The sequence below is a fragment of the Streptomyces sp. NPDC008086 genome, assembly GCF_042957325.1.
GTDB lineage: Bacteria > Actinomycetota > Actinomycetes > Streptomycetales > Streptomycetaceae > Streptomyces.
Genome location: NZ_JBIBIA010000014.1, coordinates 1 through 112,838, shown reverse-complemented (window position 1 = coordinate 112,838; position 112,838 = coordinate 1). Strand labels below are relative to the sequence as shown.

Annotated in this window: 100 protein-coding genes and 6 pseudogenes (1 of these 106 running past the window's edge); 55 read left to right on the top strand and 51 right to left on the bottom strand. The window is 71.3% G+C overall.

Annotated elements, in window-relative coordinates; genetic code table 11:
• The 3 genes in view from ACFZBP_RS37755 to ACFZBP_RS37745 are tightly spaced (at most 30 nt apart) and all read left to right on the top strand, a layout consistent with a single transcriptional unit that may run on beyond the window.
• On the top strand, window positions 1-57 hold the end of the coding sequence (locus ACFZBP_RS37755; RefSeq protein ID WP_383458155.1) for a carbohydrate ABC transporter permease. The gene continues 876 nt to the left of window position 1, outside the view; the window shows 57 of its 933 coding nt (coding positions 877-933); its start codon lies beyond the left edge, outside the window; the stop codon is at window positions 55-57.
• Between the two features lie 28 nt (window positions 58-85).
• Window positions 86-2,248: a beta-galactosidase gene (locus ACFZBP_RS37750; RefSeq protein WP_391420282.1), complete on the top strand. Its 2,163-nt coding sequence runs from the start codon at window positions 86-88 to the stop codon at window positions 2,246-2,248.
• Between the two features lie 30 nt (window positions 2,249-2,278).
• On the top strand, window positions 2,279-4,081 hold the full coding sequence (locus ACFZBP_RS37745) for an RICIN domain-containing protein (RefSeq protein ID WP_391420280.1): 1,803 nt from the start codon (window positions 2,279-2,281) through the stop codon (window positions 4,079-4,081).
• Between the two features lie 54 nt (window positions 4,082-4,135).
• Here the strand turns inward: ACFZBP_RS37745 and ACFZBP_RS37740 are convergent, their stop codons facing one another.
• The 3 genes and pseudogenes from ACFZBP_RS37740 to ACFZBP_RS37730 form a co-directional block, all read right to left on the bottom strand.
• Window positions 4,136-5,860, bottom strand: a complete 1,725-nt coding sequence (locus tag ACFZBP_RS37740) for an acyl-CoA dehydrogenase family protein (protein WP_391420278.1) — start codon at window positions 5,858-5,860, stop codon at window positions 4,136-4,138.
• Window positions 5,861-5,974: 114 nt separating this feature from the next.
• Window positions 5,975-6,547: a helix-turn-helix transcriptional regulator gene (locus ACFZBP_RS37735; protein ID WP_391420408.1), complete on the bottom strand. Its 573-nt coding sequence runs from the start codon at window positions 6,545-6,547 to the stop codon at window positions 5,975-5,977.
• Window positions 6,548-6,742: 195 nt separating this feature from the next.
• A pseudogene (locus ACFZBP_RS37730) lies at window positions 6,743-6,988 on the bottom strand (alcohol dehydrogenase catalytic domain-containing protein); the annotation flags it as partial.
• Here ACFZBP_RS37730 and ACFZBP_RS37725 point away from each other — a divergent pair.
• From ACFZBP_RS37725 to ACFZBP_RS37715, 3 genes and pseudogenes are all read left to right on the top strand, one after another.
• A pseudogene (locus ACFZBP_RS37725) lies at window positions 6,941-7,162 on the top strand (helix-turn-helix domain-containing protein); the annotation flags it as partial. The pseudogenes ACFZBP_RS37730 and ACFZBP_RS37725 sit on opposite strands and share 48 nt — an antisense overlap.
• 28 nt (window positions 7,163-7,190) lie before the next feature.
• On the top strand, window positions 7,191-7,823 hold the full coding sequence (locus ACFZBP_RS37720) for an MFS transporter (protein ID WP_391420275.1): 633 nt from the start codon (window positions 7,191-7,193) through the stop codon (window positions 7,821-7,823).
• Window positions 7,824-7,834: 11 nt separating this feature from the next.
• Window positions 7,835-8,206, top strand: coding sequence for a hypothetical protein (locus ACFZBP_RS37715; protein WP_391420418.1), 372 nt, complete (start codon window positions 7,835-7,837; stop codon window positions 8,204-8,206).
• A 110-nt stretch (window positions 8,207-8,316) separates the two neighbouring features.
• Here ACFZBP_RS37715 and ACFZBP_RS37710 read toward each other — a convergent pair whose 3' ends face one another.
• The gene (locus tag ACFZBP_RS37710) at window positions 8,317-8,793 is read right to left on the bottom strand and encodes a hypothetical protein (protein ID WP_383458178.1); all 477 of its coding nucleotides are present in this window, start codon (window positions 8,791-8,793) and stop codon (window positions 8,317-8,319) included.
• A 282-nt stretch (window positions 8,794-9,075) separates the two neighbouring features.
• Here ACFZBP_RS37710 and ACFZBP_RS37705 point away from each other — a divergent pair, with 282 nt between their 5' ends.
• From ACFZBP_RS37705 to ACFZBP_RS37690, 4 genes are all read left to right on the top strand, one after another.
• A complete protein-coding gene (locus ACFZBP_RS37705) occupies window positions 9,076-9,726 on the top strand; it encodes a 2Fe-2S iron-sulfur cluster-binding protein (RefSeq protein WP_391420273.1) in 651 nt (216 codons plus the stop codon).
• 12 nt (window positions 9,727-9,738) lie between these two features.
• Window positions 9,739-10,719 (top strand): FAD binding domain-containing protein, encoded by a 981-nt coding sequence (locus tag ACFZBP_RS37700; protein WP_391420271.1) that lies wholly within the window; start codon window positions 9,739-9,741, stop codon window positions 10,717-10,719.
• Window positions 10,716-12,911, top strand: coding sequence for a molybdopterin cofactor-binding domain-containing protein (locus tag ACFZBP_RS37695; protein ID WP_391420269.1), 2,196 nt, complete (start codon window positions 10,716-10,718; stop codon window positions 12,909-12,911). Before ACFZBP_RS37700 ends, ACFZBP_RS37695 begins: the two co-directional genes overlap by 4 nt.
• 86 nt (window positions 12,912-12,997) lie before the next feature.
• On the top strand, window positions 12,998-14,137 hold the full coding sequence (locus tag ACFZBP_RS37690) for an XdhC family protein (protein ID WP_391420267.1): 1,140 nt from the start codon (window positions 12,998-13,000) through the stop codon (window positions 14,135-14,137).
• Here the strand turns inward: ACFZBP_RS37690 and ACFZBP_RS37685 are convergent.
• The gene (locus ACFZBP_RS37685) at window positions 14,127-14,999 is read right to left on the bottom strand and encodes a helix-turn-helix domain-containing protein (protein WP_391420264.1); all 873 of its coding nucleotides are present in this window, start codon (window positions 14,997-14,999) and stop codon (window positions 14,127-14,129) included. The genes ACFZBP_RS37690 and ACFZBP_RS37685 overlap by 11 nt on opposite strands.
• Window positions 14,996-15,880: a helix-turn-helix domain-containing protein gene (locus ACFZBP_RS37680; RefSeq protein ID WP_391420262.1), complete on the bottom strand. Its 885-nt coding sequence runs from the start codon at window positions 15,878-15,880 to the stop codon at window positions 14,996-14,998. Before ACFZBP_RS37680 ends, ACFZBP_RS37685 begins: the two co-directional genes overlap by 4 nt.
• Before the next feature lie 191 nt (window positions 15,881-16,071).
• On the opposite strand from ACFZBP_RS37680, the gene ACFZBP_RS37675 reads away from it, so the two are divergent.
• Window positions 16,072-17,088 carry a zinc-dependent alcohol dehydrogenase family protein gene (locus ACFZBP_RS37675; protein ID WP_383458192.1) on the top strand — a complete coding sequence of 339 codons (1,017 nt, stop codon included), beginning with the start codon at window positions 16,072-16,074 and terminating at the stop codon, window positions 17,086-17,088.
• An 87-nt stretch (window positions 17,089-17,175) separates the two neighbouring features.
• A complete protein-coding gene (locus ACFZBP_RS37670; RefSeq protein WP_391420259.1) occupies window positions 17,176-17,841 on the top strand; it encodes an SDR family NAD(P)-dependent oxidoreductase in 666 nt (221 codons plus the stop codon).
• A 151-nt stretch (window positions 17,842-17,992) separates the two neighbouring features.
• Here ACFZBP_RS37670 and ACFZBP_RS37665 read toward each other — a convergent pair whose 3' ends face one another.
• Window positions 17,993-18,307 (bottom strand): alpha-amylase, encoded by a 315-nt coding sequence (locus ACFZBP_RS37665; protein ID WP_391420257.1) that lies wholly within the window; start codon window positions 18,305-18,307, stop codon window positions 17,993-17,995.
• Between the two features lie 424 nt (window positions 18,308-18,731).
• Window positions 18,732-19,312: pseudogene (locus ACFZBP_RS37660) on the bottom strand (sugar phosphate nucleotidyltransferase).
• A gap of 352 nt (window positions 19,313-19,664) precedes the next feature.
• On the opposite strand from ACFZBP_RS37660, the gene ACFZBP_RS37655 reads away from it, so the two are divergent.
• From ACFZBP_RS37655 to ACFZBP_RS37645, 3 genes and pseudogenes are all read left to right on the top strand, one after another.
• Window positions 19,665-20,198, top strand: a complete 534-nt coding sequence (locus tag ACFZBP_RS37655; RefSeq protein ID WP_391420255.1) for a hypothetical protein — start codon at window positions 19,665-19,667, stop codon at window positions 20,196-20,198.
• A complete protein-coding gene (locus ACFZBP_RS37650) occupies window positions 20,195-21,115 on the top strand; it encodes a PfkB family carbohydrate kinase (protein WP_391420253.1) in 921 nt (306 codons plus the stop codon). Before ACFZBP_RS37655 ends, ACFZBP_RS37650 begins: the two co-directional genes overlap by 4 nt.
• 81 nt (window positions 21,116-21,196) lie before the next feature.
• A pseudogene (locus ACFZBP_RS37645) lies at window positions 21,197-21,475 on the top strand (SpoIIE family protein phosphatase); the annotation flags it as partial.
• Here ACFZBP_RS37645 and ACFZBP_RS37640 read toward each other — a convergent pair.
• The 3 genes from ACFZBP_RS37640 to ACFZBP_RS37630 all read right to left on the bottom strand — a co-directional run bounded on the left by ACFZBP_RS37640 (window position 21,397) and on the right by ACFZBP_RS37630 (window position 22,998).
• Entirely contained in the window at window positions 21,397-21,678 is a 282-nt protein-coding gene (locus ACFZBP_RS37640; RefSeq protein ID WP_391420415.1) for a hypothetical protein, read from the bottom strand. The pseudogene ACFZBP_RS37645 and the gene ACFZBP_RS37640 overlap by 79 nt on opposite strands.
• Before the next feature lie 74 nt (window positions 21,679-21,752).
• Window positions 21,753-22,562, bottom strand: a complete 810-nt coding sequence (locus tag ACFZBP_RS37635; protein WP_391420251.1) for a universal stress protein — start codon at window positions 22,560-22,562, stop codon at window positions 21,753-21,755.
• Between the two features lie 184 nt (window positions 22,563-22,746).
• Window positions 22,747-22,998, bottom strand: coding sequence for a hypothetical protein (locus tag ACFZBP_RS37630; protein WP_391420249.1), 252 nt, complete (start codon window positions 22,996-22,998; stop codon window positions 22,747-22,749).
• A 576-nt stretch (window positions 22,999-23,574) separates the two neighbouring features.
• On the opposite strand from ACFZBP_RS37630, the gene ACFZBP_RS37625 reads away from it, so the two are divergent.
• Window positions 23,575-24,288 (top strand): VOC family protein, encoded by a 714-nt coding sequence (locus tag ACFZBP_RS37625; protein ID WP_391420247.1) that lies wholly within the window; start codon window positions 23,575-23,577, stop codon window positions 24,286-24,288.
• A gap of 48 nt (window positions 24,289-24,336) precedes the next feature.
• Here ACFZBP_RS37625 and ACFZBP_RS37620 read toward each other — a convergent pair whose 3' ends face one another.
• On the bottom strand, window positions 24,337-24,513 hold the full coding sequence (locus tag ACFZBP_RS37620; protein WP_383458215.1) for a hypothetical protein: 177 nt from the start codon (window positions 24,511-24,513) through the stop codon (window positions 24,337-24,339).
• Between the two features lie 297 nt (window positions 24,514-24,810).
• Between ACFZBP_RS37620 and ACFZBP_RS37615 the strand changes: the two genes are divergently transcribed.
• Window positions 24,811-26,451, top strand: a complete 1,641-nt coding sequence (locus ACFZBP_RS37615) for a radical SAM protein (RefSeq protein ID WP_391420244.1) — start codon at window positions 24,811-24,813, stop codon at window positions 26,449-26,451.
• Between the two features lie 61 nt (window positions 26,452-26,512).
• Here the strand turns inward: ACFZBP_RS37615 and ACFZBP_RS37610 are convergent, their stop codons facing one another.
• Together ACFZBP_RS37610 and ACFZBP_RS37605 are read right to left on the bottom strand one after the other, a co-directional pair.
• Entirely contained in the window at window positions 26,513-27,907 is a 1,395-nt protein-coding gene (locus tag ACFZBP_RS37610; protein WP_391420242.1) for a SufS family cysteine desulfurase, read from the bottom strand.
• Window positions 27,894-29,285, bottom strand: coding sequence for a family 2B encapsulin nanocompartment shell protein (locus ACFZBP_RS37605; RefSeq protein WP_383458224.1), 1,392 nt, complete (start codon window positions 29,283-29,285; stop codon window positions 27,894-27,896). Before ACFZBP_RS37605 ends, ACFZBP_RS37610 begins: the two co-directional genes overlap by 14 nt.
• 411 nt (window positions 29,286-29,696) lie before the next feature.
• On the opposite strand from ACFZBP_RS37605, the gene ACFZBP_RS37600 reads away from it, so the two are divergent.
• A complete protein-coding gene (locus ACFZBP_RS37600) occupies window positions 29,697-31,607 on the top strand; it encodes a polymorphic toxin-type HINT domain-containing protein (RefSeq protein ID WP_391420240.1) in 1,911 nt (636 codons plus the stop codon).
• Window positions 31,597-31,929, top strand: coding sequence for a hypothetical protein (locus ACFZBP_RS37595; RefSeq protein WP_391420238.1), 333 nt, complete (start codon window positions 31,597-31,599; stop codon window positions 31,927-31,929). Before ACFZBP_RS37600 ends, ACFZBP_RS37595 begins: the two co-directional genes overlap by 11 nt.
• A 22-nt stretch (window positions 31,930-31,951) precedes the next feature.
• On the opposite strand, the pseudogene ACFZBP_RS37590 reads toward ACFZBP_RS37595, so the two are convergent.
• The 3 genes and pseudogenes from ACFZBP_RS37590 to ACFZBP_RS37580 form a co-directional block, all read right to left on the bottom strand.
• Window positions 31,952-32,113, bottom strand: a pseudogene (locus tag ACFZBP_RS37590) (respiratory nitrate reductase subunit gamma); the annotation flags it as partial.
• A gap of 40 nt (window positions 32,114-32,153) precedes the next feature.
• Window positions 32,154-34,598 carry a SpoIIE family protein phosphatase gene (locus tag ACFZBP_RS37585; protein ID WP_391420236.1) on the bottom strand — a complete coding sequence of 815 codons (2,445 nt, stop codon included), beginning with the start codon at window positions 34,596-34,598 and terminating at the stop codon, window positions 32,154-32,156.
• A gap of 132 nt (window positions 34,599-34,730) precedes the next feature.
• Window positions 34,731-36,806: a SpoIIE family protein phosphatase gene (locus tag ACFZBP_RS37580; RefSeq protein ID WP_391420234.1), complete on the bottom strand. Its 2,076-nt coding sequence runs from the start codon at window positions 36,804-36,806 to the stop codon at window positions 34,731-34,733.
• 141 nt (window positions 36,807-36,947) lie between these two features.
• On the opposite strand from ACFZBP_RS37580, the gene ACFZBP_RS37575 reads away from it, so the two are divergent.
• Complete coding sequence (locus ACFZBP_RS37575) at window positions 36,948-40,322, top strand: pyruvate carboxylase (protein WP_391420232.1); 3,375 nt, start codon at window positions 36,948-36,950, stop codon at window positions 40,320-40,322.
• A gap of 77 nt (window positions 40,323-40,399) precedes the next feature.
• Here ACFZBP_RS37575 and ACFZBP_RS37570 read toward each other — a convergent pair whose 3' ends face one another.
• The 10 genes from ACFZBP_RS37570 to ACFZBP_RS37525 form a co-directional block, all read right to left on the bottom strand.
• The gene (locus tag ACFZBP_RS37570) at window positions 40,400-40,912 is read right to left on the bottom strand and encodes a hypothetical protein (protein WP_391420230.1); all 513 of its coding nucleotides are present in this window, start codon (window positions 40,910-40,912) and stop codon (window positions 40,400-40,402) included.
• Window positions 40,913-41,228: 316 nt separating this feature from the next.
• A complete protein-coding gene (locus ACFZBP_RS37565; RefSeq protein WP_391420228.1) occupies window positions 41,229-41,927 on the bottom strand; it encodes an FCD domain-containing protein in 699 nt (232 codons plus the stop codon).
• A 157-nt stretch (window positions 41,928-42,084) separates the two neighbouring features.
• Window positions 42,085-43,086 (bottom strand): proline racemase family protein, encoded by a 1,002-nt coding sequence (locus ACFZBP_RS37560; protein ID WP_391420226.1) that lies wholly within the window; start codon window positions 43,084-43,086, stop codon window positions 42,085-42,087.
• Between the two features lie 2 nt (window positions 43,087-43,088).
• Entirely contained in the window at window positions 43,089-43,994 is a 906-nt protein-coding gene (locus tag ACFZBP_RS37555) for a dihydrodipicolinate synthase family protein (RefSeq protein WP_391420223.1), read from the bottom strand.
• A 160-nt stretch (window positions 43,995-44,154) separates the two neighbouring features.
• Complete coding sequence (locus ACFZBP_RS37550) at window positions 44,155-45,588, bottom strand: FAD-dependent oxidoreductase (RefSeq protein WP_391420221.1); 1,434 nt, start codon at window positions 45,586-45,588, stop codon at window positions 44,155-44,157.
• A complete protein-coding gene (locus ACFZBP_RS37545) occupies window positions 45,569-45,856 on the bottom strand; it encodes a (2Fe-2S)-binding protein (RefSeq protein WP_383458256.1) in 288 nt (95 codons plus the stop codon). Before ACFZBP_RS37545 ends, ACFZBP_RS37550 begins: the two co-directional genes overlap by 20 nt.
• Window positions 45,853-47,028 carry an NAD(P)/FAD-dependent oxidoreductase gene (locus ACFZBP_RS37540; protein WP_383458259.1) on the bottom strand — a complete coding sequence of 392 codons (1,176 nt, stop codon included), beginning with the start codon at window positions 47,026-47,028 and terminating at the stop codon, window positions 45,853-45,855. Before ACFZBP_RS37540 ends, ACFZBP_RS37545 begins: the two co-directional genes overlap by 4 nt.
• 69 nt (window positions 47,029-47,097) lie before the next feature.
• Window positions 47,098-47,610 carry an NUDIX domain-containing protein gene (locus ACFZBP_RS37535; RefSeq protein WP_391420218.1) on the bottom strand — a complete coding sequence of 171 codons (513 nt, stop codon included), beginning with the start codon at window positions 47,608-47,610 and terminating at the stop codon, window positions 47,098-47,100.
• Entirely contained in the window at window positions 47,607-48,533 is a 927-nt protein-coding gene (locus ACFZBP_RS37530) for a hypothetical protein (RefSeq protein ID WP_391420216.1), read from the bottom strand. Before ACFZBP_RS37530 ends, ACFZBP_RS37535 begins: the two co-directional genes overlap by 4 nt.
• A gap of 212 nt (window positions 48,534-48,745) precedes the next feature.
• Window positions 48,746-49,390: a hypothetical protein gene (locus ACFZBP_RS37525; protein WP_391420406.1), complete on the bottom strand. Its 645-nt coding sequence runs from the start codon at window positions 49,388-49,390 to the stop codon at window positions 48,746-48,748.
• Window positions 49,391-49,875: 485 nt separating this feature from the next.
• Here ACFZBP_RS37525 and ACFZBP_RS37520 point away from each other — a divergent pair, with 485 nt between their 5' ends.
• Window positions 49,876-53,025, top strand: coding sequence for a glycoside hydrolase (locus ACFZBP_RS37520; RefSeq protein ID WP_391420404.1), 3,150 nt, complete (start codon window positions 49,876-49,878; stop codon window positions 53,023-53,025).
• A gap of 216 nt (window positions 53,026-53,241) precedes the next feature.
• A complete protein-coding gene (locus ACFZBP_RS37515; RefSeq protein WP_391420214.1) occupies window positions 53,242-54,930 on the top strand; it encodes a sigma-70 family RNA polymerase sigma factor in 1,689 nt (562 codons plus the stop codon).
• Here ACFZBP_RS37515 and ACFZBP_RS37510 read toward each other — a convergent pair.
• Window positions 54,920-55,450 carry an aldehyde dehydrogenase family protein gene (locus ACFZBP_RS37510; RefSeq protein ID WP_391420212.1) on the bottom strand — a complete coding sequence of 177 codons (531 nt, stop codon included), beginning with the start codon at window positions 55,448-55,450 and terminating at the stop codon, window positions 54,920-54,922. The two genes, ACFZBP_RS37515 and ACFZBP_RS37510, sit on opposite strands and share 11 nt — an antisense overlap.
• 31 nt (window positions 55,451-55,481) lie before the next feature.
• On the opposite strand from ACFZBP_RS37510, the gene ACFZBP_RS37505 reads away from it, so the two are divergent.
• The 9 genes from ACFZBP_RS37505 to hypA all read left to right on the top strand — a co-directional run bounded on the left by ACFZBP_RS37505 (window position 55,482) and on the right by hypA (window position 62,200).
• Complete coding sequence (locus tag ACFZBP_RS37505; RefSeq protein WP_391420210.1) at window positions 55,482-55,619, top strand: hypothetical protein; 138 nt, start codon at window positions 55,482-55,484, stop codon at window positions 55,617-55,619.
• Between the two features lie 209 nt (window positions 55,620-55,828).
• A complete protein-coding gene (locus tag ACFZBP_RS37500; RefSeq protein ID WP_391420208.1) occupies window positions 55,829-57,286 on the top strand; it encodes a hypothetical protein in 1,458 nt (485 codons plus the stop codon).
• Window positions 57,283-58,371, top strand: a complete 1,089-nt coding sequence (locus tag ACFZBP_RS37495) for a hydrogenase expression protein HypE (RefSeq protein ID WP_383458280.1) — start codon at window positions 57,283-57,285, stop codon at window positions 58,369-58,371. Before ACFZBP_RS37500 ends, ACFZBP_RS37495 begins: the two co-directional genes overlap by 4 nt.
• Window positions 58,372-58,420: 49 nt before the next feature.
• Window positions 58,421-60,214 (top strand): nickel-dependent hydrogenase large subunit, encoded by a 1,794-nt coding sequence (locus ACFZBP_RS37490; RefSeq protein WP_391420206.1) that lies wholly within the window; start codon window positions 58,421-58,423, stop codon window positions 60,212-60,214.
• A complete protein-coding gene (locus ACFZBP_RS37485; protein ID WP_391420203.1) occupies window positions 60,207-60,770 on the top strand; it encodes a NifU family protein in 564 nt (187 codons plus the stop codon). The genes ACFZBP_RS37490 and ACFZBP_RS37485 overlap by 8 nt, the downstream gene beginning before the upstream one ends.
• Window positions 60,767-61,363 carry a DUF5947 family protein gene (locus ACFZBP_RS37480; protein WP_391420201.1) on the top strand — a complete coding sequence of 199 codons (597 nt, stop codon included), beginning with the start codon at window positions 60,767-60,769 and terminating at the stop codon, window positions 61,361-61,363. Before ACFZBP_RS37485 ends, ACFZBP_RS37480 begins: the two co-directional genes overlap by 4 nt.
• Window positions 61,364-61,405: 42 nt before the next feature.
• The gene (locus ACFZBP_RS37475; protein ID WP_383458293.1) at window positions 61,406-61,612 is read left to right on the top strand and encodes a hypothetical protein; all 207 of its coding nucleotides are present in this window, start codon (window positions 61,406-61,408) and stop codon (window positions 61,610-61,612) included.
• Window positions 61,613-61,635: 23 nt separating this feature from the next.
• On the top strand, window positions 61,636-61,836 hold the full coding sequence (locus ACFZBP_RS37470; protein WP_383458297.1) for a hypothetical protein: 201 nt from the start codon (window positions 61,636-61,638) through the stop codon (window positions 61,834-61,836).
• Between the two features lie 7 nt (window positions 61,837-61,843).
• Window positions 61,844-62,200: a hydrogenase maturation nickel metallochaperone HypA gene (gene hypA / locus ACFZBP_RS37465; protein ID WP_391420198.1), complete on the top strand. Its 357-nt coding sequence runs from the start codon at window positions 61,844-61,846 to the stop codon at window positions 62,198-62,200.
• Window positions 62,201-62,307: 107 nt separating this feature from the next.
• Here the strand turns inward: hypA and hypE are convergent, their stop codons facing one another.
• The 11 genes from hypE to ACFZBP_RS37410 all read right to left on the bottom strand — a co-directional run bounded on the left by hypE (window position 62,308) and on the right by ACFZBP_RS37410 (window position 74,453).
• Window positions 62,308-63,378 carry a hydrogenase expression/formation protein HypE gene (gene hypE, locus ACFZBP_RS37460; RefSeq protein WP_383458305.1) on the bottom strand — a complete coding sequence of 357 codons (1,071 nt, stop codon included), beginning with the start codon at window positions 63,376-63,378 and terminating at the stop codon, window positions 62,308-62,310.
• Window positions 63,371-64,513 carry a hydrogenase formation protein HypD gene (gene hypD, locus ACFZBP_RS37455; protein WP_391420195.1) on the bottom strand — a complete coding sequence of 381 codons (1,143 nt, stop codon included), beginning with the start codon at window positions 64,511-64,513 and terminating at the stop codon, window positions 63,371-63,373. The genes hypE and hypD overlap by 8 nt, the downstream gene beginning before the upstream one ends.
• On the bottom strand, window positions 64,510-64,791 hold the full coding sequence (locus ACFZBP_RS37450; RefSeq protein WP_383458311.1) for a HypC/HybG/HupF family hydrogenase formation chaperone: 282 nt from the start codon (window positions 64,789-64,791) through the stop codon (window positions 64,510-64,512). Before ACFZBP_RS37450 ends, hypD begins: the two co-directional genes overlap by 4 nt.
• 3 nt (window positions 64,792-64,794) lie before the next feature.
• Complete coding sequence (gene hypF, locus ACFZBP_RS37445) at window positions 64,795-67,125, bottom strand: carbamoyltransferase HypF (protein WP_391420193.1); 2,331 nt, start codon at window positions 67,123-67,125, stop codon at window positions 64,795-64,797.
• The gene (gene hypB / locus ACFZBP_RS37440) at window positions 67,122-67,841 is read right to left on the bottom strand and encodes a hydrogenase nickel incorporation protein HypB (RefSeq protein ID WP_391420190.1); all 720 of its coding nucleotides are present in this window, start codon (window positions 67,839-67,841) and stop codon (window positions 67,122-67,124) included. Before hypB ends, hypF begins: the two co-directional genes overlap by 4 nt.
• 37 nt (window positions 67,842-67,878) lie before the next feature.
• Window positions 67,879-68,487 carry a hydrogenase maturation protease gene (locus tag ACFZBP_RS37435; RefSeq protein WP_391420402.1) on the bottom strand — a complete coding sequence of 203 codons (609 nt, stop codon included), beginning with the start codon at window positions 68,485-68,487 and terminating at the stop codon, window positions 67,879-67,881.
• Entirely contained in the window at window positions 68,484-70,226 is a 1,743-nt protein-coding gene (locus ACFZBP_RS37430) for an enoyl-CoA hydratase-related protein (protein WP_391420187.1), read from the bottom strand. Before ACFZBP_RS37430 ends, ACFZBP_RS37435 begins: the two co-directional genes overlap by 4 nt.
• 107 nt (window positions 70,227-70,333) lie before the next feature.
• Entirely contained in the window at window positions 70,334-71,185 is an 852-nt protein-coding gene (locus ACFZBP_RS37425; RefSeq protein ID WP_391420185.1) for a PaaX family transcriptional regulator C-terminal domain-containing protein, read from the bottom strand.
• Window positions 71,186-71,237: 52 nt separating this feature from the next.
• On the bottom strand, window positions 71,238-72,665 hold the full coding sequence (locus tag ACFZBP_RS37420) for a prolyl oligopeptidase family serine peptidase (protein WP_391420183.1): 1,428 nt from the start codon (window positions 72,663-72,665) through the stop codon (window positions 71,238-71,240).
• Window positions 72,662-74,020 (bottom strand): MFS transporter, encoded by a 1,359-nt coding sequence (locus ACFZBP_RS37415; RefSeq protein WP_391420181.1) that lies wholly within the window; start codon window positions 74,018-74,020, stop codon window positions 72,662-72,664. Before ACFZBP_RS37415 ends, ACFZBP_RS37420 begins: the two co-directional genes overlap by 4 nt.
• 178 nt (window positions 74,021-74,198) lie before the next feature.
• Window positions 74,199-74,453, bottom strand: a complete 255-nt coding sequence (locus tag ACFZBP_RS37410; protein WP_383458335.1) for an EF-hand domain-containing protein — start codon at window positions 74,451-74,453, stop codon at window positions 74,199-74,201.
• 106 nt (window positions 74,454-74,559) lie between these two features.
• Here ACFZBP_RS37410 and ACFZBP_RS37405 point away from each other — a divergent pair, with 106 nt between their 5' ends.
• A complete protein-coding gene (locus ACFZBP_RS37405; protein ID WP_391420178.1) occupies window positions 74,560-74,958 on the top strand; it encodes an ACT domain-containing protein in 399 nt (132 codons plus the stop codon).
• Window positions 74,959-75,079: 121 nt separating this feature from the next.
• Here the strand turns inward: ACFZBP_RS37405 and ACFZBP_RS37400 are convergent, their stop codons facing one another.
• On the bottom strand, window positions 75,080-76,681 hold the full coding sequence (locus ACFZBP_RS37400; protein ID WP_391420400.1) for a cellulase family glycosylhydrolase: 1,602 nt from the start codon (window positions 76,679-76,681) through the stop codon (window positions 75,080-75,082).
• Between the two features lie 113 nt (window positions 76,682-76,794).
• Window positions 76,795-77,916: a GDSL-type esterase/lipase family protein gene (locus ACFZBP_RS37395; RefSeq protein WP_391420398.1), complete on the bottom strand. Its 1,122-nt coding sequence runs from the start codon at window positions 77,914-77,916 to the stop codon at window positions 76,795-76,797.
• Between the two features lie 168 nt (window positions 77,917-78,084).
• On the opposite strand from ACFZBP_RS37395, the gene ACFZBP_RS37390 reads away from it, so the two are divergent.
• Both ACFZBP_RS37390 and ACFZBP_RS37385 read left to right on the top strand, forming a co-directional pair.
• Entirely contained in the window at window positions 78,085-78,876 is a 792-nt protein-coding gene (locus ACFZBP_RS37390) for a cyclase family protein (RefSeq protein WP_391420176.1), read from the top strand.
• Complete coding sequence (locus tag ACFZBP_RS37385; protein ID WP_391420174.1) at window positions 78,873-80,513, top strand: thiamine pyrophosphate-binding protein; 1,641 nt, start codon at window positions 78,873-78,875, stop codon at window positions 80,511-80,513. Before ACFZBP_RS37390 ends, ACFZBP_RS37385 begins: the two co-directional genes overlap by 4 nt.
• Window positions 80,514-80,585: 72 nt before the next feature.
• Here the strand turns inward: ACFZBP_RS37385 and ACFZBP_RS37380 are convergent, their stop codons facing one another.
• Entirely contained in the window at window positions 80,586-82,031 is a 1,446-nt protein-coding gene (locus ACFZBP_RS37380) for a glyceraldehyde-3-phosphate dehydrogenase (RefSeq protein WP_383458349.1), read from the bottom strand.
• 135 nt (window positions 82,032-82,166) lie between these two features.
• Between ACFZBP_RS37380 and ACFZBP_RS37375 the strand changes: the two genes are divergently transcribed.
• From ACFZBP_RS37375 to ACFZBP_RS37365, 3 genes are all read left to right on the top strand, one after another.
• The gene (locus ACFZBP_RS37375; protein ID WP_391420171.1) at window positions 82,167-83,126 is read left to right on the top strand and encodes a LysR substrate-binding domain-containing protein; all 960 of its coding nucleotides are present in this window, start codon (window positions 82,167-82,169) and stop codon (window positions 83,124-83,126) included.
• A gap of 161 nt (window positions 83,127-83,287) precedes the next feature.
• Window positions 83,288-85,240, top strand: a complete 1,953-nt coding sequence (locus ACFZBP_RS37370; RefSeq protein ID WP_391420169.1) for a collagenase — start codon at window positions 83,288-83,290, stop codon at window positions 85,238-85,240.
• A 72-nt stretch (window positions 85,241-85,312) separates the two neighbouring features.
• On the top strand, window positions 85,313-85,744 hold the full coding sequence (locus ACFZBP_RS37365) for a helix-turn-helix domain-containing protein (RefSeq protein ID WP_391420167.1): 432 nt from the start codon (window positions 85,313-85,315) through the stop codon (window positions 85,742-85,744).
• On the opposite strand, the gene ACFZBP_RS37360 is transcribed toward ACFZBP_RS37365, so the two are convergent.
• Window positions 85,693-86,670 (bottom strand): LysR substrate-binding domain-containing protein, encoded by a 978-nt coding sequence (locus ACFZBP_RS37360; RefSeq protein ID WP_391420165.1) that lies wholly within the window; start codon window positions 86,668-86,670, stop codon window positions 85,693-85,695. The genes ACFZBP_RS37365 and ACFZBP_RS37360 overlap by 52 nt on opposite strands.
• 78 nt (window positions 86,671-86,748) lie before the next feature.
• On the opposite strand from ACFZBP_RS37360, the gene ACFZBP_RS37355 reads away from it, so the two are divergent.
• The 3 genes from ACFZBP_RS37355 to ACFZBP_RS37345 are packed head-to-tail and all read left to right on the top strand — an operon-like array spanning window position 86,749 to window position 89,542.
• Window positions 86,749-87,444, top strand: a complete 696-nt coding sequence (locus tag ACFZBP_RS37355; protein WP_383458364.1) for a type 1 glutamine amidotransferase domain-containing protein — start codon at window positions 86,749-86,751, stop codon at window positions 87,442-87,444.
• Between the two features lie 47 nt (window positions 87,445-87,491).
• Window positions 87,492-89,003, top strand: a complete 1,512-nt coding sequence (locus ACFZBP_RS37350) for a cytosine permease (RefSeq protein ID WP_391420162.1) — start codon at window positions 87,492-87,494, stop codon at window positions 89,001-89,003.
• Window positions 89,000-89,542 carry an isochorismatase family protein gene (locus tag ACFZBP_RS37345; protein ID WP_391420160.1) on the top strand — a complete coding sequence of 181 codons (543 nt, stop codon included), beginning with the start codon at window positions 89,000-89,002 and terminating at the stop codon, window positions 89,540-89,542. Before ACFZBP_RS37350 ends, ACFZBP_RS37345 begins: the two co-directional genes overlap by 4 nt.
• Window positions 89,543-89,654: 112 nt before the next feature.
• Here ACFZBP_RS37345 and ACFZBP_RS37340 read toward each other — a convergent pair whose 3' ends face one another.
• Window positions 89,655-90,992 carry a phosphoribosyltransferase family protein gene (locus ACFZBP_RS37340; RefSeq protein WP_391420158.1) on the bottom strand — a complete coding sequence of 446 codons (1,338 nt, stop codon included), beginning with the start codon at window positions 90,990-90,992 and terminating at the stop codon, window positions 89,655-89,657.
• A gap of 183 nt (window positions 90,993-91,175) precedes the next feature.
• Between ACFZBP_RS37340 and ACFZBP_RS37335 the strand changes: the two genes are divergently transcribed.
• The 4 genes and pseudogenes from ACFZBP_RS37335 to pqqB all read left to right on the top strand — a co-directional run bounded on the left by ACFZBP_RS37335 (window position 91,176) and on the right by pqqB (window position 95,570).
• Window positions 91,176-92,417: an acyl-CoA dehydrogenase family protein gene (locus ACFZBP_RS37335; protein WP_383458375.1), complete on the top strand. Its 1,242-nt coding sequence runs from the start codon at window positions 91,176-91,178 to the stop codon at window positions 92,415-92,417.
• Window positions 92,418-92,531: 114 nt separating this feature from the next.
• Window positions 92,532-92,933: an SseB family protein gene (locus tag ACFZBP_RS37330; protein ID WP_383458377.1), complete on the top strand. Its 402-nt coding sequence runs from the start codon at window positions 92,532-92,534 to the stop codon at window positions 92,931-92,933.
• A gap of 1,043 nt (window positions 92,934-93,976) precedes the next feature.
• The gene (locus ACFZBP_RS37325; RefSeq protein WP_383458380.1) at window positions 93,977-94,201 is read left to right on the top strand and encodes a hypothetical protein; all 225 of its coding nucleotides are present in this window, start codon (window positions 93,977-93,979) and stop codon (window positions 94,199-94,201) included.
• 322 nt (window positions 94,202-94,523) lie between these two features.
• Window positions 94,524-95,570, top strand: a pseudogene (pqqB, locus tag ACFZBP_RS37320) (pyrroloquinoline quinone biosynthesis protein PqqB).
• Window positions 95,571-95,612: 42 nt separating this feature from the next.
• Here pqqB and ACFZBP_RS37315 read toward each other — a convergent pair.
• From ACFZBP_RS37315 to ACFZBP_RS37290, 6 genes are all read right to left on the bottom strand, one after another.
• On the bottom strand, window positions 95,613-96,002 hold the full coding sequence (locus ACFZBP_RS37315; protein WP_391420153.1) for a MarR family transcriptional regulator: 390 nt from the start codon (window positions 96,000-96,002) through the stop codon (window positions 95,613-95,615).
• A 76-nt stretch (window positions 96,003-96,078) separates the two neighbouring features.
• A complete protein-coding gene (locus tag ACFZBP_RS37310; RefSeq protein ID WP_391420151.1) occupies window positions 96,079-96,429 on the bottom strand; it encodes a VOC family protein in 351 nt (116 codons plus the stop codon).
• A gap of 162 nt (window positions 96,430-96,591) precedes the next feature.
• Entirely contained in the window at window positions 96,592-97,623 is a 1,032-nt protein-coding gene (locus tag ACFZBP_RS37305; protein ID WP_383458394.1) for a LacI family DNA-binding transcriptional regulator, read from the bottom strand.
• Entirely contained in the window at window positions 97,620-98,528 is a 909-nt protein-coding gene (locus tag ACFZBP_RS37300) for a carbohydrate ABC transporter permease (RefSeq protein WP_383458397.1), read from the bottom strand. Before ACFZBP_RS37300 ends, ACFZBP_RS37305 begins: the two co-directional genes overlap by 4 nt.
• Window positions 98,525-99,511 carry an ABC transporter permease subunit gene (locus ACFZBP_RS37295; protein WP_391420147.1) on the bottom strand — a complete coding sequence of 329 codons (987 nt, stop codon included), beginning with the start codon at window positions 99,509-99,511 and terminating at the stop codon, window positions 98,525-98,527. The genes ACFZBP_RS37300 and ACFZBP_RS37295 overlap by 4 nt, the downstream gene beginning before the upstream one ends.
• Entirely contained in the window at window positions 99,508-100,836 is a 1,329-nt protein-coding gene (locus tag ACFZBP_RS37290) for a sugar ABC transporter substrate-binding protein (protein WP_391420145.1), read from the bottom strand. Before ACFZBP_RS37290 ends, ACFZBP_RS37295 begins: the two co-directional genes overlap by 4 nt.
• Before the next feature lie 185 nt (window positions 100,837-101,021).
• Here ACFZBP_RS37290 and ACFZBP_RS37285 point away from each other — a divergent pair, with 185 nt between their 5' ends.
• The 3 genes from ACFZBP_RS37285 to ACFZBP_RS37275 all read left to right on the top strand — a co-directional run bounded on the left by ACFZBP_RS37285 (window position 101,022) and on the right by ACFZBP_RS37275 (window position 105,238).
• The gene (locus ACFZBP_RS37285) at window positions 101,022-103,043 is read left to right on the top strand and encodes a beta-galactosidase (protein WP_391420143.1); all 2,022 of its coding nucleotides are present in this window, start codon (window positions 101,022-101,024) and stop codon (window positions 103,041-103,043) included.
• 127 nt (window positions 103,044-103,170) lie between these two features.
• On the top strand, window positions 103,171-104,739 hold the full coding sequence (locus tag ACFZBP_RS37280; RefSeq protein WP_391420141.1) for a glycosyl hydrolase 53 family protein: 1,569 nt from the start codon (window positions 103,171-103,173) through the stop codon (window positions 104,737-104,739).
• 211 nt (window positions 104,740-104,950) lie between these two features.
• Window positions 104,951-105,238 (top strand): ArsR family transcriptional regulator, encoded by a 288-nt coding sequence (locus tag ACFZBP_RS37275; RefSeq protein ID WP_383458413.1) that lies wholly within the window; start codon window positions 104,951-104,953, stop codon window positions 105,236-105,238.
• Between the two features lie 34 nt (window positions 105,239-105,272).
• Here ACFZBP_RS37275 and ACFZBP_RS37270 read toward each other — a convergent pair whose 3' ends face one another.
• A complete protein-coding gene (locus tag ACFZBP_RS37270) occupies window positions 105,273-106,196 on the bottom strand; it encodes a ribonuclease BN (RefSeq protein ID WP_391420139.1) in 924 nt (307 codons plus the stop codon).
• A gap of 221 nt (window positions 106,197-106,417) precedes the next feature.
• On the opposite strand from ACFZBP_RS37270, the gene ACFZBP_RS37265 reads away from it, so the two are divergent.
• The 8 genes from ACFZBP_RS37265 (at window position 106,418) to ACFZBP_RS37230 (ending at window position 112,616) form a co-directional block, all read left to right on the top strand.
• Window positions 106,418-106,990, top strand: coding sequence for an SMP-30/gluconolactonase/LRE family protein (locus ACFZBP_RS37265; protein WP_391420137.1), 573 nt, complete (start codon window positions 106,418-106,420; stop codon window positions 106,988-106,990).
• Window positions 106,991-107,066: 76 nt separating this feature from the next.
• Window positions 107,067-107,528 (top strand): fluoride efflux transporter CrcB, encoded by a 462-nt coding sequence (gene crcB, locus ACFZBP_RS37260; RefSeq protein ID WP_391420135.1) that lies wholly within the window; start codon window positions 107,067-107,069, stop codon window positions 107,526-107,528.
• Window positions 107,525-107,929 (top strand): DUF190 domain-containing protein, encoded by a 405-nt coding sequence (locus ACFZBP_RS37255; RefSeq protein WP_391420132.1) that lies wholly within the window; start codon window positions 107,525-107,527, stop codon window positions 107,927-107,929. Before crcB (ACFZBP_RS37260) ends, ACFZBP_RS37255 begins: the two co-directional genes overlap by 4 nt.
• Window positions 107,926-108,300: a fluoride efflux transporter CrcB gene (crcB, locus tag ACFZBP_RS37250; protein WP_391420130.1), complete on the top strand. Its 375-nt coding sequence runs from the start codon at window positions 107,926-107,928 to the stop codon at window positions 108,298-108,300. Before ACFZBP_RS37255 ends, crcB (ACFZBP_RS37250) begins: the two co-directional genes overlap by 4 nt.
• Before the next feature lie 95 nt (window positions 108,301-108,395).
• A complete protein-coding gene (locus ACFZBP_RS37245) occupies window positions 108,396-109,235 on the top strand; it encodes an undecaprenyl-diphosphate phosphatase (protein ID WP_383458435.1) in 840 nt (279 codons plus the stop codon).
• A 198-nt stretch (window positions 109,236-109,433) separates the two neighbouring features.
• Window positions 109,434-110,111: a FadR/GntR family transcriptional regulator gene (locus ACFZBP_RS37240; protein WP_234761851.1), complete on the top strand. Its 678-nt coding sequence runs from the start codon at window positions 109,434-109,436 to the stop codon at window positions 110,109-110,111.
• Window positions 110,108-111,547 (top strand): amino acid permease, encoded by a 1,440-nt coding sequence (locus ACFZBP_RS37235; RefSeq protein WP_383458438.1) that lies wholly within the window; start codon window positions 110,108-110,110, stop codon window positions 111,545-111,547. The genes ACFZBP_RS37240 and ACFZBP_RS37235 overlap by 4 nt, the downstream gene beginning before the upstream one ends.
• A gap of 52 nt (window positions 111,548-111,599) precedes the next feature.
• Window positions 111,600-112,616, top strand: coding sequence for an asparaginase (locus ACFZBP_RS37230; RefSeq protein ID WP_391420127.1), 1,017 nt, complete (start codon window positions 111,600-111,602; stop codon window positions 112,614-112,616).
• Window positions 112,617-112,838: the final 222 nt, after the last annotated feature.

Below are 112,838 nucleotides of genomic sequence, written 5' to 3'. Positions count from 1 at the left end.
CTCCTGCTCCAGCGCTACTGGCAGAGCGGCCTGTCGGCCGGCGGCGTCAAGCAGTAACTCCCTCTCACTTCCCGGAGGTTCCTTCATGGCGGATCTACCCGCCCGTGTCCTGTTCGGCGCCGCGTACTACCACGAGTACACGCCCGAGTACGACCCCGAACTGCGCCCCGACGAACGGCTGAAGACCGACCTCGACCTGATGGCCGAGGCGAGCTTCACCGTGATCCGGGTGGGCGAGTCGGTCTGGTCGACCTGGGAGCCGGAGAACGGACGATTCGACCTCGACTGGCTCCAGCCCGTCCTCGACGGCGCCCACGAACGCGGCATCGCCGTCATCCTCGGCACACCGACCTACGCCGTACCGCCGTGGCTGGCCCGGCAGTACCCCGAGATCACCGGCGAGCACGGCACCGGGAAGCGTATCGGCTGGGGCGGTCGCCAGGAGGTGGACTTCACCCACCCCGCCTTCCGCTTCCACGCCGAGCGGGTCATCCGCAAGATCGTCGCCCGGTACGCCGACCACCCGGCGATCATCGGCTGGCAGGTCGACAACGAACCGGGCCTGCACCTCTTCCACAACCAGGGCGTCTTCCAGCGCTTCGTCGACCACCTGCGCGCCCGGTACGGGGACGTCGCGACGCTCAACCGGGAGTGGGGCCTGGTCTACTGGTCGCACCGCCTGTCCACCTGGGCGGACCTGTGGACCCCGGACGGCAACGAACAGCCCCAGTACGACGTCGCCTGGCGGGAGTTCCAGGCCCGCCAGGTCACCGAGTTCATCGGCTGGCAGGCGGACATCGTCCGCGAGTACGCGAGTCCCGGGCACTTCGTCACCACCTGCATCTCGTACACCCGCCAGGGCGTGCAGGACGACGAGCTGGCCGCCCGGCTCGACATCGCCTCCGGCAACCCGTACTACGACATGCAGGACGGCCTCCTGCTCCCCGACCCCACCCCCGACGACCACGAGCAGATCTGGAAGGACACCGGCGTCTGGTCGATGTACCAGACCGCGGACTGGATGTTCTCCTCCCGCCAGGAGCCGTTCCTCGTCACCGAGACCAACGCCGGTTCCATCGGCTTCCCCTGGGACAACCGCCCCGCCTACGACGGTCAGTGGCGGCAGGCCGCCTGGGCGCACGTGGCGCGCGGAGCGCGGATGATCGAGTACTGGCAGTGGCAGACGCTGCGCTTCGGTTTCGAGACCTACTGGGGCGGCGTCCTGCCGCACAGCGGACAGCCCGGCCGTGCCTACGCCGAGATCGCCCGTCTGGGTGCCGAGTTCGAGGCGGCCGGCCCGCTCGTCGCCGGGCTGGAACCGGACGCCGACATCACGGTGGTCTACTCGACGCCCAGCAAGTGGCTGATGCAGAAGCACCCACCCCTGGCGAAGGCCGACGGTGAACCCGACCCGGCCGCCTACCACCGCATCCTCGACCCCTTTTACCGCGGCGCGTTCGAGGCGGGCCGCCAGGTGCGGATCGTGCACGCGAGCCAGCTGCACGACCCGAACGGGGAGCGGGAGGGCATGGCGCCGGAGGAGGCCGCACGCCGCCATCCGGTGCTGGTCGTACCGGCGCTCTACATCGCCGCGGACGCGACCCTCGACTGGCTCACCGCCTACGCCGACGCGGGCGGCCACCTGGTCCTCGGCCCGCGCACCGGCTACGCCGACCATGAGGCGAGGGCCCGGATCGAACCGCAACCCGGGCGCCTCGCCGAGGTCGCGGGCGTCACGTACGACGAGTTCAGCAACCTCGCCCATGACATCCCCGTCCAACCCTCCCCCGGCAGCCCGCTGGGGGTGCCGCAGGAAGCGACGGCGACCCGCTGGGCCGACGGCCTGACCGTCACCGACGCCGACGTCCTCGCCTCCTACGACCACCCCCACTTCGGACGCTGGCCCGCGATCACCACCCGCCGCCACGGAGCGGGCCGTGTCACCTACGTCGGCACGATCCCCGGCCGGGCCCTCGCCCGCGCACTGGCGCGATGGCTCACGCCCTCGGCGATCAGCGGCTGGCCCGACCTGCCGGAGACGGTCACCGCGACGACCGGGACGTCCTCCGACGGACGCCGGATCCATGTGATCCACAACTGGAGCTGGGAGCCGACCAGGGTGGCGGCTCCGGTCGAGCTGTCCGACCTCCTGGGCGGTGACCGCATCCACGCGGGCACCGAGCTGGAGCTCCAGGCGTGGGACGTACGGGTGTTCGTCGCCGCAGCCGTCCCCGCAGACATCCCTTAGTCATCCCCTGGTCTCCCCAAAGGAGGGGCTATGCACAGAAGAAGGCTGAGAAGGGCGCTGAGCACCGTCGTCGCGGCATCCGCGATGGTGGCGATACCCATGAGCGCGCAGGCGTACAACCCGACGGGCGGCACCCTCTACCAACTCGGGAACGAGCCGTGCCTGAAGGGGCGGGGCAACTGCGCCGTCTACCCGAAGTCCGCGCAGCTGCCCAGCGGGCGCCTGGTCGCGTCCTTCGAGAAGTCCACGGTCGTCACGGAGACGGGCAGCGCGGACAAGCAGACGCTCCCGGTGTACAGGAGCGACGACCACGGGACGACGTGGCAGCCCCTGTCCGAGGTCAAGGCTCCGGCGTACCTCTCCAGCGACCCTCGGTACGCGAAGTACACGAGCAACTGGACCAACCCGTACCTCTACGTCCTGCCGCAGAGCGTCGGTAACCTCAAGAAGGGCACCCTGCTCCTCGCGAGTGTCGTGTCGGGCGACGACTACTACTACAAGGAACACAAGGCGGCCGACCCCGACTGGACGCCGTCCAACGACGGGGATCGCAAGGACCTGGCGATCGCTCTGTACTCCAGCACCGACGACGGCGCGACATGGAAGGTCGTCAACATCGTCGCCACCGGTGGCTGGCAGGGCGGCAGCGCGGGCGCGACCGGCCAGAACATCGCCGCCGCGAACACGAACAAGCAGGTGGACCCCCTCTGGGAGCCGTACCTGATGGTCCACAAGGGGCGGCTCGTCTGCTACTACTCCGACGAGAACGACTACACGGGCTTCAACGCGACCACGGGCGTCCCGACCCTGGACCCCGCGAACGACACCGCTGCGGACTCCAAGGGCCAGATCCTCGTCCACAGGACCTGGGACGGCCGCAGCACGGCGTGGAGCGCCCCCGTCGTCGACATCGCCGGGCTGACCCAGGACATGGGCGGCGGCAAGACGGAGATCGGCGGCGGACGGCCGGGGATGACGAACGTCGTCCGCACGACGGACGGCAAGTGGCTGCTGACCTTCGAGTACTGGGCCGGCGGCGCCAACACCCGGTATGTGGTGGCGGATGACCCGTTGAAGTTCCACCTCGGCTCCGCCACGGGCACGGGCGTCACCTCACTGCCGCTCGATGCGGGCTCGCGCGCGCTCGCGACGGGTGGCAGCCCGGTCCTCATCAGGCTCCCCGGCGGCCGCCTGGTCTACAACGCCGCCGGCAGCGGCAACGTATGGGTCAACGAGAGCGGACGCAGCGACGGCGCCTGGAAGGAGTACCAGACGACCTCGCCCGGCGCCTACAGCCGCAACCTGCAGTACGTCGAGGGCACCGGCCGCATCTCCGTGCTCAACAACCAGGGCACCTCGACGCTCCGCTTCGCCGAGGTCGACCTCGGCCACTCGGACGGCGCCTACTACCAGCTCGTGAACCGCAGGACCGACCAGGTGATCGGCACCGGAAACAAGACCAACGACGCGAACATCGGCAACGCGGACGTCCCCGACGTCCGTCTGGAGGCTCCCGGTTCAGTGGCGAACGGGGACACCCAGTACTGGCACGTGGTCACCGAACCGAACGGCGGCGTGAGCCTTCTCAACAAGGCGGGCGGCCGCGCGGCGGCCATCTGGACCGGGAACGCCACGGTCGGCCGGCGGATCGGCCAGTGGGTCGACAACAGCGCCACGGGCAGCTGGAATCTGATCGAGACCGCCGACGGGTTCTACAAGCTGCAGTCCGTCAAGAACACGAGCCTGTACCTGACCGGCGCCACCGCCGGCGCGCCGCTGACCCTGCAGAACGCGGCCACCGACGGTTCACAGGACTGGGAGCTCGTTCGGTAGGCCGACCTGGGGCCCGGTCCCACCAGGACCGGGCCCCCGGTGAGGGACGCGCGCCTATTCGGCCATCTCGTACGTGCCGGAGAGTGCCTCCACCCGCTGCCAGACTCGCTCGGTGCGCGCCTCGTCGACCACCGGCCGTCGGACCGAAGCCAGTGCCCACTCCTGCTGCGGTCCGGTCGCCGAGTCCTTGCCGTGCAGTTCGACGGCGTGCCCGGAGAAGTCCCGAACGAGGACGGCGAACAGTTCGTCGAGTACGTCCTCGTCGAGTCCGGTCAGGGCGGCCTGCTCCAGGACGAGCTGCCCGTGTACGACGAGCGCGAAGAGCTGGCCGACCGCGAGGACGAGGTCGAGGTCACGGCTCTGATCCGCGTCGGGGGCGGCCGTGGCGACGAACTCGCAGAGCGCGTCGGCCTGTTCGCGCAGTCGGGCGACGTTGGGGAGATGCGCGTACGCCTCGAAGGCGGGACGCCAGTCATGGAAGCGCACCGAGCCGAGGCCGCGGGCCGGACCCTGCCGGAACAGGAAGTCGTCGTCGGCCGCGTCGAGGCGGGTCGGCACACGCGGGTACTCGGCCGGGTCGAGGAGGTGGTTGCGCATGAACTTCAGGATCAACGCCAGGTTGACGTGGACCGTGCCCTCCAGCTTCGGCAGGCCGCGGATCTCCACGGCCGCCTGGCTGAAGTAGTTGTCCTTCTCGAAGCCCTTGGCGGCGACGACGTCCCACATCAGGTCGATGACCTTCTCGCCCTCCGTGGTCACCTTCATCTTCGTCATCGGGTTGAAGAGCAGGTAGCGGCGGTCGTCCGGGCCGGCGGAGCGGAAGTAGTCGACAGCGCGGTCGCTGAACAGCTTCATGCCGACGAGCCTGACGTAGGCGTCGGTCAACTCGCGCCGGACGTGCGGGAAGGCGGTGACGGGGCGGCCGTAGAGGACGCGGTTGTGGGCGTGGGTGACGGCCTCGTACATCGCGTGCTCGCAGATGCCGATCGAGGCGGTGCACAGGTTGAACTTGCCGACGTTCACCGTGTTGAGGGCGGCGTCGAAGGCGGCGCGGCCGGTGTGCAGGACGTCCTCGGCGGCTACGGGATAGTCCTCCAGGCGGAACTCGCTGACGAACTTCGACGAGTCGACGACGTTCTTGACCAGGTGGTAGGCCGGGTGACGGCTGTCGGCGGCGAAGAACACGTAGCCGTCCGGGCCCTCGACGTCGGTACGGCGGCCGAAGACGGAGACGAGTCCGGCGGCGTTGCCGTTGCCGATGTAGTACTTGGAGCCGGTGGCACGGAAGCCGCCGTTGGCGTCGGGCGTGAGCAGCATGTCGGTGGAGTAGATGTCGGCGCCGTGCGCCTTCTCGGACAGACCGAACGCGAACACCTCGCCCTGGGAGAGGAGTTCGGCGGCGCGGGCGCGGGCGGCGGCGTTGTCGCTCTGCCAGACCGGGCCGAGGCCGAGGATGGTGACCTGCCAGGCGTACCAGTAGTCCAGGCCGTAGAAGCCGAGGATCTCGTTGAGCGCGGCTATACGGGCGGTGTCCCACCGCTTGTCCGGCTCCCCTTCCGCTGCGGCGGACGACGGCGTCAGGAATGTGGCGAAGAGGTTCTCCTTCGCGGCGAAGGCGAGGAAGTCACCGAGCCACGCGCGGGTCCGGTAGTCCTCGATCAGCTGCCGCTTCCCGCGCTCCTCGAACCAGTCGACGGTGGCACGCAGCAGGCGGCGCGTCTCGGGGTCGAAGTGCGCGGGGTCGTAAGTGCGCGGGTTGAAGAGCAGGTGGTCAGCCATGGTGAGGACCCCTTTTCGGCTGGTGGATGGATGGGAACGGGAGATCTGTCGTCTGGAGGAGACGGGGAGGAGCGGGGGAGGGGGGCGGATGCGGGCGCCGGCGCTGCGGTGGCGTCAGCGGCCCGATCCGAACCGGGCCAGCGTGGCGAGCACGTCGTCCAGCCAGTCGATCATCATCCGCTCGTACGCGATGCCGCCGCGCAGTACGACGTGCTGGAGTTCTCGCTCCGGGTCGAGGGGAGAGTCCGCGGCGGCCAGGCTTGCCTCGGGCCCCGTGAAGTCCCGCTCCTCGCCGGCGAGATAGTGCGCCAGCCGGTCCCGGTGCGCCTGCCGGTGCCGCTCCACCTCGCGGATCAGGGCGGCCGGGTCGTCGAAGGCGGCCCCCCGGATCTTCACCGCCAGGTCGTGGCGGACGCTCTCCGGCTCGATCGGGTCGTGCAACCACGAGGAGAGCGCGGCACGGCCGAGGTCGGCGACTGAGTACTCCTTCTTGTCCGGCCGGCCTTGCTGCGGGATGTCGCGGACTTCGACCCAACCGTCGTTCTCCATACGCTTGAGCACGCGATAGATCTGCTGGTGGGTCGCGGTCCAGAAGTACCCGATGGACCGGTCGAATCGCCGGGCCAGCTCATAGCCGGATCCCGGCTTCTCCAGGAGCGACACCAGGATCGCGTGTTCGAGCGCCATGACGATGATCGTGCTATGCAACTCGTTGCATAGCAACCTCACCCGCTCCGATGCGACGCGTCTCACGCCCTCCCCCCCCAGGGCGCCATCCGCGACCGGACCCCCGATGCCGATGACGTGCGGCGGGTTCAGAAGATGAGGACCACCCGGCCCCGCAGACCGCCGGCCTCCAGCAGCCGACGTGGTCTGGGCGGGGACGACCAGTTGTTCGGCGTACGCGCCGTGCGTGCCGGACACGACCACGACGGCCATGACCCGGTCGCCGACGGTGAGATCGGTATCGGTTCCCTCGCCGATCCGCTCGACCACGCCCGCCGCGTCCATGCCCGGAACGTAGGGCGGTTCGGCGGCGGACACGAAAGGCGACGCCCCGGCGCACGAGCACGTCGACCAATGCGGGCAGAGTGCCGGCGGCCGCTGAGCAGCGATCCTCACCGCCATGACCTGGGTGAATTCCTCAAAGCGCGTCGTGCCGAGCTCGCCCCGGCCGCCGTCGGACTGCCCGGCGGCGGCCCTCGTCGGGTGGTGGGGCTGCGTCGTGAGGAGGTCGCCGTGCTGGCCGCCATCAGCACCGACTACTACGCCCGCCTCGAACAGGGCCGCATCCAGCCCTCGCCGTGCGAAGCGGGTGGCGATCAGCAGCGTGCCGTCGTCCATCCTCACCACGACCTTCCCGGAGGGCCCGCAGCGCAACCGGGCGCTGTCGGTCTTCAGCCTCTTCGGCGCCCTGGGCTACTCCTCCGGCCTGATCCTCGGCGGACTGCTCACCGGGATCGGCTGGCGCTGGACCTTCCTGATGCCGGTCCCGCTCGCCCTGCTCGCCGTCGTCGTCGGCGCCCTGCTGATCCCGCGCGACCACCGCACCGAGAGCGGTGGCCAGGACCCGGCCGGAGCGATCACCCTCACCGCCGGCATGCTGCTCGCCGTATACGCCGTCGTCACCGCCCCCGACCTGGGGTGGACCGACGCGGCGACCCTCGCCACCTTCGGCGCCGCCGTCGTACTGCTGCTCGCCTTCGTCCTGATCGAGCGACGGGTCCGCCATCCGCTGGTCCGCTTCGGCATCCTGCGTCAGGGCACCACCATCCGGGCCAACCTCAGCATGGTCGCCCTGATGGGCGCTTACCTCAGCTTCCAGTTCATGATGACGCTGTTCCTGCAGGACGGGCGCGGCTGGTCGCCGCTGCGCATGGCGTTCGCGCTGCTGCCCGTCGGACTGATCGTCGCCATCGGCTCGCCGCTCGCCTCGTCAACCGCTTCGGGACCGCGCCGCTGATCATCACCGCGATGGTCTCGATGACGCTCGGCTATGTCTGGTTCCTGGTCTCGGCCGGCTCCTCACCCGACTACCTGCTCAGCATGTTCCCGTCCCTGGTGCTCCTCGGCGGCGGGTTCGCGTTCGGCTACGGCGCCATCATGGCCCAGGCCACCGAAGGCATCGACGACTCCGAACAGGGCCTGGCCTCCGGCCTGGTGCAGACCTCCGGCCAGGTCGGCGCCGCCCTGGTCCTCGCCGTCCTGACCGCCGTGCTCTCGGGAGCGGGCGACGGCGGCGCCGACTTCACCCCCTACCGGCCCGGCCTCAACCTCATCACCGGCGTCGCGGTGATCGGCCTGCTTCTGAACCTGGTCCCCGTGCTGCGCCTCCGGCGACGCTGAACGCGGGTACGTCCCGGGGTGGTCGCCATCGCCCTGCGTCGCCGAAGCGACCCGGGCCGGCGCCTACACGGAGAGCGCACACGCGGGCCACTCCGCCGCGGTCCGCGAGGTCAGGCGTCCGGCAGAACGTCGTCGACCAGCGCCGCGACGGTCCTGTCGAACTCCTCCAGAACGTCCAGGAGTCCCGTCCTGCCCCACAGGCACAGACCGAGCACGGTGATGCCCACGGCCGTCATGTGCAAGGCGCCCAGGAGGTCCTGGCCCGACAACGAGCGCATCGCCGAGTGGTCGCCGCGCGCCCAGGCCCGCGTGGCCTCGGCGACGGCGAACTCGTAGTGGGGCGGCGCTGCGGCGGCGACCTCGTCGGAGTGCCGGACCAACTCGTCCAGCTTCCAACGCCTGCCCGTCAGCTCCATGATGCTGATGGTGGAACGCAACAGGGCGCTCAGAACGGCGTACACCTCGACCCGGCTCTCCGGGTTCAGGCCGTTCAACGCGTCCTGGACCGCGTCGGCGTCGTGGGCCGCGTAGCCCCGGACGACGCCCACCGCGCGATCGCGGGACGTCAGGTGCGCTGTGTCGCTCATGGGGTCACCGTACGGTCGCCCCAGTGGGCGCGAATCGGTCTCTCGGCGCACCGGGCATCGGAAGAAGGCACTAAGACCATCGACCGTTCACGGGGCCGACGCCAAGGCAAAGGGGGAGGAAAGTCTCCCTCCCACGCACCGCGTCCGCGATGTCAGACTGCCCGCGTGACCAGCCGCCGCTGTGCGAGCGCGCGGCCCTTCAGGTCCCTTCGGTAACGATCCAGCCCTCCAGGTTCGTGCTGCTGTGTACGGCCGATCCGTCTGCGACGCGAAGGCGTGTGTATGTCGACTGAACTTCCCGAGTCCGCCGTTCCGCCCCCGACGGGGACGGGTGAGCCGTCCACGGCACCCACCCGGCGTACCTTCGTCGCCACCACCGCGGTCGGCGGTGCCGTGGTCGCGGCAGGTGTGATCGGAGGCTCGTTTCTCACCGGCTCGCAGGAGGCCGCCGCTGCCGGGGCACCGCCCGCCGGCCAGCTCTCCCTGACGGTCAACGGCACCCGCCGCACGGTCACGGTGGACAACCGCACGTCTCTCCTCGACCTGCTGCGCGAGCACTTCGGCCTGACCGGTTCCAAGAAGGGCTGCGACGCGGGTGCTTGCGGCGCCTGCACGGTGCTGGTCGACGGGCGTCGGGTCAACTCCTGCCTCACGCTGGCCGTCCGGCTGGAGGGCGCCGAGGTCACGACCATCGAGGGGCTGGCCGACGGTGACGAACTGCACCCGCTGCAGCAGGCGTTCATCGAGCAGGACGCCTTCCAGTGCGGCTACTGCACCCCGGGCCAGATCCTGTCCGGTGTCGCCTGCATCAAGGAGGGCCACACCGGTTCGCCGGAGGAGATCCGCGAGTGGATGAGCGGCAACATCTGCCGCTGCGGGTGCTACGTCAAGATCGTGCGCGCGGTCGAGCAGACCGCCGCCGGCCGGAAGTGAGGCGCGACCGTCATGCATCCCTTCACCTACACCCGCGCCGCCGACACCCGTGACGCCCTCGACGCCGGTCGCAGGGGCGGCCGCTACATCGCCGGCGGGACCACCCTCGTCGACCTGATGCGCCAGACCGTCGAGCACCCCGAGGCCCTGGTCGACATCACCGGCCTGCCCCTGCGCGAGGTCGGCGTCACCGAGCGCGGCGGGCTGCGCATCGGCGCGCTGGTGAGCATGGCCGAGGCCGCCGCCCGCACCAGGGTGCGCACCCTGTACCCGGTCGTCTCCGAGGCGCTGGAGCTGAGTGCCTCGGCCCAGCTGCGGAACATGGCGACCCTCGGCGGCAACATCATGCAGCGCACCCGGTGCACGTACTTCCGTGACGTGACCGCCGACTGCAACAAGCGCGAGCCCGGCTCGGGCTGTGCCGCGCTGCACGGCCACAACCGTACGCATGCCATCCTCGGCACCTCCGACGCCTGTGTCGCCACCCACCCCTCCGACGTCGCCGTGGCCCTCGCGGCCCTGGAGGCCACCGTCCACCTGCTCGGGCCCGACGGTGAGCGACACGTCCCCTTCGCCGACTTCCTGCTGCGGCCACGCAGCACGCCCCACCGCGAACAGTCCGTACGACAAGGGGAGTTGATCACCGCGGTGGAGATCCCCGCCCTTCCACGGCCGCTGAAGTCGGGCTATCTGAAGGTGCGCGACCGGCAGTCGTACGAGTTCGCCCTCACGTCGGCGGCCGTCGCGCTGCACGTGCGCGGCGGGGTGATCCGCGCGGCGAAGGTCGCCGCCGGGGGAGTGGGCACCGTGCCGTGGAAGCTGCCCGCGGTGGAGGCCCACCTCATCGGGGAGCGTCCCTCGCGGCAACTGTGGACGACTGCCGCCGAGCGGGCCGCGCGGGGCGCCCGGCCGCTCGCCCACAACCGGTTCAAGGTCGAGCTGCTCAAGCGGACCGTCGAACGTCAGCTGAGCATCGTAGGAGGTACCAAGTGAGCCCCCAGCCGCAGGCCGCCGTGGGTGCGCCGCTGTCCCGGGTGGACGGACGGCTGAAGGTCACGGGCGAGGCGCGGTACGCCGCCGAGTTCGACGTCGACGGTGCCGTGCACGCCGTGATCGTGGACGCGAGCGTCGGCAGCGGCCGCATCACCTCGATCGACACCCGCGCCGCCGAGAAGCACCCGGGTGTGCTGCGGGTGATCCACCACCGCAACGCGCCGAAGCTGCCCTACCGCGACAACGCCGGGTCCAACAATCCGCCCGGCCGCAGACTGCGGGTCTTCCAGGACGACCGGGTCCTCTTCCACGGCCAGCCGGTCGCCGTCGTGGTGGCCACCACGCTGGAGGCCGCGCAGCACGGCGCGAGCCTGGTGAAGGTCCGTTACGACGCCGGCCAGCCCTCGACCGATCTGCACGAGGCCGACCCGGGCGAGCCGACGAGGTACGCGCGCGGTGACGCGGAGGCCGGCCTGCGCTCGTCGGCCGTACGGCTGGACCTGACGTACCAGTTGGCACGCAACCACCACAATCCGATGGAGCCGCACGCCACGACCGCCCGCTGGGACGGCGATCGGCTGACCGTGTGGGACAAGACGCAGTGGGTGATGGGCACCCGTGACGAACTCGCCGCCGTGTTCGACCTGCCCGCGGACGCGGTACGGGTCATCAACCCGTTCGTCGGGGGCGGCTTCGGCAGCGGGCTGCGCTGCTGGCCGCACACGGTGGTCGCGGCGGTCGCCGCGCGCGTGACGGGGCGTCCGGTGAAGCTGGTGCTCACCCGCCGGCAGATGTACTTCGGGACCGGCTTCAGGCCGTCGTACGCGTACCGGCTGCGGCTGGGCAGCGACCGCGGTGGTCGGCTGCGGGCCGCGGTCCACGACATCGACGCCGAGACCTCGTCGTACGAGACGTTCACCGAGGCGGTCATGGTGGCCGGACAGATGCTCTACAGCATGCCGAACGTCAGCCAGGAGTACCGGCAGGTGCCCTTGGACGTGAACACCCCGATCTGGATGCGCGGCCCGGGACTCGCCTCGGCGTCGTTCGCGATCGAGTCGGCGATGGACGAGCTCGCCCACGAACTCGGCATCGACCCGATCGAACTGCGCCGGCGCAACGAGCCCAGCGAGGACGAGTCCAACGGGCTGCCCTGGTCCACCCGCCGGCTGAGCGAGTGCTACACGGTCGGCGCCCGTGAGTTCGGCTGGGACCGCCGCAACCCCGAGCCCCGCTCGACCCGGGAGGGGGACTGGCTGATCGGGCTGGGCATGGCCGCCGGCGTGTACGACCCGGGGCGGTTCCCCGCGCAGGCCCGCGTCCGGCTGGACGCCGACGGCACCGCGGTGGTCGAGGCGGCCACCAGCGACATGGGGCCGGGCACCTACACCTCGCAGACCCAGGTCGCCGCGAACGCGCTCGGGCTGACCATGCGCACGGTGACGTTCCGGCTCGGCGACTCCCTGTACCCGCCGACCTCCCCGCACGGCGGCTCGGCGACCATGGCCAGCGTCGGCACGGCGGTCGTCGACGCCTGCAATAAGGTGCGGCGGCAGGCGATCGCCCTCGCGGTCGGCGACGAGGAGTCGCCGCTGTACGGCGTGGACGCCGACGACGTGGTGGTGCGCGGAGGCCGACTGCACGTCCAGGGCGACCCGGCGCGCGGCGAGACGTATCGGAGCCTGCTGGCCCGCAACGACCGCTCCCACCTGGAGGGGGACGGCGACTACCCCGGGCCCGGCAGCACCGAGCGGCACTCCTACCACGCCTACAACGCCACCTTCGCCGAGGTCGCCGTCGACGCGACGCTGGGGCTCGTACGGGTGCGGCGGATGCTCGGCGTGTACGACGCGGGCCGCGTCATCAGCCCCAAGCTCGCCGACAGCCAGGCGATCGGCGGCATCGTGGGCGGCATCGGCACAGCCCTGCTGGAGCACACGGTCACCGACCACCGCGACGGCCGGATCGTGAACGCCGGCCTCGCCGACTACCTCGTCCCGGTCAACGCCGATGTCCCCGAGGTCAGGGCGATCTACCTGGACGGCGAGGACAACGCCGGCAACGCCCTCGGCGTCAAGGGGCTCGGCGAGGTGGTCCAGGTCGGGGTGGCGGCCGCGATCGGCAACGCGGTCTTCAACGCCACCGGGCGACGGGTGCGGCAACTGCCCATCACCGCCGAGGCGTTGCTCTGAGCAGAGTGCCCCGGGCCGTGCAGGGAGCGGCCTCCGCCCGGGGCACTCGTTCATCGCTGCGCATCACTTCCACGAAGGACCTGTTCATGCTGAACATCGCGGACACTCTGCACCGTTGGTGCCGCGAGGCCCGCCCCTTCGCCCTCGCCACCGTCGTCGACGTCACCGGCAGCGCACCCCTGCCCGTCGGTACGTCGGTGGCGGTGGACGAGGACGGGAACGCCGTCGGGAGCATCTCCGGTGGCTGCGTCGAGGGCGCGGTCTACGAACTGTGCCGACAGGTGCTCCGCGACGGGGGCGCATCGCAACGCGCCCGGTTCGGCTACTTGGACGACGACGCCTTCGCCGTCGGCCTGACCTGCGGCGGCGAACTCGACGTCCTCGTCCAGCGCATCGACCCCACGGCCCGGCCCTATCTTGCCGTCGCCCTCTCCGACGTCGTCCACGGCCGGCCCACGGCCGTGGCCCAGATCGCCGACGGGCCGGAAGAGCTGCTCGGCCGCATGCTGTACGTCGACGCGAACGGGGACACCCGGCACGACACACTGAGCGGCACAGTGCGACGCGAGTTGAGCGCGCGGGCGCGGGCCCTGCTGCGATCCGGCCGTACGGCCCGGGCGGAGGTCGGCGGGGACGCCGAGACCTGCCCGGAGCGGCTGTCCGCGCTGGTCCACGTCCACGCGTCCCGCCCCCGCATGCTGATCTTCGGCGCGGTCGACTTCGCCGCGGCACTCAGCCGGGCCGGCCGCTTCCTCGGCTACCGGGTCACCGTCTGCGACGCCCGCCCCGTCTTCGCCACCGGGGCCCGCTTCCCGCACGCGGACGAGGTCGTGGTCGACTGGCCCCACCGGTACCTGGAGCGCGCGGACGTGGACGCCCGTACCGTTGTCTGCGTCCTCACGCACGACGCGAAGTTCGACGTACCGCTGCTCCGGCTGGCGCTGGAGCTGCCCGTCGGCTACGTGGGGGCGATGGGCTCTCGGCGTACCCACGAGGAACGCCTGCGGCTGCTGCGTGAGGCCGGTGTGACCGAGGAACGGCTGGGGCGGCTGCGTTCCCCCATCGGTCTCGACCTCGGCGCCCGCACTCCGGAGGAGACGGCGGTGTCCATCACCGCGGAGATCGTCGCCCACGCCAACGGTGGGGCGGGCCTGCCCCTGTCGCAGGGCACGGGCCCGATCCACCGGCCGTCGGTGCGGGAGCGGCCGGTGCCGGTCAGCCGCTGAGGGCGGAGGAGGCGGGCAGGTTCTGGTCGGCGGCCCAGGAGGCGAGGAGGCGCAGCCGCTCATGGGTGGGGGAGCCGGGGGCCGCGGTCCAGACGGTCAGGTGCTGGTCGGGGTCCATGCTGGCGGTGTAGGTGTCCCAGTCCAGGACGAGTTCACCGACGACCGGGTGGTTGAGGGTCTTCGTGCCGACGGTGCGGGCGGCGACCTTGTGGTCGCCCCACCAGGTGGCGAACTGCTGGTCGCGCGTGGACAGTTCACCGACCAGCTCGATCAGACGAGGGTCTTCGGGGTACTGCGCGGCCTCCAGCCGGATCTGCGCCACGGCGATCTGCGCCGAGGCCTCCCAGTCGGCGTACAGGCTGCGCATCGCGGGGTCGGTGAAGATGAGCCGCGGGTAGTTGCGGTGTTTCTCCGGGATGCGGGAGAAATCGGTGACCAGTGCGGCCGCCAGGGAGTTCCAGGCCGGGATGTCCCCGCGCCGGCCCTGCACGATGGCCGGGGTCGCGGTCAGGTCGTCCAGGACACGCTGGAGCTGCGGCTGGACCCGCTGTCTGCCACGGCGCCGGGTCCGGGGCGTGCTCTTGCCGGCGAGCTGGAAGAGATAGCCACGCTCGTCGTCATCCAGATGAAGCACCCGGGCCAGGGTGTCCAGCACGGGAGCGGACGCCTGCATCCGGCCCTGTTCGAGCCGGGTGTAGTAGTCGGTGCTGATCGAGGCGAGCTGGGCGACCTCCTCGCGACGCAGCCCGGCGACCCGGCGGGGCCCACCCGTGTCCGGGAGTCCCACGGTGCGCGGGCTCAACTCGGAGCGGCGCTTCTTGAGGAATGCTCCCAGCTCGTTGAGCGGGACGTTGCTGGTCATGCTTCCCATCCGGAGGAGGCCGGCAGGTGCTGGTCGGCGGCCCAGGAGGCGAGGAGGCGCAGCTGGTCGTGCGCGGGGGTGCCCGGGGCGGCCGTCCAGACGGTCATGTACTGGTCGGGGTCGGCATTGGCGGTGAGGGTGTCGCAGTCGAGGGTGAGCTCACCCACGACCGGATGGAGATAGGTCTTCCTGCCGATGGTGCGGGCGGCGACCTTGTGGTCGCCCCACCATCTGGCGAACTGCTCGTCCCGCAGGGACAGTTCACCGACGAGAGCGATCAGGCGGGAATCCTCGGGATACTTCGCCGCCTCCAGCCGCAGCTGTGCCACCGTGATCCGCGCCGCCGTCTCCCAGTCGGCGTACAGGCCGCGCACCGCCGGGTCGGTGAACAAGAGCCGGGCGTAGTTGCGGTGCTTTTCGGGGACGCGGGAGAAATCCGTGATCAGCGCGGCCGCCAGAGAATTCCAGGCCAGGAGGTCCCCCCGCCGGCCCTGCACCATCGCCGGCGTCGTGGTGAGGCCGTCCAGGACGCGCTGCAACTGCGGCTGGACCTGCTGCGTCCCGCGGCGCCGTGTGCGAGTGACGGTCTTGCCGGCGAGCTCGAAGAGGTAGCCGTGCTCGTCGTCATCCAGATGGAGCCCGCGGGCGAGCGTGTCCAGGACGGGAACGGACGCCTGAATGCGTCCTTGTTCGAGCCGGGTGTAGTAGTCGGTGCTGATCGAGGCGAGCTGGGCGACCTCCTCGCGACGCAGCCCGGCGACCCGGCGGGGCCCGCCCGTGTCCGGGAGTCCCACGGTGCGCGGGCTCAGTTCCGAGCGGCGTTTCCTGAGGAATTCTCCCAGCTCATTGAGGGGGATACTGCTGGTCATGTCTCCCAGCATGGCATCGATCGCACGTCGGGAAGGGGGGAGAGTTTCCTCCCAGGATGTTTCCTTCCCAGGATGAATCTCTCCGCTTTTCGCGCCCGTGTCCGCGTGTGAGGCTCGATATCGAGCAGCCCGGAGCAAAGCACAGGATGCCTTCTTGTTCGAGGCTGCCGAGCCAGAACCCCTCGCACCGAAAGAAGCACCCCATGCGCGGCGCAGTCATCCACGGCCCTGGTGACATCCGATTCGAGGAGCGGGACGACCCGAAGATCCTCAAGCCGACCGACGCGATCATCAGGACCGTCGTCACCTGCGTGTGCGGCTCGGACCTCTGGGCCTACCGCGGCACCGATCCCGTCACCGAGCCGACGCCGATGGGCCACGAGTACGTCGGCATCGTCGAGGAGGTCGGCAGCGAGGTCACGAACGTCAGGCCGGGCCAGTTCGTCATCGGCTCCTTCGCCACCTCCGACAACACCTGCCCCAACTGCCTGGCGGGTTACCAGTCCTCCTGCGTGCACCGCGAGTTCATGTCCACCTGCCAGGCCGAGTACGTCCGCATCCCCAACGCCCACGGCACCCTCGTCGCCACCGACGACACGCCGGCCGCTGAGTTCCTCCCCAGCCTGCTGACCCTCTCCGACGTGATGGGCACCGGCTGGTACGCCGCCAAGGCCGCCGAGGTGCGCCCCGGCTCCACCGCCGTCGTCGTGGGGGACGGCGCGGTCGGCCTGTGCGGCGTCCTCGCCGCCAAGGAACTCGGCGCCGAACGCATCATCGCCATGTCCCGCCACGAGAGCCGTCAGAAGCTGGCGCGCGAGTTCGGCGCCACCGACATCGTCACCGAACGCGGCGAGGAAGGCATCGCCCGCGTGAAGGAGCTGACGAACGGCGTCGGCGCGGACAGCGTGCTGGAGTGCGTGGGCACCGCCCAGTCCATGCAGCAGGCGCTGCACTCCACCCGCCCCGGTGGCAACGTCGGCTTCGTCGGCGTCCCGCATGACGTGGCCGTCGACGGCCAGGAGCTGTTCTTCTCCCACGTCGGCCTGCGCGGCGGCCCCGCCCCGGTCCGCGGCTACCTGCCCGACCTCATCGACCGCGTCCTCACCGGCAGGATCAACCCCGGCAGGGTCTTCGACCTCACCCTGCCCCTGGACCAGATCGCCGAGGGCTACAAGGCCATGGACGAACGCCGCGCCATCAAGACCCTCCTCACCCCCTGACCCACCACGCCACCCTCACCGGGACCGGACCCCGCGCCGCCCGGCCCCGGCGTACGGCACGGCCCCCACCCCGCACAAGGACTCACCGTGACCACCTTCGCCCTCATCGGCGCCGGCCCCGGCCTCGGGCTCGCCACCGCCCGCCGCTTCGGCACCGCCGGCCACACCGTCGCCCTCATCTCACGCAGCACCGACACCCTGGACGCCCTCACGGCCGAGCTGGCCCGCGACGGCGTGGAGGCCAGCGGCTTCGCCGCCGACGTCCTCGACCGCGAGTCGCTGACGGCGGCCCTGCGCGCCGCCGCCGACATGCTCGGTCCCGTCGAGGTCCTGCAGTACAGCCCGGTGCCCCGGGCCGACTTCATGAAGCAGGTCCTCGACACGAACGCCGACGACGTCGACGCCCCGCTCGCCTTCTCCGTCAAGGGCCCCGTCACGGCCGTGCACGCCGTCCTGCCCGGCATGCGCGAACTCGGCCGCGGCACCGTGCTGTTCGTCAACGGCGGCAGCGCCGTACGCCCCAACCCGAACGTCGCCGGCACCTCGATCGCCTTCGCCGGCGAGAGCGCGTACGCCCGCATGCTGCACGACGTGCTCGCCCCGGAGAACATCCACGTCGCCCAGCTGATCGTCCCCGGAGCCATCCGGCCCGACGCCGAACACAGCAGCCCCGAGGCCCTGGCCCGGCGCCTGTACGAGATCCACGGCGAGCGTGACGGTTTCCGCCACTACTCCGAGCCCCTCCCCGACTGAACGGTGCGGCGCCCCTGATATCGGCCACCGCACTGCTGCTCGCCGCGACCCGCGTGCACGGAGGCGACGCGCCCGTCGTCGTCCCCCGCATCCCCCTCCGCCTCGGCGCCCTCGGTACGGGAAACGCCGTCCAGGACCTGCAGTGCGTGGTTCAGACACCGCCCTCGCTGTCGCACAGGACAGCGCCCAGCACGTCGTTGCCCTGCGTGCCCCGCCCCGGGAAGGTGATCAGGGCGCCGGGAGCCGCCGTGCGGCAGGGAACCTCGGTTCCGTCCAGATAGACGACTCTCAGGGTGTAGGTACTGGAGCAGTCGTTGCTGGCGAAGGTGTAGCGCCAGTCCACGGTGAGGTGCACGCAGTCGGGCGCCGCGGTCGGGTCGGGGGCCGCCTGGGGAGCGGCGGAGGCCGCGGTGTCGGCCGTTGTCGCGCACAGGGCCACTGCCAAGGCTATGAAAGTTGAACGCATGACCTGCTTCATCGGGCTTGGTCCCTTCACTTCATGAACATGTGTGCTCAGAGTAGGAGGCGGTGAGGGAACTGTGAAAAGTTTTGCGGCAAGTTTCGCAAAATCATGGAACTGCTTTCACCGCTCGATGTCCGGCCCCAGCTGCCGTGAACACCCAGGTCAGGTCGACCGTCCCAGGGCTGACTGCATCCGTCGGCCCCGGCCGGACGATCGGGTGCCCGCGGGCCGGTGCGGCCGCGCGCACCGCGACAGAGCAGGACTGACACCTGCCACCAGAACGCCGTCGCCGTCGACCGACGAAGACGCCGACGCGACCGAAACTGAGCGCTTCTGCCGACCGGTGGCGTCCGCGCGGGCGTGGTGGGCGTGGTGGGCGCGAGGACGGCCGACCAGCCCGATCCGCCGGTGACGGGGATCTGTGCGTTCATGACGGAGATACACCTTGCTGTGGTCGCCGATCACCAGGCGGTGGACCCGCGGGAGACGGGGTGCCGGACCTACGACGGCGCCCCGGCCCATGGGGGAGCCTTTCGATGCGTGCCCCCCTCCACCAGGGCCCGGGCAGCAGCACCGAGTACTCCACGGCGCTGTCCTCGATGAGCGCGAGGGCGCTGTGGGGGCTGTCGGGCTTCTCCTCCAGACGGAGCACGTTCCCCTCGGGGCCGACCTGTGCGACCCCGAAGGCGGACGAGTCGGCGACCGGCCTGAGCAGTAGCCGGGCCGCCGCCGGAGCCGCCGCCGCGTGCCGGACGAAGTCGGTGACCTCTGCTGGAGGTAGTTGTCCCCGAGGTACAACAGGAAGTCCTCGTCGCCCAGGAAGTCCCGGGCGACGAGCACCGCGTGGGCGAGGCCGTGCGGGCGGGGCTGCTCCAGGTACGTGAGGTGCAACCCGAACCCGGTGCCGTCACCGGTCAGTTCACGGATGTCCCGGGTGTGGGCGCCGACCACGATGTCGACCTCGTGGATGCCGGCCGCGGCCAGTGACTCCAGGGCGTAGAACAGCACGGGTTCGTTGGCGACGGGGAGCAGTTGTTTGGCGCCGGTGTGGGTGAAGGGGGGTGAGGCTTGGGTGCCGCCGCGAGCACCCCGACTCAATCAGAGCCCGACAAACCTCGCAAGCATCTTCTGAAACATTCCGCAAAATATTGCAAACCGATCCGGTCCGGTGTTTGACTCGGCGCCGAGCCGCCAGCGGGGGTGTGCCACACCGGAGTTCGCCGACGGGCGCACCCGGGTGAACGCTGTCGGCCAGACGAACGGGGAGCAGTGACAGGTATCCGGCAGACACGGCAACGGACCCGACAGACACAGCAACGGACCCGACATACACAGCAACTGGCCCGGCACCAGCGACCTGGTGTTCGCCGCGTTCCGCGTCCTCGACGCCGAGGTGCTCCACCGCTACCTGGAGAAACTGAACGGCACCGACTGGCAGCACGACATCGGCCGGGACGTCATCCCGGCGATGCTCGCGGCCCGCGAGCACATCCGCGGCCACGAGGTGTCCGGCCACTGGGAGGACATCGGCACCGTCGAGCGCTACCACCGGCCCCATCTGACGCTCGCCGCCGCCGGACCGCGGGCGGCGCTCCCGGTCGAGCGGATGCCCCGCACCATCCGGCCCGAGGTGGACCGCGGCTGGGTGGCCGACGCCTGTGGGGTGGTCGCGTCGTTGGTCCCGGCGGACCTCGTCGACGAAGGCCGCGTGGAGCACAGCGTGCTGTTCCCCGGCGTACGCGTCGGGGCGGGCGCACGGGTCCGGCGCAGCGTGGTGCTGCCCGGCGCCGGTGATCCGCCCCGGTCAGGACATCGACTCGCGGTGGTCCTGGAGAACGGACATGTGCAGCGGGTCGAGGACACCGCGGCCATCATGGAAGGAACCCGAACATGAGCATGCCCCACTACGACGTCCTGGTGGTCGGCGGAGCCGGTGTCGACACCGTCGTACGCGTCGACGAGCTGCGCGTCCCGCCCGGCGACTCGCTGCAGGTGCCCCCGGTGTACGACTACGTGGCCCACACCGGCAACGGAGTCGCGCTCGGCTGGCACGCCCTCGGCCTGACCACGAAGTTCATCGACTTCCTCGGCGACGACCCGCAGGGCCGCGAGGTCCTCGCCGCGTACGCCCGGTACGGACTCGACTTCAGCCACGTGGTGTCCCCGCACGGCACGCCGCGCGGCGTCAACCTGGTCGACGCGCGGGGCCGCCGTTTCTCCTTCCACGACTCCCGGCACCCGGCGGACCTCCGCCTGCCCAGCGACTTCTACCTGCCGCACCTGGAGCGGGCACGCCACGTCCACCTCTCGATCATCGGGCACAACCGCGACCTCTACGAGGACATCCACCGGCTGGGCCTGACCAGCTCCACCGACCTGCACGACTGGGACGGCGTCAACCCGCACCACCGGACCTACGCGCTCTCCTCCGACTACGTCTTCCTGAGCGCCGCGGCCATCCACGACCGGCTCGACGAGGTCCTGCACGGCATCCTCGACGAGGGCAGGGCCCGGTTCGTCGTCGCCACGGACGGGGCCGACGGCTGCCATCTGCTGGTGCGCGGCGAGGCGAAGGTGCGGCACTTCCCCGCGGTGCGGCCCGAACGGCCGGTGGTCGACAGCAACGGCGCCGGCGACGCCTTCGTCACCGCCTTCCTGCACGCCCTCTTCGAAGGCCGGCCGCTGGACGAGTGCGTCCTGGCCGGGTCCGTCTCGGGAGCGTTCGCCTGTGCCAGTGCCGGCACCCACACCGAGTTCATCGACCTGCCGGGCCTGCGCGCGGCCTGCGCCCGCGCGAGCACGGCGGAGTAGGGAGCGCCCCAGGTGCACATCACCGCCTTCTCCTTCGAATGCGGGGGCGCGACGGCAGATGACCGAGGCGTCGGCCACGACATGAGCGTGGCCGCGGCCATGGCCCGGACCCGCGGCATGCTGCGCGCCCTGCTGTTCGACCGGCTCACCCCGCCCAGCAGCGTGCTCACCCAGCTCGACCGCGCCCGGCACGCCATCATCGATCTGCCCGTCACCGCGGCCTGCCGCGCCCGCGTCGAACCCGCCGACGACGGCTGGCGGCTGCACTGGAGCACGGCCGGTCATCCGCCCCCGCAGCTGATCGACCCCGACCGGCACACGGAGTATCTCGACGCCGAGCCTGGCCTGCCGCTCGCGGTCGACCCCGACCAGGACCGCCCCGACCACGTCCGCCCCGTGCCCCCCGAGGCCACCGTGCTCTCACCGACGGCCTGGTCGAACACTCCGAGCGCCCGATCGACCAGGGCCTGGCCGAGCTGGCGGAACTCGCCGCCGACCACGCACATCTGCCGCTGGACGACTTCGTACGACGCCTCGCCGACCACCACCCCAGCGACGGCCACGACGACATCGCCCTCCTGGCCCCGCGCACCCCGCCCCACTGAGACCGGTCAGGGGTGTGGCGACGCCGGGCCGGTCACTCCTTGCCGCGGACGACCGTCACCGGGCAGTGCGCGTGATGCAGCACCGCCTGGCTCACCGAGCCCAGGAGCAGTCCGGCGAAGCCGCCGCGCCCTCGGGCGCCGACGACCATCAACTGGGCGTTCCTGCTCGCCTCGATCAGCGTCTCGCGGGGTTCGCCGCTCAGTACTTCCCGCCTGACCACGACGTCCGGATACCTCTCCGTGAACCCGGTGAGCGCCTCGGCCAGCAGCCGCTCCGCGCTCTCCACGCCGGTGCCGGGCGCCGCGTAGTCCGGCAGCCAGGCGTGCACGGCGAGGATCTCCGCCGTGCGCAACGCCGCCTCGGCGAAGGCGAACTCCACCGCCATCCCGCCCATGGGGGAGCCGTCGACGGCCAGCACGATGGGCCCGGTGCCCGTCGGCTCCTCGCGGACCACCATGACCGGACACTCGGTGTGGGCGGCCAGGGACACCGCCGTCGAGCCCAGCAGCATGCCGACGAAACCGCCGGCACCCCGTGCGCCGACGACCACCAGGTCAGCGGCCCGCGACTCGGCGCCCAGCACCTCCACCACGCCGCCCGCCACCACCGCGTCGGTGACCTCGAGCCCGGGCGCGACCTCACGGGCGTGATCCGCCGCCTCACTCGCCAACCGGTCGAGCGGCGCGGTATCCAGCTGTGCGTACATCGGCCTGCCCGGCCGGCTGAAGGCATGCACCACATGCAGCCTCGCGCCCCGCCACCGGGACTCCATGGCGGCCGCTTCCACCGCGGTCCGACACGACGCCGAGCCGTCCACTCCGACGACCACGAGCTTCCCCACGGAACCTCCTCCAGCGCCGGAGCACGACCCCCACGCCTGTCCAAGGATCACTCCGGCGACAGGTTGCTGCCACCCGACCAGGAGACGGCCGTCCGCGGCAGCCGAGACAGAACAGAGGACTGCCCCCGCCCCGCACCGAGAGCATCACGGTGCGGGGTCAGGGAATGAAACGTCGGCCCTGTCCTCAGAAGCCGGAGGCCTCGTCGAAGACCGAGCCGGACTGGCCGAAGCCCGAGGCGTCCTCGCCGAAACCGGACGCGCCCTGGTCGTCACCGGAGTCGCTCTGGCCGAAGCTGGGGGCGGCCGGGGAACTGGTCCCGGCCTCGACTCCGAAACCGCCCGTCTCGTCGTGCTCGTCGGCGAGGGCCTGGCCCGCGCCCCCGAGCAGAAGGGTCCCGGCGAACGCGATGGCGGCCAGCACGGTACGTGTACGCATAAGCGTCTCCTTCGGTAGGTGTGTGCTCGCCAGAGGTCTGCCGCCTGCCCGCGGGCGGCAGACGCCGAGGTGCGGACAAACACCCGAACAGGGGGCGCACATGGCACTACCGGCGGCGAGGGGAGGGCTCCGTGGGCCGGCGTCCACCTCCGCTCCATGGCCGACCCCGGCGGAGTTCGAGCGGCGGATGGAGACCCTGGTCGAGGAGACCAAGTCCACCCCGACCGCGCCCGGCACCACCCCGAGGCCCTCGTCCGGGGGGCGGCGGCTCCGTGTCCGAGGTCCGCAGCTGGAGGTGACCGCACGGCACGGACGCCGGTCGGGCGGGTCGTGGGGCGGGCGTCAACCGGGTGTCGAACAGCCCTGGCAGGCCAACCTGCCGCGGCCGATCCGAGGCGCGGCGGACGCGCTCACCGGCCGGTGCTCGCCCCACGAGGACGACCTCGCGTGGCTCGTCGCGGCCGGGAAAATACTCGGCTGCGACCGAGGGCGACCTACTCATAGGATTCTCGTTCGAGGCGCTGACCCGGCGCCCTGCCGATAACCGGCACTCGACGACCGAGGACGCGTGGCGCAATGAGCAGCCGACTCTTCGCAATCTCCTTCGACGCGCACCACCCCGAGCGCCTGGCGCGGTTCTGGTCGGGCGTCCTGGGTCTGGAGAAGGCCGAGGACTCCGACGAGGGTGTCACCCTGCTGTCCGGGAACGACGCCGGCTACCGCCTCGGCTTCCGTACCTCGCAGGCGCGGAAAGTCGCCCAGAACCGGCTGCACTTCGACCTGACCAGCTCCTCCGCCCGGGACCAGCGGGAGACCGTGGCCAGGGCGCTCGACCTCGGCGCGCGGCACGCCGACGTCGGCCAGGGACCGGACGCCTCCCATGTGGTGCTGGCCGACCCCGAGGGCAACGAGTTCTGTGTCATCGCGTCGGGGAACAACTTCCTCGCCGGCTGCGGCTTCCTCGGAGCGCTCGCCTGCGACGGCTCCCAGGCCGTGGGCTACTTCTGGAGCGAGGCGCTGGGTTGGCCGCTGGTCTGGGACCAGGACGAGGAGACCGCGATCCAGTCGCCGAACGGCGGTACGAAGATCACGTGGGGCGGTCCGCCGCTGATGCCGGACCCCGGCAAGGACCTGCACTTCGACCTCGCGCCAGACATCGATCAGCAGGCGGAGGTCGAGCGCCTCGTCTCCCTCGGGGCCAAGCGCCTGGACTCCGCTCACGCCCCGGACGGCGCGGCGCTGCTGGCCGACCCCGACGGCAACGAGTTCCGCGTGCTCAGCCGCCGTTGAGGGACGTGTGGCGTCCGCACCGTCCCCGTCCGTGCCGCTGACGGCCCTTCAGTCGTCGCCCCGGACGATGTTGTCCTCCGCCCCGTCCCTGGGCTGACCGCCGTCCCCGTCCGCCGCCATCGCCCGTATGCAGGTCCGGATCTCGCGTCCACGCAGGCGGCGGGCCCTCGCCCATCCCGTCTCGGGCCGACGTACGGTGCTCGCCTTCCTGACCTGCGTAGTCATGGCGTTTCATCTTCCTTCTGATCCGGACCCACGGTTCGGCCCGTACGGCTCGTACGGCTCTGCTGTCACCCACATGAGTGATGCCAGCCGAGTCCCCGCTCACGGCAGTCAGAAACCCGCGGCGCCGGAATGGGACGTCCACTCTCCCCTTTTGATGAGCGTTAAATATCTTGGGCATACGGTTGCCGTTGTTTTGCCACCCCTCGCTTCAGTCCAACTCCCCCTGAGCGCAAGGTAGTACGGGCGCCCGTTCACCTCTCCTGCTCTTTCCCACGCCACCGCATCGAGGAAAGCCGCATGAACGTACTCCTGATCTCAGGACTCGGACCCGAGTACCCCAACCACTCCCTCCTGGCAGGCTCCACCTTCGAGGCCCTGACGGACCCCGGACGCTTCCCCGACCGCGCGAGGGAGATCTCCGACCTCACCTCGCTGCACACCGACGCGAACGGCGTACGACTGCCCCTGCTGCGGCCGCGCACGGGCGCGAGCGGGATCCGCGCGGTCTCCTCGGTGCGGCTCCAGCACGTCGAGAAGGACGACGAGACGGCGACCGCGCCGCATCTCACCACGTTCACCGTCCGCGCCATCCTGGAGGCCGCGGGCATCGACCACGACCACTTCCCGGCCGAGGGCATCTGGAACGGTTCCCCCGCCGACCCGTCGTCCGGTTCCTACGACGTCGTCCTGCTGTCGACGACGTTCATCTGGGACCGGGCCACGATGGCCAAGGCCGTCGCGTGGATCGAGGAACGGTTCCCCACGGCGACCCTCGTCCTCGGCGGCCAGTACAGCAACCTGAAGTTCCAGCAGATCCTCGACGCCCATCCGTTCGTCCGCTACGTCGTCCGCGGCGACGCCGAGCCGGCCCTGACCCCCCTCCTCGACGCCCTGCGCCGGCGCGAGTCGGTGGCCGGCATACCCAACCTGGTCTGGCGCGACGAGGACACCGGACGGATCCGCCTGACCGGCGTCCACTACGCCGACCTGGAAGCGCTGCCCTCGCCCGCCCCGTCGGGAAGGTTCCCCGTCATCCCGTACGAGTCGATGCGCGGCTGCCCCTTCACCTGCAAGTACTGCTCGTTCCCCGCCGCGTCCCCGAAGTGGCGCTACAAGTCGGCACAGAAGATAGCCGGTGACTTCGCCCGCTACCGGGACGAGCACGGGGCGCAGTACATCAAGGCACTGGACTCCACCTTCACCGTGCCGCCCACCCGCCTGCGGGCCCTGTTACCCCTGCTGCGGGACACCGGCGTCGCCTGGGAGGCGTACACACGGGCCAACTCCCTGCGCGACCAGGCGGTCGTCGACGCACTGGAGGAGGCTCACTGCCGGGCGCTGGCCATCGGGTTCGAGTCGATGAACGACACCACGCTGACGTACATGAACAAGAAGGTGAAGGCACACGCCAACCGCACCGCCTTCGAACTGCTCTCCCGCAGCTCCCTCCACTACTTCGTGTCCTTCATCGTCGGCTACCCCGGCGAGAGCCCCGACCTCTTCGAGGACACGAGGTCCTTCCTGGTCAACGAGTACTCCGGCCCGTTCGCCCTCTACGTCTTCATGCTCAACGACGAGACGATGCCGGTCTGGCGGGACGCCGAGCGCTTCGAGCTGAAGGTCCACGACGCCGACGGCGACGCCGAGCACTGGTCGCACACGGGCATGGACAGCGCCACCGCCCGCCGACTCCAACTGGAGACCCTGCGCGAGGTCCGCTGGAAGAACGACCGCGCCATCCAGCGCACCTGGCAGCGTGACTACGAACTCCCGCTCCTACCGGACCGCTCCGCCGCCGAGAACTCCACCATCGAAAAACTCGTCGACCGCCTCGGCATGGCCACCGCCGACTCCCCGACCCCGACGACAGCGGCCACCCGCCGAGCGGACGTCCTCGAACAATTGAGGCTCCACGGGGTGACGTCGGCCGGGGTGTGACGGAAGGGGGTCCGCCCGGCCCGTTCCGGACGGGCGGACCCCGTGGGGGCTCCTCCCGTCGTCAGGTGGTCTGTTGCAGTCTGCGCAAGGACGCGACCAGTTGGTCCACTTCGTCGGAGGTGTTGTAGAGGGCCAGGGAGGCGCGGGCTGCCGAGGTCAGGCCGTAGTGGGCGAGGGATGGTTGGGCGCAGTGGTGGCCGGCGCGGACGGCGATGCCGTCGTGGTCGAGCCAGTCGGCGACGGTAGTGGGGTCCTGGCCCGCGAGGGTGAAGGTGAGGACGGCGATGCGGTCGGGGGCCGAGCCGATCAGGTCCAGGCCGGGGACCGTGGCGAGGGCCTGGAGTGCGTAGGCCATCAGGTCTTCCTCGTAGGAGGCGACGGCCTCCCGGTCCAGGGCCGTCAGCCAGTTCAGGGCGGCGAGCAGGCCGATGACTCCGGAGATGTGCCCGGTGCCGGCCTCCATCCGGTGCGGGGTCGGCGCGAACGTGGTGTGCCCGAAGTCCACGGACTCGATCATGTTGCCGCCGCCCTGCCACGGCGCCAGGCCGGAGACGAGATCCGGCCGCACGTAGAGGGCGCCGATGCCGGTCGGCGCGAACAGTTTGTGGCCGGAGAAGGCGTAGAAGTCGGCGTCCAAGTCCTGTACGTCGACGGGGAAATGGGCGACGGCCTGAGCGCCGTCCACCAGGACCCTGGCGCCGTAGCGGTGGGCCAGCGCCGTCATCTCCTTGACGGGCGGGACGGTGCCGAGGACGTTCGACGCGTGGCTGATCGCGACCAGCTGGGTGCGGGAGGAGAGCAGATCGGCGTACGCGTGCTGGTCGATCTCCCCGTCGGGTGTGAGCGGGACCGGCACGACCCGGGCCCTCGTCTCCCTGGCGATCATCTGCCACGGGACGATGTCCGAGTGGTGTTCGAGGACGGGGACGAGGATGTCGTCCCCGGGGCCGAGGTTGGCCCGGCCCCAGCTCTGCGCGACGAGGTTGACCGCCTCCGTGGTGCCGCGCACGAAGACGATGCCGTCCGGGCTCGACGCGCCGAGGAAGTCGGCGACCGCCGCCCGGCCCGCCTCGTACGCCTCGGTCGCCTCGCGGGCCATGGTGTGCGCCCCGCGGTGGATGTTGGAGTTGGCCGCGCCGTAGTACGCGGCCAGCGCCTCGATGACCTGGCGGGGTTTCTGGGTGGTGGCCGCGTTGTCGAGCCAGACGAGCGGGTGGCCGTTGACGGTCCGGTGCAGGATCGGGAAGTCGTGGCGGACCGACTCGGCGGTGAAGGCGACCGGTTGGCGGGGGAGTGCGGCGGCGGTGTCCGGGGGGCGCATGGCCGACGGTGGCGCGGGCGGGGTGAGGCCGGGGACGGACGGCGTCCGGGGCACGCCCGGGGAGTCGGTGCCCGGCATGGGCGGCGCCGGGACGACGGAACCCGTCGACCGGGCCGTAACGTCAGGCGTAGTCATGGTACTTGGCCACCTCGACGTTCTGGAGCACGGCGATGGCGTCGTCCACCAGCACGGCGGTGTTGAAGTAGGCCGTCATCAGATAGGACGTGATGCCCTTGTGGTCCATGCCCATGTTCCGCATGGACAGGCCCGGTTCGATCTCGTCCGGCACGGCGGCCGGGCGCAGTCCCACGACACCCTGCTCGGCCTCACCGGTCCGGATCAGCAGGATCTCCGTCGTACCGGCGGCCTCGCCCGAGCCGTTCGGGCACGGCACCTTGTCGGAGGGCAGGAGCGGTACGCCCCGCCAGGTCAACAGCGGGCTGCCGAACCGGCTGTCCGTCACCGGGGGCACCCCGCGCCGCGTACACTCCCGGCCGAACGCGGCGATGGCCCGCGGGTGCGCGACGAAGCAGGCGGGCTGCTTCCACACCCTGGCGAGCAGCTCGTCCAGGTCGTCCGGGGTGGGGGCGCCGGTCCGGGTCTGCACGCGCTGACCTGCCGGGACGTTGTGGAGCAGGCCGAAGCCGGGGTGGTTGAGCATCAGGTTCTCCTGGCGCTCGCGCAGGGCCTGGACGGTCAGGTTGGCCTGGGTCCGCGTCTGGTCCATCGGCCCGTTGTAGAGGTCGGCGACACGGGAGTGCACCATCATCCGCGTCTGGGCGAGCGTCATGTGGTACTCGCGCGGCGCGTCCTCGTAGTCGACGTAGGTGCTCGGCAGGTCGACCTCGCCCACATGACCGCCGCTCAGGTCGATGGGTGCCTCGGTGCCGGGCGCGGGCATGCCGCCGGCGGTGTACGACTGCACCGCGCCGCGCAGCGCCTCGTCGCGCTCCATGAGCCGGGCCAGCGCGGAACGCTCGACGCGCAGGGCGACACCGGGGGTGACGGCCTTCACGGCGTACGGCATGGGCTCGTCCCGGGTCCACGCCGCCAGGTCGAAGTACTGGCCGTCGCCGACTACCTGGATCAGTGCCTCGTCGCCGTACCGCCCGGCCGCGCGCTTCTCGGCGCGGCCCCGGACGATCACCCACAGATGCTCGGCGGGGTCGCCCTCCTGGACGAGCACCTGCCCGGCCTCGAAGCTCATCTCGGTGAAGGCGTCGGCCAGTTGGCCCAGGAGCGCGTCATCGGACTCACGCAGATACGGGATCTCACGTAAGTCGCCCTGGACGACCCGGGGACTTCCGTCGTCGCTGTGGCTGCTGACGCGGTCGTCGCCCAGGACGTAGGTGCGGCGCCGGTTGACGCGGTACACACCGGATTCGACATCGACCCACGGCAGGGCGCGCAGCAGATAGCGCGGGGTGATCCCGCGCATCTGCGGGGTCGTCTTCGTGGTCGTCGCGAGCTGCCGAGCGGCCTCGGGGCTGAGGCTGATGCGGTCGGTCGTCACGGGGGGCCTCCTCGAGTGGACTGTGCCGGGAGCGGACTTCCGCAGGAGCGAGCCCGATCGTGCGCCTGACGACAGGGCCCCACAAGATGCATGGGCCACCGCTCGGCGGGCCACGGGCTGAAAAGGCTCTGCTCGGGGGAGCGCGTGGTGGTGGTCAGTGGCCCTGCGGCTCGGTTGGCCGTCCATGGACGACTTGATCTGGCCCCGTATCGCTCCTTTTAGAGGGTTAAAGAAGCGCTTATGCAGCGTCTGTTTGGGGCGCACTTACATGAATCCGCAATTACTTCGCATGGCATGAGTTAAGGTGCATCCGACCAATGGCTACGCGCCAGTAACAAGACAGTCGATCTGTCACGGGGAACGAAGGCCGGACTCGTCGGAGGACACCGACGCGGGCCGGTCAAGGAATGCATGTACGACAAGTTCACAGCAAGAATGGCGACGTTCGTCGTCGCACTGGCGATCCTGTTCACCACGGGTGTGGGAGCCGCCGACCGGTCCGCCGCCGCCACGGCAACCGCGACCGCAACAGCCACAGCCACGGAGCAGAGCCGGGTGGAGCGGCTGGCGGAAGTCGTGCGGAAGGTGTCGCAGTACGCGAACTGCGACCGTCTGCCGCTGCTCCAACGGCCCCGGTGCCTCAAGGAGTTCGCCGGAAAGGCCGTCAAACTCGGTGCCGGGGTCGGCGTCTTCCTGTTCATCTCGCAGGACGCCATGCGGGACCACGGCGCGAGCTTCAAGGAGCTCGACAAGAACCTCAAGGCACTGCACGACCTCAAGCCGCTGGAGTTGGTGGATCCCGGCTCCACCCCTGATCCCGCCCAGCAGATGAAGCTGCTGGAACAGGCCGTGAAGACCTCCAAGAGCGCCAGGCCCCACCTCGACAAGCTGGGAACCAACCTGGCCAGGGCGGACGACCTGCTCGGCGATCAGAACGACTCGCTGCTCGCGCTCACCATCCTGACCGTCGCACTCGGCGACTACTTCCCGGACTACACGCCCCCGAAGTACCCCGACGCGAAGCCGATCTTCGACTTCGAGAAGGACCTCGCCGAGCTCAACGCCGCGTTCGACCAGATGAACGAGGGCTTCGCGCAGATGGACCGCGGTCTGCGGGAGATGAACGCGGGCGTCGCGGAGGTCAACAAGGGTCTGGCCCAGGCCAACAAGGGCATCTCCAAGGCCAACAAGGGCATGAAGGAGATGAACGACGGCATCGCCCAGGCCAACAAGGGAGTCAAGGAGGCCAACAAGCACGTACCCGGCATCAAGAAGGGCGCGGAGAAGCTCCGCGACATGTCGGGCCTCGACTTCGACTTCTCCGGCATCGGGGACGCGTGGGGCAGCGGCTCCTCGCTGCTCGACGACGCCGCGCAGCAGCGCCGGATGTCACTGCTGCTGGACCTGCTGCCCGGCGTCGGCGACGGCAAGGGCGTCGTCGAGGCGATCGTCGGCAAGGACGTGGTGACCGGGCAGAAGCTCGGCACCAAGGAGCGGGTCCTCGGCGGTCTGTCGGTCCTGCACTGGCTGCGGGCCGGCGACCGGCTGCTGACCGCCGACGACGTCAGGAAGTCCCGCAAGGGCGAACAGGCCGTCAGCTGCAACAGCTTCCCCACCGGCACCGCGGTGCTGATGGCGGACGGCTCGACGCTGCCCATCGAGCAGGTACGGGTCGGCGACCGGGTCCTCGCGGGCGATCCCGGCACCGGCGGTACCAGCGCAGAACCCGTCACCGCCCTCATCACCGGCCAGGGACAGAAGAGCCTCGTCGACGTCACCGTACGCACCGACGACGGCACCGCCACGGTCACCGCCACCGAGGGGCACCCGTTCTGGATCGACGACCTCGAGGCGTGGGCCACGGCCGGGCAGCTGGAACCGGGCGCCTGGCTGCGCACCAGTGCGGGCACGCGCGTCCAGGTCAGCGCCGTCAAGGCCTGGACGGCCCAGGACCGGACCGTCCACAACCTCACGGTCGGCGACCTCCACACCTTCTTCGTGCTGGCCGGCGGCACGCCCGTCCTGGTGCACAACGCGAACGGGTGCGGCGTATGGAAGTCCGAGTTCGACCGCCTTCCGAAGGGGAAGCAGTCACACGTCAGGGAGATGTCGAGCATCGCGGACATGCGCCGGGCCTTCGAGAAGTGGACCGCGGGCGCCGAGCGGCTGCCGGCCCGCGGACCGAAGATCCCGGAGGTCTACAAGCTTGCGGACGGCACCGTCATCCAGTGGCGCACGTCGTCCCGGTCCGGCGGCGAGACGATCGACATCTTCCCCGTCACCGGCAAGGGAATGAAGGTGCATCTGCCCGATGGACAGTGAGGCCATCGTCCGTGAGCTCCTCGTGGAGGGGCTCGACGACTGGGTGCCGGTCGACCGGCTGGTCGGACTCGCACGGGAGGAGAGCGAGCGGTCGGGCACCGACTTCCGCTCCCTCGCGGTCCGGCTGCTCGGCGACCTGGTGATGGACGGCCTGATGGACGTCGGCGAGATCGGCGACACCGGCTTCGAACCCTGGGCCGGTGACGCCGGCACCGTCCTGGCCCGGGCCGTGGCCGCGCTCGACCAGGTCGGCTGGAGGCCCGCGGGCGGCGTCTGCTGGCTCGCGAACACCCCCGAGGGGGACCGCACGGCACCCCGGTGACCCGGGTTCCTACGTGTACCCCCTAGCGGTACCGACCACGCGCCGCGCCCCCGGAGACCCCGGGCGGCGCGGCGCCGCGCGAGCCGTAGACGACGTAGGGGCGGGTCAGATAGCCGAACGGCGCGGTGAAGGCGTGGACGAGACGGCTGAACGGCCACAGCGCGAACAGGGCCATGCCGAACAGGGGCCGGCGGACGAGTCCGGGGCAGGCCGGCCATCCGGGGTCAGACACCCGGCTGCTTCTGGGCCGACAGCGGTTGCTCGGCCCAGATGGTCTTCCGGTTGCGGCCGTAGCGCGTGCCCCAGCGTTCGGAGAGCTGGGCCACCAGGAACAGGCCGCGGCCGCCTTCGTCCGTGCCGCGGGCCTGGCGCAGGTGCGGGGAGGTGCTGCTGGTGTCGGCGACCTCGCAGATGAGTTGGCCGTCGCGGATCAGACGGAGCTGGACCGGGCCGCCGGCGTACCGGTAGGCGTTGGTGACCAGTTCGCTCACGATCAGTTCGGTGGTGAAGGACAACTCCTCCAGCCCCCACTCGGCCAGCCGGTCCCGGACGAGCGTGCGGGCCCGGCCGGCCGCGGTCGGTTCGGCCGGCAACTGCCAGGTGGCCACGTTCTGCGCCGCCAGCACCCGGGTCCGGCCCAGCAGCAGCGTCACGTCGTCGGCGGGCCGGTCCGGCAGCATCGCGTCCTCCACCGCCTTGCAGGTGTCCTCCAGCGAATGGAAGGGGCCGGCCAAGGTGGAGCGCAGCAGGGCCAGCCCCTGGTCGATGTCGCGCTGGCCGGCCACGAGGAGGCCGTCGCTGTACAGGGCGATCAGGCTGCCCTCGGCCAGTTCCAGCTCGGCCGTCTCGAACGGCAGCCCGCCCACGCCGAGCGGCGGCCCGGCGGGGAGGTCGATGAGGCGGACCTCGCCGTCCGGACCCAGCACGGTGGGCGGCGGATGGCCCGCGCGTGCCATGGCGCAGTGCCGGGAGACCGGGTCGTAGATGGCGTACAGACAGGTGGCGCCCACGATCTGGGGGGTGTTCGCGTCGGTCTGGCGTTGCTCGGTGGCCAGCTGGTCCACCAGGTCGTCGAGCCGGGCGAGGACCTCGTCCGGGGCCAGGTCGAGATGGGCCAGGGTGCGCACGGCGGCGCGCAGCCGGCCCATGGTCGCCGAGGCGTGCATGCCATGGCCGACGACATCGCCGACGACCAGGGCGACCCGCAGGCCCGACAGCGGGATGACGTCGAACCAGTCGCCGCCGACGCCGGTGGAGGCATGCGCCGGCAGATAGCGGCGCGCCGTCTCGACCGCCGGATGCTCGGGCACCTCGCTCGGCAGCAGGCTGCGCTGCAGGGCCTCAGCGGCGTTGTGCTGCTGGGTGTAGCGCCGGGCGTTGTCGATGCAGACCGCGGCCCTCGCGGCGAACTCCTCCGCCAGTGTGAGGTCGTCCTCCTCGAACGGCTCCTGTCGCTGCGAACGCCACAGACAGACCAGGCCGAGGACCAGACCGCGCGCGGCCAGCGGCACCACCATCAGTGAGTGGACGCCTATGGCGCGCGCCGCCGCGGCCCGTTGCGGTTCGGCGACGAACCATCCGTGGGTGTCCTCCAGAAGGGGGTCGAGGACCGGACGCCGCTCGGCCAGACAGCGGGCCGGTGCGGTCTCGTCGGGGAAGAAGAACAGATGGCCCTCGGGATGCATCAACTCCAGCGCCGCGGGCAGGACGCTGCGCACCGCCATCCTGCGCAACGGGCCCCTGGCGTCGGGAGCCGGCTCCTCCCCGCGCGGCACCGGTTCCAGCAGGTCCACCGAGAGCGCGTCGGCGAGCGCGGGAACCGCCGCCTCGGCCAGCTCGCGTGCCGTCCTGGCCACGTCCAGGGTGCTGCCGATCCGTGCACCCGCCTCGTTGAGGAGCGCGAGGCGCTGGCGGGCCCGATGGCGGTCGGTGACGTCCTCGACGATCTCGGTGACGCCCAGCACCCTGCCCGACGGGTCCTGCATACGGAACGCGGAGATGGAGATGACCAGCTCCCGGTGCGGGTCGTGCAGCAGCCGGCTCTGCTGCTCGGCGAAGATCACGGGGCGGCCCGTCTCCAGAACCGACCGGAGCTTCGCCTCCGCCTGTGCCGCGTCGGGACCGAACAGGAACTCGGGAGCGCGCCGCCCGCGGTACGCCTCGGGCGGCAGTCCGCCGAACCGCGCGACGGCCTGGTTCACCCGCAGGATGCGCAGGTCCGGGCCGAGCACCACGACTCCGACCGGGGATCGCCGGAACAGGCCGTCGAGCACGGCCCGGTCGATCTCCCACTGAGCGATGTCCTCGGCGAGCGAGCCCACCAGGAGCCACTCGACGGTGGAGTCCAGCCGCCGCACCCGACGGGCCCGGAACCCCACGTACACGCGGTGGCCCCCGCCGTGCCGGACCGGCAGCAGCCCGAACCATCCGCCCTCACGCAGGCAGGTGGCGGTCGCCTCGGCAATCGTGTCCCGGTCCTCGCTGTGGACCAGGACCTCGCGCACGGGCCGGCCCAGCACGTCCTCGGCCCGGTGCCCGAGCAGTGCGGTGGCCTGGTCGCTCCATGCGACGATCCGGCCGCGGCCGTCCAGCACGGCCGACGCGGAGCGCAGGATCGAGAACGGATCCTCCGGGCTCTCGCTGAGCGACGTCGGGGATGTGTCGTGCATCGCCCACCCATCTCGCGCCGTGCGCGGGGCTCGTCGTGCGGCGCCCTGGGGCGCTCCCGCGTCCCGCATCCCTGCCTTCGCGGTGACTCCCTCCCAGTATCGGTCGGGTGGGCACAGCGCGCTTCGCCAGTTTCACCGGGGCAGGGTCCGGGCGAGGAGCACCGCCACGTCGTCGTCCGCCACCTCGGGCATGACATGGGCGAGGAGGCCGTCGCAGATCTGGTCCAGCGGACGGCCCGGGTGCCGCAGGGCGTGCGCCAGACGGCGCATGCCCTGGTCGAGGTCGGTGCCCCGGGTCTCGATCAGACCGTCGGTGTAGGTCACCAGGAGGCTGCCCGGCGCGAGGAGCACCCGCTGGACCTCGCTGTCCTGCCGGCCCACGCCCAGCGGCGGCCCCGCGGCACCGTCCAGGAAGGCGACCTCTCCGCGCGCGTCGGCGATCACGGGCGGCGGGTGGCCCGCCCGGGCGATCACACAGTGGCCGGTGGCCGGATCGTGCACGGCGTACAGGCAGGTGGCCATCTCGTTGTCCCCCAGGTCCGCCACGGCGCCGTCCAGGGCGTGCAGCAGCTGGTCCGGTGGGGTGTCCCGGCGCGCCAGGGTCCGTACGGCGGTGCGCAGCTGGCCCATCACCGCGGCCGCGTGGATGCCGTGCCCCATCACGTCCCCGATCACCAGGGCCGTCCGGCCGCCCGACAGGGCGACGGCGTCGAACCAGTCGCCGCCGACCTCGTGATCGCCGGCCGGCAGATAACGGCCGGTGAGCTCCAGTCCGCTGACCGTGGGCAGGGAGGGGTTCATCAGGCTGCGCTGGAGGGTGAGCGCGGCGTCGCGCTCGCGGCTGTACATGCGCGCGTTGTCGATGTTCAGCGCCGCCCGGGCGACCAGTTCGTCGATCAGCAGCGTGTCCTGGTCGTCGAAGGGCTCGCGCTCACGGGTCCGCGTCACCACCACCGCGCCGAGGACGGTGCCCCGGGCCACCAGGGGGACGAGGCGTGCCGAGCCCACCCGGGCGTACAGGAAGTCGCGCAGCCGGTCGGCGCCGCGGTCGGGGATCAGCCGGCCGATGTCGCTCAGGTAGAGGTTCAGCGGCCGGCCCGCGCTGATGACCTCCTCGTACACCGAGTCGGGCGGCACCTGAACGGTCATGCCGACCGCGAGGTGGTCGGCCGGAGCGGCCGGATCGGTGAAGGTCACCGCGGCCCGGCGGACCACCCCGTGCGCCGACGCGGCGGTCTCGTCCGGGGCCATCGCCTCCTCCAGCAGCTGCACGTCGGCGGAGTCGGCCAGCCGGGGCACCAGGACGCGGACCACCTCCTGGGCCGTCTGTGTGAGATCCAGCGTGGAGCCCATCTGGGTACCGGCCTCCGCCAGCAGCGCGAGCCGCTGCCGGGCCCGCTCCGCCTCCTGGTGGGCCCGCTGGCCCTCCGTGACGTCGATCAGCGAGGCGATCACGCCCACCTGCCGGCCGGACCCGCCGAGCAAGGGGGCGTAGGAGCAGGACCACGTCCGGGTCCGCTGCGGGTCCGACGCGCCGGAGGTGTAGCGGTAGTCGACCACCGCCTCGCCCCGGTCCAGGACCTGGCGCATCACCGACTCCAGCGCGCCGGCGCCGGGGGCGATCTCGGTCACCCGCCGGCCGACGTGCTCGGCCACCGGGACGCCGTCGATCCGCGACAGCGCCTCGTTCACCCGGAGGAACCGCAGGTCGGGGCCGAGCATGGCCAGACCGATCGGGGACTGGGTGAAGAGGCCCTCCAGCGCGGCCAGCGCGTCCCGCATCCGCTCCACGGCGGACGTCTCCGCCGCGATGGCCAGCATTCCCATACGTCCGCGCGCGTCCGCGATCGGACAGTGCCACATCTCCATGTCGACGACGGACCCGTCGCGATGCCGCACCGGCAGCCGGGCCACCACGGCCGCCCCCGACTGCACCCGCCGCCCCAGCTGATCGGCCAGCTCCAGGTTCTCCTCGGGCACCAGGACGCGCCGGGCGTCCTGGCCCACCATCTCCTCCGGCGTGTGACCCAGCAGGTCCTGCGCGGCCAGCGACCACTGCACCAGACGCCCCTCGGCGTCGACCACCCAGAGCGCGAGCGGCAGCAGGTCCTGGAACACCCCGGCATGCCCGACCGCGTACGTGCGCCGATCAGGCGTTTCGCCGATCGCATCGGGGGCACGTGCACCGCGGTGACTCGCGCTGGTCATCAGGGCACCTCGCTCCACCACCCTTGACCACAGGAGGCTCAAGGACAGCGTAGGCCGCAAGTGGCCCGGCTCACATGGCGTGAGCGAGGCACCGCCGACACCATTGGGTGATCCGTCACCGGCAGGCTGAAGGGATCAAGGATGTTCCGCAAGGTGCTGGTAGCCAACCGCGGCGAGATCGCGATTCGTGCGTTCCGCGCAGGCTACGAGCTGGGGGCGCGCACCGTCGCCGTCTTCCCGCACGAGGACCGCAACTCCCTGCACCGGCTGAAGGCCGACGAGGCCTACGAGATCGGCCGGCCCGGGCATCCGGTGCGGGCCTATCTCTCCGTGGAGGAGATCGTCCGCGCGGCCCGCCGCGCGGGAGCCGACGCCGTCTACCCGGGGTACGGCTTCCTGTCCGAGAACCCCGACCTGGCCAAGGCCTGCGAAGAGGCGGGCATCACGTTCGTCGGACCGAGCGCGGACATCCTGGAGCTGACCGGGAACAAGGCGCGCGCGGTCGCCGCGGCCCGGGCGGCCGGCGTGCCGGTGCTGGGTTCCTCGGCACCCTCCACCGACGTGGACGAGCTGGTCCGGGCCGCCGAGGAGATCGGCTTCCCCGTCTTCGTCAAGGCGGTCGCGGGCGGCGGCGGACGCGGCATGCGCCGCGTCGAGGACCGCGCCCAGCTGCGCGAGTCCATCGAGGCGGCCTCCCGCGAGGCGGCGTCCGCGTTCGGCGACCCCACGGTCTTCCTGGAGAAGGCCGTCGTCGAGCCCCGCCACATCGAGGTGCAGATCCTCGCCGACGGCCAGGGCAACGTCATCCACCTCTTCGAGCGGGACTGCTCGGTGCAGCGCCGCCACCAGAAGGTGATCGAACTCGCCCCCGCCCCGAACCTCGACCCCGCTCTGCGCGACCGCATCTGCGCCGACGCCGTGCGCTTCGCCGAACAGATCGGCTACCGCAACGCCGGCACCGTGGAGTTCCTCCTCGACCGTGAGGGCAACCACGTCTTCATCGAGATGAACCCCCGCATCCAGGTCGAGCACACGGTGACCGAGGAGGTCACCGACGTCGACCTGGTGCAGTCGCAGCTGCGCATCGCCGCCGGCGAGACCCTCGCCGACCTCGGCCTCGCCCAGGAGAGGGTCACCCTGCGCGGTGCCGCCCTCCAGTGTCGTATCACCACCGAGGACCCCGCCAACGGCTTCCGCCCGGACACCGGCCGCATCAGCGCCTACCGCTCACCGGGCGGCTCGGGCATCCGCCTCGACGGCGGCACCACCCACGCCGGTACGGAGATCAGCGCGCACTTCGACTCCATGCTGGTGAAGCTCACCTGCCGGGGCCGGGACTTCGCCACCGCGGTCGGCCGTGCCCGGCGCGCGGTCGCCGAGTTCCGCATCCGCGGCGTGGCCACCAACATCCCGTTCCTCCAGGCGGTCCTCGACGACGCCGACTTCCAGGCCGGCCGGGTCACCACGTCGTTCATCGAGCAGCGCCCCCACCTGCTCACCGCCCGCCACTCCGCCGACCGCGGCACCAAGCTGCTCACCTACCTCGCCGACGTCACCGTCAACAAGCCGCACGGCGAACGGCCCGACCTGATCGACCCGTTGACCAAGCTGCCCGCGCTGCCGGCCGGTGAGCCGCCGGCCGGGTCCCGGCAACGGCTCGTCGAGCTGGGCCCGGAGGGCTTCGCGAGCTGGCTGCGCGCCTCGCCGACCATCGGCGTCACCGACACCACGTTCCGCGACGCCCACCAGTCCCTGCTCGCCACCCGGGTGCGCACCAAGGACATGCTCGCCGTGGCGCCGGTGGTGGCCCGCACCCTGCCCCAGCTGCTGTCCCTGGAGTGCTGGGGCGGCGCCACCTACGACGTCGCCCTGCGCTTCCTCGCCGAGGACCCGTGGGAGCGCCTGGCCGCCCTGCGGGATGCCGCGCCCAACATCTGCCTGCAGATGCTGCTGCGCGGCCGCAACACCGTGGGCTACACGCCGTACCCCACCGAGGTGACCGACGCCTTCGTGCAGGAGGCCGCCGCCACCGGCATCGACATCTTCCGCATCTTCGACGCCCTCAACGACGTCGACCAGATGCGCCCCGCCATCGAGGCCGTACGGGAGACCGGGACGGCCGTCGCCGAGGTGGCCCTGTGCTACACCTCCGACCTGTCCGACCCGTCGGAGAAGCTGTACACCCTGGACTACTACCTGCGGCTCGCCGAGCGGATCGTCGACGCCGGCGCCCATGTCCTGGCCGTCAAGGACATGGCGGGCCTGCTGCGCGCACCGGCCGCCGCGAAGCTGGTGTCGGCCCTGCGCCGGGAGTTCGACCTGCCGGTGCACATCCACACCCACGACACCGCGGGCGGCCAGCTCGCCACCTACCTCGCCGCGATCCAGGCCGGCGCGGACGCGGTGGACGGGGCCGTCGCGTCCATGGCCGGTACGACCTCGCAGCCGTCGCTCTCCGCGATCGTGGCCGCCACCGACCACTCCGAACGGCCCACCGGCCTCGACCTCCAGGCCGTCGGCGATCTGGAGCCGTACTGGGAGAGCGTCCGCAAGGTCTACGCCCCCTTCGAGGCCGGCCTGGCCTCGCCGACCGGCCGCGTCTACCACCACGAGATCCCCGGCGGACAGCTCTCCAACCTGCGCACCCAGGCGGTCGCGCTGGGCCTCGGCGACCGCTTCGAGGACATCGAGGCGATGTACGCCGCAGCCGACCGGATGCTCGGCCGCCTGGTGAAGGTCACCCCCTCCTCCAAGGTGGTCGGCGACCTGGCGCTGCACCTGGTGGGCGCCGGCGTCTCCCCGGCGGACTTCGAGTCGGATCCGGACCGCTTCGACATCCCCGACTCCGTCATCGGCTTCCTGCGCGGCGAACTGGGCACCCCGCCCGGCGGCTGGCCCGAGCCGTTCCGCAGCAAGGCGCTGAAGGGCCGCGCCGAGGCCAAGCCGGTGCGGGAACTGACCGCCGACGACCGCGAGGGGCTGGCGAAGGACCGGCGCGAGACGCTGAACCGGCTGCTGTTCCCGGCGCCGACCCGCGAGTTCGACACCCACCGTGACACCTACGGCGACACCAGCGTGCTCGACAGCAAGGACTTCTTCTACGGGCTGCGCCCGGGCAAGGAGTACGCCGTCGACCTGGAGCGCGGGGTGCGGCTGCTGATCGAGCTCCAGGCCATCGGTGACGCGGACGAGCGCGGCATGCGTACCGTGATGTCGTCCCTGAACGGCCAGTTGCGCCCGATCCAGGTCCGCGACCGGGCGGCCGCCTCGGACGTCCCGGTGACGGAGAAGGCCGACCGGTCCAACCCCGGCCATGTCGCCGCGCCGTTCGCCGGCGTGGTCACCCTCACGGTGTCCGAGGGCGAGGAGGTGGAGGCCGGTGCCACGGTGGCCACCATCGAGGCGATGAAGATGGAGGCCTCGATCACCGCCGCGAAGTCCGGCCGGGTCGCCCGCCTGGCCATCAACCCCATCCAGCAGGTCGAGGGCGGCGACCTCCTGGTGGAACTCGCCTGAGCCAACGGCGTGTTGCCCCGCGCAGGTGAGGAACCTGCGCGGGGCGTCGGCGGGTTGACCGGCGGGGCCGAGCGGTGTCAGGCGCAGAGCACCCGGGTCTCCGGCGTGAAGACCGGGCCGCCGCTGGTGTTCGTCGTGTCGCTGAACTCGGCGTAGTAGTACGAGTAGAAGCCGATGTTTCCGTTGCAGCCCGAGTCGGCGGCGACCTGGAGGGTCAGCGTGACGGTCCGGCTCTGCCCGGGCGGGATGGTGGCCCCGTAGTTCGTGCCGAGGTTGCTCGGGCCGGTCCCGGCGCAGGGGGTGCTGCCCGAGGCCGTGGCGAGGGTGCAGCCGGTGAAGCTGTACTTGAGGTCGGGGCGCTGAGTGGTGAGCCAGGTGGGCTCGATCGTCTGGTAGACGAACAGGACGTCGTACGTCTTGTTGTTCGTCAGCGTCATGGAGAGCTGCACCGTGCCGCCGGGCGTCGTGGTGGCGGCGTCGGTGGCGAACGTGAGGCCGGCCGGCGCGGGGTCGGCCGCGCTCGCGCTGGGGGCCAGGCCGAAGAACGCGAGGAACAGACCGAGAACGGTGGTGAGACCCAGGCGTCTCATACGTGGTGATCGCATGGCCCGGGAGGTTAGGCAGGCGGGGCGGCTGCCGTCTGCCTCAGCAGGGGACCCGGGCGGGCGATCGGCTGAATGTGTGCCAGATGTGATGGTGCTGTGGCGGGCGTGTGAAGGTGTCGGTCGGGCGATATATGTGCAGGCACGCGGCGGGCCGGAGCGGCCGGTGAGAGCCACGCGGTGCGCGTCGCCCGCTCGGTGCCGTGTGCCGATATTGGCGTGATTCCGGATGTGCCGGGAGTCGGGGCGCGTCAACTGGTGCGGATGTTCTCGGGCATTCGTCGATTTCCGGCCTCGGTGGAGGTCAGCTGGGGTCCTCGGCGAGGTTCTTCTCGCTCCAGATCCCTCGTACATGGCCGATGTGACGGCGCATCAGGGCCTCCGCGCCGTCCGCGTCGCCGGCCTCGATGAGGTCGAGCAGTTCGGCGTGCTCGTGGGAGGAGTCGAACAGCGCGTCCCCGGCGGGGAGTTCACGCAGGCCGTAGATGCGGGAGCTGGTCCGCAGGGACCGCACGGTCTCCAGCAGGCGGGGGTTGTCGGCCAGTTCCAACAGGGCGAGGTGGAACTGCATGTCGATGGTGACGTGCGCGATGAAGTCCCGGCGCGCCGCAGCCTTCTCGATGCCTGCCGCGAGGGGGCGCAACTGCTTGACGGCCTTCGCGGACACGCCCTGTTCGGTGATGCGGCGGACCGTGGGCGGCTCGATGAGCGCCCGGAGCTCGGTGATGTCGTCGAGCTCCTTGGGCGAGAGCACCGTGACCCGGAAGCCCTTGTTGCGGACGACTTCGACCAGCCCCTCCTTGGCGAGGTCGAGCAGCGCCTCGCGCACGGGGGTGGGGGAGACGCCGAACTGCTCGGCGAGGCTGGGGGCGGAGTAGACGACGCCCGGTGCCATCTCGCCCGCGATGACAGCTCCGCGCAGGGTTTCGGTGATCTCCTGACGGAGGTTCCGGCGCCCACGGAACGAAGGCAGCTTCACGGTCGTGCCGTCGTCCGCGCTCATGGCTGGCTTCCTCACTGTCGGCGGGGGATCGTTCCACGCTCGACCTCGACCTGAGCGGTGGCTCGTTCATGCTAACCGGGTCGGCACTATGTGATGTATCGCATGGTTCCGCGCATGCCCCGCCGCCCTTCCTGCCGGCGGGGCATGCGCGGCGCGGTCACAGCTCGAACCCCTGCGGGAAGGGATCGTCCGGGTCGTACATGTACTGGGCGGTGCCGGTGATCCAGGCGCGGCCGGTGACCGTGGGGACGACCGCACGGTGGCCGGCCACCTCCGTCTCCTCGACGAGTTCGCCGACGAAGTGCGTGCCGATGAACGACTCGTTGCGGAACTCGCTGTTCAGCGGCAGCAGTCCGCGCGCGTGCAGCTGGGCCATGCGGGCGCTGGTGCCCGTACCGCAGGGGGAGCGGTCGAACATGCCCGGGTGGACGACCATCGCGTGCCGGGAGTGGGCGGCGGTCGACCCCGGGGCGGCCAGGTAGACGTGGTGGACGCCGTTGATCTCGGGGTTGCCGGGATGGACCGGGCGGTCCTGTTCGTTGATGGCCGCCATGATGGCCAGCCCCGCGTCCATCAGCCGGTTCTTGTGGGCCCGTTCGAAGGGGATCCCGAGGTCGTCCAGTTCGACGATGGCGTAGAAGTTGCCGCCGAAGGCCATGTCGTAGGCGACCTCGCCCCAGGGGGCTACTTTGACGGTCCGGTCCAGCGCGAGGGCGAACGAGGGCACGTTGCGCAGGGTGACCGCCTTGGCGGAGCCGTCCTCCACACGGACGTCGACGACGACGAGCCCGGCCGGGGTGTCCAGCCGGATCGTCGTGACCGGCTCCGCGACCTCGACCATTCCGGTCTCCACCAGGACCGTGGCGACGCCGATCGTGCCGTGCCCGCACATCGGCAGACAGCCGGAGACCTCGATGTAGAGGACTCCGAAGTCCGCGTCCGGCCGGGTGGGCGGCTGGAGGATCGCTCCGCTCATCGCCGAGTGCCCGCGCGGCTCGTTCATCAGCAGCCGGCGGATGTGGTCGAGGTTGTCGATGAAGTACCGGCGCCGGTCGAACATGGTGGCCCCGGGGACGACTCCGACGCCACCGGTGACGACCCGGGTCGGCATCCCCTCGGTATGGGAGTCGACGGCGTGGAAGACCCGGTTGCTGCGCATGGTCAGGCGAGTCCTTCCGCGATGGCCTTCTCGGTCGCGGTGCGCACGACCTTCTCATGCTCCGGGGTGAGCGGCAGACGGGGCTGGCGGCAGGGGCCGCCGTAGCGCCCGACGAGGTCCATGCTGAGCTTGATGGCCTGTACGAACTCGGTGCGCGAGTCCCAGCGCAGCAGCGGGTGCAGGATGCGGTACAGGGGGAGGGCGGTGGCGAGGTCTCCCTTTCCGGCCGCCTCCCACAGGGTGGCGCAGGCGCGCGGCAGGGCGTTGGGGTAGCCGGAGATCCAGCCAGGCGACCCGGCGACGGCCATCTCCAGGGCCAGGTCGTCGGTGCCGGCCAGGACGTCCAGACCCGGAGCGAGTTCGGTGATCCGGTAGTAGCGGCGGATGTCGCCGGAGAACTCCTTGACCGCGACGATCAGACCCTCGTCGAACAGCTCGGCGAGGAGCTCGGGGACCAGGTCGACCTTGGTGTCGTGGGGGTTGTTGTAGGCGACCACCGGCACGCCCGCCTTGGCGACCGCACGGTAGTGCGCCACGACCGCGCGCTGGTCGGCGCGGTAGGAGTTCGGCGGGAGCAGCATCACGGCCAAGGCACCCGCTTCGCCTGCCTGTTCGGCCCAGCGGCGGGCCTCGTCAGCGCCGTAGGCGGCCACCCCCGGCATCACTGTGAAGCCTTCGGGCGCGGCGGCCACGGCGGTGGTGACCACTCGCGCGCGCTCCTCGGCGGACAGGTTCTGGTATTCGCCGAGGGAGCCGTTCGGGGTGACACCGTCGCAGCCGTTGGCGGCGAGCCAGGCGACGTGGTCGGCGTAGGTGTCGAAGTCGACGTCCAGGTCGCCGTTCGGTGTCTCGCGCAGGGGGAGTGCGGTGGCGACGAGCATGCCGTGCCAGGGCTTCGCCCGGGTCATGAGTCCTCCACGTGTCGGTGATCCCACCATCGGGAGCCATCAGGGCCATCAGGGCCATCAGAGCCAGCGGGAGCCGGCAGGGGCCGGCAAGAACAGTGCAATATCACATTACATAGACCGGGAGTCCCTGTCACTGGTGACGTGGGCAAACCCGCAGTGATCAGAGGCTGTTGTCGTCGTCTCCGGCGGCTAGGGCGCCCAGGGTGAGGGGCTGCGCGACGGGGCGGGCGGCCATGCCGCGCAGGTCGTCGGCGGTGGGCTGCCGGTCGTGGGCGCCGGCGACCAGACAGGCGGTGGCGTAACCGCAGACACGGCCCTGGCACAGGCCCATGCCGGGACGGGCGTACAGCTTGACCGCGCGCGGGTCGCTCGCCCCGAGGTCGTCGACGGCCCGCCGGACGGTTCCGGCGGTGACCTCCTCGCAGCGGCAGACCGTGGTGTCCTCGTCCAGCCAGGTCTGCCAGCCGTCCGGCACCGGATACGCCTGGTGCATGGCCGCGGCGAAGGAGCGCTGAGCGGCACGTCGGCGCAGCAGCCGGGTCAGACGCCGACGGTCCACGGAGCAGCCGTTGGTCGCGTACGAGGCGTGCAGTCCCGCCAACTCCCCCTCGATCAACGAGAGTTGTGCGCCGCCCACACCGCAGGTCTCTCCGGCGACGTAGACGCCGTCGGCGGTGGCGCGCTGCCGGGAGTCGACGCGGGGGACGAGGCTGCCGTCGGCGTCCCGGGCCATCTCGCAGCCGAGTTGCAGGGGGATTTCGGTCTGCGGGGTGAAGCCGTAGCCGACCGCGACCGTGTCGCAGTCGATCTCGCGGGCGCTGCCGGGCACGACCCGCCACTGGTCGTCCAGCCGGGCGACGGTGGCACCGGTGACGGTCTCGGTGCCGTGGGCCGCGATGACGGTGCTGCGGGTGCGGTAGGGGACGCGGTGCTTGAGGAGGGTGCTCAAGTACCCGGCACCCTCCGCCAGTTTGGGCAGGTTGCGCAGGGTCGCGAGCGGGTGTCGGCCGAAGGCGGTGGGCAGTCCGGCCTCGAAGACGCCCACGACCGTGGCGCCGGCCTCGGTCAGGCCCGCGGCCACCGGGAGCAGGAAGGGCCCGGTGCCCGCGACGGCGATACGCTTCCCGGCCAGGACGCCCTGCCCCTTGAGGAGCGCCTGGACGGCTCCGGCGGTGAAGACCCCCGGAATCGTCCAGCCCGGGAAGGGCAGTTGACGGTCGTAGGCGCCGGTCGCCACGATCACGGTCCGGCTGCGCAGGGCGCGAGGGACGTCGTCGCAGGTGGTGTGAGTGGTGAAGCCTTCCTCGGTGCGCTCCACGTGCCAGATCGAGTGGCCGAAACGGTGGTCGAGCAGATGGTGTGCGGCCGACTCCCGCTGGAGACGCCGGAACTGGCTCCAGCCGTGGTGGAGGGCGCCGTCGTCGCCGTCGCGGTGACGCCAGTACTGTCCGCCCGGGCGCGGTCCCGAGTCGATCAGCACCGTACGGCTGCCCTGTGCCGCGGCGGCGACGGCCGCCGACAGGCCGGCCGGTCCGGCACCGAGAACGGCGATGTCGTATGGGGCGCCCGGCTGCTCAGCACGCGAGGTCGTCATGCCCCGCTCCCTCCTGGGTGGTGACGGTGTCGCCGGGCCGGGCCTCGACGAGGCAGGCACGGTGGTTGGGGCGGCCGTTGACGGTCACCAGGCAGTCGAAGCACACACCGATGCCGCAGAACACACCGCGCGGACGGCCTTCGATACGGGTGTGCCGCCAGGAGCGCCGCCCGGAGGCGATGAGAGCGGCGGCCACGCTCTGCCCGGACCGTGCCCGCACGGGCTCGCCGTCGAAGGTGAAGGTGAAGCTGAGCGGCGCGGTGGTCAAGGGGTCGCCTCCTCGAAGCGGTCCGGGCGGAACGGCGTCAGGTCCAGATCGGGTTCCGCACCGGACAGATGCCGGGCCAGCAGATGGCCGGTGGCGGCGGCCAGCCCGATCCCGGCTCCTTCGTGACCGCAGGCGTGCAGCAGGCCGGGTGCGCGCGGGTCGGGGCCGATGACGGGCAGATGGTCCGGACAGTAGGGGCGGAACCCGAGGTAGCCGCGCAGCAGGGAGATGTCGGCGAGGAACGGGAAGAGGCCGACGGCCTGGGCCGCCAGCCTGCGCAGCACCGGCAGGGACATACCGCGGTCGAAGCCGACCCGTTCACGGCTGGCGCCGATCAGGACGGTGCCGCCTCGGGTCCCCTCGACGACGACCGAGGTCTCCAGGCCCGCCTCACCGCTGGCGACGTTGGCCACGTACTCCGCGGTGTAGACCTTGTGCCGTACGACGCGCGGCAGCGGCTCGGTCACCAGGATGAAGCCCTTGCGCGGCAGCACCGGCACCGGGGCACCGGCGAGTTCGGAGAGCTGCCCGGCCCAGGTGCCCGCCGCGTTGACCACCCACCGCGCGTGCAGGACCGGGACGTCGGCGGAGTCGGTCCGCACGCCCGTGACCGCGCCCCGTCCGTCGCGCACGAAGCCGGTGACGCCCGTACCGACATGGACCGTCGCCCCGCGCAACCGGGCCCGGCGCAGGAGTTGGGCCGCGGCCAGGGTCGGTTGGACCTGCGCGTCCTGGGCGTAGAACGCCCCGCCGACCGCCTCCCGGGTGACGTTGGGCTCCAGCTCGAACAGCTCGTCCGCCCCGATGTCGACCGCGTCGACCCCTGCCGTCCGCTGTCCCGCCGTCAGGTGACGCAGCCCCTCGGCCGTCTCCCGCGAGCCGGCGACGACCACGCCGCCCTTGGCCTCGTACTCGATCGCACCCCGGCCCAGATCCTCACCGATCTCCTGCCACAGACGGGACGACAGCAGGGCCAGGTCGAGTTCGGGTCCGGGCTCCTTGTCGGAGACCAGGATGTTGCCTTCACACGCGCTGGTGGTGCCACTGCCGATGCCACCCCGTTCGACCACGACGACCCGCAGCCCGGCGGCCGTGCAGTAGTACGCACACGCTGCACCCACGATGCCCGCCCCGATGACCAGGACATCGGGGCAGGAGGTCGGCTGAGTCATGTCGGCATCATGTCATATAGCACTGTTGCGGACTCCGCTCTTGCGGCGAAGCGGGTCTCACCTGGTGCTTCAGGGGCGCGACTCGGCGAGGTAGCGGTGGAATGCCTCGCGGGCGTCGGGCACGAACGCCTCATGGCGGACCAGCTCGGCGAGTTCGAGGTCCGTCAACCAGTCGTGCCAGGCGATCTCTTCGGGGTCGGGTTCGACGGGTCCGGTGACGACCACCTCGTGCAGGCCGAGCCAGTACGGGCTGATCGCGCCCGCGCACGGGAACTTGAGCACGAACCTCGGGAACACCCGGACACCCAGTTCCTCCGCCAACTCCCGTGCGGCGGCCTCCTCGTAGGACTCGCCGACCTCTACGGCACCGCCGAGCAGCCAGTTGAACCCACCCGGGAAACGGGCGGCGTGGTCGGGGCGGCGGTGCACCAGAGTCCGTCCGGCGGGGTCGCGGCACACCACCGTCGCGATCCGGTGCGGCCACCCCTGGCGAATCGCCTCGCTCCTGCTGACGACGCCCACGATCTCGTCGTGCTCGTCGACCCGTTCGACAAGCTCCGAGGTGAGGTCGGCGGTCGTCATCCGTCCGCCTGCGCGGCATCGAGTCCGCTGCGCCACACCAGTGTTCCGTCGACCAGGCCGGGCTTGTCCCGAGTGGCCAGGGCCGGGGCTTCCAGCATGTCGGCGGTCTCTTCCAAGTAGGTGACCAGCGTGTCGAGTTCGTCGTCGCAGTGGTCGCCGTACCGGGACCAGCGGCCCAGGAAGCCCGTCTCGGTGTCCAGGTACAGCCCCGAGGTGCTGTCGTTCACGCCGTGGGAGACGAGCGGGATCCAGGTGGGCCCCCAGAAGGTGATCCGCTCGTCTTCGGGGCGATGGGCGTCGAGGGCGTCCTGGCGGGCCTGGGCGTCCATCCTGCGTCGGTGCTCGGCGACCACGGCGTCGAGGGACATGAGGACGTTGTTGCCCGGCAGACACCCTCGGCCGTCGCCCCCGTCGTCGCCCGCCGTCAACAACCACAGGACACACAGCTCGACCGGTATCCGAACGCCGAGTTCCTCTTCGACGGCGGCGATGGCGGAGGGCCCGGCACCAGCGCGCAGCGCGGCGGCGGAGTCGGGCGCGTTCTGCCGGAGCCAGCCCGTGATGCGTTGCCAGGCGTCGGCGACCTGCCGTACGGCAACCGCGCCGGCGGTGGGGTCGGCTGCCTGCGCTTGCTCCTGTTGCTGTGCGTCGTCCTCGTCCTCGGCGGGCTCGGCGACGGAGGCCGCGCTCACGTATCGGATCTGGATCCGGTCGGGCTCCCGGATGTAGCCGACGGCCAGGTCGGGGCAGTCCTCGAACGGGTCGCCGTCGACCATCACGGTGAGGATGCCGGGCAGTGGGGAGGGGCTGCCCATGTCCGGGTCGTCCGCCAGCCGGCCGGCCAGAACCTTCAGGGCGTACGGAACGCCGGCCCCGAGCCCGAGGGCGGTCTCGCGCAGGAAGGGAGGGATCTCGACGTTCACGGCCGGCTGCTCCTTGACGACGGGACGGAGGGCAGTGCCTGGCCGGTGCCCGGCGCCCCTGCACACGGTAGGACGCGCGCGACTCCGTACGGAGATGCCCGGGAGCGTGAACGGCTCCCGGGCATCAGCCCATCGGTCCAACGGCCGTCAGGTCACCGGCCGCCCGATCACCGGCTGTCCGTCCACCGACCGCCGGATCACCGGCCGTGAGATCACAGACCGTCGCGCACCATCGCGGCGACGATCTGCACGTGGCGGTCCGCCGCCGTGTTCGAGAACTCGTTGTCGTAGTTCAGGCCGTACGGCCAGAAGTGGCCACCGCCGGTCGAGATCTTGGCGCTCGCACCGTCGAACTGCCTGACCAGCCCCGTGGCCTGCGCACCGGTCCAGGTGCCGCTGCCGCCGAGGCGCGACCAGCCCGAACTCGTCCCCACGCCGATGGTGTGGGCGATCTCGTGCAGTGCGGTTCGCTCGTTCATGTAGCTGCGGTTGCCGAAGCGGATGGTGCCATTGATGTTGCCGTCGGCGGTGGGCACGCCCGGGTCGTACCGGACGGTGATGGCCTTGCCCAGGTCGCTGAGGTTGTTGTAGCGGGCCACCGCGGCGTTCATGGCCCTGGTGATGAGGTCGTAGGCCGTGCGCTGGTCCTCGGTGGGGTTACTGGCACGTTCGAGGGTCCAGGTGATCGTCGCCGCTGCCGACACCTGCTCCCGCGCGACCGGTGCTGACTGCGGGGCGGCCTGGGGGGAGGCCTGGGGAGTGGCCTGCGCGATGCCCGAGCCGGTCAGCAGGGCGGCTGCCAGCGCTGCCACGACCGCCTTGGAGCGCCAGGGTATGGGCGTGTGCCGCGCGGGCATCGGGACTTGGCGTGAACTCATGGAGGGGACCTCCTGTGGGGGGGAGTGGGGGGAGTGGGGGGAGTGGGGGGTCGGGGAGTGTGGGGGTGACCCGTCGCGCCGACGGTTCTTCGTCTTCTGCGCGGGGCGAAGACAAAGGGCGGATCTTGTTCGATCGTGCGAAAGTCGGCGCGAACTGCCAGGGCTGGGACGGCAGTTGGCCCTGGTCAGGAGAAAGCGCTTTCCCGGGGCCTCCGGAGATTAATGACCCGCCTCGGACATGTCAATGAGCACGGCGAACCCTCCAGTGAGGGCTCAACTCGTCCGCCACCTTGACGAGTTCATTACCGTCCCCCAGCATTCCCTGAGCGCGATTCCTTCTGTTCGGTTCTGTTCAGCTCTGTGTTGTGGAAGGGAGTGCCGTGCCTCATCGGCATCGCATCGTTCGGCATCGCATAGTCCGGGCCTTGGCGCCGGCGGTCCCCCTCGCGCTCGGCGCGAGTCTCATGGCGCCGCCCGCGGCGAGTGCGGCGGACCCGTCGCCGCTGAGCGCGGTCACCGTCCGGGTCGACCCTTCCTACCAGCAGGAGGAGTTCGAGGGATGGGGCACGAGCCTCGTCTGGTTCGCCAACGCCACCGGCGGCTATCCGGAACCGATCCGAAGACGGCTCGTCGACATGCTGTTCGGCGCGGACGGCCTCCGCCTCAACATCGCCCGCTACAACATCGGCGGCGGCAACGCCCCCGACGTCCGCAAGGACTACATGAAGCCCGGCGCCACCATGGAAGGCTTCTGGAAGGCGCCCGAGGGCACCACCCAGAAGGACATGGACTGGTGGGACCCGAACGACCCGGACCACTGGAACTGGGACGCCGACGCCGGGCAGCGCTGGTGGGTGGACCAGGTCAAGGGCAAGGTCAGCCGCTGGGAGGCGTTCAGCAACTCGCCGCCCTGGTTCCAGACCGTCAGCGGTTACGTCTCCGGCGGCTTCGACGCGAGCGCCGACCAGATCCGCGCGGACCGCGTCGACGACTTCGCCACCTACCTCACCCGGGTCACCGAGCGCATCGAGAAGGCGCACGGCATCGAGTTCGACACCATCGACCCGCTCAACGAGCCCAACACGCCGTACTGGGGCACCCAGATCGGCGCGGACGGACAGCCCACGGGCGGGCGGCAGGAGGGCGCGCACGCGGGCCCCGAGCTCCAGCAGAAGGTGATCCTCGCACTCGAGAAGGCCCTCCAGGGGGCTCGCACCGACGCCGGGATCTCCGCGATGGACGAGACCAACCCCGGTATCTTCACCCAGAACTGGAACGCCTACGGCACGCCCGCCCGGACCGCCGTCGACCAGCTCAACGTGCACACCTACGGCACCGGCCAGCGCACCAGCGCCCGGGACATCGCCAAGGGCGCGGACAAGAAGCTGTGGATGAGCGAGGTCGAGGGCACCTGGGGGACCGGCACCGACTTCACCAGCATGGAACCGGGGCTCGGCATCGCCACCCGGATGGTCGACGACATGCGTGAACTGGAGCCCTCGGCCTGGGTGTTCTGGCAGCCGATCGAGGACGCCATCCCGCAGGCCGCGGCCGGCAAGAACTGGGGCAGCATCCATGTGCCGTTCAACTGCACGGCCGAGGACACCCTGGAGACCTGCCCGATCCGGACCAACTCCAAGTTCCACACCATCCGGAACTTCACCCACTACATCCGCCCCGGCGACCACTTCGTGAAGGTCGACGACCCGTCCAGCGTCGCCGCGGTCCGGCAGAACGGCCGTGCGGCGACCGTGGTGCACGTCAACGGCGGCACCTCCGCACGTTCGGTGACCCTCGACCTCTCCCGCTTCGGCAGGATCGCCCAGCGGGCCACCGTCACTCCCGTGGTCACGAGCGGCGACGGCGCCCTGGTGCGCGGCACACCCGTCCGGGTGACCGACCGCTCCGCCACCCTCACCGTCCCCGCCAAGTCGGTCACCACCTTCCTGGTCGACGGCGTCGGCGGCGTGGCACGGGACGCCGCCCTCGTGCAGCCCGGGCACGTCTACCGGCTCCAGGGCGCGCAGAGCGGCAAGTCGCTGACCCCCTCGGACGACGGCAACGGCGTCGTCATCCGTACGACCGACCCCGCGAGCTCCCAACAGCTCTGGTCCGTGCGGAAGTTGACGCGCGGCACCGACAACCGCGAGCGCTACGCCCTCACCCACGCCAAGACCGGCAAGCAGCTGGCCGTACGCGACAACCAGGCCGTCCTGGAGGAGCAGGCCGGCGACGGCGGACACGTCGCCGAAGCGGCGCAGTGGATCATGTCGACCACCGGCGACGGCACATGGACGTTCGTCAACGCCGCCACCGGCCGCCTGGTCGACGTCACCGGACAGTCGACCGCGGACGGCGCCAAGGTCTCCACGTACACCCCGACCTCGGCCGCGAACCAGCGCTGGACCGTGACCGACGAGACCGTGCGGCGGACCGAACCGGCCGAGGTGTTCACCGTCCCGGGGCTGCGGCCGGAGCTGCCGACGACGGTGACGCCGGTGTTCCGGGACGGCGCGCGGGGCGCTGTCCCCGTCGTGTGGAAGCTCCCGCCGGACCGCGCGTGGCGCGACCCCGGGACGGTGCGGGTCAGGGGAGAGGCGACCGATCCGCTCGGGCGGACGGTCCCCGCGCAGGCGGTCGTCACCGTCGACACCATCGCCTCGACCCTTCCGGGCCGCGCCAAGACCTACCGGGGCGGCACCCCCGACCTTCCGGTGACGGTCGTGGGCATCGGCCGGAACGGCGGCCGCGCCGACCTCCCGGTGACCTGGGACCCGGCCCCCGAGGGAGCGTACGACGCGACCGGCGTCGTGACGGTGCGCGGCGTCGCCCGGGTCGTCGGCGGCGACACCGTCGACGCGGCCGCCCGCGTGCAGGTCACCGAACCGGCGCCGACCAACATCGCGACGGACCCGGACGTCTCCGTCGCCGCCACCTTCACCGAGAGCGGCTACTCCGCGGAACGCCTGCGCAACGGCGACCTGACCGAGAAGGCCTGGTCCAACTGGAAGCCGGGGAGCACCAAGAACCCCTCCGACACGGTCACGTTCACCCTGCCGAAGGCACGCGACCTGAGCCGCGTCGTCGCGCACTTCTACCGCGACGGGAGCAGCGCCTCCTTCGCCGAGAGCCTGAAGGTCCAGGTGCGGGAGGCCGGCACCGGCACCTGGGTCGACGCGAGCGACCCCGTGGCGGTCGGGACGGAGGGCACACCGGTGGTCGACGTGCCGCTGAAGGCGGGACCGGCGACCGAGGTGCGTGTCGTCATGACCGCGCGCCAGGGCGGCTACCTCACCATGAGCGAGATCGAGGTCCACGCCAAGGCCCCCGGGGTCTCCTCGGACGCCGCCGCTCGGTCCATCGAGGTGTCCGGGAAGCCGATCCCGTCCTTCGACCCGGACACGACCACTTACCGCGTCGTCACCGACACCCCGACCCACAGCCGGGTCACGGCGACGGCACGCGATCCGTACGCGACCGTCGTCGTCGACCGTCGCGACGAGTCCGGCGAGGCGTCGGCCGTCGTCACCGTGACAAGTGAGGACGGGGCACAGTCCCGGACATATCGGATTGTGCTTGCAGATCGCCCCAACTCCCCTGACATAAGTCGATGAAGTAGGACGAGGGGGATGTACGGGTGTCGGAAGTGCGTCCCCCTCGCCGCTCGACGGCGGTCCGTCCCCCTCGATGTGACTTTCCCCATTGCGCCGCTCGACGGGCCCCACGAGTCTCTCGTGGAACATGCGTCCGAAGAACTGTTATCCCGAGCCCACCGATCGATCTCCCAGGTATCGGACAGCATCGTTCGGCGTCGAGGACAGGGAAGTTTGATGAGTGGTACAGAGCGCACGAGGGAGTCGGCGGCACTGGTGACCGCTGCCCGCGGCGGCGATCCGGAGGCTCAGGACGCCCTGGTCAGCGCCTATCTCCCGCTGGTCTACAACATCGTGGGACGGGCGCTGAACGGCTCGGTCGACGTCGACGACGTCGTGCAGGAGACCATGCTCCGGGCCCTCGACGCGCTGGGCGGGCTGCGTTCCCCCGAGAACTTCCGGTCCTGGCTCGTGGCCATCGCGATGAACCAGGTACGGGCGCACTGGCACGACCGGCAGTCCGCTCCGGGCGCGGTCGAGGAGGCCGAGGAGCTCGCCGACCCCGGGGCCGACTTCGTGGATCTGACCCTGGTGCAGCTCCAGCTCTCCGGTCAGCGGCGGGAGACCGCACGCGCGACGCGCTGGCTGGAGCCGGACGACCGGGGTCTGTTGTCGCTCTGGTGGCTGGAGTGCGCAGGTGAGCTGACGCGGCCGGAGGTGGCCGAGGCCCTGGAGCTGTCGCCGCAGCACACGGCGGTCCGGGTGCAGCGGATGAAGGCACAGCTGGAGGCGGCCCGTGTGGTGGTGCGCGCGCTCGACGCGCGGCCGCGCTGCCAGGAACTCCAGGGCGCGCTGGCCTCCTGGGACGGCCTGCCGTCGGCGTTGTGGCGCAAGCGAATAGCCCGGCATGCCCGTGGTTGCGGCCATTGCTCCGGTTTGTGGAGCGGGTTGATGCCGGCCGAGGGGCTGCTGGCCGGTCTGGCGCTGGTCGCCGCGACGCCCGTCCTCCTGGACAGCGTGCTGTCCGCCTCGGGCGGGATGGCCCTGGCCGGGTCCGCGTCCCGACTGCCCTCGTCCGCAGGCCCCGGCGGGTCGGGCCCCGGCTCCGGACACCACCGGGGCGGGCGCGGGCGGGCGACCTCCCGCACCGAGGCCCGCCGACGCCGCCGCATCCGCCGCCGAGTCGTCGGCGGTGCCGTGGTCGCGGCCTGCGTGGCGGGCGGTGGCCTCTGGTACTTCGACACGGAGCCCGGGACCGGCGGCACCGAGGAGGCCGCTGCCGCGCGGACCGCCGGCGCCCCCGCAGCCGACATGGCGGAACCCGAGCCTCTTGAGACCTCTCCGTCGGCCTCGAAGTCCCCGTCACCGTCCGTGTCGCCCTCGAAGAAGGCGAAGCCCTCCAAGTCGCCCCGCCCGACGACGAAGAGCACCCCGACTCCCCGGCCGTCCCCGCGCCCGAGCCGGGCCGCCTCGAGCACACCCCAGACACAGGCGGCCCCCGCGGGCGAGGTCGCCCAGGTCGTCGCCCTGGTGAACAAGGAGCGGTCGGCCGCCGGCTGTGGTCCGGTCCAGGAGGACCCGCTGCTCGACAAGGCCGCGCTGGGCCACTCCGAGGACATGGACGCCCGCGACTTCTTCGACCACACCAACCCCGACGGCGCCGACCCCGGGCAGCGCATCACCGCCGCGGGCTACACCTGGTCCACGTACGGGGAGAACATTGCCCAGGGCCAGCAGACCCCGGAGGCCGTCATGGACTCCTGGATGAACAGCCCCGGCCACCGCGCCAACATCCTCAACTGCGCGTTCAAGGACATCGGCGTCGGCATCCACGAGGGCACCGGCGGCCCCTGGTGGACCCAGAACTTCGGCACCAAGGCAGTGAACCCGGCGAGCGCCTCGGGGGCCCCAGCCGTCACAGCATGACGTGCTTGACCTGCGTGTAGTCGAGCAGCCCGGTGACGGAGAGGTCACTGCCGTAGCCGGAGTGGCGTACGCCGCCGTGCGGTATCTCCGACACCGTCGTGCCGTGGGTGTTGACCCAGACGATGCCGGTGCGCAGCGCGCGGCTCGCCCGCATCGCCCGGTCGTGATCGCGGGGCCACACGCTCGCGGCAAGACCCTGGGTGACCCCGTTGGCCAGCCGGAAGGCCTCGGACTCGTCGCCGAACGGCTGGACGGTGACGACCGGGCCGAACACCTCGCTCCGCACGATCTCGTCCTCCTGCCGCGCCCCGGCGACCACCGTGGCCCGGTGGAAGTAGCCGGGGCGGTCCAGGGCCACGCCACCGGCGACGACCTCGGCGTGCTCCGGGAGCCGCTCCAACAGCCCACGTACGGTGTCGAGTTCGGTACCGGCGGCGGCCAGGTCCCGGGCGGCGGAGAGCCCCGCCAGCCCGGTGCCCAGCACGATCACGTCGTGATGTACCGCGTCCGGCGAGTGCACGCCGACCGACCTGGACGACCTCGCCACCCTCGTGCTGTCCCTCAGCGACGGCTACGGCATCCGCCTCATGCTGCGCGACCCGACGGTCACCCTCGACAAGGCCCTCACCTCCATCTGGCGCCATGTGTCCGCCGCGCTCGGCCTGCCGGAGTCGGTGCCGTCGGACTGAGGGCCACGACTCGCCGACCGAGCCCGATCCCGAGCCCGAGCCCGAGTCCGCCCCGGCGCCCGGCCGCAGCGCGCACGCCCACCCACACCCCCACCCACGCTCCGTTGCCCGAATGGCCCAGTGACGCTGCGCCGGAGGAGGCGAGCGTGGGTGAGTGATGTGAGCGTGGTGGAAGGGATGCGCATGCACAGGGCGACGAGGAGGACACGATGTCGGTGGGACGGGCAGAGGGCGGCACCGCATGCGCTGACCCCGCGGGCGGCTACGGCTTCGAGCAGGTGAGCGCCGTCGCCGACGCCGTCCTCTACGAGGGCTACCTCCTCTATCCCTACCGGCGCTCCTCGGCCAAGAACCGCGTCCGATGGCAGTTCGGGGTGCTCTTCCCCCGGGACTGGGTCGAGGCGGACGGCCCCGTCGTCCCCGGCGTGTCCGGCTCCGCCGACTCCTGGTACCAGCGCACCGAGTGCCTGGTGCGGGTGCGGCGGCCCGGAGCGACCGTACGACTTCGGGTGCGCTGTCTGCAGATGCAGCGCAAGCAGGTGGAGGAAGCCACCCCGGACGGCGCCCGGCGGCCCGCCGCGTCGCTGCGGACCGACGACGGCACGACGCATCTGACCTTCGACGAGGCGGTACCGCGCGAGTTCGACGCCGAGTTCGCGCTGGACGACCTGCTGCAGGGCGAGCGCACCGTGGCGGTGCGAGCGCCGGCCGGCGCGGACGTCGAGCCCCTGCCGGCCGGCGTCGGCCGGGTGGTGCGCAGCCGTGCGGAGGTGCGCGCGAGCATCGCCGTCGTCGCCGAGAGGCTCGCGCCGGACCTCTGCCGTCTGCGGGTGCGCACCACGAACACCGGCCCGGCACCGGCCCCCCGCACCGCACGCGACGAGGCCCTGTGCCGAGCGCTCATCGCCACGCACACCCTCGTCGGCGGCGACGGGGTGCGGTTCGTGTCGCTGACCGACCCGCCCCCGGAGCTAAAGGCCCATGCGGCCGCCTGCCGCAACGAGTTCACCTTCCCCGTCCTCGGTGGTGAACCCGGTGAACCCGAGGACACGACCGGACACGTCCTCCTGTCCGCCCCGATCATCCTCCCCGACCACCCCCAGGTGGCCCCGGAGAGCCCCGGCGACCTCCACGACGCGGCGGAGATCGACGAGATCCTCACGCTGCGCACGATGCTGCTGACCGACGAGGAGAAGCGGGAGGCGCGGGCCACCGATCCGCGCGCCGCCGCGATCCTCGACCGGGTCGACACCATGCCCCAGGAGGTCTTCGAACGGCTGCACGGCGCCGTCCGATCCCTGGCCCCGGTCACCGCCCCGGCGACACCGGCTCCCGTCGAACGCCCGGCCTGGTGGCAGGAGGGCGCCGACGACGGGCTCTCCCCGTCCACCGACACGGTGCCCGTCGACGGCGTACCCCTCGGTGCCGGCAGCCGCGTACGGCTCCGGCCACGGAAACGCGGCGCCGACGCCCAGGACATGTTCCTGGCCGGGCGGTCCGCCGAGGTGGCGGCCGTCTTCCACGACGTGGACGGCAGCGTGCACCTCGCCGTCACCCTCGACGACGATCCCGCGGCCGAACTGCACTCCTGGTACGGCCGCTTCCACTACTTCCGGCCCGACGAGCTCGAGCCACTCGACCCACCGCAGCGGAGGCCGATGACATGACAACGCACAGCAGCACCGCCGAGGTCAGCGAAGAACCCGCTCGCGCCGAGGAACGGGAGGGCTTCGACGAGATCACCATCCTCTGGATCTCCGAGGGCATGAGCTGCGACGGCGACACCGTATCCCTCACCGCCGCCGACCAGCCCTCCATCGAGGACCTGGTGCTCGGACTCATCCCCGGCCTGCCCAAGGTGAACCTGGTCAACAAGGTGCTCTCGCCCAGTCTGGGCGGCGAGGACTTCCTCGCCCCGTACCGGGCGGCCGTACGCGGCGAGCTGGCACCGTTCATCCTCGTCATCGAGGGCTCGATCCCGAACCAGAACATCATCGAGGGCGACGGCTACTGGACGTCCTTCGGCAACGACCCGGAGACCGGTGAGCCGCAGACCCTGAACTGGTGGATCGACCAACTCGCCCCCAAGGCCTGGGCGGTGGTCGCCGCCGGCACCTGTGCCACCTTCGGCGGCATCCACGCCATGTCCGGCAACCCGACCGGCTGCATGGGCCTCGCCGACTACCTCGGCTGGGACTACCGCTCCCAGGGCGGGCTGCCGATCGTCAACGTGCCCGGCTGCCCGATCCAGCCCGAGAACTTCATGGAGACCCTCGTCTGGGTCCTCTACCACGCCGCCGGCTCCGCGCCGCCGCCCCCGCTGGACCACATGCTGCGCCCGCAGTGGCTGTTCGGGAAGACGGTCCACGAGGGCTGCGACCGCGGCTCGTACTACGAGCAGGCCAGCTTCGCCAAGGACTACAACTCACCCAAGTGCCTGGTGAAGACGGGCTGTTGGGGGCCGGTCGTCAACTGCAACGTGCCCAAGCGGGGCTGGATGGCCGGCATCGGCGGCTGCCCGAACGTCGGCGGCATCTGCATCGGCTGCACGATGCCCGGCTTCCCCGACGCGTTCATGCCGTTCATGGACGAACCCCCGGGCGGCACCCTGTCGTCCCTGGCCATCAAGCCGTACGGCGCCGTCATCCGCCGACTGCGCGGCATGACGAACGAACTCGTCAACCACGAGCCCAGATGGCGCCACAACAAGCGCAAGCTGACCAGCGGCTACGACCCGCGCTGGCGCCCCTGACGAAGACCGTCACCCCACACACCACCGACCACGAGGGGCAGTACCGCAGATGACCACCACCGAGGCCCGGCCCACCGAGCGCAAGCCGCCACAGCTCGTGGACATGTCCTGGGATCCGATCACCCGGATCATCGGGAACCTGGGCATCTACACGAAGATCGACTTCGCCAACCGAGAAGTCGTGGAATGCCACAGCACCTCGTCGCTCTTCCGCGGCTACTCGGTGTTCATGAAGGGCAAGGACCCGCGCGACGCGGGCTTCATCACGTCCCGGATCTGCGGCATCTGCGGCGACAACCACACCACCTGCTCCGACTACGCCCAGCAGATGGCCTACGGCGTCAAACCGCCCCCACTGGCCGAGCACATCGTCAACCTCGGCGAGGCCGCCGAGTACATGTTCGACCACACCATCTTCCAGGACAACCTGGTCTTCGTGGACTTCTGCGAGGCGATGGTCAAGGCCACCAACCCCGGTGTGCTGGCCCGCGCCGAACGCACCGAGTCGCCCCGCAGCGAGATCCACGGCTACCGCACGATCGCCGACATCATGCGGGCCTTCAACCCCTTCGAGGGCGAGGTCTACAAGGAGGCCCTGAAGGTCAGCCGAGTCACCCGAGAGATGTTCTGCCTGATGGAGGGGCGGCACGTCCACCCGTCCACGCTGTACCCCGGCGGCGTCGGCACGATGCCGCAACCGACCGCCTTCACCGACTACCTCGCCCGTCTGATGCGGGTCATCGACTTCGTGAAGAAGGCCGTCGCCATGAACGACGACGTCTTCGACTTCTTCTACGAGGCCCTGCCCGGCTACGAGGAGGTCGGCCGCCGCCGCGTCCTGCTGGGCTGCTGGGGCGCCTTCCAGGACCCCAAGGTCGTCGACTACCGCTACGAGACGATGAACACCTGGGGCAAGGCGATGTACGTCACCCCGGGCATCATCGTCGACGGCGAACTGGTCACCAACAACCTCGTCGACATCAACCTCGGCCTGCGCATCATGCTCGGCAGCTCCTACTACGAGGACTGGGTCAACGAACAGCCCTTCGTCACCCATGACCCGCTCGGCAACCCCGTCGACATGCGCCACCCGTGGAACCAGACCACCGTCCCGGTGCCGCAGAAGCGCGACTTCGACGACAAGTACAGCTGGGTCATGAGCCCGCGCTGGTACGACAAGCGGACCGACCAGCACCTCGCGCTCGACACCGGCGGCGGCCCACTCGCCCGGCTGTGGTCGACCGCGCTGAGCGGCCTGGTCGACACCCCGTACATCAAGTCCACCGGCCACAGCGTGCGCATCTCGCTGCCCAAGGGCGAGACCCTGCCGGAGACCACCCTGGAGTGGCGCATCCCGCAGTGGAGCAACACCATCGAACGCGACCGCGCCCGGCCGTACTTCGTCGCCTACGCGGCCGCCATGGCCCTGCAGTTCCTGGAAGAGGCCATGGGGCTGGTGCGGGCCGGCGAGACCAAGGTCTTCGAGAACTACGAGGTGCCCGACGAGGCGATCGGCTGCGGCTTCCACGAGGCGGTGCGCGGCGTCCTCTCCCACCACCTGGTGATCAAGGACAAGAAGATCGCCAACTACCACCCGTACCCGCCCACCCCGTGGAACGCCAGCCCCCGCGACATGTACGGAACCCCCGGCCCCTACGAGGACGCCGTCCAGGGCCAGCCCATCTTCGAGGAGAACGGGCCGGACGACTTCAAGGGCGTCGACATCATGCGCACCGTCCGCAGCTTCGACCCCTGTCTGCCGTGTGGCGTGCACATGTACGTGGGCAAGGGCAAGACGCTCACCACCCTGCACTCCCCGACCTACGGGGCGAACCATGGCTGAGGCCGCCACCACGCGGCTGGCCGACCCGGACGTCGAGGCCCGGCTCGCCCGGCTCGACGACCTCCTGGAGGGCCTTCAGTCCGCGCCGGGCCCCACCACGCGCTCCGCCACCGAGGCCGTCGGCCTGCTGACCGAGGTCTACGGCGAGGCACTGGCCCGCGTCATGGACCATGCCGACGGCCGACTGGCCGAACTGCTCGCCGACGACGAGCTGCTGGGCCACCTGCTGGTCCTGCACGACATCCACCCCGAGCCCGCCGAACTCCGGGCGGCCCGCGCGGTCGAGCGACTGCGTCCGGCCGTACGGGAACGCGGCGGCGACCTGGAGTGGGCCGGAGTGGAGGGCCAGGTGGCCCGGGTACGGCTGACGTCGGGCGGCGGCGGGTGCGGATCGGGGTGCGGTTCCAAGGCGTCGGACGTCTCCGAAGCGGTCCGTGCGGCGGTGCTCGCCGCGGCGCCCGAACTGACGTCGGTGGAACCGCTGCCCGCCGCCGCCCCGGCCCCCGCCCCGGCGTTCGTCCCCCTCACCACGCTCACCCACCGAGGCGCACGGTGACCACCGACGGCGCGCTGGCCCGCCTCATCCGCTCCTCGGCCGACCGTACGGCGGCGGCCGGGGCGGAGACCTGCGACCTGTGCGCCGCGCCGGTGCCGGAGGAGCACGCCCACCTGTACGACACCGGGCAGGAGGAGGTGCGGTGCGTGTGCGGCCCCTGCTCGGTGCTGTTCGCCGAGGCCGGGGCGGGCGACGGCCACTACCGGCTCGTCCCCCGGCGCCGGATCCGGCTGCCCGAGGTCGACACGGCGGCGCTCGGTGTACCGGTCGGCCTGGTCTTCTTCGTGCCCCGGTCGGACGGCACCGTCACCGCCGAGGGGCCGAGCCCGGCCGGGGCCATGCGGTGGGAGGTGGACGCCGCGGCGTGGCAGCGGCTGGCCGGGACGTGTCCACTGCTCGCCACCGTGGAACCCGAGGTGGAGGCACTGCTGGTGAACACCGTCCACGGCCTCGACCACCACTGGATCGTGCCGATCGACGACTGCTACCGAATGGTCGCCGTCGTCCGCCGGGAGTGGCGCGGCCTGTCCGGGGGCGGCCGGGTCTGGCCGGCCGTCGAGCGGTTCTTCGAGGACCTCACCGAGCGGTCCTGAGGGCGTACTCCGCAGGTCGGAGGCGAGAAAGGAGATCACCCCATGGGCAACATCAGAGTGGGCCGGGCCCAGGCGAAGCCCGACACGCCCGGGCACGTGGCCGGCCTGCACCAGGGCAACAAGGGCCGGTACAAGGACCAGAAGGGCCACCACGAGGACGGCACCGCCGACGCGCGCCGCTCCACCGGGATCCATTGGAAACGGCATGACGTTCTCGCGGAGACCATGCCGAACATCCCGCCGGGATGACAGAGAGCAGGGAGTCGCCGGAAATGAAGGTCCAACGAACACGATGGTCGGCCGCCAAGAGCGGACGGACCGGGACGAGCGGACAGCGGGTGCTGATGGCCGAGGCCGCCCTGGCGGGCGGCCTGGTCCTGGCGCTGCTGCTCTGGGAGTTGCCCAGCCTGCGGCGCGAGGCGCGGATCTGGCGGATGGCCGGCGGATTCCGCGCTGGTCGCCGCTATCCGTGAGCCGGCCGTGCACGAGTTGTCGATCGCGACCGCGATCATCGAGCGGGCCGGCGAGCTGGCCCGGGCCGACGGCACGCAGGCCGTCTCCGCGGTGACCGTACGGGTCGGCGAACTGGCGGGCGTCGTCCCCGACGCCCTCGACTTCGCCTTCGAGGTGGCCCGCGACGGCACCGCCCTCGCCGACGCCCGGCTCGTGGTCGAGCAGATTTCCGCGCAGGCCTGGTGCGGCCCGTGCGCCGAGGAGTTCGCGGTGGGCACGCCCCCGTTCTTCTGGTGCCCGCGCTGCGACCAGCCCTCCACCGACCTGCGCAGCGGCCGGGAACTGGAGATCACCGGCATCGAGCCGTCACCGGCCCCGGCATAGGGCGCGCCGCACAGCACGAGCGTGGGCCCCGCCGAACAACTCGGCGGGGCCCACGGCACGTCCGGACCGGATCACACGTCCGGACCGGAGCTCATGTCCGTTCCCGATCAGCAGATACGCGGCAACTGCTCTCCCAGCGGCAGATCCACCACCCGCGTCCCGCCGAGCCCCGTGGCGACCACGACCATGCCGGGATGGTCGGCGACGCACTCGCCGATCAGCGTGGCGCCGGCGCCCTGCGGATGGGCGCGCATCGCCGCGAGGACCTCCTCCGCCGCCGACGGAGGCACGAAGGCCACCAGCCGACCCTCGTTGGCGACGTAGAGGGGGTCGAGCCCCAGGAATCCGCAGGCGTTCGCGACCGCGTCCGGTACCGGAACGGCCCGCTCCCGCAGTCGGACCCCGGTCCCGGACGCACGGGCGATCTCGTTGAGGGACGCCGCCAGACCGCCCCGGGTGGGGTCGCGCAGCACATGGAGGTCCGGGGTGACCGCCAGCATGGCCGCCACCAGATCCGCCAGCGGCGCGGTGTCGCTGGCCACCTCCACCCCGAACTCGAGCCCTTCCCGCACGCTCATGATCGCCACCCCGTGCAGCCCGATCGGCCCGCTCACGATGACCGCGTCCCCGGGCCGCGCCCGCTGGGGCCGGATGTCCACCCCGTCGGGCACCAACCCCACGCCCGCCGTGGTGACGTACACCCCGTCACCGTGCCCGGACTCCACCACCTTGGTGTCACCCGTGGCGACGGCGACCCCGGCCGCCTCGGCCGCCGCGCCCATCGCACGCGCGATCCGCTCGACCACGGTCAGCTCCACGCCCTCCTCCAGCACGAAGGCGGCGGAGAGATACGCCGGCCTGGCACCGCTCATCGCCAGGTCGTTGACCGTGCCGTTGACCGCGAGGTCACCCAGACACCCGCCCGGGAAGAACAGCGGCCGGACCACGTAGGAGTCGGTGGAGAACGCCAGCCGCGCACCGCCCAGTTCGAGCACGGCGGAGTCGGCGAGTCCGGCGAGGACGGCGTTGCCGTAGGCGGGGGCGAAGACCTGCTCCATCAGCTCCGCCGACAGCGCACCGCCTCCGCCGTGCCCCATGACCACCACGCCCTGGTCGCGCAGCGGGGCCGGGCAGCTCCAGTTGGCCGGGTCGACCACCTCGGCGACCTGCTCAGGCAACGGGAGCCACCTCCTCCTGCGTGGCCCCGCCGGAGCGGGACGTCGGGGCGTTCATCCGGCGGTACAGGTAGTAGGCGGCACACGCCCCCTCGCTGGAGACCATCGTGGCCCCCAGCGGGGTACGCGGAGTGCACGTCGTGCCGAACGCCGCGCACTCGGTCGGCTTGATCAGTCCCTGGAGCACCTCACCGCTGCGGCACTCGGCGGGTTCCTCGGTCCGGATGCCCGTGACGTCGAAGCGGTGCTCCGCGTCGTACGCCCGGAAGGCGTCGGTCAGCCGCCAGCCACTGGCCGGGATCCGCCCGATACCGCGCCAGGCCCGGTCGGTGACCTCGAACACCTCCTCGATCATGCGCACCGCGGCCGGGTTGCCCTCCTCGCGCACGGCACGTGGGTAGGCGTTCTCCACCCGGTGCTCGCCGCGCTCCAGCTGGCGCACCGCCCGGCGGATGCCCTCCAGGATGTCCAGCGGCTCGAACCCGGTCACCACCATCGGCACCCGGAACCGCTCGGCGAGCTCGGGGTACTCGGCCATGCCCATCACGCTGCACACGTGCCCGGCGGCCAGGAAGCCCTGCACCCGGCACTCGGGCGCCGTCATGATCGCCTCGACGGCCGGGGGCACCCGCACATGCGACACCAGCAGGCTGAAGTTGGACAGGCCCAGGCGCCGCGCCTGGTGCACGGCCATCGCGTTGGCGGGGGCCGTGGTCTCGAAGCCGATCGCGAAGAACACCACCTCACGGTCCGGGTTGCGGCGGGCCAGCGCCAGGGCGTCGAGCGGCGAGTAGACGACGCGTACGTCCCCGCCCTCGCCCTTGACCCGGAACAGGTCGCGGTCGGTGCCCGGCACCCGCAGCATGTCGCCGAAGGAGCAGAAGATCACGCCGGGCCGGGCGGCGATCTCCAGCGCCTTGTCGATGACCTCCAGTGGCGTGACGCAGACCGGGCAGCCGGGCCCGTGGATCAATTCGACCTGTTCGGGCAGGAGTTGGTCGATGCCGTGCCGGATGATCGAGTGGGTCTGGCCGCCGCACACCTCCATCAGCGCCCAGGGTCGGGTGGCGGTGGCCCGGATCTCGTCCAGCAGCCGCCGGGCCAGCTGGGGGTCGTTGAACTCGTCGATGTACTTCACGGGGTTCCCGCCTCCTTCGCCGCCTGCTCCCAGGCGTCGCCGAACTCCTCCTCCAACAGCCCCAGTTCCTCGAAGAGCTTCAGCGAGGCCAGGGCCGATTCCTCGTCGAGGCGCTGCAGCGCGAACCCGACGTGCACGATGACGTACTCACCGACCCGCACGTCGGACACGTACTCCAGGCACGCCTGTTTCCGCACTCCGCCGAAGTCGATCAGCCCGGTGAGCGGATCGGCGGTGTCGTCGATGGCCACGACCTTGCCGGGCACTGCCAAGCACATGGGTCACTCCTCCTGTCGTCCGTGCGCCGCGACCACCAGCTGGCCGAGGGCCAACCCGCCGTCGTTCGGCGGTACTTCGCCATGCCGGAGCACCGCGAAGCCGTCCCCGGTCAGCAGCCGCGCGCACTCCTCCTCCAGCAGGGCGTTGGCGAACACCCCGCCGCTGAGGGCGACGGTGGTCAGACCGGTCTCCCGGCGCGCCCGGCGACAGACCTCCGCGACTGCCCGCGCCACACCCCGGTGGAAGCGGGCGGCGAGGACGGGGGCCGGGGCGCCGTGCCGCAGATCGGCGACGAGCGCGGCGAGCACGGGCGCCGGATCGCAGGCGCCGGCCGCGAAGCCGAAGGCGTACGCCGAGGTGTCGGCGTCCCAGGCCATGGCGGCGGCCGCCTCCAGCTCCAGGGCCGCCTGCGCCTCGTATCGTGCGCGATGGCACACGCCGACGAGGGACGACACGGCGTCGAAGAGACGGCCCATGCTGGAGGTCGCCACGCAGGCCAGGTCTCGGGTCAACTGCCGGTGCAGCAGGGCGAGTTCATCGGCGGCGCATGCGGTCACGCTGGGCAGGTCCGGGTCCCAGGGCAGGCCCGCCGCCCACAGCCGGGCCAGCGCGAGGCGGCACGGGTTGGCCACGCCCGCGTCACCGCCGGGCAGCGGGGCCGCGGCCAGGTGGGCGAAACGCCGGTAGCCGGTGTAGTCGCAGAGCAGGATCTCGCCGCCCCACACGGTGCCGTCGTCGCCGTAGCCCGTGCCGTCGAACGCGACGCCGATCACGGGTGTGGTGCCGTCGAGGCCGTGTTCTGCCATCGTCGAGGCGATGTGCGCGTGATGGTGCTGGACGAACACAGGGGCGGTGCAGGGCAGTCGGGCCGCCCGCCGACGCGCCCACCCGGCCGAGTGGTACCCCGGGTGCCGGTCGGCGGCGACCAGTTCCGGGCTGACGCCGGTCAGGTGCCGCAGCCCCGACTCCGCCCGCACGGCCGCCTCCAGGGTGGTCAGCTCGCCCATGTCACCGATGTGCGGGCCGAACCAGGCCTGGTCGCCCTCACCGAGGCACAGCGCGTTCTTCAGATCGCCGCCCACGGCGAGCGCGGGCCGCACCGCGACCGGCAGCCGCAGCGGCCGTGGCACATACCCCCGCGACCGCCGCAGCACCTGCTCGGTGCCGTCGGGGCGGACACGCAGCAGCGAGTCGTCGCAGGGCGAGGCGATCGGCCGGTCGTGCGCGAGCCAGGCGTCGGCCAGCCCGGCCAGCCGGGTCAGGGCCTCGTCGTCGTCCGTGACGATCGGCTCCCCGGAACGATTGCCGCTCGTCATGACCAGTGCGCACGGACCCGGTGGATCGCCGGGCAGGCCGAACAGCAGGGTGTGCACGGGGGTGTACGGCAGCATCACGCCCAGGTGCGGGCTGCCGGGGCAGACGCCGGGCGCGAGGACCCGCTGGTCGGTGCGGCGCAGTAGGACGATGGGGCGTCGGGGGCCGGTGAGGGCGGCCAGTTCGGGTGCGGTGGGCTCGGCGATCCGCCGTACGGCGTCGAGATCCGCGCACATCACCGCGAACGGCTTCCCGCCGCGTGCCTTGCGGGCGCGCAGGGTGTCCACGGCCCGTGCGTCGGTGGCGTCGCAGGCGAGGTGGTAGCCGCCGAGGCCCTTGACGGCCACGATCCGCCCGGCGGCCAGCAGGGCCCGTGCCGTCGCCAGGGCATCACCGTCGCGCGCGGGCCGCACCCCGCTGCCGGTGGCGGGCACCAGCCGCAGCCGGGGTCCGCAGTCCGGGCAGGCCACGGGCTGGGCGTGGAAACGGCGGTCCCCGGGATCGCCGTACTCCCGGGCGCAGTCGGCGCACATCGGGAAGCCGGCCATGGTCGTGACGGCGCGGTCGTACGGCATGCCCGTCGCGATGGTGAAGCGGGGCCCGCAGTGGGTGCAGGTGACGAACGGGTGGCGGTGGCGGCGGTCGGCCGGATCGGCCAGCTCACGCAGACAGTCGCCGCAGGTCGCCGTGTCGGGCGGGAGTTGCGTGCGACCGGGGGAGCGGTCGGTGGAGCGGATGGTGAAGGCGTCGTCGGCGCCGGTGACGGGCAGGTCCTCGAAACCGACACCGGTGACGGACGCCAGTGGCGGGGGCCGCGTGGCCAGCCGGTCGCAGAAGTCGGCGACACCGGCCGGCGGGCCCTCCACCTCGATGAGCACGCCGCTCGCCGTGTTGCTGACGAACCCCGCCAGCGCGAGGTCGGTGGCCAGACGGTGCACGTACGGCCGGAATCCCACGCCCTGCACCGTGCCGCGCACGAGGACGCGGCGGCGTACGGCTGGTGCGGCGGGCGCCGTCACGAGTGGCTGTGGCTGTGGCTGTGCGGGCGGGGCGCCAGGGGCGGCCGGTGGACGGCGGCCCCGTCCCGCGCGGCGAGCACCCGCTGAAGGAGCGTGTCCACACCGTCGCCGGTCCGTGCGCAGGAGTGGAGGATCTCCACGCCGGGGTTGACCCGCCGCACATGGGCGGCGAAGGCGGCCTCGTCGAAGCAGGCCGGACCGGCCAGGTCCGTCTTGGTGAGCACCACCAGATGGGCGGAGCCGAACGCCGTGGGGTACTTCAGCGGTTTGTCCTCGCCCTCCGTCACCGCCATCAGCACGATCCGCAGATTCTCCCCGAGGTCGTAGGACGCCGGACAGACGAGATTGCCGACGTTCTCCACGAACAGCAGTGAGGTGTCCCCGGGCAGCCAGCTCTCCACATGGCGGCGGAGCTGCCGGGCCTCCAGATGGCACAGCCCGTCGGTCAGGAGCTGCTTCACCGGAGCTCCGGAGCGGGCGAGCCGGTCGGCGTCGTTCTCGGTGGCCAGGTCGGCGGTGAGCGCGGCGACGGGAACGCCCCGCTCCACCGCACGGGCCAGCACGCGCCCGAGCAGTTCCGTCTTGCCGCTGCCCGGGCTGGACAGCAGGTTGACCACGCTCACACCGCGCCTGAACAGTTCCTCCCGGAGGCTCGCGGCCAGACCGTCGTTCTTCGCCAGGACGGCCTGGGTGACCTCGTCCACGGAATCGCACATGGGCGCTGCTCCCAGCGGGGCTCGGGGTGTCGGACCGCTACCGATCCTCGGCGCCCTCGACCACGAGGCGCGGGAGACTGGCCGGGGAGGGGGCCGGGGACTGCTCGGACGGGTTCGTGGATTCCTCCGGGCGGCTCAACAGGGGCGTGGCCGTCGGGTCGGCGAGCAGCACGGGAACCATCGAGTGCAGGGCCGAGACGGCCCGCTCGACCGCGTCCCGCACGGTCGCGCTGATGCCCGGGGCGATGTCCTCGTCGCCGCGGAGCCGCGACTCGGGCTCGCAGGCCAGGACCAGCACCCGCGGGAGCGGCTCGTCGCCCAGATGCGTGGCCAGGGCCAGCACCTTCGCCGGATCCATGCCGTGCGCCTCGGGCGGAACGGCGCCCGTGGTGCCGTCCGGTGGCTCCGGCTCGATCAACGACAGGGTGCCGGGCCGGTGGCCCCGCGCCGCCGCGTCGACCAGGACGGCCGTGGCGTAGCCGCCGAGCAGTTCGTACGCCAGGTCCATCCCGCGGATGCCGAAGTCCCGTACCCGCACCTCGGACGGCAGCGGGCGGCGGTCCAGGGCGCGGATCACCTCGGGGCCGAAGGCGTCGTCCGCGAGGAAGATGTTGCCGACGCCCGCCACCAGCAGCCGGGCACTCAACACGCACCCCCGGTGGCCAGCGGGTTCGGCGAACCGCCCGGCTGCTTGCGGACGAAGGCCGAGCGCAGGGCGTGGTACGGGGCGCGCGGGTCGAAGAAGACGGCGCGCATCCGGGCGAGTTCGTCGCGTCGGTACTCGGCGAGGGGCCGCTGGAGCTCGTCCGCGTGCCGTGCCGTGGCCTTGGCGGTGATCCGGCGTGTGAGGTGCGGATCCGCGGCCACATCGGAGCTCAGACGCTCGACCTCGGAGGTGAACTGCTGGGACGGGACCGGCACCAGACGGTCCACCAGCCCGATCCGCTGGGCGGTCGCGGCGCTCAGCGGCAGCGCCTCGGTCGTCAGTCGCTCGGCCGTCTCGGCTCCCACGCGGCGCGGCAGCGAGTACGTCCAGTACTCCGACCCGAACAGGCCCATGCGCCGATAGTGCGGGTTGAGGACGGCGCCCGTGCGGCACCAGACCTCGTCGGCGGCCAGGGCGAGCATGACACCGCCGGCCGCCGCGTTGCCGCCGAGGGCCGCGACCACCAGCCGGTCGGTGGTCCGCAGCACCGCCTCGACCAGGTCGTTCATGGCGTTGAGATTGGACCAGGACTCACCCGCCGGGTCGCTCGACGCCTCGATGACGTTGAGGTGGATGCCGTTGGAGAAGAAGTCCCGGGCGCCGCCGAGCACCAGCACCGAGGTGGGGCGGGTGAGCGCGTACCGGTAGGCGGCGAGCATCCGGCGGCAGTGGTTGGTGCTCATCGCCCCGCCGGGGAACGAGAAGCTCAGGAACCCGACGTCACCGCGCTGCCGGTAACGGATGTCGCTCCAGGTGGTGCGGCCCGGGGCCAGGGTGAGCGGGGCGGCGATCTCCGGCAGCCAGTGCGGGCGGTCGCTCGAACCGGGCCTGCCCCGGGTGCCGGGCGGAGCCGGGAATCCGGCGAGCACGGAGGCAGCCGGCCGACGGAACGGTGCCGGGTCGCCGGAGCTCTTACGGGGGCGCAGTTCCGGGATCCACACGGCGCCGTCCCGGGTGGCCCGGCACACCGCGCCGGACCGCGTCGCGAGCAACTCGCCGGGGTCCCCGCGCAGCAGGTCCTCGGGGTGCCCGCCGTGCAGGAACACCTCCCGGCCGCAGACCTCGTCCAGCACGCCGGGCTGTGAGTCGGCGCCGCGGAGCTTGCGCACCACCGCGGCCGTGCCGTCGTTCTCCCAGTCAATCCGGCGCCGCGCCTGGCGGACGACGTCGCGCCACACCACCTGGATCGCCGGGTCGCTCTGCGGCTTCGGCTTGAACGAGCCCTCGGCGAACCGCCGTACGGCCAGCAGGACGGCGGCCGCGGCGGCGTCGGAGACCTCGCCCCGGTACAGGTCGCTCTTGCCGACCGGCGCCACCGCGAAGGACCCCTCGGCCCACACGTCGCCCGCGTCCATCGCCGCCTCGGCCTGCAGCACCGTCACCCCCCACTCCCGCGCCTCCTCGTTGATCGCCCAGTCCAGGGAGGACGGGCCGCGGTCACCGGGTGGCCCGGGGTGCACGATCAGGCAGGTGCGCTCCCGCCACACGTCCTCCGGCAACGCTGTCTTCAGCATCGGGGCGACGACCAGCTCCGGACGCCCCTCCCGTACGGCGTCCCGGACCGCGTCGGGGCCGTGCGAGGCGAGGACGACGTCCACCCGGTGCCCCAGGTCCGACAGTTCGGCGTACAGCCGCTGGGAAAGGCTGTTGAACGCGCTGGCGACGAGCAAGATGTCCATGACATCGCATGTTCGCCGGTCGGGGGAGGGCCGCGAAGGACCACGGGCGGCGTTTCGCGAGCCGTCGTAGCGCCCCTTGCGCCCACCGGGTGACACCTGGCCGCGTGCTACCTCGACTGTGTCGTCTCCAGCAGATCCCGCGCCATCAGCCGGGCGGGCCGTTCGGTGTGCTCGGCGACTCGGCGGAACGTCTCCTGGGCGGCGTGGGCCGGCCAGTCGGGGGGAAGGTGCCGGGCGGGGAGCCGCGGGTCCGTGCGGATGGTCCAGAGCCATTCGCTGACCAGCCGCAGCCGGGTGCCGATCGGGTCGTCGCCCGAGCCCGCGTCCAGCCGGGCCGTCCACCGCTTGTCGAAGGTGACGTAACGCGCGGCGATGCTCTCCAGGTCCCAGGCGCCGTGGATCATCTGCGCGATGTCGGTGGCGGCGTCCGCCTGGGCATGGAAGATCTTGACGTGGTCCGCCAGGCCCAGCTCCGCGACCACGGCGGCGACGTCGACCTTCCCGGGCGCGATCCACAGACCGCTGTACAGCGCCCCGAACCCGGACCAGGTGAGCCGGGAGCGCAGGTCGTGGCGCTGGCGTTTCCAGGAGTCGGGGAGGGAGAAGCCGAGCAGGGTCCAGGAGCCGTCCCAGTCGTCGTTGACCGCGCCCTGCTGCCAGATGCGGGTGCGGCCGTCCTGAAGGACGCGGGTCGCCTGCGGGGTCAGGCCGAAGAACATCTTGCGGCCCTCGCGCTGACGCCGCAGCAGCCCGCGGTTGACCATCCGGGTGAGGGTCGAGCGCACGGCCTGCTCACCGACCCCGACCCGGCCGAGCACGTCGATGATGCTGCCCGAGTAGACGCACAGGTCGCCTTCCTCCAGGACGTGGTTGCCGAAGAAGGTCAGCATGAGGGACTGCGGGCGCTGCTGCGGCCCCGCTGAGCTGCCCTGACCGTCCAGGATGTCGTCGTCCTCCACGGAGCACAGCGTACGACCGCCCACCGACGCCGCGGCGGGCGGTCGTACGGCGTCACCGCCGGTCGCCGGGATGGGCAAGGTCGTACGGCCGCGGATAGGGCGTGGGACGGTACGGCACATAGCGCGTGGGCGTCGTCGGATCCGCCTTCGCGGCACGGGAGTTGAGGGACCCCGGATCGGTACCGGTCCACTTGCCGGTGGTGAGACGGTCCTCCAGGGCGTGCAGGGCCGAGAGCTGTTCGGCAGGGCTGAAGGTGCAGTGCCCGGCGTTGTCCGTGTACGCCTGCCGCAGCAGCGGCGCCGAACCGGCGGCGGTGACGGCCCGCTTCAGGGCACTCTCCGTCTGCACGGGGACCAGGGCGTCGCCGACGGTGTGGACGGAGAGCTGCGGCTTGGTCAGCTCACCCGTGAAGGAACTGGTGCGGCTCATCCAGGCCACGGCCTCCGGGTCGGCGCCGATGCGCGGGGCGCGGTTGAGGGCGGCGAGGTCGGCGCGCAGGGAGAGACCGGCCTTCCGGTACAGCTCGGTGACCTCCTTGCGGACGGAGGACTCGCCGAGCATGCGGGCGTAGTCGACGCCGGTGTTCCAGGACATGTTGCCGCCCGCCCGGGCCTCGGACTCCTGACGCCGGTTGAAGGCGGCGATCCGGAGCAGCCCCTTGACGGCCTCGTACTGGTTGGCCTGCTGGGCGTCCCAGTCGGTGGCGGCGGGCCGGGGCTGCGTGGGCTGGTTCCAGACGGGGATGTTGTGCAGGGCGGCGGCGAGGGCGATACGCGCCCGCCCCTCGGCGGTGGTCTGCGCCGAGTCGACCACCGAAGTCAGGGCGTCGGCCGCGTCGTCGGCGGCCGCCTGGTCGGCGATGTCCACCAGCGGGACGTCGGAGTCGGGGGCGAGGAGCGTCTTGAGGGCGAAGACCGGGTCGAGGGTGTTGTTCCAGTTGGCGACCCCGCCGTGCACCAGGCCGCACAGCGAGAGCGACCCGTCGATCCGGTCCGGGTTGCGCTCGGCGATGGCGGTGGTGACGAGCCCGCCGTACGACCGTCCCCAGGCGATGGTGCGGGAGGCCGCACCGAAGCGTTCGGTGAAGGCGCTCAGCGTGGCCAGCTGGTCGGGCACCGCGTCCGTCACCGCCCAGCCGGTGGTGGCGTACGAGGAGCCGACCAGGGCGTATCCGCCGCGCAGGAGCAGGGCCTTGGTGGCGTCGTCCGGGGCGTTCTGCGCGGGGTTGGCCGGGCCGGACGCGTAACCGTGGCTGAAGAGCAGGACGGTGCCGTTCCAGTGGGCCGGCACGTCCATCATGTACGTGGCGCCCGAGGGGAGCCGGCCGTCCACGTGGGTCGTGTCCGACGCGGCGGCCGCGGTCGAGGCGGGCAGCGCGGTGACGGCGAGGAGGAAGGCCGCCGCGCAGGCGGTGCGGGTACGTCGGCGGGTACGGGTCCGGCGCGTGTGCGCCGCCGGGGCCGCGGTGGCGGTCGTCATGCGGAGATCTCCTGGGTGTGGGGGGCGCGGGAGCGTTCGGACGCGGAGCCGGAGAGGGACGTACGGCTGGTCTCGCGCACGAACCAGACGGTGAGCGCGGTGATCAGGGAGCCGCCGCAGATCAGCAGGGCGACGGGGGTGCCGTCGCCGCTGCCGGCCACCAGGCTGCCGGCGATCATGGGGGAGAAGCCGGCGCCGATGAGGGTGGCGCCCTGGTAGCCCAGGGAGGCGCCGGTGTAGCGGACCCGGGTGCCGAACATCTCGGTGAGCAGCGCGCCCAGCGGGCCGTACATCACGGACTGGGCGATGCCGTGGCCGAGGACGACGGCGAGGATCAGCAGTCCGGGTGACCTGGAGTCGACCAGAGCGAGGACGGGGAAGGCAAGCGCGGCCGAGGTGAGGGCTCCGGCGAGGACGACCGGGCGGCGGCCGACGCGGTCGGAGAGCGCGGACGCGCAGGGCAGCACGACCAGGGCGACGCAGGCGGAGACGGTGAGCGCGGTGAGCACCTGCGGGCGGGCGTACCCGATGCCGGTGGCGTACGCGATGAGGTAACTGGTCAGCAGGGACTGGGCGGTGAAGGCGCCGATGCCGACACAGCAGGCCAGCAGCAGCGGCCGGGGACGCCGCAGCACGTCGACGAGGGGCAGCCGGGCCTCGGCGCGGTCCTTCTTCACCTCGGCGAACAGCGGGCTCTCGACGACCTTGAGCCGGACGAAGAGGCCGACGCCGAGCAGCACCACGCTCAGCAGGAACGGCACGCGCCAGCCCCAGGCGGCGAACTCGTCCCGGGGCATGGCGACCACGAGGGTGACGACGAGCGAGGAGAGCAGGGAGCCGAGCGGGGCGCCCATCTGCGTGAAGCTCGACCACAGGCCGCGCCGCCGCTCCCCGGCGTGCTCGACGACCATCAGGGTGGCGCCGCCCCACTCACCGCCGATGGCGATGCCCTGGACGACGCGCAGTGTGATCAGCAGGACCGGTGCCCAGACGCCGATCGTGTCGTACGTGGGCAGCAGGCCGATCAGGAAGCTGGCGCCGCCCATCAGGCCCATGGTGAGCAGCAGCATCGACTTGCGGCCGAGCCGGTCGCCGAAGTGCCCGAAGACGATGCCGCCGAGCGGGCGGGCGACATAGCCGGCGGCGAAGGTGCCGAACGCGGCGATCGTGCCGACGGCCGGGTCGGCGCCGGGGAAGAACAACTCGCCGAAGACGAGGGCGGCGACGGTGCCGTAGACGAGGAAGTCGTAGAACTCCACGGCGGTACCGAGCAGCCCGGAGAGCGCGACCCGGCGGAGTTGCCGGGTGCTCTCGGGACTGGTCGGTGACGGTGATGCGGTGGGGGACGGGGGCATCGCGGTCTCCCTTGACCGGGGGAAGGACACCGGTGAAGGTAGGCTCTCTGCTTACTGCCGTCAAGAAAGTGCACAACATCAGACCGTGCGGGGCGGCGGCGCTGTGGGGCTATCCGGCAGCGTCAGAGAGGCGGGACAGGCGTAAGAGAGGGCGGGAAAGAAAGGCGTCAGGCCGCTGTCACCGCCAGCCGAAACGGCGGTCCACCACCGCCGTGAACTCCTCCAGGGTCAGCACCTCGTCGCCGTTCTGGTCGGCGGCGTCGAACAGCGCGGAGGAGGCGTGCTCGTCTCCCAGGCCCCAGAACGGCAGATCCCCCGACGCGGCCAGGGACGGCCCCTTCGTCCGCAGCGCGATGATCACCTCCGCGCGGGTCAGGGTCCCGTTCTCGTCGAGGTCGAGCGCCTCGAACAGCTTGCGGGCCTTGTCGCTCATCGTGTCATCCCCGTTCCTGTCGTCGGCGGACCGGCCGACGCACCCCGTCATCAGAGGAGAACGCCGCCACGTGCCCTCGGGTTCCCTCCGCCGTAATGTGTGGCCCATGGCCGGCGAGAGTGACCTGAACAAACTGCTGAGCGGAATGCGTCCGCGGCTGAACCCGGGCCGCTACGTGTTCACCACGGTCGAGGGGGACGTGCCCGCCGGCACCACCCCCGCCGTCACGGTCGCCGAGCCGGAGGGACTGACCCTGGTGGTACGGCAGGAGGAGGCGGACGCGGCCGGCCTCGCGTACGACTATGTGGCCGGCTGGATCACCCTGCGTGTCCAGTCCGCGCTCCACGCCGTCGGCCTGACCGCGGCGTTCGCACGGGAACTCGCCGACGCCGGCCTGAGCTGCAACGTCGTGGCCGGCTACCACCACGACCACCTCTTCGTGCCGCACGAACACGCCGACCGCGCCGTCGCGGTCCTGGAGGCCCTGTCCCGGCGCTCCCGCTGAGGAGGCCCGGCCGCGGGCCGACGCCGGTCGACGCCGAGGACACGTCCGGGCGATCACCGGTGCGCCCTCCTCGGCGCCTTGACCCACCGGGACGCCGAGGAGGGCTGGGACTGGGCCTGGGTCAGGCCGCCGAGCAGGCCGACTCGTTGAGGGTGAACGACGCGGGGCTCGGGTTCGTGGCGCCCTTCGTGGCCGTGAAGCCCAGGGTGACCGAGCCCGCCGGGGCGATCGCCGCCGTGTACGGCGCGGAGGCCACGCTCACGTGGGCGCCGCCCTGCGTCGCGGTGCCGCCCCACAGGTTGCTGACACGCTGACTGTCCGGGAAGGTCCAGCGCAGCGTCCATCCGTTGATCGCCGTGCTGCCGGTGTTGCGGATGACGACCTCGCCCTGGAAGCCGCCGGGCCACTCGTTCGCGACCCGGTACGCCACCGCGCACGAAGCCGTCGGCCCACCGGACGACGTGGTCACCGCCACCGTGCCGGAGCGCTGGGAGCGGTTGCCGGCGCCGTCGCGGGCGTAGACGGCGAAGGTGTACGAGGTCTCCGGGGCGAGGCCGGTCACGGTGGCCGAGGTGCGGGTCGTCGTGGTGGCCGCGGTCTCCGTTCCGCCGGCGACGCGGACCACGTCGTAGCCGGTGACACCGGTCGCGTCGGTGGCGGCGGCCCAGTTCAGGGTGACGGACGAGGACGTCACGGCGGAGGCGGTCGGGGTGCCGGGCGCGGTCGGGGGAGTGGTGTCGCCGCCGGAGGAGGAGTAGACGTCGGCCTCCTCGGACGTGGCGGCGATGCCGTTCGCGCCGTGGAAGATGCGCTGGCCCCAGGAGCTCAGCCGCGCCGGGTCGAAGCCGATCGACAGGTCGAGGACCGGGTCGGTGTTGCCGCTCCAGGACCAGGCCAGGTAACCGAGCCGGAGCTGCTGGGCGGCGGCCATCATGGTGTCCTCGTCCGGGTCGCCGTACTGGTCGGGCGGACCCCCGAACTCACCGATGAGGAGCGGCAGTCCGGCGTTGACGAAGGCGTTCAGATAGTCCGTGATCTCCTGGGCGGTGTCGTAGACGCTGTACATGTGGATCGAGAAGATCAGGTTGCCGGTGGGGTCGGCGTCGTAGACGGTCCGGGCGTTGGCGCGCATGACGCCCTGCCAGTCCTGGCCCCAGTTGGGCGCGTCCACCATGATCGTGTGGGCGAACCCGGCGGCGCGCAGCTTCTTCACGGCCGCGATCGTGGGCTCGGTCCAGCCGGCGGGGTTGGTGTTGCCCCAGGGCTCGTTGCCGATGTTGACGATGACGTAGTCCTCTTCACCGGCGAGCACGTCCTTCAGGCCGATCCAGTAGTCGGCCGCGTGGTCGAGCGTCCCGGCCGCGGCCTCCTCCCCGTAGCCGGTGGTGTCGTGCACCTCCAGCACGCAGATCAGCCGGATGGCCTTGCACTGCGCGATGACGGCGGCCACGTCCTCGGGGCTGTTCCTGGTCCAGCGGTGGCCGTCGGAGAGGACCACGCGGACGGTGTTGGCGCCCAGCGCCTTGACGTCGGCCAGCGACTGGGTCTCGCCCGGGTACCAGGTGTGGGCGTGGTTGACGCCCCGCATGACGAAGTCGTTCCCGGACGCCTCCAGTAGGCGCCCGTTCTGGATGTGCAGGCCGGTGGCCGCCGCCTGGGCGGGCGTGGCGAAGGAGAGCAGCGGGACGAGCAGGCCCAGGACGGCGGCCACGACCGCGGCCATCCGCCGGGGGGTGCGCCGGGCGGTTCGTGGGACGGTTCGCGGGGCGGTTCGTGGGGTGATGCCGGTGCGGGATCTCATGGCGGCTCCGTGGGGTGAGAGGGGGTGACGGTGCGTCAGGAGGACGCGGCGCGCGCCGTGCATGTGACAGTCGCCGTCGGGGTGCCGGCCGTTGCCGGGGTATCGGCGACGAATCCGAAGATCGCGCTCGCGCCGGGTGCCAACGTGCCGTTCCACGCCGCGTTGGCGACGGTCGCGGTGCCGTCGGCGCCGGTGCCGAGGGTGCCGTTCCAGACCTGGGTGAGACGGGCCCCGGCCGCCGGTACGACCGTGGCGGTCCAGCCCGAGACGGAGGAGGCGGACGTGTTGGTCACCGTCACCTCACCCTGGTAGCCGCCCTGCCAGGAGGAGACGGCACGGAAGGACGCGGTGCAGGCGGGCGGATCGCCCGGGTCGCCCGGATCACCGGGGTCTCCCGGATCCCCCGGGTCCGCGTCGAGCAGAGCGGCCAGCGCCGGATACCACCGAGCGGCGATCTTCTCGTCGCCGGAGGCGCTCGGATGCACCCCGTCGTAGGTGTCGACGGCCGTGTCGAAGCCCGTCCACTGGTCGACCACGGTGACCGGGGAACGGGCGGTAGCCGTGGCCGCGGCCCAGTCCGGTATCCGCGCGTTGAAGTCGACGACCCGCTGGGCGCAGGTCGCGCACTGGCTCGGGTTCATGGGGATGAGCTGCGCGACCAGGACCTTCATGTCCGGGTTGCTCGCCCGCATCTGCTGCACGAGCTTGGTGTAGGCGGCGAGGATGCGGTCGGGGGAGACACTGCTCCACACGTCGTTCGTACCGAAGTGCATGACAACGATGTCTGGGAGGGTGGCGGCGAGCCGCCCCGGCAGCAGGTTCTGGTCGGCCACATTGGTTGCCAACTCACCGCCGTGGCCTTCGTTGTCGCCGTCGTGCGCCTGCGCGCAGCCCTGGTGGCTGAGGGTGCCGACGAAGTCGACGTCCGTGTGTCCGGCGTTCTGGAGCCGGTTCCAGAGCAGCGCCCGCCAGCAGCCGGGCGAGCCGGTGATCGAGTCGCCCAGGGGCATGACGCGGACGGGGGCGGCCGATACCGCCGCGGCGGCGGCCGCTGCCGCGCGCGGCGCGATTGACAGGCCGATGGGCATCGACAAGGCGGCCACCAGCAGGGCGAGCAGCGGAATGATCCGCGAGGGTAAGTGGCGGGTGCCGCGCATGGTGTTCCCTTCCATGGTCCCTTCCCTGGCGCGTCGGTCAGCGCGCTCCGCGCAAGGTGGGAGCGCTCCCATGAAACATGAAGCCATTGTTGTCATTGACGCGTCAAGAGGCGGGAGGCGGGACTGAGATGCTGTCAGTCCGAGCACGGTCCGTTCGAGGAGGCGTCCATGTCCGAGCCGTCCGTCCTTGCCTCGCTGGTGTCCGCGTTGCGAGGTGGATCGATCGAAGTCGTCGACCTGACCTCGCCCCTGTCCTCCTCGACACCGGTGATCCAACTGCCGCCCCGGTTCGGGCAGAGCGCCGTCTTCGAACTGGAGGAGATCAGCCGCTACGACGACCGGGGCCCCGCCTGGTACTGGAACAACTTCCGCAGCGGCGAGCACACCGGCACCCACTTCGACGCCCCGAACCACTGGGTCACCGGCAAGGACCTCACCGACGTGGCCTCGGTGCCGGCCGGGAGACTGATCGCACCGGCGGCCGTGCTGGACTTCAGCGCCGAGGTCGCCAAGGACCCCGACTTCCTGGTCGAGGTCGACCACGTCAAGGCCTGGGAGGCGGACAACGGCCCCTTGCCCGAAGGCGGTTGGCTGCTGCTGCGCACCGGCTGGGACGCCCGCTCGCACGATCAGCAGGCCTTCCTCAACGCCGACGAGAACGGCCCGCACACCCCCGGTCTGTCCGCGGAGTGCGCCCGCTGGGTGGCCCAGGAGGCACCGGTGATCGGCCTCGGCGTCGAGACGGTCGGCACGGACGCCGGGCGCGCCCACTCCTTCGAGCCCGCCTACCCCTGCCACTCCTACCTCATGGGCAGTGACAAGTACGGCCTGACGCAACTGCAGAACCTCGCCGCGCTGCCGCCGACCGGCTCCGTCGTCATCGCCGGACCCCTGCCCATCGTGACCGGCTCCGGGGCTCCCGCCCGCATCCTGGCGCTGGTGGAGCGGGGCCGCCCATGAAGGTCGCGGAAGCGGTCGGCCGGGCGCTGTGCGCGGCCGGGGTCGACCAGGTCTTCGGAGTGGTCGGATCGGGCAACTTCCATGTCACCAACGCGATGGTCGCCGCGGGGGCGCGGTTCGTCGCGGCCCGCCACGAGGGCGGCGCGGCGACGATGGCCGACGCCTACGCCCGGACCAGCGGGACGGTCGCGGTGGTGAGCGTGCACCAGGGGCCCGGCCTGACGAACGCCATGACCGGCATCGCGGAGGCGGCCAAGAGCCGTACGCCGCTCGTCGTGCTCGCGGCCGAGGTGACCGAGCCGCGGTCCAACTTCTACGTCGACCAGGAGGCGTTGGCCCGCGCGGTGGGCGCGGTTCCGGTGCGGGTCACGTCGGCGGAGGAAGCGGTCGATCAGGCGTGCGTGGCGGTCGGGCTGGCGGTGCGGGAGCGGCGTACCGTGCTGCTCAACCTCCCCCTGCCGGTGCAGGCGCTGGAGGTCCCCGACGGCGCCCTGGCGCACGCCGCGCCGTTGCGGCAACGGGTCGCGGTCGAGCCGGACCCGGACGAGGTGGCCGCTCTGTCCCGGCTGCTCGGGCAGGCCCGGCGACCCGTCTTCGTGGCCGGCCGGGGAGCGCGCGGGGCAGGCTGCCGCGAGGCCCTGGAGGCCCTCGCCGAGCAGTACGGCGCCCTGCTCGCGACCTCGGCCGTCGCCCACGGCCTCTTCCACGGCGACCCCTGGACCCTGGGGATCTCCGGCGGCTTCGCCTCACCCCTGGCCTGCGAACTGATCCAGGGCGCGGACCTGGTCGTCGGCTGGGGCTGCGCCCTCAACATGTGGACCACGCGGCACGGGCGTCTGATCGGCGCCGACGCCACCGTCGTCCAGGTCGACGACGACCCGTCGGCACTCGGCGCCCACCGGCCGGTGCACCTCGGAGTCACCGGCGACGTCCGGCTCACCGCGCGCCGGGCGTCCGAGGCGGCTGACGAACCGAGGCAGGGCTACCGGATACCGCAGATCGGCGCCGCCCTCGCGGCGCGCGTCCGGCTGCGGGACGTGCCGTACGAGGACACCGGCACCCGGGAGCGGATCGACCCGAGGACCTTGAGCATCGCGCTCGACGACATCCTGCCCGCGGAGCGGGTGGTGGGCGTGGACTCCGGGAACTTCATGGGCTACCCGAGCGCGTATCTGTCGGTGCCGGACGAGCGGGGCTTCTGCTTCACACAGGCGTTCCAGTCGATCGGGCTGGGACTCGCCACCACGATCGGCGCGGCGCTGGCCCGGCCGGACCGGCTGCCCGTCGCGGCGCTCGGGGACGGCGGCGCGCTGATGAGCGCCGTGGAGCTGGACACCGCACGGCGGCTCGGGCTGCCCATGGTGGTCGTCGTGTACGACGACGAGGCGTACGGCGCCGAGGTGCACCACTTCGGTCCCGACGGGCATCCGCTCGACACGGTGCGCTTCCCGCCGACGGACATCGCCGCCGTGGGGCGGGGTCATGGCTTCGAGGCGGTGACCGTGCGGACGCCGGCCGATCTGAAGGCCGTGGCGGACTGGGTCGCCGGTCCGCGGTCCGCGCCGTTGCTCATCGACGCCAAGGTGGTCGCCGATCACGGGTCCTGGTGGCTGGAGGAGGCGTTCCGCGGCCACTGAGGGGGAAGACCAACGCCGACCCGGCTGTCGGCACCGCATTGCCGGCAGACGGGTCGGCGTTGGCCGGGCGGGTCAGACCGCCGGTGCCGGGAAGGTCGGGTACTCCACCCCGGAGACGTGCTGGACGACGCGGATGACCTGGCAGGAGTAGCCGAACTCGTTGTCGTACCAGAGGTAGAGGATCGCGTTGTCGCCCTCCACCTTCAGCGCGCCGGCGTCGACGATCGAGGCGTGACGCGAGCCGATGAAGTCGCTGGAGACCGCGTCGGGCGCCGTGATGAAGTCGATCTGGCGGCGCAGCGGCGAGGTCAGCGACACGTCGCGCAGGTAGTCGAGGACCTCCTCGCGGGTGGTCTCGCGGGCCAGCTGGAGGTTGAGGATCGCGATGGAGACGTCCGGGACCGGGACGCGGATCGAGCTGCCGGTGATCCGGGCCTTGAGGTCGGGCAGCGCCTTGGCGACGGCCGAGGCGGCGCCGGTCTCGGTGATGACCATGTTCAGCGGCGCGCTACGGCCGCGGCGCTCGGACTTGTGGTAGTTGTCCAGCAGGTTCTGGTCGTTGGTGAACGAGTGGACGGTCTCCACGTGGCCGCGCAGGACGCCGTACTCGTCCTCCATCGCCTTCAGCGGCGGCACTATGGCGTTGGTGGTGCAGGACGCGCAGGACAGGATCTGCTCGTCCGGCTTGACGGTGTCGTGGTTGACGCCGTGCACGATGTTGGGGACGTCGCCCTTGCCCGGCGCGGTCAGGACGACCTTGTCGATGCCGGGGCGCAGGTGCGTGGACAGGCCCTCGCGGTCGCGCCACTTGCCGGTGTTGTCGATCAGGATGGCGTTCTTGATGCCGTACGCCGTGTAGTCGACCTCGGACGGGTCGTTGGCGTAGATCACCTTGATCGCGTTGCCGTTGGCGTTGATCGTGCTGTTGGCCTCGTCGACCGTGATCGTGCCCTGGAACTGACCGTGGATGGAGTCACGGCGCAGCAGCGAGGCGCGCTTGACGATGTCCTGGTCGCCGCCGCCGCGGACCACGATGGCCCGCAGTCTGAGGCCGTTGCCGGAGCCGGACTTCTCGATCAGCAGCCGGGCCACGAGGCGGCCGATGCGGCCGAAGCCGTAGAGGACGACGTCGCGCCCCTCGCCGCCCTCGATCTTGTTGGCGCCGGTGGCCCCGGCGACCGCCTCGGCGGTGAACGCCTCCACGGACAGACCGCGGTCGTCGCTCTTGTACGTCGCGGCCAGCATGCCGATGTCGATCTGCGACGGGCCGAGGTCCAGCGCGGTGAGCGCCTTCAGGAACGGCAGCGTCTCGGTGACCGAGAGCTCCTCACCGGCGATCTGTCGGGCGAACCGGTGCGTCTTCAGGATGCTGACCACCGACTTGTTCACCAGGGAGCGGCTGTGGAGGAGGACGGTGACGTCCCGCTCCCGGTGCAGCTTCCCGATGAGCGGGATCATCGACTCCGCGATCTCCTCGCGGATCTTCCAGTTGGTGAACGAGTCGTCGTTGACAGTCACGGGCCTATCTTTCGAGCTAGGTGGCGCTCATATGCTAACCATGCGGCGCGACGGGCCTTCACAGGGGGGTCACGCGTGAGGCCGGATGTACGGTATTGAGATCATTTGTCAGGTGCGTGGAACGGGGAGTGAGCGGTGGAGCTGGAGCTGCGCCATCTGCGGGTGCTGTGTGCGGTCGCCGACGCGGGGAGCGTGGGCCGGGCCGCGGCGGACCTCGGGTACTCGCAGCCCGCCGTGAGTACCCAACTCCGGCGCATCGAGGGGCACTTCGGGGAGCTGCTGTTCGAGCGCGGGCCGACCGGGGTGCGGCCCACGGCGTACGGGGTCGAGGTGGTCGCCCAGGCCCGGGACGTCCTGGCCCGTGCCGCCGCGATCGGACGCCGCCCGGCCCCCGGCGCCACGTCTCAGCGGCGGACCCTCCGGGTGGCGGCGACGAACTCGCCGATGCTCGTGGGCATGATGACCGGGCTGCGGGCCCGGCTGCCGGACGTCTCGCTGGCGGTGAGCAGCGTGTACTCCTCCTCGCGGATCGTCGAACTGCTGGAGGAGGGCTCGGTGGACGCGGCCATCGCCGCGGACTACCCCGGCCGGGAGCTGGAGCACTCGGACGCGGTGGCCCATCGCGGGATCGTCACCGAGCCGAACTTCGTGGCGCTGCCGGCCCGCCACCCCCTCGCGCACCGCGCCCAGATCGGCCTGGCGGAGCTGGCCGAGGAGGCCTGGTTCCTGACGCCGGACGACGGGGCGGGATGGCCCGGCGTCTTCCACACGGCCTGCGCGGCGGCCGGCTTCACCCCCTCGGCGGTGCACGAATTCCTGGGCGACCGGCAGGAGTTGCAGGGGATGATCGCCGACGGACTCGGCGTGGCCGTCGTACAGGCGACGACCCGGCCCATCCCGCAGGTCGTCGTCAAACCGCTGATCGGGACGCCGCTGTGGTGCCGCTATGTACTGGCCTGGCGGCGGGACGTCGTCACCGAGGCGACGGCCGACGCCCTGGTGCAGTCCGCCACCGCCGCATACCGCGAACTCGTCGGCCAGTCACCGCACTTGAGGACGTGGGCGGCCCGCACCTGGAACGTGAGCGGGGCCTAGCCGGGGCCTGGTCGCGTGTCGGGTACGGGCACCCCGGGCGTTATGGCCCAGCGGCGCAATGTGCTATGTCACACGGCATTGTTGGGGCGTTCAAGCGCTGAGACAGTCCACACACGCCTCAGCACCCGTATCGAGGCGCATCCATCCGTGGAGGACACCAGATGCGCTACCGCTTCGTGCTGCCCCGACACCTGGCCGCCGCGTTCGCCGCATGCGTCACCCTCGCCGGCCTACTGTCGACGCCCGCGCTCGCGGCACCCCCGGACGCCACCGCCCCGTTCCCCGTCACCGCCGGCCGGCGGACACCACCGCCGCCCCCGACCGGCTCCACCGCGCACACAGCCCCGCGGGACCGGGTACGCACCCCGGCCCAGCTCCCGCCCCTGGCGCCCACGCCCCGACCCACCCGCCCCGACGCTCGGGCGGTCCCGAAGACGGCCGCCTGCCCTCCGGCCGACTTCGGCAGCCGGACCGGCGCCGCGCTCGTGGCCCTTGTCAAGGCCTCGACGACGGACTGCGTCAACACCCTCTTCGCGGTGACCGGAACCGACGCCCGAGCCGTCTTCCGCGAGTCCCAGATGGTCACGGTGGCCGAGGAGTTCACCCGCACGGCACAGCGGTACCGCGGCGACAACGCGGCCCGCATCCTGCAACTCGTCCTCTTCCTGCGCGCCGGCTACTACGTCCAGTTCAACAACCCCACCGACACCGGCCCCTACGGCACCCGCCTGGCCCGCGCCACCACCCGGGGCCTGGACGCCTTCTTCGCCCGCTCCTCCTCCGGCGACGTCACCGCGGCCAACGGCGACGTGCTCGGCGAGGTCGTCGTCCTCACCGACAGCGCCGACCAGCAGGCCCGCTATCTCAGGGTCTACCGACGGATACTGACCGCGTACGACAGCTCCTACGACGCCCTCCCCAGCATGCTCGCGGCCGTCAACGCGGTCTACACCCCGCTCTGGCGCGGCAACTGGAACCCGGCCTACGTGAACGCCGTCGCCGCCGACCCGTACATCGTCCGCACCCTGCGCCGGTTCGCACTCGACCACCTCGACCTGCTCCCCACCGACCGGGCGTACCTGGCGTCCAACGCCGGGATGAACCTGGCCCGCTACGTCGAACACCCGGCGCTGCGGGACACCGTCCGACCCCCGACCAGGGAACTGCTGTACGCCTCGCGGATCACCGGACCCACGGCCGGACTGTGGGTGGCGGTGGCGACACAGGCGGACTACTACGACCGCGCCAACTGCTCGTACTACGGCGTCTGCGACCTGACCGGCCAGCTGACCCGGGCCGCCCTGCCGATCACCCACCCCTGCGACGCCGACCACACCATCCGGGCCCAGTCGCTCACCGCGGCCGACCTCGACGCGGCCTGCGCGAGTGTGCTCGGCCAGGACGCGTACGTCCACGACCTCGTCAAGGACGACGGCCCCATACCCGGCCAGTACCTCTCGACCGTCGACCTCGTCGTCTTCTCCGGCAGCGCCGACTACCGCACCTACGCCGGGGCGATCTTCGGCATCAGCACGGACAACGGCGGCATGACCGTGATCGGCGACCCGAAGGACCCCGCCAACAAACCCTTCTCGGTCATGTACCAGAAGCCCAGGGACGAGGGACACGCCGCCCGGATCTGGAACCTCAACCACGAGTACACCCACTACCTCGACGCCCGCCTCGACATGAAGGGCGACTTCGCCCAGCAGACCTCGGTGCCGGACGTCTGGTGGATCGAGGGCGTGGCCGAGTACGTCTCCTACGGCTACCGCGGCATCACCTACGACCAGGCCGTCACCGAGGCGGGCAAGCACACGTACCGGCTGAGCACGCTGTTCCAGAACACGTACGCCAACAGCGACGTGACCCGCACCTACCCGTGGGGCTACCTCGCCGTCCGCTACATGTTCGAGCGGCACCCGGCCGACGTCCACCGCATGCTCGCCCGCTTCCGGGTCGGTGACTACGCGGGCGGACACGCCGTCTACGCCTCCGACATCGGCACGCGTTACGACGCCGACTTCGACCAGTGGCTGACGGAGTGCGCCGCCGGGGCCTGCGCGGCGACGCACACGGTCAGTCGAGAGTCGTCCCGGGGATCTGCACGTTGATCAGCTCCCGGGAGCGCCGGTCGACGGCCGGTCCCCGGCCCGGCTTGTGGTCGCGCAGATGAGCCTGGGGACGTGTTCGCCCGCAAGGGAGCGGCGGCGGTTCCGGGAGCAGAGGCGGTTCCGCCTCCGGCGGTTCCGGGCTGCGCGGTGTCCGTCGACCGGAGGAGTCCCGCGGTCGACGGGCACATCCTGCGGGTCGACGACGAGTTGGCGGAGCTGCAGCTGCTCCGGGGCCCCCGTCGGGGAGTTGCTCGGCCGTCGGGTGCTGGGCGTCTTCGCGGACCTGCCCCGGTCGCCCAGGCGCTGGGCATCCATCCGCAGACGGCGCGCCAGCGGCTGCGCCGCCTGGAGGCCCTGTTCGGCGACCGGCTCACGGCCCCTCTTCCGCTTCGAGGCCCTGCTGGCGCTGCGCACCCGCGCCCTGGGGGTCGACGCGGGCCGATCCCCGGGAGTCACCGGTCCCGGGCCGTCTCCAGCAAGTGGTCCCGGACCAGGGCGACATGAGGGTTGCCGGACGAGCCCGGCCGCTGGACCAGGAAACCCGTGTTGATGGGCGGATCGTCCGGATCGTGCAGCAGGACCAACGCCCCCGAGGCCAGCTCGGCGGAGCACAGGTAGCGGGGGAGCACACTGAACCCCGTCCCGCCCGCCACGGCCGCCTTCACCGCGTTCAGGTCGGGCATGGTCACCGCCGGCTGCCGCACCAGACGCCTGCCGAAGACATGACGCCAGTACCGGCGCACGATCGGCACGTCCTCGGCGTAGGCCACCAGCGGCACACCGTGCAGCGCGGCCGGCCCGTCGGCCGCGATCCGCGCCGGCCCGCCGATGCGCTCCGCCCAGACGGGCGTGGTGACCAGCACGAACTCCTCGTCCGTCAACGGCACCGAGGTCAGGGCGCGGCCACGGGGACGGTAGGTCGACAGCACCAGGTCGTAGCGGCCCGCCCGCAGCTCCTCCAGCAGCGGTTCGGTCAGCCCCGGCGTGACGCGCAGCCGCACGCCCCGGTCGACCAGGGGAGCGAGGCCGGGCATCACACGGTGGGTGAGCAGTTCGGCCGGACCGGCGAGATGCACCGGCTCCGCGGGGTGGACCTCGGCGGGGCCGCCCGGCCGTCCCGTGACACCGGCGAGGGCGTCCAGCGGCTCGACGACCCTGGCAGCCAGCTCGTCCGCGTAGGGAGCCGGCGCCACGCCGCGCGCCAGCCGCTGGAACAGCTCGCGGTCCAGCTGCCGCTCCAGCGCCCGGATCTGGGTGGTGACCGTCGGCTGGGACAGACCCAGCAGACGGGCGGCGGCGGTGAAGGAGCCCGTGCGGTACACGGCGAGGAAAGTCCGCAGCAGATTCAGGTCGACCTGCGCCGCACCGCCCGCCCGGGCTCTCTCCGCTGCCCCTCCCTCCGCCTCCCCATTGGAATCCCTATGTCTCATATGCGTGAGCCTATTGGATTCCAATGGCACGACGCGCGTACGGTCGAAGCATCACCCCGCCTCTCGAAAGAGCACCCCATGTCGAAGATCCTCTTCGTGATGACCGGTTCCGACCACTGGACGCTGGCCGACGGCACCAAGCACCCCACCGGCTTCTGGGCCGAGGAGGCCGTCGCCCCGTACGAGGCGTTCAAGGCCGCCGGCCACGAGGTCGTCGTGGCCACGCCGGGCGGCGTCGTACCGCCCGTCGACCAGGGCAGCCTCGCGCCCCAGTTCAACGACGGCCAGGAGAACGCCGACCGGGTGGCCGCCGTACTGGCCTCGATGACCGAGCTGCGCCGGCCGGTCCGTCTGGCGGACGTGGACCTCGACGACTACGACGCCGTCTTCTACCCCGGCGGCCACGGACCGATGGAGGACCTGGCCGTCGACGCCGACTCCGGAAAGCTGCTGACCGAAGCCCTGGAGTCCGGCAAGCTCCTGGGCATCGTCTGCCACGGCCCCGCGGCCCTGCTCGCCGCCACCAGGGCCGACGGCACCAACGCCTTCGCCGGATCCCGGGTGGCCGCGTTCACCAACGCCGAGGAGACCCAGTCCGGCTTCGCCGACCGGGCCAGGTGGCTGCTCCAGGACCGGCTCACCGAAGCCGGCGTCCAGGTCCAGGTCGGCGAGCCGTGGGCCCCGCACATCGTCGTCGACGGCAACCTCGTCACCGGCCAGAACCCCGCCTCCGCCGCCCCGCTCGCCGTGGAACTGCTGAAGAAGCTGGGCTGAGCGGCCGCCGTCTTCCCCGGCGGGGACAGCGGTGCGACGATGCCGGGATGATCACACCGCCGGACCCCCGCGACGACCGACCACCGGGCCGAACGCTCCAGGTGGAGACCCACGGCCTCGACGTGATCGCCGACGCCGAGCGCAAGGGCACGCCCCGCACCCTGTTCTGGCCCTGGTTCGGCGCCAACGTGTCGATCCTGGGCCTGAGTTACGGAGCCTTCGCGCTCGGCTTCGGGATCTCCTTCTGGCAGGCGCTCGTCGCGGGCGTCCTCGGCATCGTCTTCTCGTTCCTGCTGTGCGGGTTCGTCGCCGTGGCCGGAAAGCGGGGTTCCGCGCCGACGATGGTCCTCGGTCGCGCCGCGTACGGGGTGCGCGGCAACCGGCTGCCGTCGGTGGTCTCCTGGGTCCTCACCGTCGGCTGGGAGACGGTTCTGTGCGCCCTGGCCACCATGGCCACGGCCACCGTGTTCGGGCGGCTCGGCTGGGGCGGCGGGACAGGGACCAAGGTGGTCGCGCTCGTCCTGGTCGGGGCGCTGACCGTCGTCGTCGGCGTGATGGGCTTCGACCTGATCATGCGGCTCCAGACCGTGATCACCGTGGTCACGGGCGCGCTCACGCTCGTCTACGTCGCCCTCGTCGCCGACCACGTCCAGTGGTCCACCGTCAGCGCCGTGCCGGCGGGCTCCACGCAGGAGTTCATCGGGGCGCTCGTGTTCATGATGACCGGCTTCGGTCTCGGCTGGGTCAACGCGGCCGCCGACTACTCCCGCTATCTGCCGCGCACCGCGTCGAGCCGGGGCGTGATCGGCTGGACCGCGTTCGGTGCCTCCCTGGCCCCGCTGCTCCTGCTGGTCTTCGGACTGCTGCTTGCCGCTTCCTCCGCCGAACTCGACGACGCCGTCGCCGCCGACCCGATCGGTGCGCTGACGACGATCCTGCCGACCTGGTTCCTGGTCCCCTTCGCCGTCGTCGCCGTCCTCGGCCTCGTCGGCGGCGCCGTCCTCGACATCTACTCCTCCGGGCTCGCCCTGCTCTCGGCGGGCCTGCGGGTGCCCCGCTACGTGGCCGCGCTGTTCGACGGCGTCCTGATGATCGCGGGTTCCGTCTACATCGTGTTCGTCGCCGACGACTTCCTCGGCCCGTTCATGGGCTTCCTCACCACCCTCGGCGTCCCCATCGCCGCCTGGTGCGGCATCATGCTCGCCGACGTGGCCCTACGCCGCCGCGACTACGACGAGCCCGACCTCTACCGCCCGGCCGGCCGCTACGGCGACGTCCCGCTCACCCCGCTGCTCCTGACCCTCACGGCCACCGCGCTCGGCTGGGGCCTGGTCACCAACGCGGCGGCGAACTGGCTGGACTGGCAGGGCTATCTGCTGGGCCCCCTGGGCCTGGGCGGCAGGTCCGGCGCCTGGGCGTACGCCAACCTCGGCGTCCTGGCGGCCCTAGCGCTCGGCTTCCTCGGCACCCTGCTGCTGCGGCGCGGACACGTCCGCGCCCAGGAGGCACAGGCACCGAGCCCCCGCAGCCCTGCGGCGACAAAAGGGGCGACGCCATGACGACTGGCTGGCTCGCCGTGATCGACATGCAACGTGTCTTCGCCGACCCCGACAGCCCATGGGCCACCCCGCGATTCGCGGAAGCGGCCGCAGGCGTACGACGCCTCCTGCCGGCCTTCGGGAACCGGGTCACGTTCACCCGCTTCGTGGCACCCCGCACACCGGACGGCGCGTGGCAGGCGTACTACGCGCGCCACCCCTTCGCTCTGCAACCCCCGTCGGCCCGACTCTGGGAACTGACGGACGAGTTCACGCCCGACGCCCGGCACGTGCTGGACGCCCCCACCTTCGGCAAGTGGACCCCCGAACTCGCTCACCGCGCCGCCCCTGAGGGCCGCCTGGTCCTCACCGGCGTCAGCACCGACTGCTGCGTCCTCTCCACGGCCCTGGCGGCCGCCGACGCCGGTGTCGAGGTGCTGGTCCCCGCCGACGCCTGCGCGGGAGTGGACGACGACTCGCACGCCAAGGCGCTGCATGTGCTGGACCTGTACCGACCGCTGATCCGGGTGACCACGGTCGCCGAGCTGCTGGCGGGGTGACACCTCGACGGCCCTACGACCGGCCGCCTCACGGCCTTGAGGTCTCCGATTCGCTCCATGCCCCTGGATGTCGGTGGAAGCGGGGCCTCCGGACGGTGCGGAACAAGCCGCCTCACGCCGACCGGCGCGGTGGCGTACCCGGTGTCGCCGTGCTGGTCGGCCGCTCGACGTGGGCGGTGAACCAGTCGCGGGCCAGTTCGGCGACCGTGGTGAGGGTGCCGGGCTCCTCGAAGAGGTGGGTGGCGCCCGGGACGACGGCGATGCGGTGCTCGCAGTGCATCCGGTCGGCGGCGAGGCGGTTGAGGCTGAGGACCTGGGTGTCACGGCTGCCGACGATGAGCAGGGTCGGTGCCCGAAGCCGGGTCAGCGCGGCCGGAGTCGCCAGGTCCGGGCGGCCGCCGCGGGAGACCACCGAGCCGATCTCGGAGCCGGACAGCGCGGCCGCCTCCAGCGCGGCGGCGGCTCCCGTGCTGGCGCCGAAGTAGGCGACGGGCAGCCCGGTTTCGCGACGCAGCCACAGTGAGGCGGCGTGCAGCCGGCGGGCCAGCAGGAAGATGTCGAAGACGTTGTGCCGGTCGTGCGCCTCGTCGTCGGTGAGCAGGTCGAGCAGCAGGGTGGCCAGGCCGGCCCGGTTGAGGGCGGTCGCGACGTACCGGTTGCGCGGGCTGTGCCGGCCGCTGCCACTGCCGTGGGCGAACGCCACCGCGGTCGCCGCCCCGTCGGGCACGACCAGACGAGCGCCGAGCTGGGCTCCGGCGGCCGGGATCAGCACCTCGCGGTTCGGGGGGTCGGCCGCGGCGGGGGAGTGGGACAGGGAGGGGGCGGCCGCCGCGAGCAGGGACGTCACCTCGTCGTCCGGGACCTGGGCGAAGTGCCGGTACCAGGCCCCCACCGAGCCGAGCACCTCCGGCGTCCGCGGGCACACCACCTCGTCGGCCACTCGCGCCAGCCGGGCCACGCTGTGGGCCGGTCCGACGGGCACGGCCAGCACGATCCGGGCCGCGCCCTGACCCCGTACGACCCGGCAGGCCGCCTCGGCCGTGGCACCGGTGGCGAGCCCGTCGTCCACCACGACCGCCGTGCGCCCGGCGACCGGCAGCGCCGGCCGCCCCTGCCGGTAGCTCCGCACCCGCCGGTCGAGCTCGGCCCGCTCGGCCGCCTCGACGGCCTCCTGCTCCGCCCCCTCCAGCCCGGCCTCCGCGACCACGTCCCCGTTGAGAACGCGGACGCCGCCCTCACCGATCGCCCCGAAGCCCCACTCCGGCTGCTGCGGCACCCCCAGCTTGCGCACCACCAACACATCCAGCGGGGCTCCCAGTCGCCGCGCCACCTCGGCGGCCACCGGCACCCCGCCCCGCGGCAGCCCCAGCACCACCACATCCTGACCGCGCAGCTCCGCCAGCCCCTCGGCCAGCAGCCGGCCCGCGGCCCTGCGGTCTTCGTAACGCATACACGCCTCCCGCGCCCACGAGGACGGGAGCCTGTCCCTTCCCTTCAGGCTACGACTGTTCGCCGCGGCCCCGGCACTTGGCGATATCCGGTCGGTACCCCACCCCTGGTTGCCGTGTTCAATCACTCGTGACGCGTGACGCAGCACGGCACCAACGGACGGCCCCACACGTCAGGAGGCAACGTGATCGCCGCTCCCGAGCCAGGTCTGACCGAAACCGACATCGTCGAACGCGCCGTGAACCTGCGGCCCGCGCTGCTCGAACGTCAGCCGGAGACCGAACGGCTGACGCACTACCCCAAGGACACCCACGACGACTTCCTGCGGGCCGGCTTCTACCGGATCCTGCAGCCACGCCGATACGGCGGCTACGAGTTCGGTCTGCCCACCTTCTACCGGGTGGTCACCGAGATCGCCCGCGGCTGTCCCTCCACCGGCTGGGCCCTGTCGCTCACCGCCGCCCACGTCCTCCAGGTCGCCACGCTCTTCGGCGAGAAGGCACAGGACGAGATCTTCGGCGCCGACGGCGACTTCCGCGCGGCGTCCACCGTCGCGCCCATCGGCGTCGCACAGCCCGACGGCGACGGTCATGTGGTCCTCGACGGCACCTGGCCCTACTCCTCGGGCGCCCCCTACTCCACCCACTACGTCGGCCAGACACTGCGCGCGCCCGACCACCCAGGCGCCCCGCCCGGACCGCCGGTGCTCTTCGTCGCCCCGCGCTCGGTCTGGACGGTCCTCGACGACTGGCACGGCGTCCTCGGCCTGCGCGGCAGCGGCTCGCACAGCATCCACATGGAACAGGCCCGCATCCCCACATACCTCACCTGCGAGGCGAGCCTGCTCGACCTGCCCGTCGAGGGCGGCAGCGCCGGCTCCGCGCTGCACGGCAACCCGTTGTACGCCGGGCGGGCGCCGAGTTTCTTCCACGGCGAACTTGCCGCCATCATGATCGGCACCGCGTACGCCGCCGCCGACGAGTATGCCCGGGTCGTCTCCGGCCGTCCCCTCGTCCTCGAACCCGACCGCACCCGCGGCGAACTCCACGACTACCAGCGGCACCTGGGCGAGGCCCTCGGCGTGATCCACACGGCCGAGGCGGCGCTGCGCGGCACCGCCGAGGAATGGATGGAGATCTGCCGGCGCAACGTCACCGGCGTCGCCCCGTTCACCCTCGCCGAGGACAACCGCCTCGCCCTGATGTTCCTGACCGCCGGCCGTATGACCTGGGACGTCCTCCAGGGCACCCTCTTCCGCACCGCCGGCTCCCGGCATGCCCGCGACGGCGAGCGGATGCAGCGCTATTTCCGGGACGCGGCCACGTACTGGACCCACGTCGGCCCCAGCATGGCCGAGCCGCTGGCCCGCCGGGTCGGCTGCGACCGCATGGGGTTGCCGTCCGAGCACATTCCGTTGATCCCCTGAGCCGGCGCAGCCCTCCGGGAGCCGCTGGGATCCCCTGGCCGGCAACAGGAATGCCCTGCTCCGGATGGGGTACGTGAGCAGAACCGCCCGAACGCCGCTACCAGGGGATCTGCCATGGAGACACCAGCGAACGACAACACCGCCACACCGGCCCGGCGTGCGCTGGACGCGCTGGCCGACAACACCGAGGACATGGCGGCGATGGACACGCTCGCCAGCAGCGACGTCCTCGTCCCCGTGCCCGACGACGTCACCGAGCAGGACGCCACCGACCCCGGAGCCGTGGCGCTCCCGGTCATCGAACGCCCGGGCGGGGAACCGGTCGTCCCCGTGTTCACCTCCGAGCCCGCGATGGCCGAGCTGCTGCCCTTCGTCTCCCGCTACCGCCTGGTCCCGCTGGGCGCCCTCGCCTCACAGTGGCCGACCGACGACCTGGCGCTGACGATAGACGCCGGCTCCTCGCACCCGCTGACCCTGACGTCGGAGGGTGTGCGGACGCTGCTGGCCCGGCCCTAGGTGTACTGATCACGGGCCTTGCTGACACGGGCCCGGGCTTGATCGTGGCGAAGGCCTCCGTGTGGGGTGGAGGTTCGAATCTTCACCGCACGGAGGCCTTCGTGTCCCACCGCCATGCCCGGCTGACCGTTCACGGCGGGTGACTGCTGATCGAACGCGTCCGCTCCGGCCGTTCCGTCGCGCACGTCGTTACGGAGACCGGCATCTCCCGCCTCCGCGGGGCGGGGCTTCTTGGCCGCCTGCGGCATGGACCACCAGGCCCTGGCCTTCGGGCCGCGTGAACAACCCCGCGGCTCGATACACCCGCCCCGCCGAACCGGCGCCGAACTCCCGGCCCGCGCACATGACTTCAAGCCCACGCGGTGACTGAGTCACCCTTCTTTCCTGGTTCGGGGCGGCTCGATCCGCTCACCGCACACAGCGATCAGCCACCTGATGCCAGAGAAGGGTTGCATCGTGACGCGCGGTCGGTTCCACGGTGTTACGGAGCCACTTGGGCGCGGGCCTCGAAGATCATGGCCCAACATCGTGCTCCACCGGGCAGTTCCACAGACTGCCCGGCGTGCCGGAAGCCTACGGGGCCTTGATCACTCGCGCCGAAGCAGCGCCACCCCAAAGCAGCGCCACCCCAAAGCCGTTACGCGCTTTCGCCATCAAGTCGCCTTGCTGCATTGATGTCGGCTGTCCCGGTCTGACCTGATGCGGATGCTGGAGTCACCACGCGCGCCGGACGGAGGTGGGGCGATCAGGTTGTGCCAGTGCATCCTGAAGGAGCTCAAGGAGGCCGAGGCGACGGAGGTCGTCCGTGTCCCTCCCCGGGCGAGCACTCCGACCGGCGCAGGACTGGCGCAAAGGCCACCCCGGGAGGCCGCCGCCCACTCATGTCAGCGACCTGGACCTGAAGATCCTCAGCGAGCGAGCCGGTCGCTTCCCCTCCCCCTGTTCGATCCGTGCCGCAGGTCGAGCAAGCCGTGCACTGGGCGGCTCACCCGCTCGGACGTGCTCGGCGAGCAAGTGCACGCGAGGGTGTGCATGGTGAGTCCATGAACAACACACCTCACCCCAAGAAGTTCGTTTCCCGGATTCCGCGAGTACTCGCGGTAGGTGCCGCTGTGGGCATCGTCTGTGCGTCGGGGATGGCGACTGCCACGTCCGCCGTCGCGGCGACGCCCACCACCAGCAAGGCCGCCCCCGTCTACGGCGGTGATGGCGGGGAGCACTTCCAGTGCGGCAACGGTCTGCTGGCCCTCCTCAACTTCTGCAACTGACCGACTGGCCGTGGCAGTTTCTGCCCACAGACCGAGCAACCGCACATGGAAAGGAGCCACCCACTCCCGGGGCGCCCAGGAACAGAGGCAGGAACTCTCTCCCTGACCGCCCTGCCGGCCACCGTGGGAGCCTGCGCCCATTGCGTCGGCCGGGGAGCAGAACAAGCTCGGCGAACAGAGAACTCAATGGTCGCGACGACTGGCCTCGCGCTGCCATGAGGCAAGGCGTCCGATAGTGATCATGCACAAGAAGAGTGTTCCCGACCTGCAACGATGAGACCGGCCTGGGCCCAAGTCGTCGCATGAAGGGAGCACTCTTCGCATGAGGAAGAGTGTCCGGTCGTACCAGCGTGTCTCCGGTCGGCGGCGGCCGCGGCACAGGCGCTGGGGGACCCGCCACCGCCCCGGCCACCACCCGGCAAAGGTCGGCCGGAACTGCTCCCTGCCGCAGGTGGTTCGGCCGCACGGAGAGGGAAGATCCCACCGGGAGGCCGACGCGCGAGGGTGGGGGGTCGTTGTGAGGGTCGTCCTGCTCGGCACCGCCGCCGGAGGCGGTTTCCCCCGCTGGAACTGTGCCTGCCCGCGCTGCGCGGCCGCCCGTGACGGCAAGCTGCCCGCCCGGGCCCCGGAATGCGCGGCCGTCACCGGGAACTCCCGCGACTGGTGGCTGCTGAACGCCCCGCCGGACATCCGCGCCCAGCTCACCGCCGCCCCCGCGCTGTGGCCCCGCGCCCGGCGCACCCCGGTACGGGGCGTGCTGCTGACCGACGCCGAGCCCGATCATGTGGCGGGCCTGGCCGTGCTGCGGGAGACGCCGGGGCTGAAGACCTACGCCACCCCGCCGGTGCTCAGCGCCCTGACCCCGGCGCGGGTGGCCCTGCATCGCCATGCCCCGTGAGAGTGGGCGGACAGCCTGGCGGAGGGCGGGTTCGTGCTGGCCGGCGGGCTGGTCGTCACGGCCCACCCCGTGGCGGGCGAGGCGCCGGCGTACGTGCCACCCGGGGCGTCGGACGACCGCTGGGTGACGGCGTACCGGATCGAGGATCTGGCCACCGGCGGCGTCCTCGTGTACGCGCCCAGCCTGGGCGCCTGGACCCCGACGCTGGACGACCTGATCGAGACGGCGGACTGCGTGGTCCTGGACGGCACGCACTTCACCGCCGACGCGACGGCGCGGGACGGCCGCCATCTGCCCATCTCGGGGTCGGTCGGCAGCCTCGCCGCCCTGGCCGGGCACCCGCACGCCCGTCGGATCTACACCCACCTGGCCGACACGAACCCGCTGCTCGACCCCGCCTCGACGGCGGCCGTACGGGTGGCCGAGGAGGGTGTCGAAGTGCTGCCGGACGGGGCCGAGTTCGTTCTCTAGCCGGCCGGCCGACGTCGGCGCTCGGCTGCCGTGCCCCCGGCGTCAGCCGTTCAGCATCCGGGCCAGCACGGCGCGCTGGAGCGGCAGGACCTCCGCGTGCAGATCACGGCCTCTGCGGGTGAGGGCGACGTAGACACCGCGCCGGTCCTCCGCGCAGACGGAGCGCTCCACCAGGCCGTCCTTCTCCAGCCGTCCGATGAGCCGGGACAGGGCGCTCTGGCTGAGATGGACGCGTCCGACCAGGTTCTGTACCCGGCAATGCCCGCCCTCCTCGGGCGTCGCCGTCGCGAGGATGTCGAGCACCTCGAAGTCGCTCGCACCGAGCCCGTGCGGGTGCAGTACGCGGTCGATCTCCGTCATCGTGCGCGCGTGTACGGAGAGGATGTCCCGCCAGCGGTCCTCAAGTCCGGCATCGGCCGTCTTCACTGCCATACCGGCACGGTAGCACCGATTCAGCCATCTATTGACTGTGCAACTAGTGCGTGCGCAATCAGTCCGGCGCCTGCTCTCAGCCGGTCGGGTCCTGGAGCAGTCCCACGAGGTTGCCGTCGCCGTCCTTCACGGAGGCGATGAGCCTTCCGCCACCGACGTCGTGCACGTCCTGGAGCGTCTCGGCGCCCGCTTCCAGCAGAGCGGCGAGAGTCGTCCGGATGTCGTCGACGTGCCAGTAGGGGACCGGGCCGGTCATGCCCTTCGCGTGGCCGTTGGGGTCGAGGCCGACGTCCTGCCCGGCGTCCTTGAAGCCGACGTAGTACGGCTCGTCCGCATACGGATCCGTGCCCAGCAGGGCCCTGAACAGGGCCTTCGTCCGGTCGAGGTCCTTGACGGGGTAGATGATCGTGTTGATTCCGGCGGTCATGGCGTGCTCCTGACGTGAAGTGTGTGCCGACGGTTTTCGTCGGTGGTTTCACGCTAGGGCGGGGGAGCGGTGGCGGGCTTCTCGATTCCTGACCGGTCGCACCGCGAGGGCGCGCCCACGGCAGGATCGCCGTGGAGCGCGCCCTCGCGGCCGTACGCGCCGTTACGTCGACTCCCGCTTCACCAACTCCGTCGGCAGGATCACCGCAGCCGGGTCCTCACCGCCGATCTGCGCGAGCAGCAACCGCACCATCTCGGCGCTGATGCGGTCGTAGGGTTGGCGAACCGTCGTCAGGGCGGGCGTGGCCTCCGTCGCCGCGCTGGAGTCGTCGAAGCCGCCCACGGCCACGTCCTCGGGCACCCGGCGACCCGCCCGGTGCAGCGCGGTCAGGGCGCCCTGCGCCATCAGGTCGGAGGCCACGAACAGGGCGTCCATGTCCGGGGCCTGCGCGAGCAGCCGCTCGGTGCCCGCCTCGCCGCTGGCACGGCTGTAGTCGCCGGAGACGATGAGCCGCTCGTCGATCTCGACGCCCGCCTCGGTGAGGACCTCCTTGTAGCCGGCGAGGCGGTCGACACCGCCCGGAGTGTCCAGCGGACCGCTCACCACGCCGATCCGGCGCCGGCCCAGCGACAGCAGATGGCGCACCATGTCACGGGCGCCGTCCCGGTCGTCCGCGGCCACGTAACTCACCTTGGAGCCGAGCCCCATCGGCTTGCCGCACTGGACGAGCGGCACGCCCGCCGCGCGCAGTTCGTCGGCCACCGGGTCCCCGGAGTGGCTGGACACCAGCAGCACCCCGTCGACGTGACCTGCCGTGATGTACCGCGTGATGCGCCGCCGTTCGTCCCGCGTGCCCGCCAGCATCAGCAGCAGCGGGATGTCGTGCGCGGCGAGCGCCTGGGTGCAGCCGCTCAGCAGGACATTGAAGTTGGGGTCCTCGAAGAACCGCTCCTGCGGCTCGGTCAGCAGGAAGCCGATCGAGTCCGAACGCCCCGTGATCAGCGAGCGGGCATGCCGGTTGACGACGTAACCCGTCTTGCGGATCGCCGCGTTGACGGCCTCCTGGGCGGTCGGGCTGACGTAGTGCCCGCCGTTGAGCACCCGCGAGACCGTGCCCCGTGAGACCCCGGCCTCGCGCGCCACGTCGTGGATCGTCGGCGGCCTGCGTCGGCCCCCCGTGTTGCTCATGGTCATGACTTTACGGCCCCGGACAGCAGATCCAGACTCCAGAACCGCTGGACGACCAGGAACAGCAGGACCAGCGGGATGACCGCGAGGAACGCGCCGGTGATCACCAGCGTGTACAGCGCCGGAGTGTTGGCGCCCTGCTCGAGGAGCGTGAACAGGCCCAGCGTGATCGGGAACTTCTCGTCATCGCTGAGCATGATGTACGGCAGCAGGAAGTTGTTCCAGATCGCCACGAACTGGAACAGGAACACCGTCACCATGCCGGGCACCATCATCGGCAGCGCGACCCGCGAGAAGATCCGCCACTCGCCCGCCCCGTCCATCCGCCCGGCCTCCACCACGTCGGCGGGAACGGCGGCGGCCGCGTAGATCCGCGAGAGGTAGACGCCGTACGGCGAGAGGAGCTGCGGCAGCAGCACGCCCAGGTACGAGTCCGTCAGGTCCACCTTCGCCAGCAGCAGGTACTGCGGGATGGCGAGGATGACCGGCGGCATCAGCACACCCGCCAGCAGGACGTTGAAGAGCGTCTCGCGGCCGGGGAAGCGGTAGATCGCCAGCGCGTAGCCGCTGAACGCCGAGACGACCGTCGACAGCAGGGCGCCGAGACCGGCGTACAGGGCGGAGTTGCCCATCCACTCCCAGTACACGCCGTCGCGGTAGGCGCTCAGGTCCGAGAAGTTGTCGGCGAAGCCCGTGCCCGGCAGGAAGGTGAACGTGGAGAACAACTCGCTGCCGGACTTGGTCGCCGCGATCACCACCCATGCCACCGGGAGCAGGCAGTACATCGCGCCGAGCAGCAGCGTGACCGTCGGGACCAGTGCGATCCGGTGCCGCAGCGGAGGGCGGCTCTGTGCGATGCCGGGCTCGGTGCCGGCGGCCGTGTCGGCCTTGCCGACGACAAGGGAGCTCATCGCGCCCCTCCTTTACTGACGTCCCGCCTGTTCCGACGGTTCGCGGCCCGCAGGAAGCCGAAGGACAGCAGCAGCGTCGCCAGGGCGATGATCGTGGCCTGGGCGGCCGCCGCGTAGATGTCGCCCTTGCCGAAGGCGTCCTGGTACACCTTCATCAGCGGACTCCAGGTCGTGGACACGGAGTTGGTGAGCGGCTTCAGGGTGGTCGGCTCGTTGAACACCTGGAGCGTGGCGATGATCGAGAAGAAGAAGGTCAGCACCAGTGAGGGCGCCACCATCGGGATCTTGATCCGCAGCGCGATCTGCAGCGGCGTGGCGCCGTCCAGCTTGGCCGCCTCGTACACCTCGGCCGGGATCGCCTGGAGCGAGGTGTAGATGACGATCATGTTGAACCCGGTGCCGCCCCAGACCGCGATGTTGGAGAGGGCGAGGTACAGCGGCCCGCCGTCCAGCAGGTCCGGCTGCGGCAGACCCAGCCGCTCCAGCACGTAGTAGAACGGGCTGACGTCCGGCAGGTACAGGAAGCCCCACAGCAGCGCGGCCACCACGCCGGGGATGGCGTACGGCAGGAAGATCGCGAGCCGGGTGAACGGCGCGAGCCGCACCTTGTCGGAGTCGAGCATCAGGGCGAAGAGGAGGGCAAGCCCGAGCATCACCGGCACCACGATGCAGCCGTAGCCGAGGACGCGCAGCGCGCCGCCGACCAGTTCGCTGTCGCTCAGGGCGTCGGCGTAGTTCTCCAGGCCGGCCCAGACCTCCTTGCGGGCACCGGAACCGAGGCCGAGCCCGGAGACCTTCACCTTGTGGAAGCTGAGCCAGACCGCGTAGCCGATGGGCAGTGCGAAGAAGAGCAGGAAGAGGAGCGTCGCGGGGAGGAGGAAAAAATAGGGGGCGCTTCGCTCTCGTTTGAGGGTGGTGGTGGGAGACGGGTGGGCGTACGGGGCCCCCTTCACCCCGTACGCCCTCCGGCTGGTGCTGGTCACTCGGAGACCTCGAAGCCCTGCTTCTCGAGGTCGGCGACCGTGTCGTCCTGCATCGTCTTCAGCGCGGCGACGAAGTCCGACTTGTCCTTGGCGGCCCTGCCGAAGGCGTCCTTGAAGGTCGTGTAGGCGACGTTCACGTTCGGGCCCCAGGCCGACGGAGCCGTGGACTCGGCGATCTCGGCGGCCTTCGTGTAGAAGTCGGGCTGGTTGGAGAAGTAGTCCGGCGGCGTGGTGAAGGCGCCGCTGAGCTGGGCCGACGTGGAGGCCGGGTAGATGCCGCTCTCCTTGGCCAGCGCGTTGAGGGCGTCGCCGTCGGTGTTCAGCCAGGCGGCGAACCTGGCGGCGGCCGCCTTGTTCTTGGAGTCGGTGGTCACGGCGGTGGAGGAGCCGCCCCAGCTGCCGGTGACGTTCTCCGACTGCGACCACTGCGGCAGTGGGGCCATGGCCCACTTGCCCTTGGTGTCGGGCGCGGCCGTGGTCAGCGTGCCCGGCGCCCACACGGCGCTGACCCAGGCGATCTGCTTGCCCGTGTTGAGCGCCTTGTTCCAGGCCGGCGTGTACATCGGCTGGTCGTCGATGGCGCCCTCCTTGACCAGGTCGCCCCAGAACTTGGCGACCTTCTGCGAGGCGGCGTCGTCGATGCCGACCTTCCACTTGTCACCGGCGGTCGTCCACCACTTGGCGCCGGCCTGCTGGGCCAGACCCGCGAAGAGGCCGGAGTCGTTGGCGGAGAACGTGGTCAGGTCCGTGTCGGGGGACTTCTTCTTCAGCGCGCGGGCGGTCTCGGCGAACTGCTCCCAGGTGCTGGGGACCTTCAGGTCGTACTTCTTGAAGAGGTCCTGGCGGTAGTAGAACATCATCGGCCCGATGTCCTGCGGGACCGCGTAGACCGAGTCCGTGCCCAGCGTGGTCTGCTGCCAGACCCCCTCGGCGAACTTGCCCTTCGCGTCGCCGACCTCGTCGGCTATGTCGGCGACCGCGTCATTGCTGACCAGCGTCGGCAGCGCCTGGTACTCGGCCTGGACCAGGTCCGGGGCCTTGCCGGCCTTGTGCGCGGTGAGGATCTTGGTGACCAGCGTGTCGCCGGACGCCTGCTTCTTCACCGTGACCGTGATCTGGTCCTTCTTGCCCGGGCCCTTGTTCCACAGGTCGACGACCTTGTCCATGCCCGGGGTCCAAGTCCAGTACGTCAGCGAGACCGGACCCGACGAGTCCTCCCCGGCGTCTTCGGAGCCGCAGGCGGCGAGGGCGGTGGCGCCGAGGGCGGCGGCGACACAGGTGGCCGCAGTTCTGAGAACGAGTCGCCGACGCTTCGTGATGGGCATGGATCTCTCCCCTGACCTGGGGCCTCCGCCTGCTGCGAGGGCCCGCCATGCTTCTGTGAGCGTTCACAGTAGAGAAACATCCCGGCCACTTGTCAATGGTTATTGCTGTGCGGTTATGTTGGGATCGCACCGCCGATTCGCTGTGTGCACGTTCCCAAATGATCGAAACCAAACGGGAGAGATCCATGCCGGAGACCACGCCCAGGGGCCTCACGAGGCTCGCCTTCGGCGGGGACTACAACCCCGAGCAGTGGCCGGAAAGCGTCTGGCAGGAGGACGTCCGGCTGATGCGGGAGGCCGGCGTCACGATGGTGAGTGTCGGGATCTTCTCCTGGGCCCTGCTGGAGCCCTCACCCGGCGTATACGACTTCGGCTGGCTGGACCGCCTGTTCGACCTGCTGCACGGGAACGGCGTCCGCGTCGACCTGGGCACGCCCACCGTCTGCCCGCCGGTCTGGTTCTATCGCGCCCACCCCGAGGCGCTGCCCGTGACGGCTGAGGGCGTGCGCTACGAATTCGGCTCCCGCGCCGCCATCTGCCACAGCAACGCCGACTACCGCGCGGCCGCCGCGAGCATCACCACCCGGCTCGCCGAACGCTACGGCGACCACCCGGCGCTGGCGATGTGGCACGTGCACAACGAGTACGGCGTCCCCGTCTCCGCCTGCTACTGCGACTCCTGCGCCGCGCACTTCCGTCGCTGGCTGGCCGAGTCGCACGGAACGGTCGACGCGCTCAACGAGGCCTGGGGCACCGCCTTCTGGGGCCAGCGCTACACCGACTTCGAGCAGATCAACCCGCCGCGCGCGACCCCGACGGCCGTCAACCCGGCCCAGGCGCTGGACTACAAGCGGTTCGCCGACGCCACCATGCGCGAGAACTTCCGTATGGAGCGGGACATCCTGCACCGGCTCTCGCCGGGCGTCCCGGTCACGACCAACTTCATGACGGCCCTCAGCCAGTGCGACTCCGTCGACTACTGGGCCTGGGGCCGCGAGGTCGACCTCGTCACCAACGACCACTACCTGATCACCGACGGCCGCCGCACCCACGTCAACCTCGCGATGGCCGCCGACCTCACCCGCTCGGTCGCCGGGGGAGCGCCGTGGATCCTCCTGGAGCACTCCACCTCCGGCGTCAACTGGCAGGCCCGCAACCCCGCCAAGGCCCCCGGTCAGATGGCCCGCAACTCCCTCGCCCATGTGGCGCGCGGCTCCGAGGGCGCCATGTTCTTCCAGTGGCGGCAGTCCCGGCGCGGTGCCGAGAAGTTCCACTCGGCGATGCTCCCGCACGGCGGCACCGACACGCGCGTGTGGCGTGAGGTCGTCGAACTCGGGGCTGCCCTGGACTCGTTGAGCACGGTCCGCGGCACCCGTACCCGGGCGGACGTCGCGATGCTGTGGGACTGGCACTCCTGGTGGGCGCAGAACCTCGACTGGCGGCCCAGCGAGGACCATGACCCGCGCGAGCGCGCCGACGCCTTCTACGAGGTGCTCTACGACCGCCACCTCACGGTCGACTTCGCCCACCCGGAAGCCGACCTGTCGGCCTATCCCCTTGTCGTCGTGCCCGCGCTGTACCTGATGACGGAGGCGGCCGGCCGCAACCTGCGCCGGTACGTCGAGAACGGCGGCACCCTCGTCGTGTCGTACTTCTCCGGCATCGTCGACCAGCACGACGCCGTGCACGAGGGCGCCTACCCCGGCCCGCTGCGGGACGTCCTCGGTCTGACGGTCGAGGAGTTCGCGCCGCTGCTTCAGGACCAGCTGGTGCGGATCACCGGCCCGGACGGCTCCGAGCTCAGCGGCGACGTGTGGACCGAGTTCGTCGTCCCGCGCGGCGCCGAGACCGTCTGGACGTACGCCGACGGCCTCACCGCCGGACACCCGGCCGTCACCCGGCACCGCCTCGGCGAGGGCACCGCCTGGTACGTCTCCACCCGCCTCGGCACCGAGGGCCTCGACGCGCTGCTGGGTTGGGCGATCGAGGACGCGCAGGTCGCCCCGCGTGTCGACCTGCCCCGCGACGTCGAGGTCGTGCGCCGCGCCGGCGAGTCGGGCAGCCACCTGTTCGCCATCAACCACACCGCGTCCGACGTCAAGGTGCCGCTGGAGTCGCCCGGCACCGAACTGCTGACCGGTGAACGCGCCGCGGGCCGTATCGAGGTTCCCGCGGGAGCCGTCCGGGTCGTCCGACTCGACGGCTGAGCCGACTCCTCTCCGCCCGCGCGTGCCACGAGCCGCGGGCGGAGGGGCTCCTCACCGCGGTGGTTCCGCGACACGGCGGCGAGGGACACCCCCAACCCCACTCACGTCGAAGGGACGACGGACGACGATGTTCCATCCCAGACGCACCCTCCGAGCCCTGCTGCTGCCGCTCGCAGCCGGACTCGCCCTGACCGCCCTGCCCGCGCAGACCGCCTCGGCGGCGAGCACGCTGACCAACGGCGGTTTCGAGTCCGACGGCACCGGCACCGCGACCCCGGCGGGCTGGTCCACGTACTCGGCGGCCGGGCAGAACTCCGCCTCGTTCACCGAGGCCGGCGGCCACGGCGGAAGCTACCGCCTGACCCACTACGCGTCCTCGGCCTACAAGGTGGAGACGTACCAGTACCTGTCCGGGCTGACCAACGGCAACTACAGGCTCACCGCCTGGGTCCGCTCCGGTGGCGGCCAGAACTCGGCGTACATAGCCCTGAAGAACTGCGGTGGCGCCGAGCAGCGCACCGACCTTCCGGTCTCGGCGAGCGGCTGGATCCATATCGTCGTGCCGGTCAACGTGACCAACAACCAGTGCACGATCAGCGTCAACAGTGACGCGAACGCCGGCAACTGGATCAATGTCGACGACCTGACGTTCGCGTCCGGCACGGGCGGCACGTCCATCCACGGCGCCGACATCTCGTCCCTCGCCAAGAGCGAGGCCAGGGGCGGCGTCTACAAGAACAGCTCCGGCGCGACCGGTGACGCGGTCACCATCCTGAAGAACGCCGGCATGAACTACGCGCGTCTGAAGGTCTGGGTCGATCCGGCCGACGGCTACAACAACAAGACGCGCGTCCTCGCCATGGCCAAGCGGATCAAGGCGGCCGGCATGAAGCTGCTGGTCGACTTCCACTACTCGGACATCTGGGCCGACCCGGGCGCCCAGAGCAAGCCGGCCGCCTGGGCGGGCCACTCGTACAGTCAACTCAGGACCGACGTGTACAACCACACGTACGACGTGTTGAACGCGTTGAAGGCTCAAGGCGCCACCGCCGACATGGTCCAGGTGGGCAATGAGATCAACGGCGGCATGCTGTGGAACGAGGGTTCCACGAGCAACTGGTCGCAGCTCGCCGGTCTGCTCAACTCGGGCTACGACGCCGTCAAGGCCGTCAACTCCTCCACCACGGTCGCCCTGCACCTCGCCAAGGGCGGTGACCTGTCGGGCACCCGCTGGTGGTTCGACAGCGCGGTCTCCAACGGCGTGAAGTTCGACGCGATCGGCCTGTCGTACTACGGCTACTGGCACGGCTCGCTCTACGACTTCCAGACCACCCTGGACGACGCGGCCTCCCGCTACGGCAAGCCGGTCTTCGTCGCCGAGACGGCGTACCCGTTCCGGCTGGACAGCGAGGACTCGCACGAGGAGATCATCAACACCACGGGTGAGCTGGTCTCCGGCTATCCGGCGAACACGGCCGGACAGCGCCGCTGGATGAACGACGTGACGAGCATCGTGGAGGCGGTCCCGAACGGCCGCGGGCTCGGTGTCTTCTACTGGGAGGCGACCTGGACCGCCGTCTCCGGCAACGGCTGGGACCCGACCGACGCCGCCTCCGGCAACGGCTGGGAGAACCAGGCGCTGTTCGGCTACGACGACAAGGCGCTCTCGTCGATGGCGTGGTTCAGCCACCGGTGAGTCCGTCGAGCCGGTCGGATCCGTCGAGTCGGTGAACGAGAGGCCCGCTCGCGCGCCTGCGACCGGGCCTCTCCGCCTCCGGGCCGAACAGCCCCATGCTGTACGGCCGTTGGGTACCGGACAAGGCTCGAAGAGTCCCGGACAGGGCGGCGTCGGCTGCGGGACAGTGGAAAGACGCGTCACGACGCGGCCCGACGAAGGGGGGGACGACATGCTGAGGACTCCCGCCGGCACAGCCCGCCTGGACATCCTGGAATGGCTGAAGGACCCGGTCGCGCACTTCCCCAGGCAGCGGCACGGCGATCCGGTCGAGGACGGCGTCAGCGCGTCCGCCGTGGCCGCGAAGCTCGGCGTGCCGCGCAAGGTCGCCGAGACCCACCTCGGCCTCCTGGTCGACCTCGGCCTGCTGCGCACCAGGCGGATCCGGCGACGGCTGTACTACCGCCGCGACGACATGCGGATCGCCGAGGTAGCCCGAGTCTTCGAGAAGGGCTGGTAGCAGCGCTGCCCGGCCCGTGTGCCGCAGGGCTCCGCTACTCGGACACACCGGGCTGCGCATGGTCCGCGGAAGCGCTCGACGACCCTGGCCCGCGGTGCCCCCGCCCGCGATGCCCTCGCCCGCGGTGCCCCCGCCCCGGGGCCGCGCGGTCCGCGTCCCCGCCGTCCGTGCGGTCCCGCTCGTCGACGTCCCCGAACCGCTCGCACAGCAGCCGGCCCACCAGCGCGCCGCCGTAGACCACGAACCCCACCCCGACCAGCCAGGACTCCACCACCAGGACCGTCCCGACGGGCCCGTAGCTGATCGCGTTGGTGACGAGCAGCGGGGTGAACACCAGGTACGAGAACCAGCGCAGCCCGACCAGCCCCGCCATGGTGGCGACCGCACCGGGCAGAAGATGCCGCCAGCGCACCTCGCAGAGCAGGAAGTGCGGTCCCCACCAGAAGAACAGCACGCCGACCGCCGTGCTCAACAGGATGCGCGGGGTGCCGTGCAGCAGGGTCCGGGTCTGCACCTGCGCATACACATATGCCATGAGCATGATCAGCCAGACGGTCTGCCGCCACACGCGGTGCCAGGGTCCGGCGGGCAGCCGCCAGATCCGTTCGTAGCCGTTCTGGACGCTGGCGGCGAAGGCCACGCCGAACACCGCGAGCAGGGCAACGCTCAGCGCACTGGTCGTGCTGAGCACCTTGCGCGGCGGGGTGAAGACCTGCGACAGGGCGTGCGCCGACCTTCCGGACAGGTCCATGCCGTCCACCAGCCACAGGGCGAACCCGCCGCGCCCGAGGGGATCGACGGCCGCCACCACGATCAGCAGCGGAGCCAGCGTGACCAGGGACAGCGCGGCGAAGCCCATGGCACGGTGCAGCAACTCCAGCTCCTTGCCACGCCGGTAGAGCTCCGCGAGCCCCAGCCAGTGCCATGCCGTGTGTGGCCAGGAGTGCCGGAGGTTCAACGCGACCGCCGCGGGTCACGGGCCCCTCCACCGGGGCGGCGGTCCGCACACCACCGGGGCGGACGTGGCATACGACCACCCTCTCTCGCCTGCCGCGCGTGTCTGACCGAGTGGCCAGGAGATGTTCTTCATAAACCGTGACATATCGCCCGCGGACCCGGGGTGGATGACACGGCACGGTCCGGGTACCCGGGCGCGCGTCGCCGTGACGTGCGCACTGCGTGGCTGGCAGGACCGGCTTGTCGCGCCACCGAAGGAGAGGCCTTTCGCTCCTGCGCCTCGCCCCCGGCAGCGACACCCCCGAAGTCCTCCTGGACGGCCTCCAGTTCGCCAACGGCCTCGCCCTGAGCGCCGACGGCTCCTTCCTGGTCGTCGCCGAGACGAGCGAGTGCCGCCTCACCCGCTATTGGCTCACCGGCCCTCGCGCCGGCCGGAGCGAGCCCTTCGTCGAGAACCTGCCGGGCATGCCGGACACCCTCTGGCGCGGCGCCCCGGACGGCCCGGTCTGGGTGGCCCTGGCCGGGCCGCGCGTCCCCCCGCTGGACCTCCTGCACCGCGCCGCCCCCGCCGTACGCCGCACCGCCGCACGCGTCGCCGTACGCGCCCCCTTCCGCCCCCCGGGCACGATCGGCGTCCTCGCGGTCGACGACACAGGTCAGGTCGTGCACCACCTGGTCCGCCGGCACTCCCGCTTCCGGATGGTCACCAGCGTGTGCGAGACCGGCGGCCGGCTGGTCCTGGGCAGCCTGTGGGAGCGGGGCGTCGCGGTGTGCGAGGCACCCGCGGGTAAGTGAGCCCGGCGTACGCTGTTGACCGGCCGCGATCACCACGCCAGGTGCGGTGAGGCGGCCAGGCAGGAGACGTACGACCATGACAGCCCCGGACACCGAGAGCCTGCGCGCCCCCGTCCGCGCGCCAAGGCGACCCGCGTGGCGGGCCCAGGCGCCCGTCGTCGCGGTCGTCGCGCTCGGCGGGGCGATCGGCGCCACCGCCCGGTACGCGGCGTCCCTGTGGTGGCCGGCCGGACCCGGTGGCTTCCCCTGGGCCACGTTCGGGATCAATGTCGTGGGCTGCGCCGTGATCGGCGTGTTCATGGTGCTCATCACCGAGGTGTGGGCGGCACACCGTCTCGTCCGCCCCTTCTTCGGCACCGGCGTCCTCGGCGGCTTCACCACCTTCTCCACGTACGCCGTCGACATCCAGCGGCAGCTGGACGCCGGCCACCCGCGCGCGGGCCTGGCCTACCTCGCCGCCACCCTCGTCGCGGCGCTCACGGCCGTCTGGCTCGCGGCGACGGCCACCCGCCGCATCCTGAGAGCGAGGCAGCCATGACCAGGCTGACCGGCAGGGCACTGCGCCTGACCGTCTTCGTCGGCGAGCACGACACCCTGCACCACAAGCCCCTGTACGCGGAGATCGTGCACCGCGCCCACGCCGCCGGACTCGCGGGGGCGAGCGTCTTCCGTGGGATCGAGGGCTTCGGCGCCTCCTCCCTGATCCACACCTCACGGCTGCTGTCCCTGAGCGAGGACCTGCCGGTCGCGATCGTGATCGTCGACACCGAGGAACGCGTACGGGCCTTCCTGCCCCAGCTCGACGAACTCGTCACCGAGGGACTCGTCACCCTCGACGACTGCGAGGTCATCCGGTACATCGGCCGCGGCGACACCCCGCCCGAACCGCCCGAACCGGACGGCGGAGGTAAGAACACGGAAGGTAAGAAGGCGCGGTGAACTGGCTCCTGGTGATCGCGGGCGCCGTGGTCGGCGCGCCCCTGCGCTATCTCACCGACCGCGCGGTGCAGTCCCGGCACGACTCGGTGTTCCCCTGGGGCACCTTCCTGGTCAACGTCAGCGGCTGTCTGATTCTCGGCCTGATCACCGGCGCGGCGGCCCAGGGCGCGGCGAGCTCCCACCTCCAGCTGCTGCTCGGCACCGGCCTGTGCGGCGCCCTGACCACGTACTCGACCTTCTCCTACGAGACCCTCCGGCTGGCCGAGACGGGCGCCGGGCTCTACGCCGTCGCCAACATCGCGGGGAGTGTGACCGCCGGCCTCGGCGCGGCGTTCGTGGGGGTGTCCCTCGCCCAGGCGGTGTGGTCCTAGGCCGCCGCGTGGCGCTGTCGGCGCGGGGATCACACCCGCACCTGGTAGGACAGTGCGCGCCACTGTCCCGCCGACCCCCCCCGGAACTGGATCCCATGAGCGTCATCAGCGTCGGTCAGGCCGTCGTCCTCGGAGCCGTCGAGGGGGTGACCGAGTTCCTGCCGGTGTCCTCGACCGGACATCTGAAGATCGCCGAGGGGCTCATGGACATCCCCGTCGACGACGACGCGGTCGTCGGGTTCTCGGCCGTCATCCAGGTCGGCGCGATCGCCGCCGTGCTCGTGTACTTCTTCAAGGACATCGTGCGGATCGTCTCCGCGTGGGTGCGCGGGCTGCGGGACAAGGAGGAGCGGTACCACCATGACTACAAGTTCGCCTGGTGGGTGATCTACGCGACGATCCCGATCATCGCCGTCGGCCTGGCCGCCCAGCCGCTGATCAAGGGGCCGCTCGCCTCGCTGTGGGTCGTCGCGGGTTCGCTGATCGTCGGCAGCGGGGTGATGTGGGCGGCGGACCAGATGGGCCGGCACAAGCGCGGGGAGGACGACACCTCCTTCAAGGACGCGATGCTCGTCGGCAGCTCCCAGATCCTCGCCCTGCTCTTCCCCGGCTTCTCGCGCTCCGGCGCCACCATGTCCACGGCGCTGATGCTCGACCTGGACCGGGTGGCGGCCACCCGCCTGTCCTTCTTCCTCGGCATCCCGGCCCTCACCGGCGCCGGCATCTACGAGCTGAAGGACGCCCTCGGCACGACCGGCACGGGCGCGCTGCCGCTGGCCGTCGGAACCGCCGTCTCCTTCGTCGTCGCCTACGCCTCCATCGCCTGGCTGCTGAAGTTCGTCGCCAAGCACTCCTTCAACGCGTTCGTGATCTACCGGATCGTGGTCGGGCTCCTGCTGTTCGGGCTGCTGGCGACGGGCGTGATCAACAGCTGACCCGCGACTGACGGACAACCTGCGACCGCCCGGGCCCCGGCCGGGTGTGAAGTCTGTGAAGTCGGATTTCAGGCGTCACACCCGGTGAATCTTTCCTTCCGGCTCCCTTGACACCACCCTCGGCTCACCCGGAGTATCACTCCCGTGAACCTGTCAGACAGCCGGACAGCCGGACAGCCCCCGCGACGCGTCAGCGCCATGGAAGCGGTCCTGGCACACCTCCGTAGCGCCATCGAGCGCGGCGAGTACGCCATCGGCGACAAGCTGCCCTCCGAGGCGGAGCTCTGCCGCACCCTGGAGATCAGCCGTCCCGTCCTGCGCGAGGCCCTGCGGGCCCTGCAGACCATGGGCCTGACCGTCTCCAAGACCGGCAAGGGCACCTTCGTCGTCGCCAACGCCGTCGAGGACCCCACCTTCGGCGACTACGCGGCCAGCGATCTGCTGGAGGTCCGCCGGCACGTCGAGATCCCGGTCGCCGGGTACGCGGCCCTGCGCCGCACCCCGGAGAACCTCGACCACCTGGCCCATCTGCTCGACCGGATGGAACGGGAGACGGACACCACCGCATGGGTCGCGATGGACACCCTCTTCCACCTGGCCGTGGCCGAGGCCGCCCAGAACCCGGTGTTCCGCCGGGTCATCGAGGAGATCCGCGACGCACTGGCGCGTCAGTCGGCCTTCCTCAACGAACTGGGCGGCCGCCGCGAACAGTCCAACCGCGAGCACCGGGCCATCGTCGAGGCGCTGATCGACGGTTCCGAACTCGACGCGACCGACGCCATGGCCCACCACCTGGACCGCGTCGAGACCACCCTCACCGACATCGTGCGCCCCGCGCGCACGGACAGCACCACGGAAGGCGGACCCGAGGCGTGAGCGAGCAGCACCTCAAAGAAGAGACGCGCCCCCAGTCCGGTCACGTAGACGCCGGAGACCTCGGCTACAGCAAGTCGCTGAAGTCCCGGCACGTCAACATGATCGCCATCGGCGGAGCCATCGGCACCGGCCTGTTCCTCGGCGCGGGCGGCCGGCTCGCCGACGCCGGACCCTCCCTGTTCATCGCCTACGCGGTCTGCGGAATCTTCGCCTTCCTCGTCGTGCGCGCCCTCGGCGAACTCGTCCTGTACCGCCCGTCCTCCGGCGCCTTCGTGTCCTACGCCCGGGAGTTCATGGGTGAGAAAGGCGCGTACACCGCGGGCTGGATGTACTTCCTCAACTGGGCCACCACCGGCATCGCCGACATCACCGCGGTGGCGACGTACACGCACTACTGGGGCATGTTCTCCGACATCCCGCAGTGGGTGATCGCGCTGATAGCCCTCGCGGTCGTCCTCACCGTCAACCTGATCTCCGTGAAGATCTTCGGCGAGCTGGAGTTCTGGTTCGCGATCATCAAGGTCGGCGCGCTCGTCGTCTTCATGTGCATCGGCATCTTCCTGCTGGTCACGCAGCACCCGGTCGACGGCACGACCCCCGGCCCGTCCCTGATCACCGACCACGGCGGCCTCTTCCCCAACGGCCTGCTGCCCATGCTGCTGATCGTCCAGGGCGTCGTCTTCGCCTACGCCTCCGTCGAGCTGGTCGGCGTCGCGGCGGGTGAGACCGAGAACCCCGAGAAGATCATGCCGAAGGCGATCAACTCGATCATGTGGCGCGTGGGCCTCTTCTACGTCGGCTCGGTCCTCCTGCTCTCGATGCTGCTGCCCTGGTCGTCGTACAAGGCCGGTGAGAGCCCCTTTGTCACCGTGCTGTCCAACATCGGCATCCCGGCGGCCGGCGGCGTGATGAACCTGGTCGTGATGACCGCGGCCATGTCCTCGCTCAACTCCGGTCTGTACTCCACCGGCCGCATCCTGCGCTCCATGGCGATGTCCGGCTCCGCCCCGAAGTTCACCTCGGTGATGAGTCGCAGCCAGGTCCCGTACGGCGGCATCCTGCTGACCAGCGGCATCTGTGTCCTCGGCGTCGGACTCAACTTCGTCGTCCCGGCCGACGCGTTCGAGATCGTGTTGAACTTCGCCGCGATCGGCATCCTCGCCACCTGGGGCATGATCATGATCTGTCACCTGCTCTTCTGGCAGAAGACCCAGAAGGGCGAACTCGACCGGCCCGGCTACCGACTGCCGGGCTCCCCCTGGACCGAACTCGTGACGCTGGCGTTCCTCGCCTCCGTCCTGGTCCTCATGTACGCCGACGGAGGCGCCGGCCGCACCACCGTGCTGTGCCTGCCGCTGATCGTCGCGGCGCTGGTCGCGGGCTGGTACGGCATTCGCCGCCGTGTCGCGCGCACCGCGAGCAAGGCCGACGCGTGACACCCGTGTCGGTCGACGACCCCTCATCGACCACTCACCACACCAGGCAGTGATGTACACCAGCTCCATGGCGGACGCACCCCTTGTCCGCGAACCTCTCCACGCCCCCGTCGCCCACCTCATACGCGGCGGAATGATCGAAGGCATCCACTACGGCTCCGTCGTCGTCCTCGGCGTCGACGGCGAGGTCCAGTTCCAGCTCGGTGACATCGAGGCCGCCTTCTACCCGCGCTCCGCGCTCAAGCCCGTCCAGGCCGTCGCCATGGCGCGGGCCGGGCTCCCGCTCGACGGTGAGCTGCTCTCGCTCACCGCGGCGAGCCACTCCGGCGAGGAACGCCACCTCGCCGGCACCCGGCGCATCCTCGCACTCGCCGGACTCACCGAGGACCACCTGCGCAACGTCCCGGACATGCCGTACGACCCAGCCGTCCGGGACGCCTGGATCCGGGAGGGTCGCCTGCCCTCCCGGCTCGCGCAGAACTGCTCCGGCAAGCACGCCGCCATGCTGTACACCTGCGCGCTCAACGGCTGGTCCCTGGACGACTACCTCGACCCCGGGCACCCCCTGCAGCAGGCCATCGCGGAGATCGTCGAGGACCTGACCGGTCAGCGGATCGCCCAGGTGACCGTCGACGGTTGCGGGGCCCCGCTGTTCTCCGTCTCGCTGCACGGGCTCGCGCGCGCCGCGGCTCGTATCACCGCCGCGGCGCCGGGTACGCCCGAGGCTCGGGTCGCGGACGCGATGCGGGAGCACGCGGAGATGGCCTCCGGCAGCGGGCGGGACGTCGCGGCGTTGATGCGGGCCGTGCCGGGGCTGGTCGCCAAGGACGGGTTCGAGGGCGTTCAGGTCGCCGCGTTGCCCGACGGCCGTGCCGTCGCCGTGAAGATCGCCGACGGGGCGAACCGGGCGCGGGTGCCGGTCGCCGCGGCGGCGCTCGCGTGGGCCGGGGTTGATCCTGAGCTGCTCACCGAGTTCCGGGGGGAGGCGCTTCTCGGGGGCGGCCAGGCGGTCGGGTGTGTGCGGCCCGTTCGTTCGCTGGAGCCGGTTGTGGTTTCTGCTTGCGCCTAAGGATGTGCCGGACTTCCAGTACGGCGGCTGCGGCCTGTTTGTGGCCTGTCGCGCAGTTCCCCGCGCCCCTGGAGGGGCGCTACACCTCACCCTCTCAGAAAGAAGAACCGTTCCCTCATGAACGTCGTCACCCGCACTGAGCATGATCTGCTGGGCGATCGGGAGGTCCCCGCCGATGCGTACTGGGGTGTTCACACCCTGCGGGCCGCGGAGAACTTCCCG

Excerpts from the sequence above, each read along its gene's own strand:
- ACFZBP_RS37740 (WP_391420278.1), bottom strand. The coding sequence starts at position 5,860 with ATGGCTGACCACCTGCTCTTCAACCCGCGCACTTACGACCCCGCGCAC.
- ACFZBP_RS37535 (WP_391420218.1), bottom strand. The coding sequence starts at position 47,610 with ATGACGACCGCCGACCTCACCTCGGAGCTTGTCGAACGGGTCGACGAG.
- ACFZBP_RS37610 (WP_391420242.1), bottom strand. The coding sequence starts at position 27,907 with ATGACTACGCCTGACGTTACGGCCCGGTCGACGGGTTCCGTCGTCCCG.
- ACFZBP_RS37685 (WP_391420264.1), bottom strand. The coding sequence starts at position 14,999 with ATGACCAGCAACGTCCCGCTCAACGAGCTGGGAGCATTCCTCAAGAAG.
- ACFZBP_RS37650 (WP_391420253.1), top strand. The coding sequence starts at position 20,195 with ATGAGCATGCCCCACTACGACGTCCTGGTGGTCGGCGGAGCCGGTGTC.
- ACFZBP_RS37395 (WP_391420398.1), bottom strand. The coding sequence starts at position 77,916 with ATGCGCGGCACCCGCCACTTACCCTCGCGGATCATTCCGCTGCTCGCC.
- ACFZBP_RS37415 (WP_391420181.1), bottom strand. The coding sequence starts at position 74,020 with ATGCCCCCGTCCCCCACCGCATCACCGTCACCGACCAGTCCCGAGAGC.
- ACFZBP_RS37410 (WP_383458335.1), bottom strand. The coding sequence starts at position 74,453 with ATGAGCGACAAGGCCCGCAAGCTGTTCGAGGCGCTCGACCTCGACGAG.
- ACFZBP_RS37665 (WP_391420257.1), bottom strand. The coding sequence starts at position 18,307 with ATGCGTTCAACTTTCATAGCCTTGGCAGTGGCCCTGTGCGCGACAACG.
- ACFZBP_RS37700 (WP_391420271.1), top strand. The coding sequence starts at position 9,739 with ATGCATCCCTTCACCTACACCCGCGCCGCCGACACCCGTGACGCCCTC.
- ACFZBP_RS37495 (WP_383458280.1), top strand. The coding sequence starts at position 57,283 with ATGACAACGCACAGCAGCACCGCCGAGGTCAGCGAAGAACCCGCTCGC.
- ACFZBP_RS37240 (WP_234761851.1), top strand. The coding sequence starts at position 109,434 with ATGGAAGCGGTCCTGGCACACCTCCGTAGCGCCATCGAGCGCGGCGAG.
- ACFZBP_RS37275 (WP_383458413.1), top strand. The coding sequence starts at position 104,951 with ATGCTGAGGACTCCCGCCGGCACAGCCCGCCTGGACATCCTGGAATGG.
- ACFZBP_RS37570 (WP_391420230.1), bottom strand. The coding sequence starts at position 40,912 with ATGAGACGCCTGGGTCTCACCACCGTTCTCGGTCTGTTCCTCGCGTTC.
- ACFZBP_RS37470 (WP_383458297.1), top strand. The coding sequence starts at position 61,636 with ATGAAGGTCCAACGAACACGATGGTCGGCCGCCAAGAGCGGACGGACC.
- ACFZBP_RS37515 (WP_391420214.1), top strand. The coding sequence starts at position 53,242 with ATGAGTGGTACAGAGCGCACGAGGGAGTCGGCGGCACTGGTGACCGCT.
- ACFZBP_RS37525 (WP_391420406.1), bottom strand. The coding sequence starts at position 49,390 with ATGCCCGCGCGGCACACGCCCATACCCTGGCGCTCCAAGGCGGTCGTG.
- ACFZBP_RS37750 (WP_391420282.1), top strand. The coding sequence starts at position 86 with ATGGCGGATCTACCCGCCCGTGTCCTGTTCGGCGCCGCGTACTACCAC.
- ACFZBP_RS37560 (WP_391420226.1), bottom strand. The coding sequence starts at position 43,086 with ATGCGCAGCAACCGGGTCTTCCACGCCGTCGACTCCCATACCGAGGGG.
- crcB (WP_391420135.1), top strand. The coding sequence starts at position 107,067 with ATGACAGCCCCGGACACCGAGAGCCTGCGCGCCCCCGTCCGCGCGCCA.
- ACFZBP_RS37680 (WP_391420262.1), bottom strand. The coding sequence starts at position 15,880 with ATGCTGGGAGACATGACCAGCAGTATCCCCCTCAATGAGCTGGGAGAA.
- ACFZBP_RS37310 (WP_391420151.1), bottom strand. The coding sequence starts at position 96,429 with ATGACCGCCGGAATCAACACGATCATCTACCCCGTCAAGGACCTCGAC.
- ACFZBP_RS37330 (WP_383458377.1), top strand. The coding sequence starts at position 92,532 with ATGGAGACACCAGCGAACGACAACACCGCCACACCGGCCCGGCGTGCG.
- ACFZBP_RS37520 (WP_391420404.1), top strand. The coding sequence starts at position 49,876 with ATGGCGCCGCCCGCGGCGAGTGCGGCGGACCCGTCGCCGCTGAGCGCG.
- ACFZBP_RS37595 (WP_391420238.1), top strand. The coding sequence starts at position 31,597 with ATGGACAGTGAGGCCATCGTCCGTGAGCTCCTCGTGGAGGGGCTCGAC.
- ACFZBP_RS37710 (WP_383458178.1), bottom strand. The coding sequence starts at position 8,793 with ATGAGCGACACAGCGCACCTGACGTCCCGCGATCGCGCGGTGGGCGTC.
- ACFZBP_RS37405 (WP_391420178.1), top strand. The coding sequence starts at position 74,560 with ATGGCCGGCGAGAGTGACCTGAACAAACTGCTGAGCGGAATGCGTCCG.
- ACFZBP_RS37550 (WP_391420221.1), bottom strand. The coding sequence starts at position 45,588 with ATGACGACCTCGCGTGCTGAGCAGCCGGGCGCCCCATACGACATCGCC.
- hypB (WP_391420190.1), bottom strand. The coding sequence starts at position 67,841 with ATGTGCGATTCCGTGGACGAGGTCACCCAGGCCGTCCTGGCGAAGAAC.
- ACFZBP_RS37600 (WP_391420240.1), top strand. The coding sequence starts at position 29,697 with ATGTACGACAAGTTCACAGCAAGAATGGCGACGTTCGTCGTCGCACTG.
- ACFZBP_RS37390 (WP_391420176.1), top strand. The coding sequence starts at position 78,085 with ATGTCCGAGCCGTCCGTCCTTGCCTCGCTGGTGTCCGCGTTGCGAGGT.
- ACFZBP_RS37490 (WP_391420206.1), top strand. The coding sequence starts at position 58,421 with ATGACCACCACCGAGGCCCGGCCCACCGAGCGCAAGCCGCCACAGCTC.
- ACFZBP_RS37345 (WP_391420160.1), top strand. The coding sequence starts at position 89,000 with ATGACGACTGGCTGGCTCGCCGTGATCGACATGCAACGTGTCTTCGCC.
- ACFZBP_RS37340 (WP_391420158.1), bottom strand. The coding sequence starts at position 90,992 with ATGCGTTACGAAGACCGCAGGGCCGCGGGCCGGCTGCTGGCCGAGGGG.
- ACFZBP_RS37280 (WP_391420141.1), top strand. The coding sequence starts at position 103,171 with ATGTTCCATCCCAGACGCACCCTCCGAGCCCTGCTGCTGCCGCTCGCA.
- ACFZBP_RS37485 (WP_391420203.1), top strand. The coding sequence starts at position 60,207 with ATGGCTGAGGCCGCCACCACGCGGCTGGCCGACCCGGACGTCGAGGCC.
- ACFZBP_RS37615 (WP_391420244.1), top strand. The coding sequence starts at position 24,811 with ATGAACGTACTCCTGATCTCAGGACTCGGACCCGAGTACCCCAACCAC.
- ACFZBP_RS37400 (WP_391420400.1), bottom strand. The coding sequence starts at position 76,681 with ATGGCCGCGGTCGTGGCCGCCGTCCTGGGCCTGCTCGTCCCGCTGCTC.
- ACFZBP_RS37540 (WP_383458259.1), bottom strand. The coding sequence starts at position 47,028 with ATGACTCAGCCGACCTCCTGCCCCGATGTCCTGGTCATCGGGGCGGGC.
- ACFZBP_RS37620 (WP_383458215.1), bottom strand. The coding sequence starts at position 24,513 with ATGACTACGCAGGTCAGGAAGGCGAGCACCGTACGTCGGCCCGAGACG.
- ACFZBP_RS37325 (WP_383458380.1), top strand. The coding sequence starts at position 93,977 with ATGAACAACACACCTCACCCCAAGAAGTTCGTTTCCCGGATTCCGCGA.
- ACFZBP_RS37360 (WP_391420165.1), bottom strand. The coding sequence starts at position 86,670 with ATGAGACATAGGGATTCCAATGGGGAGGCGGAGGGAGGGGCAGCGGAG.
- ACFZBP_RS37285 (WP_391420143.1), top strand. The coding sequence starts at position 101,022 with ATGCCGGAGACCACGCCCAGGGGCCTCACGAGGCTCGCCTTCGGCGGG.
- ACFZBP_RS37355 (WP_383458364.1), top strand. The coding sequence starts at position 86,749 with ATGTCGAAGATCCTCTTCGTGATGACCGGTTCCGACCACTGGACGCTG.
- ACFZBP_RS37370 (WP_391420169.1), top strand. The coding sequence starts at position 83,288 with ATGCGCTACCGCTTCGTGCTGCCCCGACACCTGGCCGCCGCGTTCGCC.
- ACFZBP_RS37630 (WP_391420249.1), bottom strand. The coding sequence starts at position 22,998 with ATGCGTACACGTACCGTGCTGGCCGCCATCGCGTTCGCCGGGACCCTT.
- ACFZBP_RS37450 (WP_383458311.1), bottom strand. The coding sequence starts at position 64,791 with ATGTGCTTGGCAGTGCCCGGCAAGGTCGTGGCCATCGACGACACCGCC.
- ACFZBP_RS37315 (WP_391420153.1), bottom strand. The coding sequence starts at position 96,002 with ATGGCAGTGAAGACGGCCGATGCCGGACTTGAGGACCGCTGGCGGGAC.
- ACFZBP_RS37705 (WP_391420273.1), top strand. The coding sequence starts at position 9,076 with ATGTCGACTGAACTTCCCGAGTCCGCCGTTCCGCCCCCGACGGGGACG.
- ACFZBP_RS37675 (WP_383458192.1), top strand. The coding sequence starts at position 16,072 with ATGCGCGGCGCAGTCATCCACGGCCCTGGTGACATCCGATTCGAGGAG.
- ACFZBP_RS37475 (WP_383458293.1), top strand. The coding sequence starts at position 61,406 with ATGGGCAACATCAGAGTGGGCCGGGCCCAGGCGAAGCCCGACACGCCC.
- ACFZBP_RS37735 (WP_391420408.1), bottom strand. The coding sequence starts at position 6,547 with ATGGCGCTCGAACACGCGATCCTGGTGTCGCTCCTGGAGAAGCCGGGA.
- ACFZBP_RS37300 (WP_383458397.1), bottom strand. The coding sequence starts at position 98,528 with ATGAGCTCCCTTGTCGTCGGCAAGGCCGACACGGCCGCCGGCACCGAG.
- ACFZBP_RS37575 (WP_391420232.1), top strand. The coding sequence starts at position 36,948 with ATGTTCCGCAAGGTGCTGGTAGCCAACCGCGGCGAGATCGCGATTCGT.
- ACFZBP_RS37585 (WP_391420236.1), bottom strand. The coding sequence starts at position 34,598 with ATGCACGACACATCCCCGACGTCGCTCAGCGAGAGCCCGGAGGATCCG.
- ACFZBP_RS37255 (WP_391420132.1), top strand. The coding sequence starts at position 107,525 with ATGACCAGGCTGACCGGCAGGGCACTGCGCCTGACCGTCTTCGTCGGC.
- ACFZBP_RS37430 (WP_391420187.1), bottom strand. The coding sequence starts at position 70,226 with ATGGACATCTTGCTCGTCGCCAGCGCGTTCAACAGCCTTTCCCAGCGG.
- ACFZBP_RS37290 (WP_391420145.1), bottom strand. The coding sequence starts at position 100,836 with ATGCCCATCACGAAGCGTCGGCGACTCGTTCTCAGAACTGCGGCCACC.
- ACFZBP_RS37350 (WP_391420162.1), top strand. The coding sequence starts at position 87,492 with ATGATCACACCGCCGGACCCCCGCGACGACCGACCACCGGGCCGAACG.
- ACFZBP_RS37580 (WP_391420234.1), bottom strand. The coding sequence starts at position 36,806 with ATGACCAGCGCGAGTCACCGCGGTGCACGTGCCCCCGATGCGATCGGC.
- ACFZBP_RS37690 (WP_391420267.1), top strand. The coding sequence starts at position 12,998 with ATGCTGAACATCGCGGACACTCTGCACCGTTGGTGCCGCGAGGCCCGC.
- ACFZBP_RS37625 (WP_391420247.1), top strand. The coding sequence starts at position 23,575 with ATGAGCAGCCGACTCTTCGCAATCTCCTTCGACGCGCACCACCCCGAG.
- ACFZBP_RS37715 (WP_391420418.1), top strand. The coding sequence starts at position 7,835 with ATGGTCTCGATGACGCTCGGCTATGTCTGGTTCCTGGTCTCGGCCGGC.
- ACFZBP_RS37305 (WP_383458394.1), bottom strand. The coding sequence starts at position 97,623 with ATGACCATGAGCAACACGGGGGGCCGACGCAGGCCGCCGACGATCCAC.
- ACFZBP_RS37245 (WP_383458435.1), top strand. The coding sequence starts at position 108,396 with ATGAGCGTCATCAGCGTCGGTCAGGCCGTCGTCCTCGGAGCCGTCGAG.
- ACFZBP_RS37500 (WP_391420208.1), top strand. The coding sequence starts at position 55,829 with ATGTCGGTGGGACGGGCAGAGGGCGGCACCGCATGCGCTGACCCCGCG.
- ACFZBP_RS37565 (WP_391420228.1), bottom strand. The coding sequence starts at position 41,927 with ATGAGCGCGGACGACGGCACGACCGTGAAGCTGCCTTCGTTCCGTGGG.
- ACFZBP_RS37230 (WP_391420127.1), top strand. The coding sequence starts at position 111,600 with ATGTACACCAGCTCCATGGCGGACGCACCCCTTGTCCGCGAACCTCTC.
- ACFZBP_RS37555 (WP_391420223.1), bottom strand. The coding sequence starts at position 43,994 with ATGACCCGGGCGAAGCCCTGGCACGGCATGCTCGTCGCCACCGCACTC.
- ACFZBP_RS37745 (WP_391420280.1), top strand. The coding sequence starts at position 2,279 with ATGCACAGAAGAAGGCTGAGAAGGGCGCTGAGCACCGTCGTCGCGGCA.
- ACFZBP_RS37420 (WP_391420183.1), bottom strand. The coding sequence starts at position 72,665 with ATGACGACCGCCACCGCGGCCCCGGCGGCGCACACGCGCCGGACCCGT.
- ACFZBP_RS37385 (WP_391420174.1), top strand. The coding sequence starts at position 78,873 with ATGAAGGTCGCGGAAGCGGTCGGCCGGGCGCTGTGCGCGGCCGGGGTC.